Below are 112,676 nucleotides of genomic sequence, written 5' to 3' on the forward strand. Positions count from 1 at the left end.
CCGATCCGAAGCGGACGGTGGCGGTGTTCGAACTGCTGCAGGAAGGCGGGGTGAGCGCGCGGCAGGTGGTCGGTTTCGTCGAAGCCCGGGACCAGGTGCTGCCACGGCAGAAACTGAAGGCGACTCTCGCCATCGACGGCGATCACTATCGCCTGCGGCTGCAGAGCGCGGCCTATGTGCGTGCGGCGTGGATCGACTTCGGCGCGCTGGACGTGCAGGTGGAAGACAATCTGCTGGACCTGTTGCCGGGCGAAACCCGCGATATCGCGGTGCGCGGCCCGGTGGATCTGACGACGCTGCGCGAAGCGTTGAAGGTAAAAACCCTTAACGATCGTTGAGCAAAAAAGGGGACGGAGGGGATTAAGTCGTTTGTGGCCCATGTGTGCCACAAACGACTTAATCCCCTCCGTCCCCTTTTTCTTGCTTACAGCTGGATCTGCTGGAAATTCTCGACCCGCTCATGGCCGTTGGCGGCCTGGCCGGTGCGCGGCAGCGGGTAATCATCCAGGCGGTCGATCAAGCGGGTCTGCAGGCCGGCTTCGCGGGCGGCGTCCAGTTCTTCGACCACATCCGACAGGAACAGAATCTCCCCGGCCGGTACGCCGATCGCCTGCACGATGCGCCGGTAGCTGTCGGCCTCACGCTTGCCGCCCACTTCGGTATCGAACCAGCCCGACACCAGCGGGCTGAGGTCACCGGCATCGCTGAAGCCGAAGAACAGCTTCTGCGCCGGCACCGAGCCGGAGGAGTACACGTACAGCGGCAGGCCCGAAGCGTTCCAGCCCTTCAGCATCGGTGCCACTTCCGGGTAGAAGTGCGCGGTGTAATCGCCTCGGCGGTAGCCTTCGTCCCAGATCAGGCCCTGCAGTGCCTTCAGCGCGGTGTGCTTGCGGTCCTGGTCGATCCAGCCCTGCAGCGTCTCGGCCACCAGGCTGTCCTGGCAGGCGCCGCCGATCTCGGTGGCCACTGCATCCAGCCAGCGACGCACCTCCGGCTGCTGGCCGTGTTCGGCGACGAACGCGGGCAAGGCCTTGCGCGCATAGGGGAACAGCACGTTCTTGACGAACGAGATGCTGCTGGTGGTGCCTTCGATATCGGTCAGGATGACGCGGGGTTGCATGGATCAGGACGCCTGGGTGGGTACGTAACGGGGGAACTTCTGCGCGATGTCGGTGCCGGTGAAGTGACCGACCCAGCCATCCGGCTCGGTGAAGAAGCGGATCGCCACGAAGCTCGGCTCGTCGCCCATGTCGAACCAGTGGGTGGTGCCATCGGGTACGGCGATCAGGTCGTCCTTCACGCACTCGATCTCGTAGACCTTGTCTTCCACGTGCAGGGTGAACAGGCCGGAGCCGGCGACGAAGAAGCGCACTTCGTCTTCCTTGTGGAAGTGTTCGTCGAGGAACTTCTTGCGCAGCTCGGCGCGATTGGGGTTGTCCGGCGCGATCGAGGCCACGTCCACGCTCTTGAAGCCGTTCTCGGCAACCAGGCGATCGATGTCGGCGCGGTAGGCGGCGAACACTTCCTCCTGGCTGGCGCCGGGTGCGACCGGTGCAGTGGCCTGCCAGCGTTCGAAGGTGACGCCGATCTTCTGCAGTTCGGCGGCAATGAGCGCGCCGTCCTGGGTGTCCAGCAGCGGCGATTCGGGGCGGGTGTCGTCGTAGATGCGCAGTCGGCTCATGGCGGCAGCTTGAACGTCTCGGGGGGAAGACAGGGTAGCAGGGCGGGGGCGGGGCGCAGATTCCGGATCGGCATCTGCACCTGCGCGCGGGTTCAGCCGCGCAGCTTGCGCAGTTCCAGCTCGCAGTGGAACAGGAATTCGAAGGCTTCCAGGTGGCGGCGCGCCTCGGCCATGTCACGGCCCCAGGCGTACAGGCCGTGGCCATCAATCAGGTAGCCCCACAGGTTCTGCCGGTCGAGCAGATCGTCGACCTGGGCCGAGAGCACGTCCATGTCCTGGGTGTTGGCGAACACGGGCACATCCACCGCCATCTCATGGGTGCTGTTGCCAGCGAAGGCCTTCAGCAGCTCATAGCCTTCCAGGTGCACATGGCCCTGCGGCGCGTACAGGCGCGAGGCGATGGTCTGTACCGGCGAATGGGTGTGCAGCACGCAGCCGATCTCCGGGAAGCGGCGGTACAGCTGGGTGTGCAGCAGGGTTTCGGCGGAGGGGCGCAGCGGGCGGCCAACGGCCTTTCCATCGAAGTCCACCACCATGATGTCGTCCTCGATCAGGCGGCCCTTGTCCTTGCCCGAGACGGTGATCGCGGCGTGGCGGTCGTCCAGGCGGTGGGAGAAGTTGCTGCTGGTGGCCGGGGTCCAGCCGGCGTGGGCCAGTTCGCGGACGTTGTCGATCAGCAGCTGGGCCAGTTCGCCCAGGCGGGCGGTGTCGTAGGGGGAGGTGGGGGTGTCACTTAAAACTACATGATCCGAAGATCAAAATTTAAAGCTGCAGATGATTGATGCTGGCAACGTATCGCTTGCTTTAAAACAATTAATAGTTGCTTGATCAAACGTCTGCAAGATGGACAATCATCCCTCCTGCAGGCGCCTTCACAAGATACCTGCGCATACTTTCAAAGATCTTGGGAAGTGGCCTCAGCGCCGTTCCCGTGTGCTGCGAAGTTTCCTTCGTAGCGAGCCGCCCATTATGCCAGACTTTTTCAGTCCGTCAACACCTTCGTTCGATCATCTCGTTCGGCGGTGATGGGCGCCCTGATGTCGCTGAAGCCCCTTGGTGGCGACCCCTGCGACGGGGGAGGAGAAGTATGTCCCTATTCCCACCGTTTGTGAAGGGGGTGTGGCGATTTTTTTCAACGGATGTTGCATCCGTTCATCCATCACGCTCTGCGGGAGGATGCCGCCAAGAGCAGCCAAGCGTGGGCTTGGCTCTACAAGAGCATAAGGAAGGGCCGGCTGCGCCGGCCCTTCCTTTGTCTCAGGCAGCGACCAGGCGCACGCGGGCGAAGGTGCGCTTGCCGACCTGCAGCAGGCCTTCGAAGCCCGGCTGCAGCACCTGCTGGCCATCTTCGACCACTTCACCGTCCACCTTGACCGCGCGCTCCTTGAGCTTGCGGTTGGCTTCGGAGTTGCTCGGGGTCAGGCCGGCCGCAGTCAGCAGTGCAGCAATACGCAGGCCTTCGGCCGGGATCGCCACGTCCTGCAGCGGCAACTGGGTGATGTCGCCCTGCCCGGTCACCGCCGCCTCCCAACCTGCAATGGCCTGCTCGGCCGCTGCTGCATCGTGGAAACGGGTCGCCAGTTCACGCGCCAGGCGCAGCTTGACCACGCGCGGGTTCAGGCCGCCATTGGCCACCTGCTCGCGCAGCTGCATGGCTTCGGCCTGGCTGATGTCGAAGGACAGCAGCTCGATCCAGCGCCACATCAGACTGTCGTCCACCTTCATGGTCTTGGTGACGATGTCGATGGCCGGTTCGCTGATACCAATGTAGTTGCCCAGCGACTTGGACATCTTGTTGACGCCGTCCAGGCCCTCCAGCAGCGGCATGGTCAGCACCACCTGCGGCTTCTGGCCGTGATGTTCCTGCAGGCCACGGCCCATCAGCAGATTGAACTTCTGGTCGGTACCGCCCAGCTCGACGTCCGCCTCCAGGGCCACCGAGTCGTAGCCCTGCACCAGCGGGTACAGGAACTCGTGGATGGCGATGGACTGCTGGGCGGCGTAGCGCTTGGCGAAGTCATCGCGCTCGAGCATGCGTGCCACGGTGTGCTGGCCGGCCAGGCGGATCATGTCCGCCGCGCCCATCTTGCCGAACCACTCCGAGTTGAAGCGGACTTCGGTACGGCTGCGGTCCAGCACCTTGAACACCTGCTCCTCATAGGTGCGGGCGTTGGCCAGCACGTCCTCGCGGCTGAGCGGCTTGCGGGTCAGGCTCTTGCCGGACGGGTCGCCGATCATGCCGGTGAAGTCGCCGATCAGGAAAATGACCTGGTGGCCGAGGTCCTGGAACTGGCGCATCTTGTTCAGCAGCACCGTATGGCCCAGGTGCAGGTCGGGCGCGGTGGGGTCGAAGCCGGCCTTGATCCGCAGCGGGCGGCCTTCCTGCAGGCGCGCACGCAGATCCTCGAGCTTGAGGATCTCGTCGGCACCGCGGCCGATCAGGGCAAGGGCTTCTTCAATCGAGGACACGTGACTACTCCCGGCAACGCCGATTCTTGTGTGGGGTGTTAAAGCAAAGTTAACCCGATTGGCTTCACAAAAGCCAATGGGCACAAGGGTTTGACGCGGTTTTCTCAGGTGTCTATGGTAACCGGCGATCAGGCCCGCGCTCCCGGGCTGCCAGGAAAAAACCGCCGATGCACAATTCCGAACAAGGGCGCGCACGCAAGCAGCGCTTCCAGGAACGCCTCCACGTCCTGCACGACAACGCCCTGCATCGGAAGCTCAGGCAACATCTTCCCGCCGCCTTCAACGAGCGCTGGACCCGGCGCCATTGGATGCATGCCAGCCTGTTCGCGACCATCGGTGCCCTGGTGGCGACCATCGTCCCGGGCTTCTCGCACACCATCGACGCCCCCTTTGCCGACAGCCATACCAGCCTGGCGCTGCCGTTGCCGCCGCTGACCATGGCGCGCCAGCAGCAGGTACCCGGTGACAGCTGGCAGGTGCTGCGCGTGCAGCGCGGCCAGACCCTGAGCGATCTGTTCGACAAGGCCGGCATCCCGGCCACCACCCTGCACCGGGTGCTGGACCATCCGGGCGCGCGCGAGGCGCTGACCAAGCTGCGCCCGGGTGCCGAGATCGCCTTCGACATGCCGCTGTCCGGCGACCTGCGCAGCATCCGCTTCGACCGCGATGCCGACAACCGGGTGGAACTGAGCCTGGCCGGCGATGACATCAAGGAGAAGGTGACCCAGCGCGAGACCTCCACGCGCACGGTGGTCACCAGCGGCGAGATCACCAGCTCGCTGTATGCCGCGGCCCGACGCGCCGGGCTGTCGCCGTCGGCGATCGCGACGATGACCGATGACATCTTCAAGTACGACATCGACTTCTCGAAGGACCTGCAGCCGGGCGACCGCTTCAGCGTCGTGATGGACGAAACCTGGCGCGAAGGCGAGAAGGTGGACACCAGCAAGATCCTGGCGGCGACCTTCACCACCGGTGGCAAGACCTATTCCGGCTTCCGCTTCGACCGCAACGGCAAGTCCGAGTACTACGACCTCAACGGCCGTTCGCTGAAGAAGAGCTTCATCCGCATGCCGATCCCGTTCGCGCGGCTGAGCTCGACCTTCGGTGCGCGCAAGCACCCCGTGCTGGGCAAGATGCGCATGCACAAGGGCGTGGACTACGCCGCGCGCACCGGCACCCCGATCATGGCCGCCGGCGATGCCCGCGTGCAGTTCGCCGGCGTGCAGCGCGGCTACGGCAACGTGGTGATCCTGGACCACGGCCGTGGCCACACCACGCTGTACGGCCACATGTCGCGCTTTGCGAACATCAAGACCGGCCAGCGCGTGGCCCAGGGCACGGTGATCGGCTATGTCGGCTCGACCGGCCTGGCCACCGGCCCGCATCTGCACTACGAATTCCGCGTCAACGGCGAGCACCGCAACCCGCTGACCGTGACCATGCCGCCGCCGGAGCCGCTGAAGGGCGCCGAGCTGGTCGCCTTCCGCGCGCAGACCGCGCCGGCGATGGCCCGGATCCAGGGCATGGAGAAGCTGATCTACGCCGACGCCAGCCCGGCACCGACCAGCCGCGACGAGGCCGCCCCCGAGGTGGCCAGCGCCAAGGACAAGAGCAGCACCGGCCGCAAGCGCGGCTGAGCCCCTGCGTTGACGAAGAAGGACGCGGCAGCCCAAGCTTGCCGCGTCCTTTTTTTATGCCCGCCATGAACACGACTGCCGACGCCACTGCTCCCCTGTACCTGGGCCTGATGTCAGGCACCAGCGCCGACGGCATCGATGCCGCACTGGTGCAGTTCCCCGCCGGCGGTGGCTGCCACTTCGTGCACGGGGTGACCGCCCGCTGGGAGCCGGTGCTGCGTGCGCGGCTGGTGGCGCTGGGCGAAGGCGGACCGCTGGACTCGCTGGAGGAGCTGGGCGAGCTGGATGCGCGGATCGCGATCAGTTTCGCCGAGGCCGCCAATCAACTGCTGGCCGAGGCCGGCGTGGACCGCAGCCAGGTGCGCGCGATCGGCTCGCACGGCCAGACCGTGCGCCATCGCCCGCTGGCCGACCCCGCCTTCACCGTGCAGCTGGGCGATGGCAACCGCATCGCGGAGCTGACCGGAATCACCACGGTGTCCGACTTCCGCCGCCGCGACGTGGCAGCCGGTGGCCATGGCGCACCGCTGATGCCGGCCTTCCACCTGGCCGTGCTGGGCACGGCCGACGAAGACCGCGCGGTGCTCAACCTGGGCGGCATCGCCAACCTGACCCTGGTCCCGCGCGAAGGCGCGGTGCGTGGCTTCGATACCGGCCCGGCCAACGCGCTGATGGATGCCTGGTGCCAGCGCCACACCGGCCGCACCTTTGATGCCGACGGCGCCTATGCCGCCAGCGGCGCGGTGGACGAGGGCCTGCTGGCCGGCTGGCGTTCGGACCCGTGGTTCGCGCTGCCACCACCGAAGAGCACCGGCCGTGAGCAGTTCCACCTGGCCTGGGCCGAGGCCCACATGGCCGAAGGCCAATACGCTGCCGCCGATGTGCAGGCGACCCTGCTGGAGCTGACCGTGGCGACGGTGGCCGATGCGCTGCTGGCGCAGCAGCCGCGGACCCGCCGCCTGCTGGTCTGTGGCGGCGGTGTGCGCAATCGGCAGCTGATGAAGCGGCTGGCGGCACGGCTGCCGGACGTGCAGGTGGAATCCAGCGCGGTACACGGGCTGGACCCGGAGTACGTGGAAGCAATGGGCTTTGCATGGCTGGCGCAGCGGACGATGGACGGGCTGGCCGGCAACCTGCCGAGCGTGACCGGGGCCCAGGGCCCGCGGATCCTGGGGGCGATCCACCTGGCGTGAGGTGGCCCCATCCACTAAAGCGACATTGTAGCGGTAGCGCCGGGCCATGCCCGGCGAGCACAGATCAGGTCAATCAAACCCCTGCCCTGCGGGCAAGGCCTGCAGGGCGGCGATGGCATCGGACAGGGCATCCACTTCCGGATCGCCGAAGCCGGAGCGGACTTCCAGCTCACTGCTGAACAGGCCCTGCTCCAGCAAGGCGGCACAGGTCTGTTCGTGGGTCCAGCCGCGGGCGACCGCGACGCGTTTGATACGTTCCAGCAGCAGCGGGTCCAGGTCCCGCAGCACAACGTCGGCCATGCTCACTTCCCCGTTCGCAAGGCACCGCCCCCTCGGCGCGTCCGGGCGATGATCCCGCAGACCGGCCGGGCAGGCAATCAGGCGGCGCTTGCGGCCTGGCGACGACGCTGCTGCACGATCAACAGGGCGCACAGGATCACCACCGGGATCGCCACCAGCGCGGTACCGACGAAGAACAGTGCATAGCCTTCCAGCAGCGTCCGGCCCTGCGCGAGCGTCTGTACCGACCACCCCGAGAGTCCCTTGAGGGCCTTGCCGGGCATCGCGTAGAACGAGCTCAGCAGCGCGTACTGGGTGGCGGTGTATCCGATGCTGGTCAAGCTCGACATATAAGCGATCAGCGCCGTTCCGGCGAAGCCGCTGGCGAAGTTGTCGATCGCCATGGCGACGGCGAAATGGGTTGTGTCCGGGCCGGAATAGGCCAGCCAGGCAAACGCCAGGTTGGAGGCCGGCCCCAGCACCGCGCCCACCATCAGCGCCGCCAGCACGCCCCAGCGGACCGAGACCAGGCCCGCTGCGGCAATGCCGACGAACGTCGCGACCAGCCCGACCGAACCACGCACCGCGCCCACGGTATCTTCGTCCAGGCCGAGATCGACATAGAAGGGGTTGGCCATCGGCCCCATGACGAAGTCGGCCATGCGATAGACGCTGATGGCCACCAGGATCAGGATCGCGCCGCTGCGGTGCTCGCGGACGAAGGCGATGAACGGCCCGGCCACGGCGTCGAACAGGCCACGCGGCGTCCACAGCGAGGTCGCCTGAGCCTGCACGGCAGCCACCTCCCTGGCGGGTTCCCTGGCCATGACCACGGCCACCACGCCAAGCGCCATGAGTACCGCCATGATCTCGTACGAGACCTGCCAGCCGACACGGGCCGCGATGATCAGGATCAGCGCATCGGTGACCAGCAATGCGGTGCGATAGCCCAGCGCGGATGATGAGGTCAGCAGGCCGAGCTGCTCGCTGTTGTCAGCACTTTCAATGCGCCAGGCATCGATGACGATGTCCTGGGTGGCCGAAGCAAACGCTACGATCACGGCCATCACGCCGAACACGACGATGTGCTGCCAGGCGATACCCAGGAACTGGATCTGCCCCCCCTTGGGCTGGACCAGCGCCATGCCGACCAGGCCCACCACCACGACCAGCTGCGACAGCAGCATCCAGCCACGGCGGCGGCCAAAGCGGCCGAACAGGGGCACGTCGGTCTTGTCGACGATCGGCGCCCACAGGAACTTCATGGTGTAGGCCAGCCCGACCCATGACAGGAAACCGATCGTGCTCAGCTCGATGCCTTCCTTGCGCATCCAGAAGCCGAGCGTGTTGCCCACCAGGTAGATCGGCAGACCGGAACTGAAGCCGAGCAGCAGCATCGCCAGCACCTTGCGCTGGCTCAGGTTGGACAACACCTGCTGCCACGGTCGGCGCGGCTTGGCAGCCTCGGTCACAGGTCGTAGTCCACGGTGAACGGGGCGTGGTCGGAGAAGCGCTCGTCGCGGTAGATCGAGCAGCTGCGCAGGCGGTCACGCAGGCCCGGGGTGATGAACTGGTAGTCGATGCGCCAACCGACGTTGTTGGCACGGGCGGCGCCGCGGTTGCTCCACCAGGTGTAGTCCTCACCGGTGGGGTTGAGCAGGCGGTAGGCATCGGCCCAGCCGCGGCCGGCGGTGACATCGGTGGTCTGGCCGTGGTCGGCGCAGAGGGCGTTGAGCCAGTCGCGCTCCTCCGGCAGGCACCCGGAATTCTTCTGGTTGGACTTCCAGTTCTTGATGTCCAGCGCCGAACGCACGATGTTCCAGTCGCCACACAGCACGTAGTCGCGGCCACTGCGCGCCCACTCCTCCAGGATCGGCCGCAGCCATTCCATCACTTCGAACTTGAAGCCCTGCCGCAGGTCGCCCGAGCTGCCGGACGGGATATAGAAGGAGACCACGCTGAGGTTGCCGTAGCGTGCCTCGATGTAGCGGCCTTCGTCGTCGAACGGGGCCCAGCCCAGCGAGGTGATGACCTGGTCCGGCTCGCGCTTGCTGTAGATCGCCACGCCGCTGTAGCCCTTCTTGGTGATGGCGTCGCGGTAGAAGCAGTGGTGGCCGTCCGGGCGGAACATCGGGTCGGTCAGCTGGTCTTCCTGGGCCTTGGTCTCCTGGATGCACAGGACGTCGGCGTCCTGGGCACGGAACCAGTCGAGGAAGCCCTTGGTCGCGGCGGAACGGATGCCATTGGCGTTGAAACTGATGATGCGCATGCGGAAGACCTACGGCGGGAAACCGGGCAAGCATACCGGTTGCCCGCGGGGCTGCGCAGTCCGCCGGGTGCGCCCGCGAACGCCTTCACACGGGGCCGGACGAGCGCGAAACGCCCAGCTGGATTAGGATTTGTGCTCCAAATGAATATGAATCGAGTTTTGATGAGCGACCACCGCCACCGTTTCCTGCAGCTGGCCCTGACCGCCGACGCCCTGCGCTTCGGCCAGTTCACCCTCAAGTCCGGCCGGCTGAGCCCCTATTTCTTCAACGCCGGGCGCTTCGACTCCGGCTCGCTGCTGTCCCAGCTCGGCGCCTGCTATGCCGATGCCATCGATGCCAGCGGGATCAAGTACGACGTGGTGTTCGGCCCGGCCTACAAGGGCATTCCGCTGGCCACCGCGATGGCCTGTGAGCTGGCCCAGCGTGGCCGCGACCTGCCGCTGTCGTTCAACCGCAAGGAAGCCAAGGACCACGGCGAAGGCGGCCAGCTGATCGGCGCCGACATGCAGGGCAAGCGCGTGCTGATCGTCGACGACGTGATCACCGCCGGTACCGCGATCCGCGAAGCGCTGGGCATCATCCGCGCCGCCGGTGGCACTCCGGCCGGCATCGTGGTGGCGCTGGACCGCCAGGAGATCGCTTCGGAGACCGACCGCCGTTCGGCGGCGCAGTCGGTGGCCGAGGAAGCCGGTATCCCGGTGATCGCCGTGGCGTCGCTGGCCGACCTGCTTGATTTTGCCTCCGGCAACCCGGAACTTGTGGGTTACCGGCAGCCGCTGGAAGCCTACCGGGCCCAGTACGGCGTCCGTTCGATCCGCTGACCGACCAGGGGAAAGGTCATGTCCCGAGTTCCTGCTGTCCTCTTTGCCGGCCTGCTGCTGGCCGTGCCGTTCACCGCACCGGCGCAGTCGCGCGACAGTGGCAAGGCGGAAAAGAAGCTGTACTGCTGGAACGAGGGCAAGGAGCGGATCTGCAGTGATTCGCTGCCGGCCGACGCGGTCAACCATGCCCGCGAGGAATTCAATGCGAGCACGGGCCTGCGCAATGCACAGGTCCAGCGCGCGTTGACCGACGAGGAACGTGCTGCTGCCAGCACCGCTGCGCAGCAGCAACAGCTGGACCTGATGGCCGAGCAGACCCGCCAGCGCACCGAGCAGGCCATGTTGTCCACCTACGGCAGCGAGGCCGACCTGCGCCGGGTGTTTGCCGAGCGCCAGGAAGTGCTGGACAACAACCTGAAGACCGCCGAGTACAACGTCACCAGCCTGCGTGAGTCGCTGGTGGCGCTGCTGTCGGCGGCGGGAGACCGCGAACTGGCCGGCGGCAAGGTGGTCGACAAGCAGGCCGAGGCGATCCGCAAGCGGCATGCGCAGCTGCAGGCGCAGCAGCGCCTGCAGGCCGGGCTCGTGCAGCAGCAGCAGGCATTGAAGGCCGAGATCGACAGTACCCTGCAGCGCTATCGCGAGCTGAAGGGGTTGGTGCCGGCGGCGGCACCGGCGGGCTGACGGCGCTGCCTCCGCCGGGCATGGCCCGGCGCTACCCGGCGTCCGGTTACGGCTTCGGGCGATGAATTTATGCACTTTTTACGCGTCGGCCCGGTCCGGCGCGTAGTGCGTTTATGGGGGGCAGGACGACGATGGCGGCCTGAGGTGGAGGGGTTCCACCAGGACGCTATTGCAATGTCCCCCTGGCTGTCGTTGTTGTGTGGCGTGCTGGTGCTGGTCGCCGCCGCCTATCTCCTTTATGTCGTGCTGCGGCCCGAGTCGTTCTGAGCGGAGCCTGCCATGACTGAGATGCTTGTGATTATTGCCGCCAGCCTGCTGCTGGCGTGGCCGCTGGGCCTGTACCTGGCACGCGTGATGCGCGGCACGCCGATGAAGGTCGACGTGCTGTTCCACTGGATCGAGAAGCCGCTGTACAGGGTGTTCGGCGTCGATCCATCGCGCTCGATGTCCTGGCGCGGCTATGTGCTGGCCTTCGTGCTGAGCAACGTGGTGGTCGCGGTACTGACCCAGGCGGTGTTCATGACCCAGGCCTGGCTGCCGTTGAACCCGGACCAGATCCCGAACATGCGCTGGGACACCGCGCTGCACACGATGATCTCGTTCCTGACCAACACCAACCAGCAGCACTATTCGGGCCAGGCGCAGCTGTCCTACCTCTCGCAGATGACCGGCATCACCGGCCTGCAGGTGGTGACGCCAATGATGGGCCTGGCGTTGGCGGTGGCCACGCTGCGCGCGTTGTTCTCGCGTGCGCCGCAGGCTGCGGCAGCCACCGGGGCCGGCGATGACCGCCAGGTGGCGGTGGGCAACTACTACGTTGACGTGGTGCGCCTGTGCGTGCGCTTTCTGTTGCCGCTGTGCCTGGTGTGGACGCTGGTGCTGACCAGCCAGGGCGTGCCCTCGACGATGGCCGGCGGCCCGCAGGCCACGCCGATCGATGCCAACGCCGGCATGGTCCAGCAGAAACTGCCGCTGGGCCCGGTCGCAGCGATGGTCGCGGCCAAGCAGCTGGGCGCCAACGGCGGCGGCTGGTATGGCCCGAACAGCAGCTTCCCGCTGGAGAACCCGACCCCGCTGTCGAACGCGCTGGAGATCGTCGGCATCCTGCTGGTGCCGATGGCGGTGATCTTCATGATCGGTGCATTCACCGGCCGGCGCCGGTTCGGCGCGCTGGTGTTCAGCTGCATGCTGGGCATGTCACTGCTCTCCACCGGCGCGATGATGTGGAGCGAGGCCCATAGCGCCAGCGCCGCCACGCCGCTGCTGATGGAAGGCAAGGAAGTACGCTTCGGCGCCGATGGCACCGCGCTGTGGGCGGCGGTGACCACCCAGGTCTCCAACGGCTCGGTGAACGGCATGCACGATTCGCTGGCGCCGCTGAGCGGTGGCATCGCGATGGTCAACATGCTGGTGAGCGCGATCTGGGGCGGCATTGGCTGTGGCCTGCAGCAGTTCATCGTGTACCTGCTGCTGGGGGTGTTCCTGGCCGGGCTGATGACGGGACGTACGCCGGAACTGTTCGGCCGCAAGCTGGAAACCCCGCAGGTGCGCCTGCTGGCCCTGCTGGTGCTGCTGCAGCCGATCACCCTGCTGGTGTTCACCGCCATCACCCTGGCCGTGCCCGGTCTGGCCGGCACGTCCAATCCTGGCTTCCATGGCATCAGCCAGGTGTTCTACGAGTACGTCTCGGCCTATGCCAACAACGGTTCGGGTTTCGAAGGGCTGGGTGACGCCACGCTGTGGTGGAACCTGAGCTGCTCGCTGGTGCTGCTGCTGGGCCGCTTCCCACTGCTGATCATCCCGCTGGTGGTGGCCGCACAGCTGGCCGCCAAGCGCCAGGCGCCGGAGTCTGCCGGCAGCCTGCAGATCGAAACCCCGACCTTCGCCCTGACCCTGGTCTCGGTGATCATCATCCTGACCGTGCTGCAGTTCATGCCGGCGCTGGTACTCGGCCCGATCGCCGACCACCTGAGCCTGGGACTGCACTGAGGACACCCCGATGAGTACCCACGCAAATTCCACCCGAAGTTCCCTCGCACCGCGCCCTGCCCTGCTGGATGCCGCAGGCCTGCGCCGTGCACTGGTCGAGGCGGTGCGCAAGCTGTCGCCGATGCACCTGGTGCGCAGCCCGGTGATGGCGGTGGTGATGGCCGGCACGATCGTCGCCGCCATCATCACCCTGACCGGCAATGCACCGCTGGGCTTCGGCCTGGCGGTGACCGCGATCCTGCTGGTGACCGTGCTGTTCGGCAATTTCGCCGAGGCGGTCGCCGAAGCCCGTGGCCGCGGCCAGGCCGCTTCGCTGCGCCGTGCCCGCCAGGATCTGGTGGCGCGCCGTCTGGCGGCACCGCAGCCGGGTGCGGCGGAAGCCCAGGTACCGGCCGCGGAGCTGCGTCCGGGTGACCACGTGATCGTCAGCGCCGGCGAGCTGGTGCCGGCCGATGGCGAGATCGTGCAGGGCCTGGCCACCATCAACGAAGCGGCCGTGACCGGTGAATCGGCGCCGGTGCTGCGCGAGGCCGGCACCGATCGTTCCGGCGTGATCGGCGGCACCAAGGTGCTGTCCGACCAGATCATCGTGCGGGTGACCGCCGAGCCGGGCCACAGCTTCCTGGACCGGATGATCGCGCTGGTGGAAGGCGCCAACCGGCAGAAGACCCCGAACGAGATCGCACTGACCCTGCTGCTGGCCGCGATGACGCTGACCTTCCTGGTGGTGGTGGCGACGCTGCCGGCGATCGGCGCAGCGGTAGGCGTGCAGGTTGACCCGCTGCTGCTGATCGCGCTGCTGGTGTGCCTGATCCCGACCACCATCGGCGGCCTGCTGCCAGCCATCGGCATTGCCGGCATGAACCGTGCGCTGGCCGCCAACGTGCTGGCCAAGTCGGGCAAGGCGGTGGAAGTGGCGGGCGACGTGGACGTGCTGCTGCTGGACAAGACCGGCACCATCACCTACGGCGATCGCCAGGCCAGCCACTTCCACCCGTTGGCCGGTATCGATGCCAGCCAGCTGCGTGAAGCGGCGCTGCTGTCCTCGCTGGCCGACCCGACTCCGGAAGGCAAGTCGATCGTGCGCCTGGCGCGCGAACAGGGGTGCGCCACCGCCGAACCGGACCATGCCGACTATCTGGCCTTCACTGCCCAGACCCGGATGTCCGGCGTCGACCTGGAACATGGGCGGCAGATCCGCAAGGGCGCCGCCGATGCCATCCGCGCGCATGTGCAGTCGCTGGGCGGCAACGTGCCGGCCGAGCTGGCCGGTCGTGTCGAGCAGGTCGCGCGCAATGGTGCCACCCCGCTGGTGGTGGCCGAGGGCCGCCATGTGCTGGGCGTGATCGAGCTGTCGGACGTGGTCAAGCACGGCATGCGCGAGAAGTTCGCGCAGCTGCGGGCGATGGGCATCCGCACGGTGATGATCACCGGTGACAACCCGCTGACCGCCGCCGCGATCGCTGCCGAGGCCGGTGTCGATGACTACATCGCCGAGGCCCGCCCCGAAGACAAGCTGGCACGCATCCGCCAGGAGCAGGCCGGTGGCCGCCTGGTGGCGATGGTGGGCGACGGCACCAACGACGCCCCGGCACTGGCGCAGGCCGATATCGGCCTGGCAATGAACTCCGGCACGCAGGCGGCGAAGGAGGCCGGCAACATGGTCGACCTCGATTCGGACCCGGCCAAGCTGCTGGCGGTGGTGGAAGTGGGCAAGCAGCAGCTGATCACGCGCGGTGCGCTGACCACCTTCTCGCTGGCCAACGACGTTTCCAAGTACTTCGCGATCCTGCCGGCGCTGTTCGCCGCTGCCGTTCCCACCATGGCCGCACTGAATGTGATGCAGCTGTCGAGCCCGCGCAACGCGGTGCTGGCGGCGCTGATCTTCAACGCCCTGGTGATTCCCGCACTGATCCCGCTCGCCCTGCGTGGCGTGCGCTTCCGCCCCGCCACCGCGACGGCGCTGCTGCGCCGGAACATGCTGGTGTACGGCCTCGGCGGCGTGTTGCTGCCGTTCGCGGCGATCAAGCTGATCGACCTCCTTCTTGTCCTGGTATCCGGCGCATGAACCGTTCTGCTTCCACCTCCACCTCCCTGTCCCGCGAACCGAAGGCCGAGGCCCGCGTGGCCAGCCTGCAGGATGGCGCCAGCTGGCGCCCGGCGATCGGCCTGGGCCTGGCCACCCTGCTGCTGGCCGGCGCGGTCTACGCCGGCATTGCAACCGGCTTTGCCGGCCTGGCGTTCCCGGGCCAGGCGGAAGGCAGCCTGCTGCGCGATGACAGTGGCCAGGTGCGCGGCTCGGCGTGGCTGGCGCAGCCGTTCACCGGTGATGGCTACTTCCAGGCACGGCCGTCGGCGGCCAACTACGACCCGATGGCGGCAGCCGGTTCCAACATGGCGCGCAGCAACCCGGCGCTGGCCGAGCGCGTTGCCGCCAGCACTGCGGCGGTGGCCACACGCGAAGGCGTTGCCCCGGCGCAGGTGCCTGCGGACCTGGTCACCCAGTCCGCAGGCGGCCTGGATCCTCAGCTGTCGCCGTCTGCAGTGCAGTTGCAGGTAGCTCGCGTGGCGCGTGCCCGTGGCCTGCCGGTGGAACGCGTGCAGGCACTGGTGCAGGCGCATACCGAAGGACGCCAGTGGGGCCTGTTCGGCCAGCCGCGGGTGAACGTGGTAACGCTGAACTTCGCGCTGGACCACGCGGCCAAGGCGCCGTGATGCCGGCCTGCACCGGCTGCGCGCACAATGGCGGCCATGACAGCGGCACCCATGACTGATGCGCGTACCCGCCAGGCCGATGCCCTGGTTGAAGGCCTGCAACGTGAAGCCGGCGGCAAGCTGACCGTGTTCCTCGGCGCGGCGCCGGGCGTGGGCAAGACCTACACCATGCTGACCCGCGCGCAGGAACAGCTGCGTCGCGGCGTCGACCTGGTGGTCGGGCTGGTGGAAACCCATGGCCGTGCCGATACCCAGGCGCTGCTGGAGGGGCTGCCGCAACTGCCGCTGAAGGACGTGGCCTACCACGGCCATGCCCTGCAGGAGATGGATCTGGATGCCGTGCTCGCGCGGCACCCGGCGCTGGTGCTGGTGGACGAACTGGCCCACCGCAACGCGCCGGGCAGTCGCCATGAGCGACGCTGGCAGGATGTGATGGAACTGCTGGATGCCGGCATCGACGTCTGGACCACGGTCAACATCCAGCATCTGGAAAGCCTCAACGATGTGGTGATGCGCATCACCGGCGTGCGCGTCAGTGAGACGGTGCCGGACGGTGTGCTCGACCGCCTGCACGACATCGTGCTGGTCGATCTGCCGCCGCGCGAACTGATCGCGCGCCTGCAGCAGGGCAAGGTCTATGTGCCGGAGCAGGCCGCGCAGGCCCTGCAGGCGTTCTTCTCGCCGGCAAACCTGACCGCGCTGCGCGAGCTTGCCATGCAGGAGGCCGCCGACCGCGTCGACAGCAGCCTGCGCGAGGCACGCGCTGCCCGTGGCGAGAGCAACCTGCCACTGCGCCGCGGCGTGCTGGTGGCGATCGACGGCGGCGGCCAGAGTGAATACCTGGTGCGCGTGGCACGACGCATCGCCGAACGCCGGGACGCACCGTGGACCGTGGTGACCGTACAGGGGCGACGCCAGGACGAGGCGACCCGGCGCGAGATCGATGCCGCCTTCGCCCTGGCACGGCGTCTGGGCGGCGACGCCGAACTGCTGCACGGATCGAGCATCGCCGATGCCCTGCTCGACCACGCTGCGCACAACGGCGTGTCGACCCTGGTGCTGGGCCGGACCCGCGAACGTCCGCTCGCGCGGATGTTCAACCGTACGTTGACCCAGCAGCTGATCCAGCGCGGCGCGCATTACGAGATCACCATCATCAGCACCCCACAGGCGCGTGCGCGCTCGCGCCGCGAAGGCCTGCTGCCACCGATGCGCGGCATCAGCTACGAACCGGTACAGGCGCTGATCGCCACCGCGCTGGCCTGCGGGGTGGCATGGCTGGCCGAACGCTGGGTCGGCATGGCCGACCTGTCGATGGTGTTCATCGTGGCGGTGGTACTGGTGGCTGCGCGCACGCGCGCCAGCGTGGCGGTAATGGCGGCGATCCTGTGCTTCCTCGCCTACAACTTCCTGTTCATCGCGCCGCGCTTCACCTTCGCCATCGGTGCGCGCCAGGGCGTGATCACGGTGTTCCTGTTCCTGGCTGCCGCGCTGGTGGCCGGACGCCTGGCCTCGCGCCTGCGCATGCAGGTGATCGCGCTGCGTGCGGCGAATCGACATGCGCGTGCGCGCCAGCAGCTGGGCCGCCAGCTGGCCAGTGCCGCCGGCAACGGCGAGGTGGCGCAGGCGGGTCGGCATGCACTGGAACAGGCCATGGATGTACCGGCGTGGCTGCGGATCGGCGCCGATACCGCCGCCGGTGGCCGCAGCCAGCCGGGCGATACCGATCTGGCGGCGGCCGACTGGGCCCTGCGCCACGGCCAGCCCAGCGGCCGCTTCACCGACACCCTGGCCGGTGCGCAATGGTGGTTCCTGCCGCTGCTGGATGGCGAGGACCGCGCCATCGGCGTGGCCGGCCTGTACCTGCCCGGCGCACAGGCGCGCCTGCTGCCCGAGCAACGGCAGCTGGCCGAAGCAATGGTCGATGACATCGCGCAGGCCGCGCTGCGTACGCGGCTGGTGGCCGAACTGGAGCAGGCGCACGTCAGCAACGAGACCGAACGGCTGCGCTCGGCCCTGCTCTCTTCGGTGTCGCACGATCTGCGCTCGCCGCTGGCGGCGATGATCGGTTCGGCCGACAGCCTGGCCAGCTACGGCGCGGCGATGGATACGGCCGATCGCCGTGCCCTGCTGGACACCATCCTGGTCGAGGGCGAACGACTGGACCGCTACATCCAGAACCTGTTGGACATGACCCGCCTCGGCCACGAGGGATTGAAGATCAACCGCGACTGGATCGGCGTGGACGAACTGATCGGCTCGGCGGCGCGGCGCCTGCAGCGCTACCAGCCGAAGGTGCGGCTGGAGCTGGATATTCCCTCCACGCTGGCGCCGATCTGGGTGCACCCGGCACTGGTCGAACAGGCGGTGTTCAACGTGATGGAGAACGCCGCCAAGTTCTCGCCGCCCGACGCCGCCGTGCAGGTGCAGGCGCGCGAGCTGGACGGTCAGCTGCGCATCGACGTGATCGATGCCGGGCCCGGCATTCCCGACGACGAGCGCGCGCGCATCTTCGACATGTTCTACAGCGTCGAGCGCGGCGACCGCGGCCGCCACGGCACCGGCCTGGGACTTACCATCTGCCAGGGCATGATCGGTGCGCATGGCGGCAGCGTGCAGGCACTGCCCGGACGCGACGGTCGCGGTACCCTGATCCGCATCACCCTGCCCCTGCTCAAGCCAGCCTCCCACGATGAGCCCGACCCCGATTGATGCCAGCGTGCCGGCCGCGCGCGTGCTGGTGATCGATGATGAAACCCAGATCCGCCGGTTCCTGGACATCAGCCTGCGTGCGCAGGGCTACCAGGTGCGGCAGGCGGCCACCGGCCAGGAAGGCCTGCAGCTGGCGGCCAGCGAGGACATGGACCTGGTGATCCTGGACATCGGCCTGCCGGACATGGAAGGGCACGAGGTGCTGGAGCAGCTGCGGCAGTGGAGCCAGGTGCCGGTGATCATGCTGACCGTGCGCGCCGGCGAGGCCGAGAAGGTGCGGGCGCTGGACACCGGCGCCAATGACTACGTGACCAAGCCGTTCGGCACGCAGGAACTGATGGCACGGGTACGTGCGCTGCTGCGCACGCGCAGTGTGCCCAGCGATGGCACACCGCCGGTGTTCGACGACGGCCATCTGCATGTGGATCTGGTGCGCCGTGAAGTGGCACTCGATGGCGAGCCGGTGGCGCTGACCCGCAAGGAGTACGCGTTGCTGTCGCTGCTGCTGCGCAACGCCGGGCGGGTGGTGACCCAGCCGCAGATCCTGCAGGAGATCTGGGGGCCGACCCACCAGCACGACACCCACTACCTGCGCATCCTGGTCGGCAAGCTGCGGCACAAGCTGGGCGATTCAGCGCTGGATTCGCGCTACCTGTTCACCGAACCGGGCGTGGGGTTGCGGTTCAAGGGGTGAAAGCGTGCCGACCAACGGTCGGCACCCACCAGACAAACGAATTCGGAAGAGCATCCACGCATGGCGTGGATCTACTGTGTCGACCAAGGTCGACACCTACCAACAGCTCCAGGACATTGTCAGGGGTGGGGCGGTGTCGGAGTGCGGGGTGTCAGCCGCATGGATGCGGCTGCCAAGCTTACAGGGACGTACTTGCTGCGTCCCCGCACTCCGACACCGCCCCGCCATCCCACGGATAGCCGGCCTTTGACGTTGACGTTGATTCGGCGGGTGCCGGGCGCAGCCCGGCCCACCTCAGAACCCCAGCGGGGTGTCGCCCAGCACCGGCTGCAACTGGCTGCGGAACAGCGCCTGGATGCGTTCCAGTGCCGCCTCGTCATTGCCCTCGAAGCGCAGCACCAGCACCGGCGTGGTGTTGGAGGCACGCACCAGCCCCCAGCCATCGGGGAAGTCCACGCGCAGGCCGTCGATGGTCGACAGCCGCCCACCCACGTACGGGTTGTCCGGCGACTGTGCCGCCGCCACCAGCATCGCCACCAGCGCATGCGGCGTACCTTCAGCCACCGGCACCTTCAGCTCCGGCGTGGCCACCATCTCCGGCAGCTCGGCCAGCACCTCGTCCGGGGTCTCTTCGCGCTGGGCCAGGATCTCCAGCAGGCGCGCCGCCGCATACAGGCCGTCGTCGAAACCGAACCAGCGCTCCTTGAAGAAGAAGTGGCCGCTCATCTCGCCGGCCAGCTCGGCATCGGTCTCGCGCATCTTCGCCTTCATCAGCGAATGCCCGGTCTTCCACATCAACGGGCTGCCACCATTACGCAGCACGTGGTCGGACAGCTTGCCGGTGCACTTCACGTCGTAGATCACCATCGCGCCCGGGTTGCGCATCAGCACATCGGCGGCGAACAGCATCAGCAGGCGGTCGGCATAGATGATCCTGCCTTCGCCGGTGACCACGCCCAGGCGGTCCCCGTCGCCATCGAAGGCGACGCCGAGGTCGGCGCCGAAGCGCTTGACCGTCTGCACCAGGTCTTCCAGGTTGGCCGGTTCGCTGGGATCGGGGTGATGATTGGGGAAGGTGCCGTCGACATCGCAGTACAGCGGGATGACTTCGGCACCGATGGCTTCCAGCAGCTGTGGCGCCAGCGCACCGGCGACGCCGTTGCCGGCATCGGCCACGACCTTCAACGGGCGGTCCAGCTGCACGTCATCAGCGATGCGCTGGATGTAGTCGGCACCCACCTCGCGCTGCTGGTAGTCGCCTGGCTCCGTCGCCTGCACCAGGCGACCCTCGACGATGCGCTGGTAGAGATCGGTGATGGCATCGCCGGAAAGCGTCTCACCGCCGATGACCACCTTGAAGCCGTTGTACTCGGGCGGGTTATGGCTGCCGGTCACTGCCACGCAGCTGCCGGTACGCAGATGGAAGGCGGCGTAGTAGACGACCGGCGTCGGTGCCAGGCCGATGTCGATCACCGTGCAACCGGTGCGACGCAGGCCCTCGGCCAATCCCGCGGCCAGTTCCGGGCCGGACAGGCGGCCATCCCGGCCGATCACCACCTCGCGCAGGCCCTGCTCCAGCGCCACGGTGCCGATGGCCTGGCCGATCAGCGCGGCGGTCTTCGGCGTCAGTTCGCTGCCGACCACGCCACGGATGTCGTAGGCGCGGAAGATGCCGGCGGCCAGTTCCCCGGCCGGGACCGGCGGCGGCGGCGGCGCACTTTCCGCGGTGCTGGCGACGGCCACCGGCGGCGGCGCCATCTGCAGGCTCTCACTCAGGGTAGGACCGTGATCGGCTTCGGCCGCAGCAGCGCGGCGCGGCAGCGGCAGGGTCTTCGGCAAGCGGCCGCGACCGACCACCAGCAACACGGCGACAAAGGCCAGCAGCAGCGCGACGATGGCGCTGGCCAGCGAACCCAGGCCCAGCGGACCGGGTTCGACATTGGGTACCGCGGCCACCAGCCGCAACGGCGTGCCCGGAACCGGCCGCGCCAATGCTTCGGCACTTTCTGCCAGGCCGGCATCGCCCTGGGCGACGAGGTCATGCGTGCCCTGGCGCAGGCCAAGGAAACCGGCCGATGGCGCACTCACCTGGTCCAGCGGCGAGGTCAGCCGCAGCAATGGCTGGCGCACGTAGAGCACTGCCGGGCCCAGGCTGCCCAGCTGCACCGGAGCCGCCAGGCCAAGACGATTGCCACCTGCATCGCGCACCACGCGCAGGCCCGGCTTGCCCTCGGCCAGCGCTTCTTCCAGCAGGGCCAGGCGTGCATAGCCGAAGGTGGCCGGGTCGGCATAGGCCGTGGCCAGATCGGCGCCCAGCACTTCAACCTGCTCCACCCCGGTCCAGCTCTCGCGTACGGCCAGCGCTGCCGCGGCGGCGTCACCGGCCTGCAGTGCCTGCTGCACGCGTTCGTTCTTCAGCTGCTGCTGCAGCTGCTTCAGCTGGCCGGCAGCCGCCTCCTGCAGCCCCTGCACGGCCTGGTCACGCGCTTCTTCCAGCGCCTGGCCATTGGCTTCCTGCCGCCATTGCTGCACCGCGCTCCATCCGAACCAGCCAGCCAGCAGGACCAGCAGCACCCCCAGTAGTGGCGCACTGCGTCCCAACGACCGTTCCCGCTGCCCTTCCCCGATGCCGCTCATCAATGTCCCCCGTCAACGCACCCCGGTATGGCCGAATCCACCCGTTCCCCGCACGCTGTCGGTGAAAGTATCCACCACCTGCAGGCTGACGCGGGCAATCGGCACGACCACCAGCTGCGCGATGCGATCGCCCGGCTCGATGGTGAAGGCCTCTCGGCCACGATTCCAGACGCTGATCAGCAACGGGCCCTGGTAATCGGCATCGATCAGGCCGGTGCCGTTGCCGAGCACGATGCCGTGGCGGTGGCCCAGCCCGGAACGCGGCAGGATCACCGCGCACAGGTGCGGATCGGCGATATGGATGGCCAGGCCGCTGGGCACCAGCGCGGTGTCGCCCGGCTGCAGGGTCAACGCGGTATCCAGCGCGGCGCGCAGGTCCATGCCGGCGCTGGCTTCGGTGGCATAGGCCGGCAGCGGCCAGCTGTCGCCGAAACGCGGATCAAGCAGCTTGACCTGCAGCGGTTGGGAAGTGAAAGCCTGGGTCATGCCTGGAGTCTCCGCGCGATCAGCGCCAGCAGTTGTTCGGCCAGCTCGCGCTTGGAGGTGGCCGGGAATACCTGTTCACCGTCCTGCCAGAAGGCAGTGGCGGCATTGTTGTCACTCTCGAAACCACCGCCGCTGATGCCGACCTGGTTGGCGATCACCAGGTCCAGGCGCTTGTCGACCAGCTTGCCACGTGCATATTTCTCCACGTCGTGGGTTTCGGCGGCAAAGCCGACCACCAGCTTCAGCGACTGTGTCTGCGCGGCAACTTCGGCGAGGATGTCCGGCGTGCGCACCAGCTCGATCACCAGCGACTGGCTCTCGGCGGTCTTCTTCAGCTTCTGCGGCGCGACCTGGCGCGGCGTGTAGTCGGACACCGCAGCGGCACCGATATAGATGTCGGCCGGCAACGACTTCAGCACGGCATCGCGCATCTGCGCGGCCGAGCGCACGTCCACACGCTGCACGCCGGGTGGCGTCGGCAGCTGTACGGGGCCGCTGACCAGCACCACCTGGGCGCCCATCGTCGCGGCGGCCGCGGCCAGGGCGAAGCCCATCTTGCCGCTGCTGCGGTTGCCGACGTAGCGCACCGGATCGATGTCTTCATAGGTCGGGCCGGCGCTGATCAGCAGGCGCAGGCCCTGCAGCGCGCGGGTTTCCGGCGCGGCAACGGTCGCGGCGCTGCTGCCATTGGCGGCCAACGCCGCCACGATGTCGCCGGGCTCGGCCAGACGACCCGGACCGGACTCGCCTTCGGCCAGCGGACCGTCGACCGGGCCGATCACCTGCGCGCCGCGCTGGCGCAGCAGGGCGATGTTGGCCTGGGTGGCCGGATGCAGCCACATGCGGTGGTTCATCGCCGGGCAGATCGTCAATGGAGCGGTGCTGGCCAGGCACAGGGTGCTGACCAGGTCATCGGCATGACCCTGGGCGAGCCGGGCCAGCAGATCGGCGGTACCCGGGGCGACCACGATGCGGTCGGCCCAGCGGGCCAGCTCGATGTGGCCCATGGCCTGTTCGGCGGCGCTGTCCCACAGCGTGGTGCGGGTCGGCTGCCCGGACAGGGCCTGGAAACTGAGCGGAGTGACGAACTGCTGTGCTCCGGCGGTCATCGCCACCTGCACCTGGGCACCGGCGTCGCGCAGGCGCCGCACCAGTTCCAGGGCCTTGTAGGCCGCGATCCCGCCTCCGACGCACAACAGCAGTTTCTGACCTTCCAGCGCGCGGGCCTGCGCGGGGGAAGCGTTGGGGGAGTCAGCCACCTGGAATTCCTGTGCAAACGAGGGCGCTAGCTTACCCGATGGTCGGTAATGTCCCGGTGCAGGGCGCACATAGCGGGCAGCTATCAGCAGATGGAGTCCGCCTCCGTTGACCTGGGATTCACCCGGTATCAGTTTCGGACCTTTCCTATACCTCTACGGGTCTGCGCTTTTGCAGAATCAGGCATTGGCTGCCGCCCGCCGTGGCCTGTTCGACTTTCGAGGAGCCGCGTGCATCCACGCATCATCATCGCCGACGACCATCCCGTGGTCCTGCATGGCATCCGTATCGTGCTGCAGACCCACCTGATGAACATCGTCGGCAGTGCGCGTGACGGCGCCCAGCTGCTGGAGCTGCTCGACAATCACCCATGCGATGCCGTGCTGACCGACCTGTCGATGCCCGGCACCGGCCCGGATGGCCCGGAACTGATCGATGCGCTGCACACCCGCTACCCCGGGCTTCCAGTGGTCGTGCTGACCGGCGCCCGCCATCCCGGGCTGCTTGATGGCCTGCTGCGCGAGGGCGTCAGCGGTCTGGTCGACAAATGCGCCGATTTCTCCGAACTGCCGCAGGCACTGAACGCCGCGCTTGTCGGCCAGGTGTTCGTCTCCCAGCAGCTGCGCCACCATCTGCAGGCCCGCGACCTGCTGTTCCCACGCGAACCGGCGCCGTTGTCGGCACGCGAGCAGGAAGTACTGGACCTGCTGGCGGCCGGCCTCAGCGTGAACGCCGTGGCCGCACGATGTGGGCGCAGCCCGAAGACGATCAGCCGGCAGAAGGCCGAGGCCAAGCGCAAGCTGGGCCTGCAGAACAACCAGGAACTGTTCGACTACCTGCAGACCCGGCGCGACTGAGGCATTGGGACTCAGCTGGCTGAAGCGGCACAACCAGGCGCAGGCAGGACAATGTCCGCCAAGGGCACCTCCGAGGATACCCGCCAGGGAACCTGCTCCTCGCCTCCCTTGCGGTGCCCGACGCCAACCAGCACGCGCCCGTCCGGGCTGACCAGAGAGCCCTGCCAACGGGTATCTTCGGGGAGCTCCACAGGAAGTGCCCGCAGCCAGTCTTGCAGACGGCACACGCCGTTGCTGCGCGTCCAGATCAGTGCCTGATTCGAAAACGGTTCGCTGCCCAGCAGGATTCCGCCCCGCAGATCCATCCACACGATCGACATTGGCTCGGAGCGATCGATCCCTGCGACCTGAAGCGACTGCTCCAAAGCGATCTGACCGATCTGGAGCGTGTCATCCGGCAAGGGTGCAAGCGAGGCGGGGTCGACGTCATTGTTTCGCCACCGGATCCGCATGGGTACCGCGGGATCGCCTGGTTCAGGCCCGTCGACAAAGAAGATGCCATGGACAACAGCCGGATCCGGGTCGAAATGGGTGGGGCGCGTACCGTCGGCTCCTTCAGGCGCCGGAAGAATGCGATAGCCCTCTGCCTCGCTCCACAGGTACGGCTGCTCGCTATCCGGTGAGTGGTAAAGGTACTCCGCCCCACCAACCACTGTCCCATCAGCGTTCATCGCCCTGCCTTGGTGGGATTGACCGATCGGGGTAACCGCAACCAGTTCGCCATCAGGCAGCCAGCGGAGAACCTGCATCGCGGACGAGATCTGGGTCTCCACAAGGAGGATCTGACCGTCCCTGCTGATTGCCCAAGCCGAACTTTCTTCTGCTTCGTTCCGCGGTGACAGCCAACGGACGCCATCCTGGCTGGACCATCGGAATGCCTGCGAGAAGCAGCATCCACGATGGCCAGTCCCCGCCAGTACAGCGCCATCGAAGCTTGCCGCCACGACGGCAACTCCACGGTTGGCCAACGAGGGCAGTTCCTCGTAGGTTGCAACAACGTCCCCAGCCCCCGACGTACCAGGCAGCATCGAGACAGAAAGGATGAGGATCAGGGAAAGTCGCTTCATCAGGCCTCCTGGGCACACCGTGGAAGTCTAGAAGTGGCGGTCGGTGGATCCATTGAAATTTGTTGCAAATCTGCCTGGTAGGCATCGACCGACCCCTCTCATCCCGGTTTCCTGATTTCGGTGGTGGGGACAAACGTCCAAGCTTGGGGCCATGCCCATCCATGACTGGCCCGAACAGGAACGCCCCCGCGAGAAGTTGATCGCGCGGGGGCCCACGGCACTTTCCGACGCCGAACTGCTGGCGCTGTTTCTCGGCTCCGGGTTCGGTGGCCGCGATGCCGTGCAGACCGCGCGCGACCTGCTGCAGGCGCACGGCCCGTTGCGGGTGCTGCTCGACCGCCCCGCCGCTGAACTGGCCCGCCTGCCCGGGCTCGGCCCGGCACGCAGCTGCACGCTTGCTGCCGGGCTGGAACTGGCCCATCGCTATCTGGCGGCCGAGCTGGAGCACGGCGAGGCGGTAGGCAACAACCCGACGGCGGTCGGCCGCTACCTGCAGCACCGGCTGCGTGGCCAGGCCCGCGAGGTCTTCATGGCCCTGTTCCTGGACAACCGCCACCGCCTGATCGCCTGTGAAGAGCTGTTCCACGGCACCATCAACGCCGCCCCGGTCTACCCCCGCGAAGTGGTGCGCCGCGCCCTGCTGCACAACGCGGCGGCGGTGATCCTCAGCCACAACCACCCTTCCGGCGACCCGGAACCCTCCAGCGCCGATACCCGCATCACCGACGAACTGCAGCAGGCGCTGGCAATGGTGGACGTGCGCCTGCTGGACCACTTCGTGGTCGGCGAGGGCCGTCCCGTTTCGTTTGCTGAACGAGGCCTGCTGGCCCAACTCCAGCCCCGCCTGTTCGGCTGAGCGCGGCCCCGCAAGGGCCATCGGCCGCCCCCACTGGCATGTTCTGGTCAGCGTAGGCGCGGGTATCTGCGCTAAAATGGGCGATTCCGCCGCTCATTCTCACAGCAGGCCTCGTGAAAAATCTCCTCCGCGCCCTGATCAGCCAAGGCATCGAAGCCTTGCGCGCCAATGGCACCCTGCCCGCCGACTCCCTGCCGCCGGACTTCGTGGTCGAGCGCCCGAAGACCCGTGACCACGGCGACTTCGCCACCAACGCCGCGATGCTGCTGGCCAAGGCCGCGCGCAGCAATCCGCGCGCACTGGCGCAGGCGCTGGTCGAGGCGCTGCCGCGCAGCGAGGACGTCAGCAAGGTCGAGATCGCTGGCCCGGGCTTCATCAACTTCCACCTGGCTCCGGCCGCGTACCAGCGCGAAGCCGCTTCGGTCATCAAGGAAGCGCACGACTACGGCCGCAACCTGTCCGGCAATGGCCGCACGGTGGGCGTGGAGTACGTGTCGGCCAACCCGACCGGCCCGCTGCATGTCGGTCATGGCCGCGCGGCGGCGATCGGCGACTGCGTGGCACGCGTGCTCGATGCGAACGGCTGGAACGCCAAGCGCGAGTTCTACTACAACGACGCCGGCGTGCAGATCGAGAACCTGGCGCTGTCCACCCAGGCGCGGATCAAGGGCATCGCGCCGGACCAGGACGGCTGGCCGGAAGGTGGCTACCGCGGTGAATACATCGCCGACGTCGCCCGCGCCTACATGGCCGGCGCCAGCGTCGACCTGGAAGGCGGCACCGTGGTCGGCGCCAAGGACCCGGACGACATGCAGGCGATCCGTCGCTTCGCCGTGGCCTACCTGCGCAACGAGCAGAACCTGGACCTGGCCGCGTTCGGCGTCGACTTCGACATCTACTTCCTGGAAAGCTCGCTGTACGCCGACGGCAAGGTTGCTGAAGCGGTCGCCAAGCTGCAGGCCTCGGGCCACACCTACGAGGAAGGTGGCGCGCTGTGGCTGCGCAGCACCGACTTCGGTGACGACAAGGACCGCGTGATGCGCAAGTCCGACGGCACCTTCACCTACTTCGTGCCGGACGTGGCCTACCACCTGTCCAAGTGGCAGCGTGGCTACGAGCGCGCGATCACCGAGCTGGGCGCGGACCACCACGGCTCGCTGGCGCGCGTGCGCGCCGGCCTGCAGGCGATGGAAGTGGGCATCCCCCAGGGCTGGCCGGAATACGTGCTGCACCAGATGGTCACCGTCATGCGCGGCGGCGAGGAAGTGAAGCTGTCCAAGCGTGCCGGCAGCTACTTCACCCTGCGCGACCTGATCGAGGAAGCCGGCCGCGATGCGACCCGCTGGTTCCTGATCGCGCGCAAGCCCGATTCGCAGCTGACCTTCGACATCGACCTGGCCCGCCAGCAGAGCAACGACAACCCGGTGTTCTACGTGCAGTACGCGCATGCCCGCGTCTGCAGCCTGCTGCGCCAGGCGCAGGAGAAGGGCCTGGTGTACGAACAGGGCAACGGCCTGGCCAACCTCGGCCGCCTGGCCGACGACGCTTCGCTGCTGCTGATGAACGAGATCTCGCGGTACCCGGAAGTGGTGGAGGCGGCCGGCGTGGCGCTGGAACCGCATCTGGTGGCGCAGTACCTGCGTGAATTGGCGCACGCGTTCCACACGTGGTATCACGGGACGCCGGTGCTGGTGGAAGATGCCGCCGATCGCAACGCCAAACTGACCCTGGCCTGCGCCGCGCGCCAGGTGCTGGCCAACGGCCTCGAACTCCTGGGCGTCAGCGCCCCGGAAAAAATGTAAGCATCAGGAGACGCAGTACACATGGCAGCACGACGCGGCAAAAACCAGGCACGACGCAACAGCAGCAGCCAGGGCACACCCGGATGGGTGTGGCTGGTCGCTGGCGTGGCGATTGCGGCCGTGGTGTTCCTGGCGGCGCCGAACCTGTTCAAGGGCGAAGGCGATGGCTTCCTGCGCGCCGGTCCACAGCCGAACCCGAACGCGCAGCCGGCCCCGGTCGCTGATGCCGACAGCGATGTCGGCACCCAGCCGGCCGCGCAGCCGGCCACGCCGAAGCCGGCCGAACCGGAAAAGCCGGCCGCCACCCAGTACGACTTCTACACCCTGCTGCCGGGCAAGGAAGTCGAGATGTCCGATGCCGAATTGGCCGCCAGCGCACGTGCCGAAGACCAGCGCCGGGCCAAGGCCGAAGCGCAGCGCGCGCAGGCGGCACTGGAGGGCAAGCCGGTTCCGGCCGCAACCGCTGCGCCGGCACCGACGGCCACCGCCAGCGTGGCCAGCACCGCGCAGGTGACCGCCACCAGCCGTCCGCTGCCGGCACCGCTGAGTGAACGTCCTGCCGCGGCAACGCCGTCGGCCAGCACGGCCCCGACCTCGACCAGCACCGCCGCCGCCACTCCGGCGGCGCGCGCGGAAACGGCACCGGCAACGGCGGGCACCGCTGCCGCACCGGCGGCCACCGACAATGCCCGCTACATCCTGCAGGCAGGCGCCTTCGGTGCCTCCGGCGATGCCGAAGCGACCAAGGCCAAGCTGGCGATGATGGGACTTGCGGCTCGCGTGGAATCAGCACAGATCAACGGCAAGACCGTATACCGCGTGCGCATGGGGCCGTATGGCAGCGCCGGCGAACTGTCCGAAGCCAAGCAGAAGCTGGATGGCACTGGCCTGCAGGCGATGGCGATCAAGGCACAGTGACCTGTCGGGTCTGAATGGAAAAAGCCGGGCATTGCCCGGCTTTTTTTTGCGTTGGTGAAGGCGAGAGCAGCAGTCGAGCATGGGCTCGGCTCTACAGGACGCACGGTACAGGTCAGCCTTCGCGGGCAACCTGGAAGCCGGCAAACGACTGGCTGACCGGCATCAGTTCCAGGCGATTGATGTTCAGGTGCGGCGGCAGGCTGGCCACCCAGAAGATCTGCTCGGCGATGTCCTCTGCGGTCATCGGGTTGGCGCCGGTATAGAGCTTGTCCGACGCAGCCTGGTCGCCATGGGTACGCACCACGGTGAACTCGGTTTCGGCCATGCCCGGCTCGATCGTGGTCACGCGCACGCCGGTGCCGTGCAGGTCCGAACGCAGGCCCAGCGAGAACTGGCTGACGAAGGCCTTGGTGCCACCGTAGGCGTTGCCACCCGGGTACGGGTAGACGCCGGCCACCGACGAAATGTTGATGATCGCGCCCTTGCGCTCCACCAGCTGCGGCAGCAGGTGGTGGGTCAGGGTCACCAGCGCGGTGATGTTGGTGTCGATCATCGTGGTCCAGTCCGACAACCTGGCGCTCTGTGCCGGCGCGGTGCCCTGCGCCAGGCCGGCGTTGTTGACCAGCAGATCGATCTCGCCGAAGGCCGGCGGCAGTGCCAGCAGCGCCGCTTCCATCGCAATCGGATCACGGATGTCGAAGGCGGCGGCATGCACCACGTCCTTGCCGTAGCGCTCGACCAGCGGCTGCAGGCGTTCACTGCGGCGGCCGGTGGCGATCACCTTCCAGCCCGCCTGGGCGAAGCGGTGGACGGCGGCGGCGCCGAAGCCGGACGTGGCGCCGGTAATCAGGACAGTGCGGGTCATCAGGCAACTCCAGGGGGAAAACCAGACCCCCATTCTGGCACCGTCGGCCGGGGGTTGCGTTGCCTGATCGGCCAGATCCGGCCCCGCCTGCCGGGGTGACCGGTACAATTGGGCCATGATCAACAATGATGTCCTGCGCAGCGTGCGCTACTCCCTGGACCTGGGCGACCACCACGTGGTGACCCTGTGCCAGATGGCCGACCCGGCCTTCGCCGTGGATCCCGAACAGGTGAAGGCCTGGCTGCGCCGCGAGGACGAAGCCGGTTTCGAAGCGATGAGCGACAGCGCGCTGGCGCACTTCCTCGACGGCCTGATCGTGCACCTGCGCGGTCGCGACGAGAGCCAGCCGCAGCGTGCGGTGGAAACCCGCATCGACAACAACCTGGTGCTGAAGAAGCTGCGCGTGGCGTTCCAGCTGCGCGACGTCGATCTGATGGAGATCTTCGCCAGCGCCGGTTTCAACGTCTCCAAGTCGGAAGTCGGCGCGCTGTTCCGCCAGCCCGGGCACACCAACTACCGGCGTTGCCTGGACCAGATGCTGCGCAACTTCCTCAAGGGCCTGAGCCTGCGCCTGCGCGGCTGAGCACGGCGTCCACGAACGCCCGTGCCGCGGGCGTCGGCAGCCGTTGCCAGACCAGGTGCACGCGGCGGGTCGGGGTCGGCTGCAGCGGAATCCGTACCACGCCTTCAAAGCCTTCGGCGATCAACGCCGGCACGATGCCGACCGCCAGCCCATGGCGGACGAAGCGCTCGACCAGTTCCATCAGATTGACCTCGAAGCGTACCGTGTGCGGCAGGCCGGCAGCAGCGAACGCATCGTCGGTCTGCCGCCGCGCACCGGTACCGCGCGGGAAGTCGACCAGCGCTTCATCCTGCAGCGTGGTCAAAGGCAACCGTTTGCGCCGGGCCAGCCGATGCGAGGGGGCCAGTACCGCCACCAGGTCTTCTTCCTGCAGCATCCTGTGGCAGACCCCGTCCAGCGCCGCAGAGGGCGCCAACCCCACCAGTGCCACGTCCAGTTCGCGCGACTGCACCTGTGCGATCAGGTCCTCGCTCTTGTCCACCCGCAACTGGAATTCCACCTGGGGATGCACCTGCTGGAAGGCGGCCAGCATCGCCACCACGTCAATGCCGGTCAGCGAGGAAATCTGCCCGATCGCCAGCAGCCCGCGCACCTCGCCGCTCACCGCCGCCACGTCGGCGCGCAGGTGGCGCAGGCTGGCCAGCACCTGGCGTGCGTGCACCAGCAGCGCCTCACCGGCTGCCGTCGCCCGCACCTGCCGCGGCAGGCGTTCAAACAGCGGCGTGCCCAGTTCCTGCTCCAGGTAGGCAATCTGGTGGCTGAGTGCGGACTGCACCACGTGGCAACGTTCTGCGGCACGGGTGAAATTGCCCTCCTCGGCAAGGGCAACGGCAAACTCGAGCTGCTTGAGGTTCACCGAACTATCTCGTTTCCAGATGGCAAGGATGATGATGATTCATTTCCATCATCACTGCAGCAGGCGGACACTGTGCAACCCGCATCCTGGACTGCCACGTGAGCCCCACCCTTCCCCCTCTGCACCGCTGGCAGGTGCTGTTGATGTCGATCGCTACCGGCGTGGCGGTGGCCAGCAACTACTATGCGCAGCCACTGCTGCACACCATCGCCGATGCCTTCGGCGTGCCATTCGGCCAGGTCGGCATGGTGGTCACCGCCGCGCAGCTGAGCTATGCCGCCGGACTGATCCTGCTGGTGCCGCTGGGAGACCTGTTCGAGCGCCGCCGCCTGATCGTGGTGATGAGCCTGCTGTCGGCGGGCGGGCTGGTGATCAGTGCCTGTGCGCCGTCGCTGACCTGGTTGCTGGTCGGCACTGCGATCACCGGCCTGTTCTCGGTGGTGGCACAGGTGCTGGTGCCCTTCGCGGCCACCTTGGCTGCCCCCGAGCATCGCGGGCGCGTGGTCGGCACGCTGATGAGTGGCCTGCTGCTGGGGATCCTGCTGGCGCGCACCGTCGCTGGCCTGCTTTCCAGCCTGGGCGACTGGCGCCTGGTATATGCGATCGCTGCCGGCACCCTGGTACTGACCGCATTGGCGCTGCAGCGCGGCCTGCCGCGTTTCCACCACAGCGCCGGCCTCGGTTACTTCGCACTGCTGCGCTCGATCGGCGTGCTGTTCGTGCAGGAACCGGTGCTGCGCCAGCGCACCCTGCTGGGCGCCTGCAGCTTCGCCATGTTCGCGATCTTCTGGACACCGCTCGCCTTCCTGCTGGCACAGCCGCCCTACGCCTACAGCGACGCCACCATCGGCCTGTTCGGCCTGGTGGGCGCGGCCGGCACACTGGCCGCAGGCCTGGCCGGGCGCATGTCCGACCGTGGCCAGACCGGTCGCGCCACCGCCATCGCACTGCTGCTGTTGCTGCTGTCGTGGCTGCCGCTGGGGTTGTCCGCGCACTCGCTGCTGGCACTGCTGGTGGGCGTGGTGGTGCTGGACCTGGCCGCGCAGCTGCTGCACGTCAGCAACCAGAACCTGATCTATGCGCTGCAACCGGCGGCACGCAATCGCCTCAATGCCGGCTATATGACCGGCTACTTCATCGGCGGTTCGCTGGGTTCGCTGCTCTCGGCACAGGTCTACCAGCGCTTCGGCTGGACCGGCGTCTGCGTGGCCGGTGCTGCCGTGGCCGTGCTGGCGCTGCTGCTGTGGTTGCCCGGCGCGCTGCGTGCACGCCAGGCTTCGATGGCCGGTTAGAAGCTGCCCTGCAGCGCCAGCTCCCATCGCCCACCGGCGTTGCCGGGGAACAGGCGCTTGGCTGCGTTGTCCGTGTCATGCACGGTGGCACGCAGCTCCCACGCCGGCGTCAGCGTGGCAATGGCACTGAGCTGGCCATGCAGGTAATCCGGCCCCTGCGCGGTGGCCAACCAGTACTGGCCCACCGCCGCTTCCAGACGGAAGCGCTCGTGCAGCGGCACACGCACACCGAGCTGGGCATAGGTACCACGATGGCCACCGGCCAGCGCATCGTTGGAGTGCGCGACCTGCAGCCAGGCGCGCTGCTTCCAGGTCAACGTGGTGTTGAGTTCGGTCCAGTCCAGCGCGCGGCCCGTGCCCGGATACAGGTAGCGCGTCAGGTTGGCGTCCAGCGTCCAGTCCGTGGCCAGCGCGCCCGACCAGCCTGCGACCAGATCGAATTCGCTGCGCGCGCCGTTGTCTGGCCTGAACGAAACGTTGGACCCCCACACGCTGGCGTACCAGCCCGATGCCACCGTGACCTTCGCGCCCGCCTGTACGGCCGGGTCGCCATCGCTCTGCGAGCTGCCACGCCACACGTAATCACTGGTCAACGCCATGCTGCCGCTCACCTGCGCCTGTGCCTGCGCACTGCCAATGCCGAGCAGCCCTGCCAGCGCGGCCACTACCGTCGCCATAGTCCCCTTGCTGTTCACTGCACTGTTTTCCTCGTCGAAGGCGGTCTGACCGCCGGGACGGCAGTGTCGGGGGCGTAGCCGTAACGGATCGAGGGTGCTGCCCGGCCCGCAGCGCAAATTCGGCGTAAATCCGGCAGACCGGGGCCGGGAACCACCGGCGGGGTATCATGGCGCCTTGTTCAAAGGGACCAACTGCGTGGACGCCATCCTGACTCCGGTATCGATCGGCGAGCTGATCGACAAGATCACCATTCTCGAGATCAAGGCCGAGCGCATCGACGATGCCGCCAAGCTGGCCAACGTGCGCACCGAGCTGGATGGCCTGCTGCCGTTGCTGCAGCAGCAGCTGCAGGCACAGCCGGCACTGGCCGCGCTGAAGCAGCAGCTGAAGGCGATCAACGAGCGCATGTGGGACATCCAGGACCAGCTGCGCGACAAGGAAGCGGCCCAGGTGTTCGACGATGCATTCATCCAGCTGGCGCGCGGCGTCTACGGCACCAATGGCGAGCGCGTGCAGGTGAAGAACGAGATCAACCGCGTGGCCGGTTCGGCACTGGTGGAAGAGAAGCAGTACCAGGGCGAGTAAGACCGCTCATCCGCATTCGAGCAGATGCCGGATGCGGAACAGTTCACTGTCACTTTGGATGCCCAGTTTTTCGTAGGCCGTGCGCTTCTGCGTGCTGACCGTACTGGCCGTGCGTCCGAAGCGCCGTGCGACCTCGCCGGTGGTGCAGCCCTGCAGAACCAGCCGCAGTACCTCGCGTTCGCGTCGGCTCAAGGGCGTGAGCACGGGCGCGGAGGGGCGCCGAAGCCGCGATCGGCTCAACTGCGTGCGCACTTCCGGAGGGACGAAGCGGCCACCACGCGCCAGCACATCGACCGCACGCAGCAGCATTTCCGGCGTGGCGCACTTGGACAGGAATCCGCGCGCACCGGCCTGCATGGCCATGGTCACCGTGCTGGCGTTGCAGTGGGCAGACAGCACCAGCACTGGCAACAGCGGCCAGCGCTGCGACAACCGCCGCAGCAGGGCCAGGCCCTGCCCGGGGCCCCAGGGCGCCAGGGCGCCAGCACATCGATCAGCAACAGGTCGATGCAGCCCGGCTGACGATCCAGCAACGCAAGCAGCTCGGCTTCGTCGGCGAAGCTTCCGCACACCTGCATGCCGCCATGCTGGCGCAGCACCACCTCCACCCCCAGACGCAGCACGGGATGCGGCGCCAGCATGGCCAGGCAGCGGGGCTGAGCGGGGGGCAGAGCGGGAACGACAGGCGGCATCGTGCGGATCCGGCGGTACGAAGTACCCACCGTAGGCCGGCCCCGGGGACAGCGGAATCCAATTTATTGCAACGCAGCAAGACGACCCGACCACGCTCAGCTGCGGTTTCGGGTCGCTACAACGCAACAGGCCCGGCGTGGGCCGGGCCTGTCGAGGCAACTTCAGCGCGCAGGCGCGCCGAGGAAGCAATTACCAGCTGAAGCGCGGGCCGACGGTGTATTCCTTGTCGCCGTGGCGGTTCATCTTCAGCTCGCCGTTCAGGCCCCAGTTCTGGTTCAGCTTGACCTGACCACCCAGGCGGCCGTACCACTGGCCGTCGATGTCGACGCCGTGCTTCTTGGCGTAGTCTTCGTAGCCGACCATGCCGTAGACCTCGGCGTGGGCACCGAAGGCGGTGCGGATACCGGCTTCAGCGCTGTAGCCGTTGAAGTCCAGGCCGTGCTTGCGATCGAACTTCTGGTAGGCAACGCGGGCAACGAAGTCGGTCGACGGAGCGATTTCGACGTTGTAGCCGGCACCGACCTTCCACTGGTCAACCTTGATGTTGGTGTGGTCGACTTCCTGACGGCTGTATTCACCGAACGCGTGGAAGTTCGGCAGGAAGCCGTAGGAACCCTTCACGCCCCAGCCGTCAGCCTTGATGCCATCGACGTCGGTCTTGGCGTAATCGGCTTCAGCGTAGTTGTACGACAGGTTCTCAGCAGCCGAAGCGGTGAACGGCAGGGCAGCGGCCAGAGCCAGAGCAATCAGCGAATTCTTCATGGGGGTACACCTTTACTTTCTTATGGTCTGCAGCAGCGCCAGGGCGCCATCGCATCGGAAATGTAAATTCTCCGTTATCCGCCACAACGCTCCCTGAAAACAGCCGTCTTCGCATTGCTGAATTTTTGGGCTTGATTCAGGCTCTTTCTGGCATACGCGCGCCGCGCGCGTGCATTTGTGAGTCGTCGTCGATTGCAACAGGAGGTTGCCTTGCACGTTTCCGATCCGCTGCTGATGCCTGTCCGCGCCGCACTCCTGGCCTGCGCTGCCCTCCTGTTTCCGATCCACGCTGCGCACGCGCAGCAGGCGGCTGACTACCAGCGCGCCGAACGCGTGCATGACAGTCATCTGCGCGGTGCGCTGCGCAATGCTTCGGTCCTGCCCCACTGGCTGGCCGATGGACGCTTCTGGTACGAACGCGAAGACGTGCAGGGCCGGCGCCAAGTGGTACTGGTCGATCCGGCAAAGGCCAGCCGTCAGATCCTGTTCGAGCCTGCCGCACTGGACGCCGCGGTTGCGCCCCTCGGTGCCAGCGGACCGCGCCTGCGCCTGGCCAGCGTGCAGCTGGCGGACAGTGGCCTGCGCCTCCGGCTCAGTGGAGAGCTGCCCGTCGACTGCCGATGGCCGCGCTGGGAATGCACGCGCTCGCAGGATCCGCAGCCACCGGCCAACGCATTGCCTTCGCCTGCTGGCGATGCGTGGCTGCAGGTCCGCGACAACAACCTGTGGCTGCAGTCGCCCGCAACGCCAGCACGTGCGCTGACCACCGGTGGAGAATCCAGCCATGGCTATGGCGTACTGCCCGACTTTGCCCTGCGGGGTATTCCGCGCCGTCAGGGCCGGTTGCCGGTACGACCGTTCGCGGTCGGCTGGTCACCGGATGGCCGCTACGTGGCCGGTATCCGCTATGACGAACGTGCACTGCTGGACTACCCCTATCTTGAAAGCACGCCGGCCAGCGATGCGCGCCCTCGCGTGCATACCGTGAAGCTGGGCGTGCTGGGCGATGCGCAGCAGGTGCGCGACAGCCTGTATGTGATCGATATCCTCAGCGGCAGGCAGCATGACATCGCGCTGCCCGAGGGCTGGAACACGCTCAGCGAGGCCGGCATCCTGGGTTGGGACGGTGATCGGTTATATGCCGTGATCGCGCACTTCGACACACCGCGCAAGCTGCGCCTGGTGGAGATCGATGCAAACAGCGGTGCATTGCGCACCGTTCTGGAAGAAGCCAGCGACACTCGCCTGCAGCTCAACGTGTATTCCTACAACCGGCCCGCGGTGGCCATCCTGCCCGGGCGGGACACCGCGGTGTGGTTCTCGCAGCGCGATGGCTGGGGCCATCTGTACCGGGTGCGCCTGTCCGATGGCAAGGTGCTGCGCCAGCTCACCCGCGGCAAATGGGTGGTGCGTGACCTGCTGGGTGTGGATGCTGCGGGTGGCTGGGCGTACTTCAGCGCCGGCGGCGTCCACGGTGGCGACCCCTACCTGCGCGGCCTGTACCGGGTATCGCTGCAGGGCGGTCCGATCCAGCGCCTGGCCGCCGATGGCAACGATCACATGGCCGATGCCGGTACCGGCGCGCTGTTCGGCGGGCGCCCCCCACAGGCGCTGTCGCCTGGCGGTGGCTATCTGGTGGATACCGTCTCCCGTCTCGACCAGCCACCACGCACCGTGCTGCGGGCCAGCGATGACGGCCGTGAAGTGATGGTGCTGGAAACAGCCGATGACAGCACGATCGTTGCTGCCGGCTGGCGCGCACCACGGCGCGAGCGCCTGCTGGCCGCCGATGGGCGCACACCGATCTTCGCCACCGTCTACCTGCCCCGTGGCTATCGCGATGACGGCAACTTCCCGGTGATCGACGCGATGTACGGTGGTTCCTTCATCAGCAATGCGCCGGTGACCTACGCCGAGGCCGTGTCTGCCTTGAACCCGGTGGCACGTGCCAGCCTCGCCGAACTCGGCTTCATGGTGGTCAGCATCGATGCGCGTGGCACCGGCGGCCGCGACAAGGCGTTCCATGACAGCAGCTTCCTGCAGGGCGCCGATGAGCAGCTGGATGACCATGTGGCTGCACTGCGCCAACTGGGCGAACGCTACCCGGGCATCGACCTGCAACGGGTCGGCATCTATGGGCATTCGTTCGGCGGCTATAGTGCAGCACGTGCCCTGCTGCGCTATCCGGCGTTCTACAAAGTGGGCGTGGCCTCGGCCGGCAGCCACAATTTCCAGGGCATGTACGGCGGCGCCTTGCACGGCATGGACCGGCTGTTCGGTGGCGTGCTGCCAGCTACGGCCATGGCCGATGGCGTGCCGGCGCCCTTTGCCGGGCTCGACAATGCGGCACTGGCCGGCAACCTGCGCGGGCATCTGCTGCTGGTCTATGGCGAACTGGACGAGAACGCGCCACCGGCGCTGACCCTGCAGCTGGCCGCCGCCCTGAACAAGGCCCAGCGCAGCTACGACCTGCTGTACCTGGCCCGGCAGGACCACGAACTGTTCCGCAACGACGCTACCTACACGCACCGCATGTGGGACTACTTCGTGCGCCACCTGGCCGGCCAGCAGCCACCGGATACAGTGCTGGCGCCGCTGCCCGGTGGCCCGGGCTGAACAGGCGCACACAGGCTGTCGATCCACGGCGCCCTGGTTCGTCGGGTACTTGAAGGCCGTGCATGTGGCGCGGTCCAACCGGAGGCAGGCAATGAGCTACATCGATGGTTTCGTCCTGGCGGTGCCCACCGCCAACAAGGAGAAGTTCCTCGCCCACGCACGCACGGGTGATCCCGTTTTCATCGAGTACGGCGCGCTTCGCGTGGTCGAGTGCTGGGGCGATGACGTACCGCACGGCAAGACCACCGATTTCTTCGGTGCGGTGAAAGCCACGCCGGATGAGACGGTTGTGTTCTCCTGGATCGAATGGCCGGACAAGCCGACCCGCGACGCCGGCATGGCGAAGATGATGGAAGACCCGCGGTTTGATCCAACGAAGAATCCGATGCCGTTCGACGGCGCGCGGATGATCTACGGCGGCTTCGTGCCGATCTACGAACTGACGCGCTGAACCGGGCGGACGTGCTCAGCGCGCGTCCGTTTCATCGCTGGCAGCAACATGGCCGGCGCCCAGAGCGGCGCCGGCGCCGAGGCCCATGCCCCCCATCCCGGCGCCCATTCCGCCACCTCCACCACCACCCGCACGACCGCCCTTGGCGTCACCGTCGCTGCGGCCCTTGCTGCCACCGCTGGCACCAGGCCGGGTCGGCCCTTGCGGGGGGATCTGCAGATCCGTCGGGATTGGCGCAAGATCCAGCGCCTCGCGCACGAAGTCGCGCAGCGAGACCACCAGTTCGTGGGTATGCACCGGCCGCCCCTGTGCCAGCTCGTTGGCGGCACGCGTGGCCAGCCGCACCTGTTCGTCGGTGCCCAGCAGCAGGATGTCCGACAGCGCGGCCTCGACGGCATCGCGGATGCGGCGCGCGCGGTCCGAACGCGGCTCGGCGATGCCGTCGGCCCCTTCGCGCTGGCGCAGGTCGCGCCGATGGCTGGGATCCACCCCCAGTTCGCCGGTGAACGAACCGCCCAGGGTCTTGTAGGCCGCCATCAGCGTGCGCAGCCGTTCGTTGATCTGCCGGTTCTCGCGCTCGCGGCGCTGCTGCAGGGTCTGCATGACAAGCAGGCGGATGCCCACGCCCAGCAGGGTGATCAGGACCAGGCCGGCCAAGGTGGACAGCACGCCCTGCCAGGAACTGAAGTCGATACCACGCATGCCTGGAGGCTCCGGTGGGAAGAATCTGCATCTTGCCCCAGACCCTGTCCCGGAAACGCGAAAGGCCCCACCACCCGATGGGTGGCAGGGCCTTCGGTCAGGGCGCGATTACTTGCGCTTGGCGACCTTGCGCACGGCCTTGGCCGGTGCCTTCTTCGCGGCAGCCTTCTTGGCCGGCGCCTTCTTGGCGGCAACCTTCTTCAGCGGTGCAGCCTTCTTGGCGACGACCTTCCTGGTCGCGGCGACCTTCTTGCCGACAACCTTCTTGGCAGCAGTGGTCTTCTTGGCAACGGCCTTCTTGGCCACAGCAGCCTTCTTGCCGACAACCTTCTTGGCGGCGGCGGTCTTCTTGGTGGCGACCTTCTTGGTGGCGGCAACCTTCTTGCCGACAACCTTCTTCGCAGCCACAGCCTTCTTGCCGGCGACCTTCTTGGCAGCGACGGTCTTCTTGGCCACAGCCTTCTTGGCGGTGGCGACCTTCTTGCCGACAACCTTCTTGGCGGCCGCGGTCTTCTTGGCAACGGTCTTCTTCGCGACGGCGGCCTTCTTGGTAGCGGCCTTCTTCACGGTGGCGACCTTCTTGCCGGCAGCCTTGGTGGCGGCCTTGGTGGCCTTCTTGGCAGCGGCGGCCTTCTTGGTCACAGCCTTGCCTGCAGCTGCCTTCTTCTTGGCCACTTCCTTCTTCAGGGCAGCGGCTTCGGCCTTGGCGTTCTTCTTGGCGGCTTCCAGCTTCTTCTTGGCCTTGGCAACGGTCTTGCCGACCGACTTGGCAGCCTTTTCAGCCTTCTTGGCCACGGTCTTCTCGACCTTGGCCACGGCCTTCTTGGCCTTGGCAACGCGGGTACCGGCAGCCTTGGTGGCGCGCTTGACGGTCTTCTTGACCGACTTCACTGCGTCTTCGGCAGCGTGGGCGATGGTCTCGCCAACGTTGGTGGCGGTTTCTTTGACGTTCTCGACGGCGTCGGTCACGACCGACACACCATTACCGTTGCTCATGTTGCCCTCCTGCGGGCCTTAAGTATCAAAACGGGGCGATGCTATACCGACATTGACGATCGTGGAACGGGGCATGCGCCAGCAATCGCATCTGCTGCGACGACGATGGTGTAGTCGACCACCCCCGTCGGTGCGGCGGGTTTTCAGGAAACCCCTTTTTTTAAGGACTGTGCCACGCCAACCACCGGGTTGATCGACGCCGCCGCGCATGCCTGCGCACGTGCAGCGACAGGCATGCGTTGTGGCGCAGTGCGGCACCTCCCTGCGCGGAACTGCGCAAGTATCCGACTGTGTCCGCGCGGCGAAGGGTGGCTTTCAGAGGTGTCCTGATCACCTCGCTGGGTGTCACCGCGGATCCGGTGCCCGGCTCCGGACCCACCGTTCGCGCAAGTGTTTTTCATGGCGCATTTATCCAGATCGCGACACACTCATTCAGCTTGTTTTACCGTAGAGCCGAACCGCCCCCATTCCCGCCTGCGAACCGACCCCCATGCGACCGCTACCTACCCTGCTCACGCTCGCAATCGCCGCCGCCTTCGGTGGTTTCGTTGCCACCGGCATCAACGCCCACCTGGACAACCGTGCCGATGCCGCGCCGCTTCCAGCGGTAGTGCCGACCATGGCGGCACTGCCAGCCGCAGTGGCCGGGCAGCAGGTTCCGTCACTGGCGCCCATGCTGGAGAAGGCGATGCCGGCCGTGGTCAGCGTCAATACCAAGCAGGTGGTGCGCGTGCGCAACCCCTTCTTCAACGACCCGTTCTTCCGGCGCCTGTTCCCGGACATCCCGCAGGAGCGCATCAACGAATCGCTGGGCTCGGGCGTCATCATCGACGCCAAGGAGGGCCTGGTGCTGACCAACCACCATGTCATCGACAACGCCGACGACGTGCAGGTGACGCTGGCCGACGGGCGCACGGTCAAGGCCGAATTCCTCGGTTCGGACCGCGATACCGACATCGCGCTGATCCGCATTCCGGCGCAGAACCTGACCGACATCAAGCTCGGCAACAGCGACCAGCTGCGGGTGGGCGACTTCGTGGTGGCCATCGGCAATCCGTTCGGCTTCAGCCAGACGGTCACGTCCGGCATCGTCTCGGCGGTGGGCCGCAGCGGCATCCGCGGGCTGGGCTACCAGAACTTCATCCAGACCGACGCGTCGATCAACCCGGGCAACTCGGGTGGCGCGCTGGTCGACCTGCAGGGCCAGCTGGTCGGCATCAACACGGCCAGCTTCAACCCGCAGGGCAGCATGGCCGGCAACATCGGCCTGGGCCTGGCGATTCCCTCGAACCTGGCGCGCAGCGTGGTCGACCAGCTGGTCAAGCACGGCGTGGTGGTGCGCGGCACGCTGGGCGTGGAGAGCCAGAACCTGACCGCGCAGATCGCGCAGGGGCTGGGCCTGGGCGAAACGCGTGGTGCGCTGATCACCCGCGTACTGGCCGGTTCGGCCGCTGCCGCAGCCGGGCTGAAGCCGGGCGACGTGGTGGTCTCGGCCAACGGCCAACGCGTGGACAGCGCCGAAGCCCTGCACAACGTCGAAGGCCTGGCCGCGGTCGGCAGCCCGATGACGCTGGACGTACGCCGCGAAGGCAAGCCCGTGCAGATCAAGGCCACGCTGAAGGAACAGGCGCGTGCGGTCACCGGCGAGAGCCTGGACCCACGGCTGACCGGTGCCACCTTCGTCGACCTGCCCGAGTCGCTGCGGCAGTCGGGTGTCGGCGGCGTGCTGGTCAGCGAGGTCAAGCGTGGCAGCCGCGCGGCCACCAACGGCCTGCAGCAGGGCGACATCATCACCGACGCCACCGTGGGTGAATTCGCCGACCTGGCCAGCTGGCGTGCCAATTTCCAGCAGCGCCCGCCGACCCTGGTGGTACGCGTGCTGCGCAACAATGGCCAGCAGCAGGGCCAGCTCGTGATGCGCTGATCGCCCTGCCGTAACACCCCCTATACCCCGGCAATGCTATTGCTGTCAGTCCAGGTCGGCACCGCCGACACCCGTTCCCCCATCGCAACAGGAGTGATTCGATGAGCCCCACCAATACCGAGAACCTGAAGGAACACCTGGGTGAAGCCGGTTCCCACCTGAAGCAGGCCGCCAGCGCTGCCGGCGGTGCGATCAAGGGCGCAACCGGTGCAGCCAGCGACGAACTGCGCATCGGCAAGGCCAACGTCAAGGCGGAACTGTCCGACAGCGCGCTGTCCGGCCTGGCCGCTGCCGAATTTGGTGGTGCCGCCGCCAAGGAGCAGGTCGACGCGTTGATGGACAAGGGCAAGGATCTGATCGACAGCGCCGCCGAGTTGATCCGTGAGCGTCCGCTGGCTTCGTTCGGCGTCGCCTTCGCTGCCGGCTGGATCATCGCCAAGCTGGCCCGCGGCAGCAGCGACAAGTAAGCCGCAGCGTGAGCGAAGACAACACGCAAGCGCCTGATCCGGCGGCCACCCCGCCGCTGGATGAGAGCATCCGCCAGGTCGGCGCGGCCGGTCGTGCCGCTGCCGATTCGGCCAAGCACACGGTGCGTTCACTGCGCCGGCTGGCCTCGGCCGATTTCGCGCTGGCACGCAGTGCGTTCGGTCGTGCGCTGGCCTGGGCCGGCGTGGCGATCGTATTTGGTGCCTCGGCGTGGCTGTTGATGGCCGCCACCCTCATCGCGCTGCTGCAGAGCTGGGGCCTGAGTTGGCTGCAGGCCCTGCTGATCACCCCCCTGCTGAGCCTGGCCGTCACCGGCTATGCGATCTGGCGGGTGTCCTACTTCTTCCACCACACCGGCATGCACGCCACCCGGCGCCAGCTGTCTCGCCTGGGCCTGTTTGACGAACCCAGCGAAGACGACCCCGATGCCGGCGTGCAGCTGCCCGAGGGCAAGCCATGAAGTTCGGCGCGTTGCAGCGGCGGGTAAAGCGCTGCGAACAGGTGGTGACCGTGCGCCTGGGCGAGACCCAGGACCACTGGTCCACGCTCAGCCAGGTCTGGCGACAGGGTTGGTCGCCGCTGCGCATCGTGGTGGTCGGCCTGGCCGGTGGCTTCATCGCCGGCAAGCTGGAAGTGCCGGGCAAGGTCAACGGTGCCCGCTGGCTGCAGATGGTCGGTTCGGTCTCGAACCTGTTCGCCAGTGCACAGGCCGCGTTCGCCACGGCGATGGCGGCGCAGGCCGCGGCCACTGCCGACGATGCGGCCGAGGAAGCTGACGAGGCCAGCGAACAGGCACAGGCGGCAACGTCGGCGACCGCCGAGCGAGCTGCGCCGGCAGCGCGCCCCGTGTCCGAACCGGAACTGCGCGAACCGCGGCCGGCCGAAGCGGCCACCGAGCTGTCCGAACGTTGATGCATGTAATCCGCCGCGCCGATCGCGGCCGGCGGATAATGCGCTCCCCTTTCCGGTTGATGCGTCGATGAGCGAGTCCCTCCTGTCCCCGTCACCGGCCGACCCCGGGCAACCCGAAGCACCGCTGCCCCCGCCGTCGCGCCCGCGCGGACCGATGTCGCTGGTGGTGCTGGCGACCCTGGCAGTGGGCTACACGCTATGGGCGGCGCAGGACATCATCCTGCCGGTGCTGCTGGCGATGTTCTTCGCGCTGGTCGGCAATCCGATCCTGCGCCTGCTGCAGAAACTGTGGATTCCGCGTGCACTGGGTGCGCTGCTGATCCTCGGCGCCGGCCTGGGTGTGACCGGTTCGCTGGCCGTGCAGCTGATCGGCCCAGCGATGGAATGGGCACAGGAAGCCCCGCAACAGCTGCGCAAGGTGGCCCGCCAGGTGCAGGACCTGACCAAGCCGGTGCAGCAGGCGAACCAGGCGGCTGAAAACTTCGCCCGCGTGGCCGGTGGTGACAGCAACCACAAGGTGCAGGTGATCCGCACCCAGCTGGACGATCCGTATCGCATGCTGACCCGCGCGCCGCGGCTGGCTGCCTCGGTGCTGGCGGTGGTGCTGCTCACGCTGTTCTTCATGATCTATGGGCAGAGCCTGCAGCGCGCGGCCATCGCCCTGTTCCCCAACCGCCAGCAGCAGCGCTTCACCAGTGACATCCTGCGTTCGATCGAGCGCGAGGTCTCGCGCTATGTGCTGACCATCAGCGTGATCAATACGCTGGTCGGGTTGGTGTTCGCTGGCGTGCTGATGCTGTTCGGCATCGGCCTGCAGGAGGCACTGCTGTGGGGCACGGTAGCGGCGTTGCTGAATTTCGCCCCGTATGTCGGCCCGCTGATCGGCGTGGCACTGATGCTGCTGATGGGCTTCGTTGAATTCCGCGACCCGCTGCAGGCGCTGCTGCCAGCCGCCGCCTATCTTGCCCTGCATACCCTGGAAGGACAGATGGTGACCCCGATCGTGCTGGGCCGGCGCATGAAGCTGTCGCCGCTGGTGCTGATCCTGGCACTGATGGTGTTCGGCTGGGCCTGGGGCATGATCGGCCTGCTGCTGGCAGTACCCCTGCTGGTCTGCATCAAGCTGGTGCTGGCGCGGCTGGACGGCATGCAGGGCTGGGCACGGCTGCTGGAATGAGCCAGCCTGAAGACAAGTAATGCGGCCACAGGAGCAGGAGCAAGGGCATAACTGGCAGACGACCTGCGCTGACCCGGCCCTGGCTGCCCCGCCCGCCGCGCCGCATGAAAGCCCGCGCGGGCAGGGGTAGAATGGCGGGGTGAATTTCCCCGTCCAAGCCATCACCCTCGACCTTGACGACACGCTGTGGCCGTTCGCTCCGATCGGCGCCCGCATCGAACAGGTCCTGCACGCGTGGATGTGCGAACACAGCCCCGCTACCGCCGCGATGTATCCGGTGGAGGCGATGCGCGAACTGCGCGAACGGCTGTACCACGCCCATCCGCACCTCCACCACGACCTGAGCGCGCTGCGCCGGCTGACCCTGCACGAAGCACTGCACAACAGTGGTGCCAGCCTCGACCTGCTGGAACCGGCGTATGAAGTGTTCTACGCCGCGCGCAACCAGGTGGAGTGCTATCCCGATGCGATCGATGCGCTGGCGCGCATTGCCGCACGGGTACCGGTGGCGGCGCTGAGCAACGGCAACGCCGACCTGGAGCGGATCGGCCTGGCCCATCATTTCGCCTTCCAGCTGGGTTCGCGCGAACACGGCGCGGCCAAGCCCGAAGCCAGCATCTTCCATGCCGCGTGCACCCGCCTGGGCGTGGCACCGGCACAGGTACTGCACGTCGGCGACCATGCCGACATGGACGTGGCCGGGGCGATCGCTGCTGGCCTGCGCGGCTGCTGGATCAACCGCGACGCAGCCACCTGGACCCATCCGCAGCTGCAGCCGGACCTGCAGTTCGACACCCTTACCGGCCTGGCCGACTGGTTGGACGCCAACCTCGACGCCGCCGCACCCCGGAGTATCTGACGCATGAGCGAGATCACTGGTTTCACCGCCGACACCGCCGCGGCGCTGCCGTTGTACGTGCTGGACCGCGAGCAGTTCGCCGCCTGGAAGGACAGCCAGCCGGCTGCCACGCAGGCGTGGCTGGCATCGCAGGGCTTCAACGCCGGCGCACACAGCGTAGCGCTGCTGCCCGGCGCCGATGGCCTGGCCGGTGCGGTGATGGGCGTGGGTGATCGTGGCGATGCCTACAGCTATGCGCATGCGCCGCACGCGCTGCCGGAAGGCAGCGTGTGGCAGCTGGCCAACGAACTGCCAGCCGCCGAACTGGCGCTGCTGCAGCTGGGCTGGGGCCTGGGCAGCTACCGCTTCGACCGCTACCGCAAGCGCAACCGCGCACCGGCGCAGCTGGTGGCAGGACCGTCCGGCGAAGTGGCCGACCTGATCGCCGCCAGCCTGCGCGTGCGTGATTGGGTCAACACCCCGACCGAAGACATGGGTCCGCAGCAGCTGGAAGACGCCGCGCGCGCACTGGCCGAAGCACATGGTGCGCAGGTCGAAGCGATCACCGGCGATGAACTGCTGAAGCAGAACTTCCCGGCCATCCACGCCGTGGGTCGCGCTTCGCACCGTGCGCCGCGCCTGGTCGTGCTGCGCTGGGGCAAGGAAACCGACCCGGCGCTGGTGCTGGTCGGCAAGGGCGTGTGCTTCGATACCGGCGGCCTGGACATCAAGCCGGCCGACGGCATGCGCAACATGAAGAAGGACATGGGCGGTGCGGCACACGCACTGGCCCTGGCCGGCCTGGTGATGGCACGCGGGCTGCCGGTGCGCCTGACCCTGCTGGTGCCGGCGGTGGAAAACGCGATCGGTCCGGATGCGTTCCGCCCGGGCGAGGTCATCGCCACCCGCAAGGGCCTGAGCGTGGAGATCGACAACACCGACGCCGAGGGTCGCGTGATCCTGTGCGACGCGCTCACCTTCGCCGGCGAGCAGAAGCCAGACCTGGTGCTGGACTTCGCCACCCTCACCGGTGCCGCGCGCATCGCACTGGGCCCGGACCTGCCGGCACTCTTCAGCAACGACGACACGGTCGCCCAGCAGTGGCTGCAGGCCGGTGATGCAACCCGCGACCCGGTCTGGCGCATGCCGCTGTGGCGCCCCTACCTGCGCTACCTGAGCAGCGGCATCGCCGACCTGGCCAACGCCGGTTCGCGCATGGCCGGCTCGGTCACCGCCGCGCTGTACCTGGAACGCTTCCTGGAAGACGGCCAGCGCTGGGCGCACTTGGACGTGTATGCCTGGAACGACGGTGAACGCCCGGGCCGTCCGGCCGGTGGCGAAGCGCTGGCGCTGCGCTCGGCATGGGCGATGCTGAAGGCGCGTTACGCCTGAGGGAGGCGCCGGGCCCTGCCCGGCGCTGCCCGCCCCGATGGGGCCGGAAAATCTGACGAAAAATTGAATTTCGGCCGCGGCCGGGTTCTGCGAGGATGTGTGGGTCGACCACCCACACGCTCCGTGAAGGCAGGACTCCGACCATGTCGCTCTTCCGCTACACCCGCGCCGGCCAGACGCCGGGCGCACCACACAAGCATTCACCCCTGCTCTGGATCGCACTGATCGCACTTATCCTGGGTGCGGTCGCGCTGGCCTTCGCCTGGCTGGCGGGCTGGATTGGCGGCCGCCTGACCGCGCAGCGCTTCACCGACACCATCGAAGCCACCGGCCCGGCCCACCCGGGGTTCCGCCGTGCGCACAGCAAGGGCATCTGCGTAAGCGGTTGGTTCGAACCCAGTGCGCAGGCCCCCACCCTGTCCAGTGCACGGGTGTTCTCGCAGCACCGCGTGCCGGTAATGGGCCGGTTGTCGATCGGCGGCGGCGATCCCTACGGCGCCGACAACACCGCACGCGTCCGCAGCCTCGCGGTGCAGATGGTCAGTGATGATGGCCAGGAATGGCGCATGGCGATGAACAGCTTCCCGTTCTTCGCGGTGCCCACGGCCGAGGCGTTCTACGAGCAGACGCGCGCCTCCATTCCCGATCCAGCCACCGGCAAGCCGGACCCGCAGAAGATGGCGGCAGTGGTGGCGAAGTACCCCAGTGCGCAGGCGTTCCAGCAGTGGGCCAAGACGGCGCCATGGACCAGCAGTTGGGCCGACACCACCTTCAACAGCGTCAACAGCTTCTGGTTCACCAATGCGCAGGGCCAGAAGCGCGCGGTGCGCTGGCGCTGGCAGCCACAGGCGCCAGTGGTGGAGATGGATGCGGAAACCCGCAAGAAGGCCAGCGTCGATTTCCTCAGCCAGGAACTGCAGCAGCGCCTGGCCAGCGGCCCGGTGCGCTGGAACCTGATCGTGGCCACCGCCGAACCCGGCGATGCCATCGATGATCCGTCGGTACCGTGGCCCGCGTCGCGTGACCAGGTGGTGGCCGGCGTGCTCAGCCTGGACCGCATGCAGTCGCAGGAACAGGGTGCCTGCGGCCAGATCAACTTCGATCCACTGATCCTGCCCAGTGGCGTGCGCGGCAGTGACGATCCGATCCTGGCGGCCCGCTCGGCGGTGTACTCGCAGTCGTTCAACCGCCGCGAGCGCGAGCGTGCCAGCGGCAATGTCGAGCAACCGAAGGAGGCCGCGCGATGAGCACCGGCAACGGCCACTTCAACCTGCTGGCGCGGGTGCTGCACTGGTCCATGGCGCTGATGATCATCGCCATGCTGTTCATCGGCGTGACCATGGTCGCCTCGCTGCACCTGCGGCCGATGCTGATCGACCTGCACCGTCCACTGGGCATCGCGATCCTGCTGCTGGTGCTGCTGCGCCTGTACAACCGCCTGCGGCACCGCCCCCCACCGTTGCCGGCCGACCTGCCGGTCTGGCAGGCGATGGCGGCCAGGGCCTCGCACTGGATGCTGTATGCGCTGATGCTGGCGATGCCGCTGATCGGCTGGGCGATGCTGTCGGCTGGCGGCTACCCGATCGTGCTGTGGGGCGGCCTGCACCTGCCGCCGATCGTGCCGCACACCCCGGCGCTGTACGCCGCGTTGCGCAATGCGCACAGCCTGCTGGCGTATGTGCTGTTCGCCACGGTGCTGATGCACGTGGGTGCGGCGCTGTTCCATTTGTGGGTGCGCCGCGATGGCGTGTTCCAGGCGATGGCGCGCGGGAAGGATTGATCGGGTTCGCCGGGTGTTCCCGGCGAACTGGAAGGTCAAGATCAACAACAAGAGCATCCACGCGTGGCGTGGATCTACTGGGTGCAGCTTTTGCCTTTGACGTTGGGTCCGCCTTGAGCGAGCCGAGCATCGCAGGGGAATCAGGGGCGCAGAGGCGCCGATGTCTGAGCGCAGCGAGTCCGGCGCCGTCCCCCTGATTCACCGAGAAGCGCAGGGAACCGGCGCGCAGCGACGGCTCGCGCTCTGGCGGCGTGTTTCTTTGGTCACTTTCTTTGAACGAGCAAAGAAAGTGACACCTCTCCGCAGGCGCGGAAACGATCCGCCGGGCATCGCCCGGCGCTACCAGTGTGTCGGCGCACGCCCCTACAACCACCCCTTCTGCCGCGCCATCCGATACGCCTCGATCCGGTTGGCCACGCCCAGCTTGCCGATGCACTCGGACAGGTAGTTGCGTACCGTGCCGTGCGACAGCCCCAGCTGTTCGGCGATCTCGCTGGCGGTGCGGCCCTCGCCTGCCAGCCGCAGCACGCGTCGTTCGCGATCGGTCAATGGATCGGCCTGCGACCAGGCGTCAAGCGCCAGCTGCGGGTCGATCGCGCGGATGCCCTGCTTCACCTTGCGTAGTGCATCGGCCAGGTTCTCCGCCGGTGCATCCTTCAACAGGTAGCCCAGCACGCCCGCTTCCAGCGCACGGCGCAGGAAACCGGCGCGGGCGAAGGTGGTCACGATCACCACCTTGATCGGCAGTTCATGGCGGGCAATACGCTGGGCCAGCTCCAGCCCGGACAGGCCCGGCATCTCGATGTCGGTCACCAGGATGTCCGGCTGCAGCTGCTGCAGCATGCGCCAGGCAGCCTCGCCGTCGGCAGCACTGCCGAGCACGTCGATATCCGGTTCAAGCCCCAGCAAGGCCGACAGCGCGCCGCGCACCATCGCCTGGTCTTCGGCCAGCAGGATGCGGATCATGCGGCACCGTCCTGCGCCAGCGACGGCGGTGCAGCCGGTGGCAGCGGTGTGGTCGCCGCGGCCAAAGGCACACGCACGGTCAGCACCGTGCCGTCGCCCCGTACCGATTGCACCGCCAACTGCCCACCCAGTGCCGCCACACGCTCACGCATGCCACACAGGCCATTGCCCTCGGCCTCTACGCCGCCACGACCATCGTCGCGGATCTGCATCGCCAGCATTCGTCCTTCCTGCATGAACTCGACCTGCGCCTGGGTCGCCTGCGCATGGCGCACGATGTTGGTGGCCGCTTCGCGCAGCACCAGCGCCAGGCCGCGTTCGACGTCCACCGGCATCGGCGGTGGAGATGCGTACTGCAGGTGCACCTGCTGGCATTCCAGCAGCAGCCGTGCCGAGGCCAGTTCACCGGCCAGGTCACTGGCGCGGATACCGGTGACCGCGCTGCGCACCTGGGCCAGCGCTTCGCGGGCGATATCCTCGGCCTCGCCGATCTCCTGCCGCGCACGGGCATCGCCTCGGTCGTGCAGCTTGCGTGCCAGTTCCAGCTTCAAGGTGATCAGCGACAGGGTGTGGCCCAACAGGTCGTGCAGGTCGCGGCCGATGCGCTCACGCTCGGCGGTGGTCGCCAGCCGCCGCACCTCCTCCTGCGACAGCTGCAGCGCGGCATCCTTCTCCTTGTTCACGGCCTCCACGTTCACCACCATGCCGATGATGAACGAGACCGCCGGCACCCAGACCAGGCTCTGCCACGGATAGTGCGCCAGATGGGCCACCAGATAGAAGGCCGCGTTGAGCACGGCCAGCTGCAGCAGGTAGCGCCACCAGCTGCCACGCCCGCAGACCCGCAGCATCACGCAGCCGAAGATGAAGTAGCTGATGCCCGACGGGTACCAGGGCACCAGCACGATCGCCAGCGCGGTCATCGCCAGTGCGTAACGTGGCGCATGGTGGCGCGGTGACAACAGCAGGCGCGCGTACAGCAGCAGGAACAGCGGATAGCTGGCCAGGGTGAACACCAGCCAGCGCAGCGTGTAGCCGCCGGCGAACAGCGGCGTCATGAACACCCACACCGTCCACAGCAGGTGGATGGCATCGGCCCACGCCGGCTTGCCGCGGCGCAGGTTGTCGGCCACGGCGGAATCCGGTGCAGGGCGCAGCAGGGAGGCAAGCCAGCTCGGCGGCACGGGAGGATCCAGGCGGGGACGATCGCTGCCGATCATGCCAGTTCAGCCGATCCGGCGCAGGCGGCGGCGGGCCAGCAGCAACGCCACGAGGGTGACCGCCAGCAGTACCAGCAGATGACCGGCAGGACTGCCCACCGACGGCAGCCCGACTACCGGCAGCGCCAGTTGCGCCAGGTGCCAGGTCGGCCACAGCGGTGCCATCATCGAAAACACCTTGGGCAACGCCGACAGCGGCAGCCACAGACCCGACAGCAACGCCAGCGGCAGGTAGACCAGGTTGACCATCGCCGGTGCTGCGCTGGCACTGACATGGCTGCCGATCAGCAGGCCGATCGCGCCCAGCGGCAGCGCGGCCAGCCCCGCCACCGCCAGCAGCTGCAGCATCTGCACTCCCTGAAGCTGCACGCCTCCCAGCGCGCGCGCCACGCCGATCAACAGAGCGGCCACCAGCAGCGCGAACAACACCGCCATCGCCAGTCGTGCCAGCAGCGGTGCCGCCGGCGGCATCGGCAGCGCCCGCTTGAGCGTAAGCAGCCCGCCTTCACGGTCCAGCGCCAGCTGCACGCCGAAGCCGAACAGGGCCGGTGCCATCGCACCGAACACGCAGTAGGTGGCCAGCAGGTAGAGCGGTGCATGGCCACGGCCCAACAGCACGCCGAACAACAGGTAGAACAGCACCGGGAACAGCAGCGAAGGCACCGCGAAGGCGGGTGTACGCCAGGCGCGGCGCAGCTCGGCCTGCAGTTCGGCTCGGTACGGGCGCAGCGCTCGACGCCAGCTTGAGGCCGGGCGCGCAGCGACAGCGGTCGGGGTCAGGGTGTTCATGCGGCCTCCTGGGTCAGGTCAAGGAAGGCGTCGGCCAGCGCCGCGCCCTGTACTTCCAGCTCACCCAGCTGCGCATCGGCGGCCAGCAGGCGCGCCACCACCGGCTCGGCCGGGCTTGCCAGCAGCTGCAGATGCTCGCCGTCGCGCTGCACCTGCTGCACGCCCGGCCACTGCTGTACGTCTTCGGCAGGCAGCACGCTGCGGCAGCGGATGCGGCGCGGCCGATCGACCAGGCGCAGCTCGCTCAAGGGTGCATCGGCCAGCACCCGGCCCTTCTCCAGCACAACCACCTGCTGCGCCAGCGCTTCGGCTTCCTCCAGATAGTGAGTGGTCAGCAGCACGCCGCAGCCTTCGGCCACCAGCTGCCGGATCGCCTGCCACATCGTCTGCCGCGCCTGGATGTCCAGGCCGGTGGTGGGCTCGTCCAGGAACAGCACGCGTGGGCGGCCACACAGGGCGATGGCGAACTGCACGGCGCGCTGCTGGCCACCGGACAGCTGGCCGTAGCGGCGGCGAGAGAGCGCCTGCAGGCCAGCGCGCTGCAGCACTTCCTGCAATGGCATCGGGTCGGGGTAGCAGGCGCTGGCCTGCGCCACCAGTTCGTCCACCTGCAGCATCGGTGGCAGGCTGGTGCTCTGCAGCATCACGCCCAGGCCGAGGCGGCTGGCGCGCTGCTGCGGGTCGCCACCGAGCAGCTCGACCTGGCCGGCGTCGGCGCGGCGCAGGCCCAACAGCACGCTGATCGCGGTACTCTTGCCGGCACCGTTGCGGCCCAGCAATGCCAGCACCTGGCCAGCGCGGACCTGCAGGTCGATGCCATGCAGGGCGGTATGGTCGCGATAGCGCACCTGCACCTGCTGCAGGCGGGCCAGCGACGGGGCGATCGGATCCATGGGCGGTACCGGTAGCGGGGACGTTGCCATCCTGTGCCGCCGTGGTCACATTTCGCAGTTGCCGCCGTCAGTGTCATCGGATGACAGCTGTCACTGCCGTCATCGCTGTGCCTGCCTTCATGCTGTGCCGCACGCTCCACCGCCGGAACCGCCGCCGTCCGCTCTTCCGGCCACACCCGCCCGAACGCCTGTGATGGAACGAATGAACGCTTCTGCCGAGCTGTTGAAGGAACTCCGTATCGACCGCAAGTCGCCGCCGCCCGCCTCCGGTGGCAATGGCGGTGGTCGCCGCTGGCTGTGGATCACGATTGTCGTGATTGCCGTGCTGCTGGCCGCCGGCGCCTTCGCGCTGTTCGGCCGCACCCCGGCCGTGGAGGTGGAAACCGCACCCGCGGTGGCCATCCAGCAGGGCAGCGCCAGCAGTTCGGTGCTTGATGCCAGCGGCTACGTGGTCGCCCGGCGCATGGCCACGGTGTCGGCCAAGATCACCAGCAAGGTGCGCGAGGTGATGATCGAGGAAGGCATGCGGGTCGAAGCCGGCCAGGTGATGGCCACCCTGGACCCGATCGATGCCGATGCGCAGCGCAGCCTGTATGCCTCGCAGCTGCAGGCCGCACGCAGCCAGGTGGCCGGGCTGGAGGCACAGCAGAAGCAGGCCGCCGCCGAAGCCAGCCGCCTGCAGGCGCTGGTCGGCCAGCAACTGGTGTCGCGTTCGCAGTACGACCAGGCCGTGGCCCAGCGCGACAGCCTGCGCGCACAGCTGGACACTGCACAGCGCAACGTCAAGGTGGCCCACGATCAGCTGGCCATCGCCGACCTGGGCGTGGACAACAACATCGTGCGCGCACCGTTCTCCGGCGTGGTGACCGCCAAGGCGGCGCAGCCGGGAGAGATCGTTTCGCCGCTGTCGGCCGGTGGTGGCTTCACCCGTACCGGCATCGGCACCATCGTCGACATGGATTCGCTGGAGATCGAAGTCGAGGTTGGCGAGGCCTTCATCGGCCGCGTGCAGCCGAAGATGCCGGTGGAAGCCACGCTCAATGCCTACCCGGAGTGGAAGATCCCGGGCGAGGTGATCGCCATCATCCCCACCGCCGACCGCGGCAAGGCCACGGTGAAGGTGCGCGTGGCGCTGAAGGTGAAAGACCCGCGCATCGTGCCGGAGATGGGCGTGCGCGTCAGCTTCCTGGAACAGGCCCAGCCGCAGGCCGCCGCCAAGCCGCAGGGCGTGCGTGTGCCAGGGGGGGCCGTGGTCCAGCGCGAGGGCGCCTCGGTGGCCTTCGTGCTGGGCGACGAGAGCCGCGTGCAGCAGCGCATGGTCGAGGCCGGCCAGGCGATGGGCAAGGACCGCCAGATCCTCAAGGGCGTGAGCGCAGGTGAATCGGTGGTGGTGAACCCGCCGGACACCCTGCGCGATGGCGCCAAGGTGCAACAGAAACAAGCGCAGTAACGGCCTGGCGCCCACGGGCGCCGCCGGCAGCACCGCTCGACGCACGCCTGCGGCCACCGCCGGCGCGTTTCCCCGTTTCCCGCCTTCCGTGGAGAACCACCCATGTCGACCCTGGTTTCACTGCGCAACATCACCAAGACCTACCAGCGTGGCCCCGAGAAAGTGCAGGTACTGCACGGCATCGACCTGGACATCGCGCGCGGCGACTTCGTCGCGCTGATGGGTCCGTCCGGTTCGGGCAAGACCACCCTGCTCAACCTGATCGGCGGCCTGGACAACCCCAGCGGCGGCGAGATCAGCATCGAAGGCGAGCGCATCGACCAGATGAGCGGCGGCCAGCTGTCGACCTGGCGCAGCCACCACGTCGGCTTCGTGTTCCAGTTCTACAACCTGATGCCGATGCTGACCGCGCAGAAGAACGTCGAGCTGCCGCTGCTGCTGACCCATCTCAGTGCCGCGCAGCGCCGCCGCAATGCGGAAATCGCGTTGACCCTGGTCGGCCTGGCCGACCGTCGCAGCCATCGCCCGAATGAACTGTCCGGCGGCCAGCAGCAGCGCGTGGCGATCGCCCGCGCGATCGTCTCCGACCCGACCTTCCTGATCTGCGACGAACCCACCGGCGACCTCGACCGCCAGTCCGCCGAGGAGATCCTGGGCCTGCTGCAGCAGCTCAACCGCGAACACGGCAAGACCATCATCATGGTCACCCATGACCCGAAGGCCGCCGAGTACGCCACGCACACGGTGCACCTGGACAAGGGCGAGCTGGCCGACGCGCCGCTGGCCCACTGACGGAGGCCACGGCGATGAAATACTTCTCATTGGTGTGGGCGCAGCTGTTCCGCAGCCGCACGCGCACCCTGCTGACCCTGCTGTCGGTGGTGGCCGCGTTCCTGCTGTTCGGCATGCTCGACTCGGTGCGTGTGGCGTTCACCTCCGGTGGCAGCGTGGAAGGCGCCAACCGCCTGGTGGTCGCTTCGCGGCTGTCGATCACCCAATCCCTGCCGATCCGCCTGGAAGCGCAGGTGCGGCAGGTGGCCGGCGTGCGTGACGTGGCCTATGGCATGTGGTTCGGTGGCATCTACCAGGACCCGAAGAACTTCTTCCCGAACTTCTCGGTGTCGCCCAACTACTTCGATGTCTACCGCGAGCTGCAGATCGATCCGGCACAGCTGGAGGACTGGAAGCAGACCCGCACCGGCGCCATCGTCGGCGAGACCCTGGCCAAGCAGTTCGGCTGGAAGATCGGCGACACCATCCCGCTGCAGGCAACCATCTTCCCGCGGGGCGGCAGCAACGACTGGCCGCTGGAACTGAAGGGCATCTACCGTTCCAAGGACCGTGCTCTGGCGGCCAACGAAGAACGCCAGTTGATGATGAACTGGAAGTACTTCGATGAGTCCAACGACTACATCAAGAACCAGGTGAGCTGGTACACGGTGACGCTGGACAATCCGGATCATTCCTCGCGGGTGGCGCAGGCCATCGATGCCATCTCGGCCAACTCCGACCACGAGACCAAGACCCAGACCGAGTCGGCGTTCCAGCAGGCCTTCGTCAAGCAGTTCGCCGACATCGGCATGATCGTCACTTCAATCATGGGTGCGGTGTTCTTCACCCTGCTGCTGTTGACCGGCAACACCATGGCCCAAGCCGTGCGCGAGCGCGTGCCGGAGCTGGCCACGCTGAAGACGCTGGGCTTCAAGGACAGCACCGTGCTGACCCTGGTGATGGTGGAGTCGGTGCTGCTGATCGGCCTGGGCGGCCTGATCGGCATGGGCCTGGCCGCGCTGATCCTGCCAGCGATCGGACCGAAGAGCATGGGCATGCTGCCACCGCACGTGCCGACGCCAACCTGGCTGATGGGGCTGGGCCTGATCGTGGTGATCGGCATCATCGTCGGCCTGCTGCCGGCGCTGCGTGCCAAGCGCCTGAAGATCGTCGACGCACTGGCCGGCCGCTGAGGAGGACACCGACATGTTCAAGAGCAAACTCAAGAAGTGGCTGGGCAACGGCGTGACGGTGCTGCTGCTGGTGATCGGCCTGGTGCTGTGGATCAGCCTGCCATGGGTTGGCGTGCTGGCCGTGGCCGTGCTGGTGGCCCTGTGGCTGCTGCTGACCCGGGGCGGACGGCTGGCACTGGCGGCCACCCGCATCGGCGTGGCCAGCCTGCCGCAGCGCTGGGGCGCATCCTCGGTGATCTTGGTCGGCATCGCCGGTGTGGTCGGCGTGCTGGTGGCGATGCTGGCGATGGGCGAAGGCTTCCAGGCTACGCTCAACAATACCGGCGATGACACCACCGCCATCGTGCTGCGCGGTGGCTCCCAGGCCGAGACCAACTCGGTGATCACCCGCGAACAGGTTCCCACGCTGTCCACCCTGCCCGGCATCAGCCGCGATGGCGAAGGCCGACCGCTGCTGTCGCCGGAGCTGTCTCAGGTGGTCAACCTGGTATCGAAGTCCGACGGCACCGACGTCAACGCACAGTTCCGCGGTGTCGGCCCACAGGCGTGGGCCGTGCATGACAAGGTCAAGATCATCGAAGGCCGCAAGTTTGCCACCGGCCTGCGCGAGATCGTGGTCGGCCAGGGTGCCAAGGGCCAGTTCCGCGACATGGACGTGGGCAAGACGCTGACCCTGGGCAACCAGACCTGGACCGTGGTCGGCGTGTTCGCTACCGGCGATGCGCATGATTCGGAACTGTGGACCGACGCCGATACGCTGGCCACCACCTACCAGCGCAGCGCGTGGCAGTCGATCAGCGTGCGCACTGATGGCAAGGCCGGCTTCGAGCAGTTCAAGGCCGCCGTCGCCGCCGACCCGCGCCTGAAACTGGACGTGGAAACCACCCGCGTCTACTACAGCAAGCAGGGCGGCGGGCTGACCAAGCTGATCGATATCCTCGGCAAGGTGATCGGCACGATCATGGCGGTGGGTGCGGTGTTCGGCGCGCTCAACACCATGTATGCGGCAGTGGCCACGCGCGCCCGCGAGATCGCCACCATGCGTGCGATCGGTTTCCGTGGCCTGCCGGTGGTCACCGCGGTGATGCTGGAGACGATGCTGCTGGCGCTGCTCGGTGGCCTGCTGGGGTGTGCGGTGGCGTGGCTGCTGTTCAATGGCTACAGCGTGTCCACGATCGGCAGCAACTTCAGCGCGGTGGTGTTCAAGTTCCATGTGTCGCCGGAACTGCTGTGGACCGGCCTGAAATGGGCACTGGGCATCGGCCTGGTCGGTGGCCTGTTCCCGGCGCTGCGCGCGGCACGTTTGCCAATCACCACGGCGCTGCGCGAAACCTGAGCATCACGCAGCGATAAAACGCGCATTGCGCAGGGGACGGAGCGAAGGCTCCGTCCCTTTTCTTTTGCGCGTCATCCACGCATGGCGTGGATCTACTGATGCAGCGCATCCACGCCTGGTGATGAGCCAGGACGTCCAGTAGATCCACGCCATGCGTGGATGGATGCCGGCGTACGCACGGCTACAGATTGCGGGAAATACGCCGTTACCGATGCCTCTGCCCATCGCAGACGCAACGCGCGTGACGTTGCGCACATCCCATCTGTGGATTGTTGGTTGCGATTCATTTTCGCGCCCATCCGCGGCGCAGAGGCAAACAGTTACGAATGGAAACATTCTAGAATCGCGCCCCCCACGTTGGTTTGCAGCACCCCACGCGTCCATAGAACGGGCGCTTGTTTTTCCTGAAACACGAGATTTCACGGATGTCCCTGAAAACCAATCCGCTGCGCAACGCGATCGTCATCGCGCTGGCCGCCAGCTGCACCACCCCCGCCTTCGCACAGAGCGCCGGCGATACCCCGACCAACCTCGACCGCATCGAAATCACCGGCTCGCGCATCCGCCAGGCCAGTGTCGAGACCGCACAGCCGGTCGTCGCGCTCAGCCGCGCCGAGATCGAGAAGAAGGGTTACATCAACGTCGCCGACATCCTGCAGGACGTCACCGCCGCCGGCGCACCGAGCCTGAGCCGCTCGTCGTCGCTGAGTTCTTCGCGCGACTTTGGCGGCACGTACGTCAGCCTGCGCAACCTCGGCCCGGAACGCAGCCTGGTGCTGATCGACGGCCGCCGCATGGGCGTCAGCGCCGGTGGCTACTCCGACCTGGCTTCGATTCCCTCGGCCATCGTCGAGCGCGTTGAAGTGCTGACCGACGGCGCATCCGCGCTGTACGGCTCGGACGCCATCGCCGGTGTGGTCAACATCATCACCCGGAAGAACTTCGACGGTGGCGAAGCCAGCGTCTACGTCGGCCAGTACGGTGAAGGCGACGGCCAGAAGCGCTCCTACAGCGCCACCTTCGGCAAGACCTTCGACCGCGGCTGGTTCAGCGTCGGCGCCGAGCGCACCAAGGAAGACGAGATCCTCGGCAGCGAGCGCGAGTTCAGCCGTTACCCGGGTGGCCCGCGCCATCCCGACGACGTCAAGGCACTGAACCAGACCACGCAGTGGGGCAGCGTCACCGTCGGTGGCAAGTCGCTGACCGTGGGCCCGGGCGGCGACCCGAGCCAGAAGGGCAACTTCCACACGCCCAATCCGGCCGATGGTGCCAACACCAAGACCAACATGAGCCTGCTGAGCGGCCTGGAGCGCACTTCGGTGTTCGCCAACGGTGGCTTCTCGATCACCGATGACCTGCGCATCGTGGCCGACGCGCTGTACAGCAAACGCGAGTCGACCAAGCACCTGGCCGGCTACCCCTACTCGGTATCCACCGCGCAGGCCCGCAACGGTTCCCGTGCTGCCCTGTCCAAGGACAGCGCGTTCAACCACTGGGGCGAGGACGTGCTGTTCTCCCACCGCACCGAAGAAATGCCGCGTGCGACCGAGAACAACCTGGACACCAAGCGCGCCAGCATCGGCCTGGAAGGCAGCTTCGAAACCGGTTCGCGTTACTGGGACTGGAACGTCAGCTACATGTACAACCGCAATGAAGGCGAGCGTATTGGTACCGGCAGCATGTACCAGCCGCACGTCGACCTGGCAGTCGGCCCGTCCTTCATGGATGGCACCGTGGCACGCTGCGGCACCCCGGGCGCGGTGATCGCCGGCTGCGTGCCGTGGAACCCGGCCGCGCCGATGGGCTATGCGGGCCCGGGCTCGCTGAGCAACCAGGACGTGCAGGACTACCTGTTCACCCGCTTCGTCGACAAGATGAAGAGCACCACCAAGGTCGCCAGCGCCAACATCTCCGGTTCGGTGTTCACCCTGCCGGCCGGCGACGTGATGGCCGCGATGGGCTTCGAGCACCGCAGCGAAGAAGCCAGCTACACCCCGGACCTGATGGTGCAGAAGGGCCAGATCGCCGGCACCACCGGCCAGCCGACCCGTGGCGACTACTCGCTCAACGAGGTCTACCTGGAACTGCAGGTACCGCTGCTGGCCGACATGCCGTTTGCACGTGAGCTGTCGCTGGACCTGGCCGGCCGCTACACCGACTACAACACCTTCGGTTCGACCACCAACAGCAAGTTCGGCCTGAAGTGGAAGCCGATCGACAGCCTGCTGGTGCGTGCGACCTATGGCACCGGCTTCCGTGCGCCGACCGTGGACGACCTGTACGGCGGTGCGGTGAAGAGCCGTGATTCGTTCACCGATCCGTGCGATACCTCGTTCGGCATCGCTGCCAGCAGCTCGACCGTGGCCGCACGCTGCCAGGCGCTGAAGGTGCCGGCGAACTTCCGCCAGCAGACCGCGTCGGAAGGCAACGTCGCCAACCGTCCGGGCCAGCAGGGCATCGCCGATTTCGACTCCGGTTCCAACGCGAACCTGAAGCCGGAAACCGCCAAGACCTGGACCGTGGGCCTGGTGTACAGCCCCGAGTTCGTGCCGGGCCTGGACGTCAGCCTGGATTGGTGGAAGATCCGCATCGACAATGCGATCGTGGGTGAGTCGGCCACCGACATCCTCAACCAGTGCTACGTGCAGGGCGTGGATTCGGCCTGCGGCCGCTTCACCCGTTCCACCAGCGCCAAGACGCTGGGCCAGGTGACGTCGCTGGACCGCTCGCTGGTCAATGCGGGCTACCGCGAAACTGCCGGCTACGACTTCAGCCTGCGTTACCGCCTGCCGGAAACCTCGTTCGGCCGCTTTGCCGCCACCTGGAACACCACCTACACCGACTACCTGGAGCAGCGCAACGACAGCGCCGCCACCACGCCGGTGGAGCAGAAGACCGGCTGGCAGGGCAACTTCCGCGTGCGTTCGACCTTCAACCTGGATTGGCAGTACGGCGACCTGGGCATCGGCTGGACCGCCCGCTACTACTCGGGCATGAAGGAAGCCTGCTCGTATGACCTGTCCGGTGGCCCGGACTGCAACATGGCCGGCTTCGTCTCGCCGTATACCGATGCGCAGCCGAGCCGCAAGGTGGGCTCCAACACCTTCCACGACCTGCAGGTGCGTTACAGCCTGCCGTGGGACGGCACCGTGTCGCTGGGCGTGAACAACGTCTTCGACCACCAGGGTCCGATCATGTACAGCCAGCCGAACAGCAGCTTCACCTACTACGGTGGCTTCGACATCGGTCGTTTCATGTACATGAAGTACCAGCAGCGCTTCTAAGCCTGCAACCGCGTTCCCGCCACAGCCAACTCTCTCCTGGCTGTGGATGGAAGCAGAGCGGCGCCCCTCGGGGCGCCGCTCTTTTTTTGGGGAAGCGGGGTCGGATCCCTTCGCCCTGCGAAGGGCCCTGCCCCCAAGGCTGCGGACGGAAAAGAGGTCAGAGCCCTCCGCGTTGCGGAGGGATCCGCCCCCGCAGCCCCGTCGGCGCTAGCGCTTGGCGCGCATCGTGCGGATGTTGTCGCCGACGAACAGGATCAGGCCGGCCCAGATCGCGGCGAAACCGATCGCCTTGGCGGTATCGAACGCTTCGTGGAAGAAGAACACCCCAAGCAGCAGCTGCAGGCTCGGCGCGATGTACTGCAGGATGCCGACCAGCGACAGCGGAATGCGCTTCACGCCGTACGCGAAGCCGATCAGCGGCACTGCGGTCACTGCGCCACCGAAGATCAGCAGCAGGTCATTGCGCCAGCCCCAGCCGTGGAAGAACGCGCCGCCATGGCCATTCTCGGCCCAGATCGCAAACGCCAGCGCCGGCAGGAACAGGTACATGCTCTCCACGCCCAGGCCGGCCACCGGGTCGACCGAGACCAGCTTGCGCAGCAGGCCATACAGGCCGAACGAACAGGCCAGGCCCAGCGCGATCCACGGTGGCGTACCCGCGTCGATGGTCAGCCAGGCCACGCCCACCGCTGCCATCGCCACCGCCACCCACTGCAGGCGGCGCAGGCGCTCCTTCAGTACCAACACGCCCAGCAGCACGTTCACCAGCGGGTTGATGAAGTAGCCCAGGCTGGTTTCGATGACGTGGCCTGCATTGACCGCCCAGATGTACAGGCCCCAGTTGAAGGCGATGGTCAGGCTCGACACCAGCAGGATCGGCAACGCGCGCGGCTGCGCGGCGATCTTCTGCCACCACCCCAGGCGCGAGCTGATCAGCAGCCAGCCCAGCACCATCACGGTGCTCCAGATGATGCGGTGGGCGATGATCTGGAACGAGGGCACCTCGTTGAGCAGGTGCCAGTACACCGGCACCAACCCCCAGATCACGAAGGTGGAGGCAGTGACCAGCAGGCCCCGGCGTTGGTCTTTCTCGTCCATGCTCATTTCTTTCGTGTCCTTGCCATTGTCAGTACCACCACACCCAGAAGAATCACCGCCATGGCGAGGAAGTCCCGCCATCCAAAGCGTTCACCATTCAATGCAGCACCCAGCAGCACGGCAATCACCGGATTGACGTACGCATAGCTGCCGGCCAGCGCCGGGCGCACGTTCTGCAACAGCCACACATAGGCGGTGAACGCGACGATGGAACCGAACACGCACAGGTAGGCCATCGCCAGCAGGCCGCCGGCATCGGGCAGCGTGGTCGGGCGCTCGCCGACCGCCAGGCCGGTCAGCACCAGCAGCACGCCACCGCAGATCATCTGCCCAGCGGCGGTCATGAACGGGCCCGGCAGGTCCAGGCCGCGTGACCACACCGAACCGAAGGCCCAGCCGATCGGCGCGATCAGCAGCAGCACCAGCCCGGTCGGTGAGGCGGTCAGGCTGCTGCCGGCATTGAGCCAGACCACGCCGGCAAAGCCGACCGCGATGCCCAGCCATTCACCCTTGCTGGCGTGCTGGCCGCGCAGCGCCGAGAACAGCGCCATCCACAGCGGCACCGAGGCCACCGCGGTGGCCGCCAGGCCCGAGGACACCTCACGCTCGGCCAGCACTACCATGCCGTTGCCCAGCACCAGCATGGTCACGCCCATCACCACCAGGTTGCGCCACTGCCGCAGGGTCGGGTTCGGCATCTTCCAGAACAGGCGCAAGGCCAGGAACATCAGGCCACCGGCAATGATGAACCGGCTGCCGGAAACCATCGTCAGCGGCAGCGCGCCACCGTGCAGGGCCTTGGCGATGCCCAGGTAGGTCGAGCCCCAGACCACATAGACCAGCAGCAATGCCAGCGCGACAAGGCCACCCCGGGGGGCAGCCGCAGACGAAGAAGGGGGAGCCGACATGACACACCAGGGAGCCGGGGGAAGGCGGATTCTAGGACGTTTTGAGTATGGTCCGGGACCCCGGACGGTGGCACGCTGTCATCCATCCATGCACCCTGCTCTGGTCTGCTACCCCGTGTTGACGGCCGATGCAGTACCAAGAGGGCTGCCCGGCCGCGCCGCCCCAAGGCCGGGCGCCGTTTTCCCTGCGCACGGACGCGCCGCATCGAGGATTCCCACCCAGATGAGCACCACGTCCCAACCTGCCGTACCCGCAAACGACCGCGCCGCCCTGCGGCGGTCGATCTCCAACACCCTCAAAGGCTCCGCCGGCAACCTGGTGGAGTGGTATGACGTCTACGTGTACTCGGTGTTCGCCGTGTACTTCGAATCGCAGTTCTTCTCGCCTGACGACAAGAACTCCACCATGTACGTGTGGGCGATCTTCGCCGCGACCTTCCTGATGCGCCCGATCGGTGCCTGGTTCTTCGGCCGCTTCGCCGACCGCCACGGCCGCCGCCTGGCACTGACAGTCTCGGTCACGCTGATGGCGCTGTGCTCGTTCCTGATCGCCATCACCCCTACCGCCGCCAGCATCGGCATCTGGGCCGCCGTGATCCTGCTGTTCGCACGCCTGCTGCAGGGCTTCGCCACGGGCGGCGAGTACGGTGCCAGCGCCACCTACATGTCCGAGGCCGCCATTCCCGGCCGTCGCGGCTTCCTGTCTTCCTTCCACTACGTCACCCTGGTCGGCGGCCATGTGCTGGCCCAGCTGACCCTGCTGCTGATGCTGACCTTCTGGGGCAAGCCGGAGATCTCCGAGTGGGGCTGGCGCATCGCCTTCGGTATCGGTGGCATCGCCGCGGTGGTGGTGTTCTGGCTGCGCCGGGGCATGGACGAAACGATGGAAGAATCGTCGATCGAGGCCGCACGCGAGGGCAAGGCAAAGAAGTCCGGTTCGATGTACGAACTGTTCGTGCACCAGTGGCGTCCGCTGCTGCTGTGCTTCCTGATCACCGCCGGTGGCACCGTGGCCTTCTACACCTATTCGGTGAACGGCCCGAAGATGATCCAGAGCGCCTTCGCCGGCAACGACCCGATGACCGGCACCCTGATCAACCTGGGCGTGCTGGCGTTCCTGATGGTGCTGCAACCGGTGGGTGGCTGGCTGTCGGACATCATCGGCCGCAAGACTCTGCTGGTGTTCTTCGGCGTCGGCGGCGTGCTGTACAGCTGGTACCTGATCACCCAGCTGCCGCACCAGCATGACGCCACCCTGGCGTTCCTGACCCTGGCACTGGCCTTCGTCATCCTCACCGGCTACACCTCGATCAACGCGGTGGTGAAGGCCGAACTGTTCCCCACCCACGTGCGTGCACTGGGCGTGGGCCTGGGTTACGCACTGGCCAACTCGCTGTTCGGTGGCACCGCCCCGCTGCTGTACCAGGGCGCACTGAAGACCGGCCATGTCGACTGGTTCGCCATCTACGTCACCGCAACGATCGCGGTCTCGCTGGTGGTCTACATCTTCTTCCTGACCAACAAGGGCCCGAACTGGCTCGACGGCACCCGCAAGTAAGGGCGCTGCAGTGATCGCGGCCACCGGTGCAATGCCGGTGGCCGCTGCGTTTCCCGCCATCCCACGGATGTGGATCGCGGCAACGCTGGCCGCAGCCGAGCGGTAGTGCCCCGTCAGCGGCGGGCAGATTCGCTCTTGTCCCGCGTGCTGCGGAACTCCGATTCCTTTTCCCACGTCGGCCAGCGGCGGCTGTTGGCCAGCTCGGCACCGAGGTCGTAGACCAGCAGGGTGTCAGCGGCGTGGCCGCTCGGGTCCCAGCTCGGGGTCCAGGCATCGCAGGCCTGGTGGTAGCAGTCGGCGAAGTACTTCTCGCGCAGCGCGCGGCCGGCTTCAACACCGCCGTCCAGCTTGTCCAGGCCCGGGCCGATGGTGATCGCCGGCACGCCCAGACGGGCGAAGGCGAAGTGGTCGGCACGGTAGAAGAAGCCGGCCTCCAGGTTCGGGTCCGGGCTGTAGCTGCGGCCGCGGGCCTTGGCCACGCGTTCCAGATCGCCTTCCAGCGAGACCCGGCCCTTGCCCCACGAGGCGATGTCACGGGTCGCGCCATCCGGGCTGAACATCTCGATGTTCAGCACCGCAGCGGTCTTGTCCAACGGCGCCAGCGGGTGCGCGGCGTAGTAGCTGGCGCCCAGCAGGCCCTTCTCTTCGGCGGTGAGGGCCACGAAGTACAGCGTGCGCTGCGGCTGCGGGCCGGCGGCGAATACGCGGCCCAGTTCCAGCACCGTGGCCACGCCGGTGGCGTTGTCGATCGCACCACGTCGGATGCGGTCGCCCTTGGCATCGGCCTGGCCGATACCGAACGCATCCCAGTGCGCGGAGAAGATCACGGCCTCGTCAGCATGTTCTCCACCGGGCAGCTTGGCCACCACGTTGCGGGTCACCACCTGCTCGCGCTTGAGCGCCAAATCCACGCTCAGCTTCGCGTTGTCCAGTGCCACCGGGCGGAAGTCGGCACGCATCGCCTTGCGCTTCTCGGCATCGAAGTCGAGGCCAGCGTCGGCGAAGATCGCCTCGGCCAGCTCGCGCTGCATCCAGCCGCGCAGCGGCGTGTGCTGGGCCATTGCTTCGGCCTGGCCGCGCTCGATGTCGAACAGCGGCGAGGTGCCCGAGCTCTTCACCGTGGCCCAGCCATACGCAGCCGGCGCGGTCTCGTGCACGATCAGCACGCCTTCGGCACCACGGCGTGCGGCTTCCTCGAATTTGTAGGTCCAGCGGCCGTAGTAGGTCACCGCCTTGCCATCGAACGCGCCCGGTGTATCGGCCTCGAAATCGGCGTCATTGATCAGCACGACGGCGATCTTGCCGTGCAGGTCCACGTCCTTGTAGTCGTTCCAGTGGCGTTCCGGGGCGTCGATGCCATAGCCGACGAACACCAGCGGCGCATCCTTGATCTGCACGCGCTTGCGCGGCTGCAGGCTCTGCAGGGTCACGTCCACACCGTTGGCCAGCGCGCGCTTGCCCTGCTTCAGCGACAGGCTGGCCTTGGCCGCACCATCCAGCTGGGCGCGCACCAGCGGCACCGGCTGCACCCAGCTGCCGTCCACGCCGCCCGGTTGCAGGCCATAGCTGCGGAACTGCTCGATCAGGTACTGCACCGTGCGCTCTTCGCCCTCGGTGGCCGGCGCGCGGCCCTCGAATTCATCCGACGCCAGTACACGCACGTGCCGCGACAGTGCCTGCGGATCGATGCCGCCACCCGGCAGGTCGTTGGCCGCATGGGCCAGGCCACCGACGAACAGGCAGGACGACAGCAGCAACACGCGCATCGGATTCACGGCAGTACCACGGCAGGCTTGGAAGTCACCAGAGTGTAACGTGGTCGTGACATCGCGGTGCAGCGTGGACTTGCGTCATCCACGCATGGCGTGGATCTACCGACGGATGCGGTCCAGCCAGCAGGCCAGGCCCTGTGCGTTCAGCTCGATGTCCATCGACAGCACGGCGGTCACCGCCGCCTGGTCCAGCGCACAGCCATGCTGTTGCGCACGCTCCAGGTACAGCGCCTGCAACGCGGCCAGCAAGCAGCGGTGGCGGTCCGGCCGACCATCGCACTGGCGGCCGATGGTCGCCATCGCATCGATCTGTTCGAACAGGTCGTTGGCCAGTTTCTCCACTTGCTCCACACGTCCGTAGTGGGTCAGGTACATCGCCTGCGGCGTGTAATCGAGCATGCGCCGGATCGAGGCCTTCATCGCCTCCGGGTCGAACTGCACCGGCGACGAGGTCGGGAAGATGAAAGCGCCCTGCGCACTGTCCAGCTCGCGGTAGGAGATGCCAAACGTATCGCCAGTGAACCAGCTGCGGCTGCGCGCATCCCACACGCAGTAGTGGTGCAGCGCATGGCCCGGCGTGTGCAGCAGCAACAGCTCGCGGCCGGCCAGGTCGATGCGGTGGCCGTCTTCGGCCACCACCACGCGCTGCTCCGGAATCGCCTCGATGCGGCCATAGCTGCGTGCGATTTCCTCGGCACCATAAACGGCGGTCGCACCGGCAATCAGCCGGGCCGGGTCGATCATGTGCGGCGCACCGCGCGGGTGCAGCACCGCCTTTGCGTTCGGCAGCTGCTGCATCAGCAGGCCAGCGCCGCCGGCGTGGTCCAGGTGCACGTGGGTCAGCAGCAGCCAGTCGACCGCGTCCACACCCAGGCCGGCGTCCGCCAGCGCCTGCAGCATGGCCGGCACTGACAGCCCGGTGCCGCAGTCGACGAAGGCCGCGCGACCGTTTTCAATGATCAGGTAGGCCGCGTCGAAATCAGGACGCTGGAAGCCGGTATCGATGGTGTGGATGCTGGGGTCGGCGGTCATCGGCACGCACCTGGCAGGATCGGGAACAGACCTCCATGGTAGGCGCGCGGGCGGCCCGGGTTCGATGCGGCTTTGGTCGGGTAGTGCCGGCCGCTGGCCGGCAACTGCATTCAACTGGCTACCCCGAGGTTGCCGGCCAGCGGCCGGCACTACCGGTCCAACCAGCGCGGCCGCAGCAGCAACGCCAGCACCAGCACCGCCAGGAACGCGCCGTAGGCGTACAGCACCGCCAGCACCTGTGGCCAGATCGGGCCGGCGCCGGGCTGCACCACGCCGATGCGGAAGCCCCACAGCATCGACACGATGCTCAGGGCGAAGGCCAGCACCAAGGTGGTGGTATCGAACAGGCGCCGCCGCGCGGTGCGCGGCTGGCGCGGGAACAGCCAGTACAGGCTGCCCAGCAGCAGGAACCAGGGCAGGAACAGCAGCAGCGACAACCAGGCCATCGCAGACTCCATGTCATCGCGCCTGAGGCGCGTGGGCATCATGCCATGGGCGCAATGCCCTGGTAGTGCCGGCCGCTGGCCGGCATGTCCCGTGCCCTTGCCGGCCAGCGGCCGGCACTACCCGTCATTCGGCGCGCAGCACCGCCAGGGCCGCCAGCACCGCGTCCACTTCGGCGTCCAGCTTGAACAGCTCGCTCTGCAGCTGGTCGCCCTGCTCGGCCTGCTTGATCACGGCAATCAACTGCCCCGCATCGCGCGGCGAATCGAAGCCTTCGCTCTGGATCAGCAGCGTGCCGTCGCCGGCCGTCAGCTTGAAGTAGAAGCGGCCGTCCTTTTCGCGGTACTGCTTGAACAGCGGCGGTGCCACGCGGGCCACGCCGGCATCCTCGCTGGCGATATCGCCCGCAGTGGACAGGTCACGCAGGCCCACCGCATGGCGCAGCTCGTCCAGCAGCGGTGCCGCCAGCTGCTCGCGCAGCTGCTGGCCACGGCGCTTGAGCAGCGCCTCGATCTTCTCCGGCTCGGCCATCAGCGCGTTGTAGCGCTCGCGCAGCGGTGCAAGCTCGCTGTCGATGCGCTCGAACAGCTGCTGCTTGGCATCGCCCCAGCTGATGCCGGCGGCGAACGCCTTGGCGAATTCCGCGGTCTGTTCCGGGGTAGCGAAGGCCTGGTACATCTGGAACAGTGCCGAGCCCTCGGTGTCCTTCGGCTCGCCGGGTGCGCGCGAGTCGGTCAGGATCGAGAACACCAGTTTCTTCAGCTCCTCGCGCGGCACGAACAGCGGAATGGTGTTGTGGTAGCTCTTGCTCATCTTGCGGCCATCCAGGCCCGCCAGCGTCGCCACCTGCTCGTCGATCACCACGTCCGGCAGCGGGAAGTACTCCTTGCCGTACACGTGGTTGAAGCGCTGGGCGAAATCGCGCGCCATCTCGATGTGCTGGATCTGGTCACGGCCCACCGGTACCTGGTTGGCCTTGAAGATGAGGATGTCGGCGGCCATCAGCACCGGATACATGAACAGGCCGGCGCTGACGCCTGCGTCCTCGTCCACGCCTTCCTCGCGGTTCTTGTCCACCGCCGCCTTGTAGGCGTGCGCGCGGTTGAGGATGCCCTTGCTGGCGATGGCGGTCAGGAACCACATCAGCTCGGTGGTCTCGCGGATGTCGCTCTGGCGGTAGAACCACACGTGTTCCGGGTCCAGGCCGCAGGCCAGCCAGCTGGCCGCGATCTCCAGGGTCGCGCGCTGGGTGCGCTGCGGGTCCTGGGACTTGATCAGGCTGTGCAGGTCGGCCAGGAAGAAGAAGCTCTCGATCCCCGGGGCGCGGCTGGCGGCGATGGCCGGACGGATGGCGCCAACGTAGTTGCCCAGGTGGGGCGTGCCGGAGGGGGTGATGCCGGTAAGGACTCGGGTCGTCATGACTGCGTGGGGTAACCTTCGATGAACGGGGCCAGTTTACCTTGCACGCCACCAACCCCGTCAGGGCCTGCGGCGCGTTCATTCACGCAACCCCGCTGGAGACGCCCGATGAAACGCCTGCTGCCCCTGCTGCTGATCCTGCCCCTGGCCGGTTTCCGCCCGGCCCCACCCCCGCCACCGGTGTACACGGGCGGCCCGGTGCGCATGGCCCTGGTCGACCGCGACCGCGGCACCGAACTGCGCAGCTACCCCGCCGAGGGCCAGCGCTGGGTGGCCGGTGAGCGCGGCCACCGCTACGCCGTGCGCCTGTACAACGACAGCCCGCGCCGGGTGCTGGTGGTGCTGTCGGTGGACGGCATCAACGCCATCTCCGGCGAAGATGCCGATCCCTCGCAGACCGGCTACGTGCTCAACCCCGGCCAGCGCGCCGACATCACCGGCTGGCGCAAGAGCCAGGACGAAGTGGCGCAGTTCGTGTTCAGCAGCCCCAGCGGCAGCTATGCCAGCCGCACTGGTCGCCCGGACAACATCGGTGTGGTCGGCGTGGCGGTGTTCGAGGAAGCCCGCCGTTGGTACCCGCAGCCGATCCTGCGCCGTGGCCTGCCAGCACCCGCCCCGGCGGCCGAAGCAGCGGCCGATGCCAGTGCCAACGCCAGTGCCAGTGCCAGCCGCATCGAGGGTTACGCCAGCAAGTCGCAGGCGCCGGCGCTGGGTACCGGCCACGGCGCACGCGAGCAGTCCTCGGTGCGCGATACCGACTTCGAACGCGCCAGCCGCAGCCCGGCGCAGGTTCTGCAGCTGCGTTACGACAGCGCCCGCAACCTGCGCGCGCGCGGCATCCTGGTGGATTCGCCGTCGCGCCTGCCGCGCGAACCGCAGGCGTTCCCCAACCGCTACGTGCCGGACCCGCCAGCGCGCTGATCGCCCGTCCAGACAGCACAACGCCCGCAACCTCACGGTGCGGGCGTTGTGCTGTGGGGGAAAACCGTAGCGCTTACTTGTAGTCCGGGTAGTCCTTGCTCACGCTGTCCTGGAACTCACGCACTTCCTTCTCGGCGCGGTCCTTGGCCCAGCCATAACGTTCCTGCAGGCGACCGGCCAGATACTCGGCATTGCCTTCGGCCACATCGAAGTCGTCGTTGGTCAGATCGCCCCACTTGGCCTGGGCCTTGCCCTTCAGCTGCGACCACTTGCCGGAAATGATGTCTTTGTTCATTGCTGGGAGTCCTTGGTTGCAACGGCGTTCTTACCGTGGCTCCAGCTTCGCGCAGCGGCCGTTGAATACCGGTCAACCGGCAATGAAATAGATGCTCACCTGCTTGAATGGTTCACTACGCTTCGACACATGCGCTGCAGAAGACGCGCAACAAAAAAGGCCGGGGGAAGTCCCCGGCCTTTTTCGCTTTCCGTTCCACTTCAGGCTCAACGGCCCTTGGCGGCATCCTCAACCTTCTCGCCAGCCTTCTGCACGTCCTTGCCGGCACCGGCAACGGTGTTGCAACCGGCCAGCAGGGCCACCGAGAACATCGACAACAGCATCAGGGCAACAACGCGCTTCATGGGCTTCTCCTTGGGTTCGCCGCTATACCGCTTCATTCGCGGATGGGGTTCGGTCGCTCGGCGGAAGAAGCCAATGCCACTGCCGCCGCGTGAAGTGCAATCTGGCGGCAGGGGCGTGGAGCGGGCGTGAACGGATCACAGATCCGTTCAGGCGGAGCCGTCAATCGCGCATCAGGGTGGACTTGCCGAACAGGCTTTCGACCAGGTCCACGGCCAGTTCGGCGGTGGCATTCTGCTTGTCCAGCAAGGGGTTGAGTTCAACGATGTCCAGCGAGCCCATGCGCCCGGTGTCGGCGATCATCTCCATCACCAGCTGCGCCTCGCGGTAGTTCACCCCGCCCGGCACCGTGGTGCCGACGCCCGGCGCGATGCTCGGGTCGAGGAAGTCCACATCGAAGCTGACATGCAGGTGGGTGTTCTCGTCGATGCCGGCCAGCGCCGCCTCCACGGTGCGCTTCATGCCGTTCTCGTCGATGTAGCGCATGTCATAGACATCCACCTTGTGGGTCTTGATCAGGCGCTTCTCGTCCGGGTCCACCGAGCGGATGCCGATCTGGTGCATCTGCGCCGGGGTGATCGCAGGCACGGTGCCACCGAGGCGGGTCAACGCATCGGGGCCAAGGCCGCAAAGGCAAGCCACCGGCATGCCGTGGATGTTGCCCGACGGGGTCACGTCGCTGGTGTTGAAGTCCGAATGCGCATCCAGCCACAGCACGCGCAGGGTCTTGCCCTGCTCGCGGCACCAGCGTGCCACGGCAGTGATCGAACCGATGCCCAGGCAGTGGTCGCCACCGAGCATGATCGGCATGCGGCCGGCCTGCAGTTCGGCGTAGCTGGCTTCCATCAGCGCGTGGTTCCACGCCACCACTTCATCCAGGTGGCGGTAGCCTTCCACCGGCGCGGTCCACGGGTTACGCGGACCATCCAGGTTGCCCAGGTCGCGTACGTCCACCCCGCGCGCCTCCAGCGCCTCCGGCAGGCCGGCCACGCGCAGCGCTTCCGGCCCCAGCCGTGCACCGCGATGGCCCGCACCTACATCGGTGGGAACGCCAATCAGGGATACGGAGATGGGATGGGCCATGGGTGCCTCCTGCGGGGGAAAAAGAAGCACAGTCTAGCCAGAGCTGTGTGACACCACTCGCGGCGGTGCAGCAGGGCGTTGGCGTGGCATGATGCCGCGCGGACCCGACCGCCGTTCATGGAAGATTGCGATGTCGCCCTTCATCAACACTGCCTGGCCGCGCTTTTTCATCGGGGCACTGCCCATCGCCCTGCTTGCGGTTTTTCTGAGCAGCTCAATCGATGCGTCGCCAAACGGCTGGCTGATGCAGGCGACGCTGCTGCTGGTGCCGTTCTCGACCCTGGTATTCCTCGGGTTGGGGTGGCAGCGTCTGCGCAAGGCACACGCCGAGTATCCGATCCTTAAAAGCGAGCCGCAGCGGATGCTGACGGCGTTGATCGGCAACGTGAAGGTGGCCGCGCTGTGGTTCGGCCTGACCTTCGTCGGCATGTTCGCCCTGATGCTGGCGTGGGTGCTGCTGAACAGGTCCTGCGGCTGAAGCCGGCCCCAGCCCGCTGCTCGCTCAGCTTCCGCGGCGGCGAACCGGCGTCACGCTCTGCACCTGGCCGTTGTTGCGCATCATGCACAGGAAGCGGCCATCGGGATAATCGATGATGAGTTCCTGGTAATCGCTGCCCACCGGCATCTGGGTCACCAGCGTGCCTTGCGCCCCCTTGCGCATGTTGCAGGAACCCAGCGCGGTATCGCCCGCCGGCGCGCTGTTGGCCGCCTTGGACACATTGCGGAACACCGCACGGCAGCCACCATTCACCCACACCGAATGCCGCCACAGGCCCCAGTTCTGGCCTTGTTCGCAGCGGGTGTGGCTGAGCTGGCGCACGATTTCCACGTTGCCACGGGTATCCATGTCGCACGACACCTGCTGCTGGCCGGTGGATTCGCAGGTGACTTCGCGCGGTAGTGCCGTGTCGTTGTCGTCATCGTGGCGACGGTGGTCGCGATGCTCAGACGGTGCGGGCGTTCCGCTGGCACTGACCTGGCAGATGCCATTGGCGCCGCCTCGGCCGGTGTAGCTGATCTGCGGCGTGCCGTCCTCGTTGCTGCTGATCGACAGCGTGATGCCACTGTTGGCATCGCGTGCTTCGAAGTAGCGGTCGTTGAAGCGCTTCAGCGTGGCCTCGCGGCCCTGCACGTAGACCGGCCCGCCATCGTCGGCGTGCACATCGATCCCGCCCGGGCAGCTGGCGTTGAAGAACGGCACGGCGGCCATGGCCGGGGTAACGAAGGCAGTGGACAACAGTGCGACGGTGAGCGACAGGGCATGGCGACGCATGTGCGGATCCCGAAGGGGCCCAGGATGGGCGTGTGGCGGCAGTATGCGGTGGAGCGCTGCGGGCTGTCCGTGAGGAATATCAATTTCCGGGTAGCGCGCGTGGGGATTCATGTCTGGTAGGGTGTTCTGGAAGCCCTGCCGGGGAAGTTAAGCCAGCTTTACTTCCTGGGCCATGAAGGGCCGTGCGACAGCAATGACGCACCAGGATTCATCGTTGGTTGCAGCCCCGCGCGAAATGTCGCTTCTGGCATTGCAATGCTCGAAACGGGCCAAACGCGATAATTCATTTTTCCTTTCAGATCACCCGATGCCATCGAAACAATCGACTGGCAGACGGGGATTTCGCCTGCGCATGATGAATCGCCACCTGCAGAGGTGGCCGGGTCTTCCAAGCCCGTTTGATTGAAGCTGTATACGCTTGCCAGCCGGCGTCGTCCTCCCAGGAGCGGCGCCGGCTGGCAATTCGTTCGCCGGTCTACGGCGGGCGGTGCGTGGGGGCCCTGTGCCCGCCGGCTCATCGATCTCCGGTCTTGGAAGCCACGCATCGCCCGCCACCCTATCGTGGCGGCGCCTCTGTGCCTGACGAGGATGCCCGCATGTCCAAGACGCTCTACCCCTATCTGACCGCCACGCTGGGCGACGCCGCCCTGCATCTGCCGCTCGAACTGGCGCAGCCGTTGGAAGCCGCCTTTGCCGCCGCCAACGATGCGCCCGCGCCGATCAACCTGCCCGTCTGCCTGCGCCGCATCCAGGCCGGAGATGCCGCCGACGGACAGCCGTGGCAGGGGCCATCCAGCACGCCCGGCCACGCCGTGGCCGCCGCACGCAGGGATCGCGCCGCCGTGGGCTTGGTGTCGCTGCTGGAGCTGTACCACGCCAATGAGCGCGTGCGCGTGGATGGGGAAGAGAAGGACGATATCGGCGACGGCGTGCGCGAAGGGCTGATGCTGGCCTGCCGGGGACTGGCGGAGTATGTGGCGTTGCAGGTGCAGGGGGCTCAATAATGCAGAACAGTGGGATTCCCAACGCACAGGTTCAACGCATCGCCACCCCAGCTATCGAATCAGGCGGAACCGCTGCTGGCATGAGCACACCCTATCCAAACCTGAAACCTGTTCTCGTTGAGCTGCGGCTGGACGAAGTGGATTCGCGCGGCGGCGCTGTTGCCGAGATGATCGCCGCCACCGCGCGCCCCATGGCGCTTTCGATAAGCCCTGAACTCATGTGGTATAGCTTCGTGCTGAATGATCGCGCCATCACCCGCATCGCGCCGGGCACGCGGGCACACTGCACGATCTCATTCGTCAACCATGACGGTGCGAAAGAGGTATTCCGCTGTGGCACAGTGGCCGCCTTCGGAGACGGATCGTCGACAAGAGGGTTGATCCGCATCATCCGGTTTGATTGAACCTGGTCGCGCCGGGCTACTTGAGGTGGCAGCGGCTGACGCGCAGTGCAGTGATACGCCCCGTGCAGCGCAAGCTGCCTTGAACTGGAATTGCCAGACGACTCCTCCTTTGCTGCGTCATTGAGTTGACTCACCGGCTTGGGACGAAGAAACCGCCGAAAGGCGGTTTTTTCATGTTGATACCGCCGTCTTTACGGCCGGCACCGTGGCAACACGTCAAGGTCGGCGCATGTACTTATGCTGCGCTGGCGTGCAGGCGCACACCCAGCGCGCGGGTCACCTTCAGGATGGTGGCGAAATCGGGGCTGCGCTCGCCGGACAGGGCGCGATACAGACTTTCCCTCGACAGCCCCGCCGCACGTGCAACCTTGCTCATGCCCTGGGCGCGGGCGATATCGCCCAGCGCCTTGGCGATGAAGGCAGAATCGCCATCGCTTTCCTCAATGCAGGCATCGAGATAGGCGGCCATTTCTTCGGGTGTCCGAAGATATTCGGCCACATCAAATGCTTTGAGTTCGACTTTTTTTTTGGTGGCCATGATGGAACAGCTCCAGTACTTCGGCATTGAGTCGTTTCGACTACAGCCGGTTCGACGCTCACAGGGCACGCGCAATCTCCCTGGCCTTTTCGATATCGCGTTGCTGTGAACCTTTTTCGCCTCCAGCCAGCAGAATCACTTTCAGCCACCCTGTCGGACGTAGCCTACAGGCTACAACTTCGAGCATCCAGTGCAGGAGTATCCCATCGTCAGGAATGCGCACAGGGAACGTCAGGCCCCGCCAATGCCTAGCAGTCTCGGAGAACGCATGCACCTAGGGATTGGCCCTACTGCGGACAATGCAGAATAGGTACCCGATAAAGCGCGCAGGCTTGGCGCGGAGCCGAATTCGAATTCGGACCCTTAGCCGGTATCCTGTAGATCGACCGGGGGGATTCATGACTTCATTGGCCGACGCAATCGCTCGCAGCGTGGCACGACAGCGAGCAGCCGCGCCTAGCGCGATGCCCAGAGAAGAGCTCAAGGAATGTGCGCACCAAGCACGGCGCCTCATCACCTTGGCCCGCAGCGCTTTGGCAAAAGTCACGTTTCATGCGCATGACAGAGGCCGCACTGCCGTTCCACTGCTGCTTGCGGCCATGGATCAGGCGTGGGCCTTCAGCCACCTTCTGGCGACCGAGCCAGAGTTGGGGCAGTTCGGTGCCGTGTCGCTCTACAGATCGCTGACCGAGACACTGTTGCGTGGGGCGTTCTTCGCTAAGCCAGCTACTGATGAAGAGATCCAGTATTTCCGCACAAAAGACCTCATGCCACAGCGGGCGCCGATGCGCGCGAAGTTCGGTTCGAAGAAGACGAAGCTTTCCGCAGGCGAGCTCGCGGAAATCATTGACCATGCGTACGAGTTCGAACCTCGGGGGAGGCTAGTCGAGTCAGTGCAGACCGACTGGAACCAATGGAACGGTATCGTCCATGGTGGAGTGAACGTGGTCGGTATGTACGGTGGCGCTAGGTTTCGAGGCTCCGATGGAATGCATCTACCGCTGGGATGGCACTCTCAGAACGAAGGCATGCAGGAGTTGGTAAGCCATGTCGCCGTTTTCGCATGGCTTGCTCTTCTTGCAGCAACAGAGGTAGCGCACACCCTCCCAGACGAGGCAAGGGATGCAATCAAGTACACAGAGCAACAGTACCAAGGCTTTGCCCTCCGATGGCCACCGCCTCTCGGGTAGCGCTACCGATAGCGAGGACAAGTCATCGGGCAGATGAGTGACTGCGGCCATGCGTCAGTCGCGCAACCATCCACGCCACTAGTCAGCGCAGCCGTGAAAGCAAGAAGGATCCGCCAATTTTCCCGGCAGGTCTCCCGGTAGACGAAAAAGACCGGCGCAGCTCGCTGGCCCTTGCTACTGAAACCCTTATTTTCAGGGCGTTTCGGTGATTCCCGATTGGTGCTGCTTATCCGAATCAAACGGATGACCTACTGCTTACAAGCTAGTTTGCCTGAGCAATGGAAACAGCCAGCAGGCGCTCGTACTGTTGCAAGCGCAAGAGACAACGGCCCAGGAGCCGTTGTACCTCACGTTGCGGCCCTGAGATGTCAGGTTGGTCCGGGGCAGCCATCAGGAATCCGAGCGAAAGTTCTAGAAGCGGCGAGGTAACGATATCGCTTGAACTGAAAAATGTGGGACTGAGCTAAACGCCAAGCTATACCAAACGCTTTCGACCCACTTTGGCCGTTAAAGACAGCGTGATTTGAACGGCAGTTATCCGAGTGGAGCGGCCACTTGGTGATTGGAGATATAGCAAGCGCATGCGGGATTCTGCATCGACAGGGAGTGCCACAGAGGCCGCAAGAAGCGATCGCTATCATAGTAAAATCGCGCAGCCTAGGCGATAAACCGGCTTTCGTATTTTTTAACCCGAATACTCTATAATCTATATTTCTATATTCAAGGCCAAGGGGGAGAAAGTGACCTTGTTGTTCACCGAAAAAGAATGGTACGACGCGATACCTGACCTCACCAAGTCCATGACCAACTATTTGCGGCCGTACCGGACTGGGGTCTTCGAGCATTTTACAAATGATGTTGACGAATGGGGGGCGGGATGGGGAAGCGGATCGTATCTTCGGTTAAGCGACAAAGTGTATGTCCTCACCAATGAGCATGTCTCGTCAGTGATACGGGACGGTCGAAAGCTGGCCTATCAGTTCGATGGCCAAGACGATATCCGCCTTTTTGACGGAAATTCTCACGATCTTTCTGCTCCGTTCGATCTCGGTCTGCTTCCTGTCGCTATGTCTGCCTGGAATGCTGTTGAGCACAATTCCAAGGCGATTACGTTGGATCTGATCGCCTTAGCTCACGAACCCGTCAATTCGGAAATTCTCGCTTTCTCTGGGTTCGCCGGCCAAAAGGTCAGTTTTAATTACAATCAGCTTAACAGCCAATGCATTTGCTATTTGTCGAAAGAAATCGACGTCCCTGAGCATCCTGACATTAATCCTCGCTTCCATTTTGCACTCGACTACAATCCGAATTTGGCGAAATCCGTTATAGGAGATACTGGCTTGCCAACTCCGCCCGGGTTTAGCGGATCGACTGTCTGGGATACAGGCTTTGTCAGGGCCAAGATGATGAATGAGCAATGGACGCCCGCAATGGCGAGGGTGACGGGCGTTGTTTGGGGCTGGCCTTCCGGCGCGGGCTCTATCATCGCCACACGCGCTGAACATGTGCGATCGTTCCTAGAAAATTGCTTCTAAATTAATACGCGCCCTGCGGCCTCAGAGACGCGCCATTGGTTTGCTGATCGTGCTCTTCGAGCAAAAAGGTGAGATAACTGCGCGCGAGGTTGCAGTACAGACGTGCCTCGTGCGGTTGGATCGCGATGCCATTTTTGAGATCGGTTCCGTGGCGCACCCCGCCTCCCGTAGGCGATGAAAGGTAGCCGTGCAAGGTCGTCATCCAAGTCAGAATGTTTTCCTGCGCCTTTCCCCGCTCCCGCTTTTTCATCTCGTTAATGATGGGCCCGAAATACTTCCCCTGAATCGTCACTGTGTCTTCGCCCATGCCCCGAAAGGCTGTAACGATCGATTCCAGAAGGAAAATAATTTCCTGAACCGCGCGCCGGCCCTGACCCGCATCAAGCAGCCGTTCAGATTCTTCCAGGCATTCGGCGATAAGCGCGCGGGCCTGTTCATCCAGCGAGGGCGCCAGATGCGGAACGATGATCGACCTATAGGCGCGCGTTGCGATTAAATCAGGCAGTTGAATTTCATAGCCCGCATCATGTTCCGCCAGGACAGCATTGATAATTTGGACATCTGGCACGCCCAAGCCGGATTGTTCAAGATCTTCGCAGCAACTCCAAAAACTCTCGATAAACACAGGAGCATTCTCAGCCGAGGTATCCATGAACCGAGATAAGTCGCTCCACGCCCAGTCCAAGCTGCTGCTTCGGCCGGTCCCGCCGAAGCGTTTTTTGCATTGCTCAACTGCACGCCATACATCACCCTGCGCCGTGATTTTCTCGATCAGATCGTAAAAATCACGGACAACGCCTTGCGGGATGGGACCCGGACTTTTGAAACGCCAAGATTTATCGAAATTAAGCAATTTGCTTGTCCTCGCAATCATCCAGAAAACTCTGCTTAATATCCGCTCCGAGGTGAAACGGTCACCTGAAAGTCCAAATTTCGGCACGTCCGGATGACTGTCCATGGTCGACAGCAGTCTCTGGGCAAGAGCTTGGGCATACTCTAGATTCCTGATAGGCGCAATGAAAAACAGTTGGCCTTCCAATCATCACAAGCGCCAAAGGCCTTGATGCTGCTAGCGTTCAGGGCTTTGTGGAACATGAACTCTTGAATTGTCTTTACCGGTATTTTTTACCGGCAAATCCTACTCTTTGGCGCCACCGCCTCGCCAGCAAATCATTTGAATTCAACGAGTTACTGGTGCCGCTTATCCGAATCGAACGGATGACCTACTGTTTACAAGACAGTTGCTCTACCAACTGAGCTAAAGCGGCATGGGTGGTGCATCGGCGGCAGCGCCGCAGTCAGGGGATTCTAGCGCAATCGTGCGCATTCCAGCGACCGGCTCTGTGCCGCGCCGCTGCGCTGCTGGGCCTGGGCCGGCTGCGTGCCCGCCGCCAGCTGCCCTTCCAGCCACCACTGGCCGGCGTCGCCGCTGGCCACCAGGCGCGGCTGGAAGCCGGCGGCCTGCACGGCGGCCATGCGGCGCTCGGCGCCTTCGCGGTTGCGGTACTGGCCCAGCGCCACGGCGTTGGCGTCCTCGCCCTGGCTGATGATGTAGTAGTCGCTCAGGCCGGCGGCGACGATGCGCTTCACCGTGGCCTGGGCCTCTTCGCGGCTGGCGGCCGCCGGCAGCATCACCCGGTAACGGGCACTGCCGCTGGCAGCGGGCTGTTCGCGCAGGCGCACCTGGCTGAGCAGCGTGCTGGCCTTGCCCTGCGCGCTGGTCGCGGCGGCGCGGTCGGCAAATGGGCCCAGCGCGACGCAGCGCGGCGGTTCGGCAGCCACGGGCGGGGTTGCGGGTTTTTCCGGCGCCGGGGCGGCTGCAGGCGGTGTTACCGGCTTGGCAGCGGCAGCAACCAGCGTAGCCTCAGCCACCTGCGACTTGGCAATTTCCGGCTTTGCCGGCACAGCCGGCGCGGGCGTCGCAGCCACAGCCGTCTTCGCGGCCGGGTCGTGCTCCATCAGCGGCGCAGTCGGGGCAGCAGCAGTGGCTTCGGCGGCCGCAGCCGCATCAACACCACCGGGCACCCAGCGCAGCTCGGCCACACCGGCCGGTTGCGGCGGCGGCGCAGGCCTCTGCGGTGCATCGCGCAGCAGCCACCAGCAGGCGACGCCAAGATTGAGGATGGCCAGTACGACGATCAGGGCACGGGTCAGCATGCGCGGATACTAGCCTGCGGGCTGGTGCACCGCCCAGCGGGCGAGGCCATCCAGCACCAGCGACGGGTGGTAGTCGGCGCCGGGCAGCAGCGGCATCAGCGCCGGTGCGCCGCCGCCGTGCACAAGCAGTGACGGTGCTACGCCCAGCAGCGCGTGCGCCTGCTGTGCGCTGCGTTCGATCAGCGCCACCGCGGCACCATCACAGCCGGAGGCCAGCGCATCGGCAGTGTCGTTGGCGAACTCGCTGTAGTCGCCACCGCTCGCGGGCAGCTGCACCGCACGCGCGTGCAGTGCTTCGCGCATGGTGGTGGGCGATGCGGAAATGCGGCCACCGTGGTGCTGGCCGTCGGCGTCGAGCAGATCAATCGTCAGTGCGGTGCCCACGCCCACCACCAGCACCGGGCGCTGCGCCTTGGCAGCGGCCAGCAGGGCCAGGAAGCGGTCGACGCCGAACTTTTCCGGCCTGGCGTAGGCGATGCGCACACCGGCGCATTCGGCGCTGGTGCGTACCACGTGCACGTGCGCGAAGCGACGCTGCAGCTGGTCCAGCATGGCGCTGGTCAGCGACGGTGCGGCCACGCTGGCCACGAACGCGGTGGTGCCGCTGGGCAGGCTGTGCGGCGGCTGCCCGGCCATGCCTTCGGCGCCATGTGCCCAGGCCTGCACGTCGCCGGCACGGTCACCCTGCAACGGCGCGAACTTGAAGCGCGAGTTGCCGAGGTCGAACAACCAATCGCTCATGCCGCCCTCACGCTGACTTCGCCGGCGTGCAGCAGGCGTTCCTGGCCATCGATGCGCACGCGCAGTGCGCCGTCATCGGCCAGGCCGAGTGCGGTGCCGTGCTGCCACTGTCCATCCAGTTCCACCCGTACTTCGCGGCCGGCCAGCATGTCGAAGGCGGCGTAGCGCGGCAGGAACGGCGCCAGCCCTTCGCGGTCGAACTCTTCCAACGCCGGCAGCAGGCGCGCCAGCACGGCAGCAACGACCACGTTGCGGTCCACCGGCTTGCCAGCCAGCGTGTCCAGATCCACCCATGGCTGGGTGATCTGCTCGGCGAACGACGGCGGCATGTGCGTGTTGATGCCGATGCCGATCACCGCGCGCGCCGGGCCGGCATATTCGCCACCGCCCTCGGCCAGCAGGCCGACCAGCTTGCGTCGGCCATCAACGATCAGATCATTCGGCCACTTCAGCTGCGCCTGGGTAAACCCCAGATCGTGCAGCGCTTCGGCCACGGCGATGCCGGCCACCAGGCTCAGCCCGGCCAGGCGGCCGAGGCCACCGGAGTAAAGGCGCAGCACCGACAGGTAGACGTGCGCTGCCAGCGGCGAGGCCCAGGTGCGGCCGCGGCGCCCCCGGCCACCGGTCTGGCGTTCGGCCAGCAGGACGCTCACCCCGCGCTGGGGCGCGCTGCAACGCAGCAATTCGGCGTTGGTCGAGTCCACTGTCCAGGCCACCTGCAGGTCATGCAGCAGGGCCTGGGCGTCGGCGGGAAGGCCGGCGCGGATCGCGGCCGGGTCCAGCAGATCGACCGGCCGGGTCAGGCCATAGCCCTCGCCAGCGCGGCCCTCGATGTCCACACCGGCGGCTCTAAGTCCTTGAATACGCTTCCAAATGGCCGCCCGGGTCTGGCCCAGCTCACGGGCCAGGGCGTCGCCGGAGAGGCGACCGGCAGCGAGTTTGGCCAGCAATTGGCGGTCGTCCACGGCAGCTTCCACGAAGTCAGGACGGAATTATGCGGGAAAGCTGCCAACGACGCCCGCCACGCTGGGTTCCGCGAGGGCTTCCAACGGGGCGCCGGGTTCGGGCTAGAATCGGGAACTCACCTTCCCTTAACGTGGATGTCGTCAATGCGCCGTTATGCCCATTGCCTGATCCTGCTGACGATGCCCTTCGCGGCGTCTGCGACGGCAGCGCTGGACGACAGCCGTGGGGCCTGCGTGTCCTCCAACGGCGATGCCGCCTCGCAGCGCGCACCCACCGCCAGCGCATCGGCCGCCAGCACCAAGGCGGCACCGGTACGCCCGGCGGCCAGCACCACCACCGGCGGCGGTGGTAGCGACGACGACATGCTGCCGCGCATCCGCGCGCCGAAGTGGCACAGCTACCTGCCGGGAATGTTCCGCTGATCAAGTCGTTGCTGCAGTGGCTGCGGCCTGCGCCGCGGCCGATCGACGATGCACTTTGGGAAGACGCCTGCCAACGCGCGGCGTGGCTGCGCGGCCTGGACGACGAACGCCGCGCGCGCCTGCGCGAGCTGGCCACGCGCTTCCTGCACGAGAAGACCATCACCCCGATCGGTGATCTGCAGTTGCAGGCCGGCGATGGTGTGCTGCTGGCCGCGCTGTGCTGCCTGCCGCTGCTGGAGTTCGGCAAGGTGGGACTGGAGGGCTGGTCGCAACTGGTGATCTACCCCGACGCGTTCCGCGTGCACCGCAGCCACATGGATGCGGCCGGCGTGCTGCACGAGTGGGATGACGAGCTGATCGGCGAGTCGTGGGACAGCGGTCCGTTGATCCTGTCCTGGGCCGACGTGCAGGCCGACCTGGCCGCGCCGCACGAGGGCTACTGCGTGGCGGTGCACGAGATGGTGCACAAGCTGGATGCGCTGGATGACGCGATGGACGGCACGCCGCCGCTGCCGCGCGAATGGCAGCGCGAGTGGGCCGCCACCTTCCAGCGCGCCTACGACGCCTTCTGTGCGCAGGTGGACGCAGGCGAAGAAACGCTGATCGATCCGTATGCGGCCGAAGCACCGGAAGAGTTCTTCGCGGTGGCCAGCGAGTATCACTTCTCGGCGCCGGATCTGCTGCAGCAGGCGTTGCCGGAGGTGGCCGCGCAACTGCGGCGGTTCTATGGCGAGCCGCCGAAGATCGAAATACGGTAGTGCCGGCCGCTGGCCGGCACCCTGGCAATGCCACCGAAGATCATCAGGTTGCCGGCCAGCGGCCGGCACTACCGGAACAGCACGCGTTGTTGCGCCAGGCGATGCCCGGCGGACGGGAACGCGCGGCTCAAGGCCCCGGCGGCAGGCGCACTTCGAAACGGGCGCCGCCCAGTTCGCTGGAACGGCCGACGGCCAGTTCGCCGCGGTAATCCTTGATCAGGTCCTGCACGATCGACAGGCCGATGCCGTGGCCCTGCACGCGCTCGTCGCCACGCACGCCACGCTGCAACACCTTGCCGATGTCGTCCGGGGCAATGCCCGGACCATCGTCGTCCACCGCCAGCAGCAGGCCCGCACGACGGGCGTTCGGTGCCGGCAGCGGCTGCGCGGTCAGCAGCACGCGGCGACTGGCCCACTTGAAGGCATTTTCCAGCAGGCTGCCGAGCAGTTCCTGCAGGTCGCCCGGTTCGCCATGGAAGCGCGCGGCCGGGTCGATGTCGAACTCGCACAGCACGCCCTTGGAGGCGTAGACCTTTTCCAGGCCACGTACGATTTCCTCGGCGTTGGACTCGATCGGCAGCGGTGCGGAGAACAGCTTGTGGCCCGATGATGCGGCACGTGCCAGCTGGTAGGAGACCAGGTTGTTCATGCGCTGCAGCTGTACGTCCAGTTCCTCGCGCAGCGCGCCATCGCCGGCGCCGCTGTCCATCTGCGTGCGCAGCACGGCGATGGGCGTCTTCAGGCTGTGTGCCAGGTCGGCCAGGGTGTTGCGCTGGCGCTCGAGGTTCTCGCGCTCGCTTTCAATGAAGGCGTTGATGCTGTCGGTCAGCGGTTCCAGCTCGCGCGGGTGGCGCTCGCTCATGCGCTCGGTCTCGCCGCGCTGCACCTTGGTGAGCTCGGTGATCACCCGACGCAGCGGGCGCAGGCTCCACTGCAGGATGACGGTCTGCAGCAGCAGCAGGATCAGGCCGATGCCGCCCAGGTAGAACCAGACACGGCCGCGGAACACGCGCAGCTGCGCGCCCAGTGCGCGCGAGTCTTCCATCACGTAGATGGTGTACGGGAATTCGGTGGCCGGGTCGGCGTCGGCGTCCCACACCAGGCCCAGGCCATAGCGGTACACCGAGCCCTGGCTGCCGTCGATCTGGATCATCGGCAGCGGGCCTTCGAACACTTCCTGGCGCGGCGCCAGCAGGCCGCCGCCGACGGTGGGCAGCATCGGGCCTTCGGCGGACATCGAATTGCCCTTGCCGTGCGGCATCACCACCTGCAGGTACAGGCCACTGCCCGGCACGTCGAAGCGCGAATCCGGCGGCTGCTCGCGGATGTACAGCGAGCGGTCGCGGGTGAAGTCGATGCCGGCCGCGTAAGCGGTGGCGTAGTTCTTCAGGCGCTCACGCAGGTTTGCCTTCGCCGTATCGGCGAAGGCGGCGTCGAGCGCGTAACCGGCCAGCGCCAGGAACGCGACCAGGCCCACGGACGCGGCAAGCATCTGGCGCGCCTGCAGGGAGCGCGGCCGCCAGCGTCGGAAGAACCACAGACGGCCGGACATCATGGTCTCGCCAGGCTGAGCCGGCTCAGCCCTCGTTGCGCGGAATCGCGAAACGGTAGCCGCGACCGCGCACGGTCTCGATCGGCTTCAGTTCGCCATCCGGGTCCAGCTTCTTGCGCAGGCGACCGATGAACACTTCCAGCACGTTCGAGTCGCGGTCGAAGTCCTGCTGGTAGATGTGCTCGGTGAGGTCGGCCTTGGAGACCAGTTCACCGGCATGCATCATCAGGTACTCCAGCACCTTGTACTCGTAGCTGGTCAGGTCGACATTGCTGCCGGCCACGCTGACGGTCTGCGCGGCGAGGTCAAGGGCAACCGGGCCGCATTCCAGGGTCGGCTTGCTCCAGCCGGCGGCGCGGCGCAGCAGCGCATTGACGCGGGCCAGCAGCTCCTCCACATGGAACGGCTTGACCAGGTAGTCGTCGGCGCCCTGCTTCAGGCCCTCGACCTTGTCCTGCCAGCTCGAACGCGCGGTCAGGATCAGCACCGGGAACTTCTTGCCTTCGTCACGCAGGGCCTTGATCAGCTCCATGCCCGACATCTTGGGCAGGCCGAGGTCGATGATGCCGACATCGAACGGAACTTCGCGCCCCATGTAGAGGCCTTCCTCGCCGTCCTGCGCAGCATCGACGGCAAAGCCTTCGCGCTTGAGCCGGGCTGCCAGGGTCTCACGCAGCGGGGCTTCGTCTTCGACCAGAAGGATACGCATGAACTCTCCCTAGTGTCCTGGGTGTGGCCCGGAGGCCTGTGGGGTACGGGTTGATAGCGACAACTATCCCTGTTCAGGGGTTATCGCCGCGTAGTGATGACATATCCGACCGCGGCGTGCGCGGCTGTGAACGCGACGGTGCAGGGTCGTCCATGTAGCGGACCCGGCCCCGGTCGTCCATGTACTTCACCCGGTTGATGTCACGACCATCGAACGGCACGCGCTCGGCGCCGAGGATGTGGCCGCCGGTGGTGCGCTGCACGCGGCGCACGGCATCGGACAGCGAACGCTCGTCGCCACGGTTGCCACGCTCGCCCCGCTCCATCATCTCCGCCCGCCCCTGGTCGCCGCGCGGCGGCTGTTGCGCCAGCGCCGACGACAGCGGCACAGCCGACAGCACCACGCAGGTGGCGAAGGCAATGCGGCAATGGAAGGGAGCGGAAGACATCGATGCGATCCTAGCCGAGCTCGGCGATTCGTTCAAAAGTCGTAAATCCGGGAGCCGGGTTCGGGACCCGGCGCTTTACAATTCCTTTGCAAATTCTTGGTTTGGGGCGGTGAATCCGGTCTGAACTTTTCCGGCCTCGCCCCTGCGTTGTTCAGCTAAGTGAACATTCGGGACGAATCGGCGCGCCTTGTCAAGCCAGGAGTGTGACCGTGATCACGCTGCAGCACGATCCGCTTCGCGTTCGGTGACCGCCAGCGCCTGCTCGACCAGGGTCCAGTCGGCGCCTGGGCGGTGTGCACCCTCGCTCAGCACCTGGCGGAACGCGCGGCCACCAGGTTGGCCGTGGAACAGGCCGAGCAGGTGGCGGGTGATGTGCTTCAGCGCCAGGCCTTCGCCCAACCGCGCTTCCACGTAGGGGCGCAGCGCGCGCAGCAGATCGCCACGGGCCTGCAGCGGGGCGCCGGTGTGCAGCGCCTCCAGCTGATGCAGCAGGTAGGGGTCGTGGTAGGCCGCGCGGCCCAGCATCACGCCATCAACGTGCGCGGCCTGCGCCTGTACCGCCTCGATGCTGGCCAGGCCGCCGTTGATCACCACCGGCAGCGCCGGGCGCTCCTGCTTCAGGCGATGGGCCCAGTCGTACTTCAGCGGCGGAACCTCGCGGTTCTCCTTGGGCGACAGGCCCTTCAGCCACGCGTTGCGCGCATGCACCACGACCATGCTGGCACCTGCGGCGACCTGGCGGTCGACGAAGGCGGCGAATACGTCGTAATCGTTGTCCTCGTCCACGCCGAGGCGGCACTTCACCGTCACCGGGATGTCGGCCGCATCGACCATGGCCGTCACGCACTCGGCCACCAGGGCCGGCTCGCGCATCAGGCAGGCGCCGAAGCGCCCGGCCTGCACGCGGTCGGACGGGCAGCCGCAGTTGAGGTTGACCTCGTCGTAACCCCACTCGGCGGCGATGCGCGCGGCCTGCGCGAGCAGGGCCGGATCGCTGCCGCCCAGCTGCAGGGCCAGCGGCTGTTCACTGGCATCGAAGCCGAGCAGGCGCTCGCGGTCGCCGTGGATGACTGCGTTGGCGTGCACCATCTCCGTGTACAGGCGCGCGCCCGGCGCCAGCACGCGATGGAACACGCGGCAATGGCGGTCCGTCCAATCCATCATGGGGGCGACGGACAGGCGCAGGGAATCGGCGTAAAGGGCGGTGGCGGACGTCATCGGGGTGTTGATCGTGGAGACTGGCATTGCCAGTGAGATCAATAGTTTACACCGGGTGGCTGAATGGCAGCGGGTGGCGCCCGGATACCGCTGCAGCGCCCCCGGCCCGAGGGCCGTACGCAGACCGGACGGCGCCCACCCGCAATGACGGGCAACCGGTCACAGTTGTCGCGATTCGTTGACGACGACGAAATATTGACGCCGTTATAGTCCAGCGCTCGCAATGGATTGGACGTGTGGAGCAGATGATGCAGCACAAGCGTTTGAGCAGGACCCTCGCCACCGCGCTGGCCGTCGCCACCCTGGCCATCGGCACGGCAACCGCAGCACCGGCGGCCACCGGGCTGAGCCCGACCTTCACCACCTGCCGTGACAAGGCGCAGGGTGCGGTCGAGCAGGCCGCCTGCCTTACCTCGGAAAGCGCGCGCCAGGACCAGCGCCTGAACCAGGCCTACCGCCAGCTGCAGGCAAAGCTGAGTGGCGCGAAGAAGACCAAGCTGGTGAATGCCCAGCGCGCGTGGCTGCAGTCGCGCAGCCGCGATGGAGAACTGGATACCGCGCTCTACGACGATTCGCAGCCCGGCAACCTGCAGGGCGAGCTGAACGATGTGATGCGCCTGAGCGCGCGTGCCGACCAGCTGCAGAAGTATCTCCAGCTGTTGGACTGACCCATGAGGGGCACACCCTCTGACTGCACAAGGATGTAAGACATGCCAACCAACATCGATACCCACGATCTCGATGCCACCTCCGGCGCCGTGTATTTCGCCGTCGGCCGTGGCACCGAAGGTGGCCCCGCCTCCTACCATCTGGCCATCGCCGGCATCACCCAGGGCGTGACCGAACCGCACTGGGGCACGGTGAACAAAGTCGCGCAGAACAGCGGTTACAGCCTGGGCGCGATCCAGGTCGACTTCGGCCAGCGTGGCGAATGGGCGCTGGGCGCCATCGACGGCCATGCACTGAAGGCCGGCGAAACGACCTATGTCGACGCCGTGATCGATCAGGCCAGCAGCTATGCCAAGGCGCACAACCTGCCCTTCACCCAGGACCACGCCGACCTGCGCCGCGACCTGCTCAGCCACGGCAATGGCCTGAGCGGGCGCAGCTCGATCCAGTTCATCGATACCAACACGCGCGACAGCATCAACGCCTGGGCCGGTTCGGCCGAGGGCAAGCAGTGGATCCACGCCAACATCGACTACCCGCAGGTGCGCAACGCCACCCGGATCGGCATGACGATGGTGGACGCGCACGGCAGCGGCATCGCCGAGGAAAACCGCTTCGAAGCCATCAGCCTGATCGCCAAGACCGCCAACCAGTTGCCCAGCCAGCTGCCCAAGCTGCAGAAAGTGCTGGAAGACGGCGGTGACTACGAGGCGCTGCGCGCCAAGGCCGGGCAGATCCGCGAAACCTACCAGTACTTCGATGCGCCCAAGGCCGGCGACATCGCCGTGCGCTACGAGGACGCGTATGCCAACAACAAGGACGCAATGGACCGCGCCCATGCCAAGGTCAGCAGCCGCGACTACTCGCCTGCCGGTGAGCACAACGACGCCGATATCCAGGTGGCGCTGGGCCAGATCGGCGCACCGCGCCAGCAGGCCGGTTCGCAGACGTTGAAGGAAGGGTCCAGCGGCCGTGACGTGCTGAAGCTGGAAAGCAACCTGGTCACGCTGGGCCATGCCAGTGCTGACGGCCAGCAGACGCTGAATCCGGACCGGCGCTTCGATGCCACTACCCGCAAGGCGGTGGAAGACTTCCAGCGCGAGCACAATCTCGACCCGGTGGACGGCAAGGCGGGCCCAGCCACGCTGGCCGCGATCGACCGTGACGCGCGCGAACTGCAGGGCAACCTGGCCGCGCTGGGGCTGACCGACGCCAAGGGCCAGGCCATCAGCAGCGACGGCTATCTGGGCAGCGGCAGCCGCCACGCGATCAACACCTTCCAGCAGCAGCATGGCCTGCCTGCGACTGGCATCGCCGATGCGGAGACCCGCCAGGCGCTGGCCAATGAAGTGCAGCAGCGTGCGCAGGGACAGGGCAACACCCCGGAACAGCAGGCAGCGGCCGAGCCAGCGCGCGAGACGGTGTACCCGATGTCCGACCCGCGCAGCCCGCAGAACTGGCTGTACACCGAGACCCTGGTGCAGGTGAAGTTCGCCGAGGAAGCGCGTGGCCTGCCCTCCGGCGAGCACAGCGAGAAGCTGGCCGCTGCGCTTACCGTGGAAGCTGCGCGCGCCGGCCTGTACCGGGTTGATCGCGTTGAGCTGAACCAGGATGGCTCGATGGCGCGCGCGGTGCAGGCCAATGCACTGCACGACGAAAGCGCGTTGAACCGCAATACCGCGCCGGTATCGACCGCTGACGCGATGCGCCAGAGCGTGCAGGAGAACAGCGAGCGGGCCTTGCAGGTGAGCGATCAGCAGCGCGAGCAGCAGAAGATCGACCAGCAGACCCAGCAGCATGGGCCGCGGGCCATGATGGCGTAAGGAATACAGGCCCACGGGCCTGCTGTCGGCAGATGATGACATCGCAATCGCCACCTATCTGAGCGAGGCGTTGGCAGCTGGTGATGCGGGCCACTTCCAGGAGGCGCTCGGAACAGTGGCGCGCGCCCGCGGCATGGGCGGCGTTGCCGAGGCCTCCGGTCTTGGACGCGAGAGCCTGTACAAGGCGCTGCGCCCCGGAGCACACCCACGCTTCGATACCGTGCAACGTGTGCTGTCGGCGCTTGGGGTGCACCTGATCGTGCAGGCCGGCAAGGCCTGACCGCGACCGCTTCATTCGCCGGGCGTGGCCCGGCGCTACCGGGCCACATGGCCGGATCAGTGAGCGCTGCGCGCGCCACCCACCTGCTCGATCAACGTCTTGCTGGCCGCATTGAGTCCGACCACCGTCACCTCGGCACCGTGCGCGGCCAGCTTTTCCTGCGCTCGCTCCAGCGCGGCCACGGCAGTCAGGTCCCACAGGTGGGCATCGCGCAGATCAATCTGCACCTTCGGCGCCACGTGCTGGTAGTCGAACGCCGCTCCCAGCTGCCCCGCCGAGGCAAAGAACACCTGTCCACGCACGCGGTAGACCTGCGTGTCACCAGCATCATCACGCTGCACGTCCAGCATGCGGCCAACCTTGCGCGCGAAGAACAGGGCCGACAGCAGCACACCGCTGAGCACGCCCTTGGCCAGATCGTGGGTGGCCACGGTGACCACCACGGTCAGCAGCATCACCGCAGACGAGCTGCGCGGATGCGTGCGCAGGTCGCGCAGCGAGCGCCAGCTGAAGGTGCCGATGCTGACCATGATCATCACCGCCACCAGCGCGGCCATCGGGATCTGCCGCACCAGGTCGCTGCCATACACCACCAGTACCAGCAGGAACACGCCGGCCACCAGGCAGGACAGGCGGCCGCGGCCACCGGAGGTCACGTTGATCACCGACTGGCCAATCATCGCGCAGCCGGCCATGCCGCCGAGGAAGCCGGTGACCGTATTCGCCACGCCCTGGCCGACGCATTCGCGGTTGCGCTCGCTGGGCGTCTCGGTGATGTCCTCGACGATCTGCAGGGTCATCATCGATTCGAGCAGGCCGACCACCGCCAGCGTGGCCGACACCGGCAGCAGGATGCGCAGCGTCTCCCAGGTGAGCGGCACGTCGGGCAGCAGGAAATGCGGCAGGCTGTCGGGCAGCTGGCCCATGTCGCCGACGCTGCGCACCTCCACGCCGAAGCCGATCACCACGGCAGTGAGTACGACGATGGCCACCAGCGGCGACGGCACCGCGCGGGTGATGCGTGGCAGCAGGTAGATGATCGCCAGCGCGGCGGCGCACAGTACGTACACCGTCGGGCCGCGGCCGATCAGCTCGGGCATCTGTGCCAGGAAGATCAGGATCGCCAGCGCGTTGACGAAGCCGGTGATGACCGAGCGCGAGACGAAGCGCATCAACGAGCCCAGCTTGAACACGCCCGCGAGCACCTGCAGCAGGCCCGCCAGGATGCTGGCAGCGAACAGGTACTGCAGGCCATGGTCCTTGACCAGGTCGACCATCACCAGCGCCATTGCACCGGTGGCGGCGGAGATCATGCCGGGGCGGCCGCCAGCGATGGCGGTGATGACGGCAATGGAGAACGCGGCATACAGGCCGACCTTGGGGTCGACGCCGGCGATGAGCGAGAACGCGATGGCCTCGGGAATCAGGGCCAGGGCGACGACGATGCCGGAGAGCAGGTCGCCACGGATGTTACCGAGCCATTGCTGGCGCAGGGGGTAGGACGTTTGCATGGGAAAACTCCGCGCGCAGGCGGGCGTGGCCGCATGGCGCTGCAGTGGAAAGACACGGGTTCCTGAGCCGGGCAGGCCGGCTGCCGATGTACGGCGAGGGTCAGGGTGGCGTGATCACTGCAGGCGGGCGTCGGTACGTGGGAGGGAGGCAGTCTACGGCACAGGGCTGCCCAGGGACAGCGTCGGCAGGCCGCAACGGCAGTGAAGCATGGCGCCGCTCTACAATCGGGCCATGGCCACCCACCGCCCGCAGTTCTTCGACCCCGCCACCGAACAGGGCGTGCTTCGCCTGTCGATCGCCGCTTCGCTGCTGCTGGCCGCGGCGGCCGTGGTGTTCGGCCTGCTCGCCAATTCGTCGTTGATCATCTTCGACGGCATCTATGGCCTGATCGACGTGGTGATGACCTGGCTGTCGCTGCTGGTGGCGCGGTTGATCGCGCTGTCCACGCAGACCGATGCGCTGCAATCGCGGCTCAACCAGCGCTTCACCATGGGCTTCTGGCATCTGGAGCCGATCGTGCTGGGGGTGAGCGGCACGCTGATGATCGGCGCGGCGCTGTATGCCCTGGTCAATGCGGTGGATGCGTTGATGTCCGGTGGCCGCCATATCGCGCTGGGCCCGGCCATTGCCTTCGCCGGGCTGTCGATCGTGGGCGAAGGTGCGCTGGCCTGGTTCATCCTGCGCGCCAACCGCCGCATCGGCTCGGAATTCATCGCGTTGGACGCGAAGAACTGGGTGATCGCGGCCAGCATGTCGGCCTGCTACCTGCTGGCCTTCCTCGGCGGCGTGCTGGTGCAGGGCACCTCGCTGGCGTGGATCGGGCCGTACATCGACCCGGCCATCCTCGCCTTCGTCTGCGTGCTGGTGATGATCGCCCCGCTCGGTACCGTGCGCCGGGCGCTGGCCGGCATCCTGCTGGTCACCCCGCCGGAACTGCAGGCGCACGTGGATGCGGTGGCACGCGCGATCGTGGCCAAGCACGGCTTCGTCGAGCACCGCAGCTACGTGGCGCAGGTGGGGCGTGGCGAGCAGATCGAGCTGTTCTTCGTGGTGCCGGAAAACGACCCGCCGCGACCCTTGGTGGAATGGGATCAGCTGCGCGACGAGATCGGAGATGCGCTGGGCGAGGCCTCACCGGACCGCTGGCTGACCATCATGTTCACCACCGACCGCGAATGGACGATCTAGGTCGCCAGGACGATCGATCAAGTTTTTCGTACGCATTGCAACCCAACGTACGCGGAAACCGGGCAAAGTAGGCTCCAACGCACCACCCACTCACCGACCAGGAGCATCCCGATGTCCATCGAAAAGGTTCTGTACACCGCCCAGGCCACCTCCACCGGCGGCCGTGAAGGCCGTTCCGTCTCCTCCGACAACGTGCTGGACATCCAGCTGTCGACCCCGCGCGAGCTGGGCGGCGCCGGCGGCCCGGGCACCAACCCGGAACAGCTGTTCGCGGCTGGCTACTCGGCCTGCTTCCTGGGCGCGCTGAAGTTCGTGGCCGGCCAGGCCAAGGTCGCGCTGCCGGCCGACACCACCGTGACCGGCAAGGTCGGCATCGGCCAGATCCCGACCGGTTTCGGCATCGAAGCCGAGCTGACCATCAACGTGCCGGGCGTGCCGCGCGAGCAGGTGGAAGAACTGGTGCAGAAGGCGCACATCGTGTGCCCGTACTCGAATGCCACCCGCGGCAACATCGACGTGACGCTGATCGTTGCCTGATGGGGTGATGCCGGCCAGCGGCCGGCACTACCCGCGCGGGGCAAAAAAATGGGCGGATGCCGGTCGAAACCGGGCATCCGCCCATCCCACCTCGGGTGGGCCCCGGCACGTGGCCGGGGACGCATTCGCTGCGGCGCGCATCCATCCTTCTGGAGAAGAGCCCCCTTCCTTCTGGAGAAGAGCCCCCTTGTTGTTCAAGGGGGCGCGCCAACGGCGCGGGGATAAGGTGGAATGCGCGGACCAGCGACCAGTTACTGGTCGCTGGTGATCAGCTGCACGACGCTGGAGAAATCCAGCTTGCCGCGGCCGGCCTGGTGGTTCATCGAATACAGGTTGCGGGCCACTTCGCCCAGCGGGATCGAGGCACCGACACTCATCGCCGCTTCCACCGCCAGGCCCATGTCCTTCAGCATCAGGTCGCTGCCGAAACCGCCGCTGTAGCCGCGCGACGCAGGCGCGTTCTCCAGCACGCCCGGCCACGGGTTGCACACTTCGGTGGCCCAGCTGCGGCCGGTGCTGACCGCCATCATCTGCGACAGCACCTTCGGGTCCAGCCCGTGCGCCACGCCGAGCGCGATGGCTTCGCCGGTCACCGCCATGATCACGCCCAGCGCCATGTTGTTGCACAGCTTGGCAACCTGGCCGGCACCACTGGCGCCCACGTGGAAGATGTTCTTGCCCATCGCCTGCAGCACCGGGCGCGCGCGTTCCAGCGCGTCCTTTTCACCACCGACGATGAAGGTCAGGGTGCCGGCCTGGGCACCGGCGGTACCGCCGGACACCGGCGCGTCGATCATCTGCAGGCCACGCGCGGCCGCGGCTTCGGAAACCTTGCGCGCGCTCGCCGGGGCAATGGTGCTGCAGTCGATGACCAGTGCACCGGCCGGAATCGCGGCGAGGATGCCGTCATCGCCCAGGTACACGCCTTCGACATGGCGGCTGGCCGGCAGCATCGAGATCACCACTTCGGCGTCGGCCAGGGTTTCACGCGCCGACGCAGCCGCGCTGGCGCCGGCATCGACGGCCGCCTGCACCGCGGCCGGGACCAGATCGAACACGCGCACGGTGTGGCCGTTCTTGACCAGATTGGCGGCCATCGGGCCACCCATGTTGCCCAACCCAATGAATGCAATGCGGCTCATGCCAGGCTCCTTTCAGCGACGGGGGTGCCCAGGTCGGCCAGCGGATGCGCGGCATCGGCCCAGGGCGAAGCGAAGAACGTATCGGCCCACTCGGCGGTGGCCTCGGCCAGCGTGGCCGGGTTCCACTGCGGGTTGCGGTCCTTGTCGATCAGCAGCGCGCGGATGCCTTCGGCGAAATCGCCGTGGGCGGCGCAGTGCAGCGCGGTGATGTACTCCAGCCGGTAGACGCTGGCCAGGTCCTGGCCGGCGCTGCGGCGCTGCAGTTCGAAGGCCAGCCGCGCCGAGCCGGGCGCACCGGCGGCGAGGGTCTTCTGTGCGGCCTGCAGCCAGGCATCGTCGGTCTGCAGGCCGGCAATGCGCGCCACGATGGCCTGCAGGTCATCGCCTTCGCACAGCGCCTCGACCTGCGCCGCATGGGCCAGCAACGGGCCGGTGGCGGCGTCGCTGGCGTGCGACTGCAGCAGATGGGTCAGGCGTTCGTGGTTGTGTGCGGCATCGCCCGACCAGGCCACCTGCAGCAGCGCGTCGAACACCGCGCTGCGGCGTTCTTCGGTCACGTGCACATCGGCCAGGCCGGCATAGATGGCATCGCCCGGGTTGAGCAGTGCGCCGGTCAGGGCCAGGAACAGGCCGCCCTTGCCCGGCACGCGCGGCAGCAGCCAGCTGCCACCGACATCGGGGAACAGGCCAACGGTGATTTCCGGGAAGGCCAGCTTGGAACGTTCGCTGACCACGCGGTGGCTGGCACCGGACATCAGGCCGATGCCGCCGCCCATCACGATGCCGTGACCCCAGCACAGGATCGGCTTGGCGTAGGTGTGGATGAGGTAGTCGACGCGGTACTCGACGTCGAAGAACTCCGCTGCGTAGTCGTTCTCGCGGATGTCGCGGCGGCCATCTTCGCGGAAGGCAACCATGCTCTTGTACAGGCTGTGCAGGTCACCGCCGGCACAGAATGCTTTTTCACCGGCGCCCTGCAGCACCACCATGGCGATGCCGTCGTCGTCGGCCCAGGCATTCAACTGCTTCAGCAGCAGGTGTGCCATCGGCAGCGAGAAACCGTTGAGCGTACGCGGCGCGTTGAGCGTTGCGATGCCGATGCGCGCGCCGTTGCCGGCCACGCGCTCTTCGAACAGCACCGGTGCGTCGTCGGCAGCGGTGTCGGTGCTCATGCGTTCTTCCACTGCGCGGCGCGCTTTTCCAGGAAGGCAGTCACGCCCTCGACCTGGTCGGCGGTGTCGAACAGGTCGACGAAGGCTTCACGCTCGGCCACCAGTGCCGAGGCGTGGGTGCCGGTGCGGGTGGACTGCACCAGGGTCTTGCAGGCGGCGATGCTGGTCGGGCTCTGCTTGCCGGCCTTCTTCGCCCATTCCAGGGCCAGTGCCTTGGCTTCGCCCTTGCCGACCTTTTCTTCGGCCAGGCCAATGCGCAGCGCGGTCTCGGCGTTGATGCGCTCACCCAGCAGGATCATGCGCTTGGCCCAGCCCTCACCGACCAGGCGCGGCAGGTTCTGGGTGCCACCGGCGCACGGCAGCAGGCCGACGGTGGCCTCCGGCAGCGCGACCTGGGCATGGTCTTCGATGATCCGCAGGTCGCAGGCCAGTGCGCATTCCAGGCCACCGCCCATGGCGTAGCCGTTGATCGCAGCGATCGACACGCCACGGAAAGCGGACAGCGCTTCGAAGGCTTCACCGAAGCGGCGTGCGGCTTCACGTGCAGCGGCCTTGTCGCCGGAGGCGAACTGGTTGAGGTCGGCACCGGCGGAGAAGAACTTCTCGCCGTCACCGGTGATCACCAGCGCGTAGATCTCGCGGTCCGCGTTGAGCGCGCCCACCAGGTCGCGCAGCGCCGACAGGCTGTGCACGGTCCAGGTGTGCGCCGGCGGGTTGTGCAGGGTGACTACGGCGGTGTGGCCATCGACCTCGACCTTCAGACCCACGTGCTCCTGGGTACGCCAATCCTTCATCGCAGTTCCTCTTCGGTGTTGAGCAGGTGGCGGGCAACGATCACCCGCATGATCTCGTTGGTGCCTTCCAGGATCTGGTGCACGCGGCTGTCGCGCAGCAGGCGCTCGATCGGGTATTCGCGGATGTAGCCGTAGCCACCGTGGATCTGCAGCGCTTCGTTGCAGATCTTGAAGCCGGCATCGGTGGCGAAGCGCTTGGCCATCGCGCACCACACGTTGGCATCGCTGGCACCGGCGTCGAGCTTGCGCGCGGCCGAATGCACCATCTGCCGCGCGGCGACCAGTTCGATGGCCATGTCGGCCAGCTTGAACTGCAGCGCCTGGAATTCGGCCAGCGCCTTGCCGAACTGGCGGCGCTCGCCCATGTAGCGGCGTGCGGCATCCAGCGCGCCCTGCGCGGCACCCAGCGAGCAGGCAGCGATGTTGATGCGGCCGCCGTCCAGCCCCTTCATCGCCAGCTTGAAGCCGCCGCCTTCCTCTCCCAGAAGGTGGCTGACCGGCACGCGGACGTTTTCGAAGGTGATGCCGCGGGTGGGCTGGCTGTTCCAGCCCATCTTCTCTTCCTTGCGGCCGAAGCTGATGCCCGGCAGGTCCGACGGCACTGCAATGGCGCTGACACCACCGGCACCGGCACCGCCGGTACGTGCCATCACCACCAGCAGCTCGGTGGCACCGGCACCGGAGATGAAGGCCTTGGAGCCGTTCAGCACATAGAAATCGCCATCGCGCACGGCGGTGGTCTTCAGCGAGGCCGCATCGGAACCGGCACCCGGTTCGGTCAGGCAGTACGAGGCCAGCTTGTTGCCCGAGGACAGGTCAGTGCCCCACGCATCGCGCAGTGCCGGCTGGCCCCACTTGGACACCATCCACGAGGCCATGTTGTGGATGCTGATGTACGCCGCGGTCGACGGATCGACGTTGGCGAGCTCCTCGATGACGACGGCGGCGTCCAGTCGGCTCAGGCCGCTGCCGCCCACTTCCGGGTCCATGTACAGACCGCAGAAGCCCAGTTCACCGGCCTTGGCGATCGCCTCGCGCGGAAAGATGCCCTCCGCATCCCATCGCGCGGCGTGCGGCGCCAGTTCGGCCAGTGCGAAGTCGCGCGCCGCCTCGCGGTACGCCTGCTGTGCTTCGTCCAGTTCCGTCGTCATCGAGTGGCTCATGGCTGCTCCTGCCGTTACTTCAGGCTGATCGTGGTGTTGACGCCGTGGCTCAGCGTCTCGTCATCGAACCAGCGTGCGGTGACCGTCTTGGTCTGGGTGTAGAACAGCACCACCTGCTTGCCGTACGGGCCCAGGTCGCCCAGCTTGGACGCGCGCGAGCCGGTGAACGAGAACAGCGGCACCGGCACCGGGATCGGCACGTTGATGCCGACCTGGCCGACGTCGATGTCTTCCTGGAACCTGCGCGCAGCCGCGCCGGACTGGGTGAACAGTGCGGTGCCGTTGCCGTTCGGGTTGCTGTTGACCATCGCAATGGCCTCTTCCAGCGTTTCCGCTTCGAGGATGACCAGCACCGGTCCGAAGATTTCTTCCTGGTAGATGCGCATGTCGGTGGTGACACCCGCAAAGATGGTCGGGCCGACGAAGTTGCCCTTCTCGAAACCATCCACCTGCGGCTTGCGGCCATCCAGCACCAGCTTGGCGCCCTGCTCCACGCCCGAGGCGATCAGGCCTTCCACGCGCTCGCGGGCGCTGCAGGAAATGACCGGACCGACGTCGGTGCCGGACACGGTACCGCCGCTGACCTTGAGGGTCTTGGCCTTGGCCACCAGGTCCTGCACCCAGTTGCGTGCTTCACCGACCAGCACCAGCGTGGAGGCGGCCATGCAGCGCTGGCCCGCCGCACCGAAGGCGGCGCCGACCATCGCGTTGAGGGTCTGTTCCTTGTTGGCGTCCGGCAGCACCACGGCGTGGTTCTTGGCGCCCATCATGCACTGCACGCGCTTGCCGGCCAGCGAGGCACGGTTGTAGACGTGGGTGCCGACGCGGGTGGAACCGACGAACGACACAGCCTTGATGTCCGGGTGGTCGCAGATCGCGTTGACCACTTCCTCGCCACCATGGACGACGTTCAGCACGCCCTTCGGAATGCCGGCTTCCAGCGCCAGTTCGACCAGGCGCATGGTCACCATCGGGTCCTGCTCGGACGGCTTGAGGATGAAGGTGTTGCCGGTGGCAATGGCCATCGGGAACATCCACAGCGGGATCATCGCCGGGAAGTTGAACGGGGTGATGCCGGCGCACACGCCCAGCGGCTGCATGATCGTGTAGGTATCCACGCCATTGGCCACGTTGTTGGCCAGCTCGCCCAGCTGCAGGTTGCCGATGGCGGCAGCGTGCTCGACCACTTCCAGGCCGCGGAACACATCGCCTTCGGCATCCGGCAGGGTCTTGCCCTGTTCGGCGGTAAGGATATGGGCCAGCTCGCTCATGTTCTCGCGGATCAGCTGCTGGTACTTCAGGAAGATGCGCGCGCGGGTGCCGATCGGGGTCTTGCGCCAGGTCTTGAAAGCTTCCTTGGCGGCGGCGACGGCGGCGTCCACTTCGCCGGTGGTGGCGAACGGCACCTTGGCCAGCACGTCCTGGGTGGCCGGATTGATCACGTCCTGCCAGTGGGAGGTGGCCGATTCGATGAACTGGCCATCGATCAGCATGCGGATACGGGGCGCTGCAACAGTCATGACGACAATCCCACGGGCTCGAAAGATGCTTGGCATTATTCACAGCACCCACCTCGATTTCCGGGCTGAATCCGCTTAATCTGGCCAACACGCCAGACGATTCATGTTAATTCTGTGAATTATTCAGCCACCCAGCGGCAACTTGGCCTCCGCCTGCTGCGCCTGCGCGAGCAGCGCGGCTACAGCCAGGCCGACCTGGCACGGGCGCTGGGGCTGTCGGCCAGCTACCTGAACCAGATCGAGCGCAACAAGCGCCCACTGACGCCGGCGGTGCAGAAAAAGCTGGGTGAGGTATTGGGCGATGTTTCCTCACTGTTCGACGAAGATGAGCCCGCCGCGCTGCAGGAGGCACTGGGCGAGACCCTCCGCGACCTGGGCCTGGCCGAGGTGAGCGCCATCGAGCTGCGCGCCCTGGCCGGCAACCTGCCGCAGGTCAGCCGCGCCCTGCTGGACCTGCACCGCCGCCACCTGGCCCTGCGCGAACATGCCGCCGCCCTGGAATTCCAGCTGGGCGAGCCGGGTGCCGGCAGCACTCTGCCTGCCGGTGACCAGGTGCGCGAGTTCTTCAACCGCATGCACAACCACATCCCCGAGCTGGACGAACTGGCCGAGCGCCTGTTCGCCGAGTGGGGGTTGTCGCCCGGGCATGTGGCACCCCGGTTGCGCCAGCTGCTGGCCGACCGCCATGGCGTGCTGGTGGAAGTGGCCGCGCTGCAGGCCGGGCGCGAAAAGCGCCAGTACGACGCCGGCACGCGCCGGTTGTGGCTGCCGGACTACCTGGAGCCGGGCCAGCAGGCGTTCCAGATGGCGGCCGAGCTGGCCCTGCACGGCTACCTGCCGCAGATCGATGCGGTGGTGGCACGCGCCGGCTTCACCGATGAGGCACGCATCGCGCAGGCGCGGATTGGCTTGTCGAATTACTTCGCCGGTGCGTTGGTGATGCCGTACATGCGCTTCCTGCGGGCGGCCGAAGCCAGCAGCTACGACATCGAACTGCTGGCGCATCAGTTCGGTGTGGGCTTCGAAGCGGTCTGCCATCGGCTGAGCACGCTGGCACGGCGCAGCGCGCCCGGGCTGCCGTTCTTCTTCATCCGCGTGGACCGCGCCGGCAATGTGTCAAAGCGTCATTCGGCCACCGATTTCCATTTCTCGCAGGTGGGTGGTTCGTGCCCGCTGTGGATCGTCTACGAGGCGTTCAACCAGCCCGGCCGCATCCTGACCCAGACCGCGCGCATGCCCGACGGGCGACGCCATTTCTGGCTCGCGCGGCAGGTCAGCAGCGGGCCGGTCGGGCATGGGCAGCCGCGCAAGACCTTCGCCGTGGCGCTGGGCTGCGATCTGCAGCATGCCGAACGGCTGGTGTATTCACTGGGGTTGGACGTGCAGAGCCCGGGCAATTCGGTGTCGATCGGGCCAGGTTGCCGGGTGTGCCCGCGCGAGGACTGCATGCAGCGCGCGTTCGCGCAGTTGCCGGGGCGATAGGGTTGGTTCGGCAGGGCTGCGCCCTGCACCCGTGGTAGTGCCGGCCGCTGGCCGGCAACAGCAACAACAAAGGCAAAAGCTGCCATTCCGTGGGATGCGGGGTGGGTCCGGTTGCGGGGGACGCCGTGAATACGTCCCTGTAGGCTCGGTCGCGCCATCCATGGCGCTCACGCCCCCGCAACCGGACCCACCCCGCCTTCGACAGTTTCCCGCTGCTGTTGGTGGGTGCTGACCATTGGTCGGCACGCTGCTGTTGGTGGGTGTCGACCTTGGTCGACACGGTAGTTCCACGCCATGCGTGGATGCTCTTCGATGAAGGTTCGAAATATTCGATTGCGATGGGATTCCATCCACGCATGGCGTGGATCTACTAAACCTTTCGTGCGTAGGCTGCATCCCAATGCAATGCCTGCCCATGGAGACACCGATGTCCCTGTTGCGCTCTTGCCTGGCCCTGCTGCTCACTGCCACCGCCGCGCCGGCGTGGGCGACCTTTTCCATTGCGGCCTGCAATGAGGCCGGCGACTGCGGTGTGGCGGTGGCCACGCACAATCTCGGCGTCGGTGGCGTCGGGGTGCCGTGGGCACAGGCGAAGGTGGGGGCTGTCGCCAGCCAGTTCGAGACCAACCCGACCTACGGCTCGAAGGGGCTGGCGCTGCTGGCCAAGGGCCGCACACCCGTGCAGGTGCTGAAGCAGCTGCTGGACGAAGATGGCAACTTCGATGGCACCACGCTTGCCGAACGGCAGGTGGGATTGGTCAGTGCCCGTGGTGGCAATGCGCAGTACACCGGTGCTGCCGCGCAGCAGGCGGATTGGGCCGGCGCGCAGGGCGAGGGCATGCTGAGCCTGCAGGGCAATGGGCTGGCCGGGCCGGAGGTGCTGGCCGCGATGCAACGGGCCTTCGGCGCATCACACGGAGAATTGGCTGCGCGCCTGCTGGCGGCACTGGAAGCGGGCCAGGCCGCAGGCGGCCAGCGCAGCGGGCAATGGTCGGCGGCGCTGCTGGTGCGCACGCCGGGGGGCGACTGGCAGGACACCGACCTGCGCGTGGACGCTGATCCACGCGCGGTCGCGAAGCTGCGCGAGCTGTACGACATGCGTCTGTCCAACGAGGCGATCATCCGCGCGGAGGAGTATTGGGAGAAGGGTGATGTGGCAGCTGCGCGCGCGGCGCTGGCAACGTCGCTGTCACTGGCACACGGCTGGGACCGCACCTGGGCGCGCGCGGCGCGGCTGGCCATGCAGCAGGGAGATACGGCGCTGGCACGCGAGTATCTGGCGGGCCTGCGTGCGCTCAATCCGGGCTGGGTGAAGCAGGAGCTGGCGTTGCCGCTGTATGCGCCGTTGCAGGGTGATGCGGTGGTGGAGGCGTGGCGCTGAGGCGCCCCGGGGAGGGGTCAGATCCGTTTTCCTGCGGAAAACGGATCTGACCCCGATTGCCCCCGATTGGAGATGCATCCACGCATGGCGTGGATCTACCGGGGACCGGCTCAGTAGATCGGCGTCACCTTCATCTGCGGCAACGGTCGCGGTGCGCCGTCGGTAAGGTCCGGGCCGAGGTCATCCCAGCTACGGCCCTGCTCGACCATCAGCCCCCACAGCTGCTGGGAGGCCAGCCGCTTGTCCTCCGATCCCAGCTTGTACGAGGGCGGTGCCGGTTCACCACGGGCGACCATCGAATAGGCCGCACGGTAGGCCAGCACCTGCTGCGCCGGGTCATCGGTGCGCGCTACCTCCAGCGTGTAGCGCTGGTAGGCCGAGGCCAGGTTGCGCCAGCGGATCCAGTAGTGGTTCTCGAACGAGAACGAACAGAAGCGCGCACCGGCCAGGCTGCCCTTGTCGGCGATGCGGGAGAGCACCTCCTGTGGCATGTCCAGGTTCATGCCACCCTCGTCGCCCTGCAGGCTGACATGCACGATGCGGTCGCGATAGCCCGGCGCGCGCGCCTGCAGCAGGTCGCGCCAGTTCTGCATGGTCGCCACCACCGCGAACAGGAAACGACCCAGTTCGGCAGCGGCCAGCGGCGTGGCGATCGACTGGTAGGTGCGCTGCCAGCCATGCCGGTTCTCGGTCGGCAGGAACACCGCATGTTCCAGCGCCTGGCGGCCGCTGCTGCCATGACTCACGTCGTCGGCGTGCTGCGGGTAGACCAGGTTGATTGCAAAGGTCGGCCAACGCGGCAGGGCCGCGTCGAAGAGGTGGATCGGGAAGTTGCTGCTGATGCCGCCATCGGAGAACCAGCAGATGCGGAAGGCGGTGATCACCGGGCCGCAGGCCTGCCCGGCGCTGGTCAGCCCTTCCATGCTGTCGGCCACGTTGTGCTCGGGGTCGGCCGCCGGCGCAGTCGGCTCGCAGCGACGCTCGCGGCGCGAAGGTTCGTGCAGCGGCACGGCGCTGATCAGCAGCGGGAAGCTCAGGCTCATGCGCGTGGCCACCAGCACCGGCAGCTGCGGGCCCGGCGGCAGGTGGTAGTACTGTCGTCCCTCCACGTCCAGCGGCGGTCCGGCCTGCGTCACCAGCCACTGCACCACGCTGGCCGGGAACAGCTGCTCGAACTCCTCGCGCAGGAACCAGAACTGCGCGCCACCCAGCGGCAGCGTGCGCGGCTCGTTGTGCGACACGCAGGTGGTGATCATCTGCAGGCTGATCGCATGCGGGCTGTCCGGTTCGCCGGCATAGCGCGGTGCGTCGTGCAGGTCCGCGAAGGTCAGCGGGGCATCCAGCGGCTTGCCGGACAATTGCTGCAGGCACGTGTGCAACCACTCGGTCAATGCCGGCTTGCGCGCATCGCGGCCGAGACCGCTGCACAGGCCCAGCAGGTTGCGCCGTGCCACCCGCGCGACCCGCAGCGCGGCACCGGCAACGCCCGCACCGTAGGCGCACAGCAGCGACGGCAGCAACGTGGCGGCCACGCCGCTCCAGCCGCCGCCCCACCAGCCCAGGCCCAGCAGCAACGCCAGCGACACCAGCACCTCAAGCGGCGCGATCTCGAACACCGCGATGGCCAGGCACAGCAGCTTGTGCGGCAGGCTGGCATTGCCGGTCAGCACCACCAGCAGCCGATACGCCGCACGCGCACCGCGCGCCGGCTGGAACAGGCTGTAGATGAAACCGCGCCGCGACAGCTGCGCCGACACCGCCGACAAGCCGCCATAGCCCGCGTCGCCGGGCAGGCGCTCACCGGCCTGCTGGCGGCGATCACCGCAGGCCGCCGCAGCCGCCACCGCTGCGGCGATGGCGCCGGCCGAGGTGCCGCCGATGCTCTTGAAGCGATACTCGCGGGCCAGCGCCAGTACCGCATTGGGGTACACGATGCCGCTGGTGATGCCGCCTTTCATGACCAGATCGCAGTACTTGTCCGCCACTATCCTGCCCCCGCTGACTGTGCCCGAGATGCCATCCGACGCTACGGGTGCAGTATGACGCGAAGCCTTCTCACCGCCTGAGAACCCGCCCACGGAAGCGCCACTGGCCGCCTCCAGCGGTACATGGCGGCAGCATGAAACCGAGGCATCCACGCACGGCGTGGATCCACCGCTCAGGCCCGGCCGGCAATCAACGCTGCTGCGGACAGAGCGCCACGCGCTTGCTGCCCGCATCGATCAGCACCGCCGCGTCCTGCAGTGCGTGCGCGCCGATCACCGCCTCCGGGTAGTGATCAGAGACGCGCACGTCGAGATTGCGAAGCGTCAGGCCACCGACCACCAGCGGCACGTCCAGCCGTGCCCGGCCGCTCTGGATCCGGCCGTGGCTGAGGGCCAGTGGTTCGCCCGCGACAACCGTGCCGCTGGCTGCACGCTCATGGAGTGCAGCAGGCAGCACCAGCGCCACGTTTGCGCCGGTATCCAACTGTGCTTCGGTCGTAACCGTGCCGATCTGCACCGGAATGCGGAAGGCCCGCGTGTAGGCCAGCGTACCCGGCTGCCCCGGCAGCAATCGATGGTCGCGGCGAAAGCGCAGCCGCTTGCGTGGGAAGTCGAGCACCAGCAGGCCATCGTCGAAGAAATCGCGCGCCAGGATCCCATCGAAGGCGGCGGCCTCGGACTGTCGGGCGTTGTAGTCGCGGGTGATCGCCACCACGTCCTGGCGGCGCACGCCACCAAGGGCGAGCGCATCGAAGCGGACCGTAGCGGCATCGGCGGTGCGCACGCCATCGGAATGAGAGGCGGTGCCCCCCATTGGCAGATTCAGCGCGCGCACCAGGCGGGTATCGGCACGTGCCACACCACTCGCACCGGTATCGACGGCGAAGCGGAACGTACCTGCGTCATTGACCTGCACCTGCAGGTAGATGCGCCCATCGACAACCTCGAACGGAACATCGATGACGGTTTCACCGGGCGCAGTGGCCAATGCACATGCCGGGCCAGGTGAAGGCAGTGCATGGGCCCATCCGGAAAGGCAGAGCAGCCCCATCGCCCATACGGGCAGGCAGCGCCGCCTGGCACGGGTCGGGGCAGTTGGATGCCCGGTGCGGGCGTGTGGGGGCGTTGCGGCAAGACTGTCCATGGGCAGGGTTCCAAGCGGTCCTGCAGCATGGATGCGCCACGGGCCCGCACGGTTGCACCCTGCGGACCTTGACCATCGCCGCCAACGGGTCCACCGTGCACACGCCGAAGGTATCCTTCCCGACGTTTCGATAACGGGATGGATTTAAACGGGAATCCGGTGAAGGCGCCTCGCGCGCCCATTCCGGAGCTGCCCCGCAGCGGTGAATGGAAACGAATCCTGCCAACAGCACTGGGCACATGCCTGGGAAGCGGCAGGTAGTAGGTGGGCTGCGGCCCGTGTCCATCAGCCCGAATACCGGCCACGGCCGGGGGACACGACCGTCCCCTGATTCGACCTGGACTCTCCGCGGGGAGGGTGCCGGGGCCGCCGTTGTCCTGCGCGTGCAGGCAGCGCGGCCGCGCGCGTCCTTTTCACGGTATCCGGCCCGCCCTGTTCCACCCACGCGCTGATGCATGGGCCACCGTCGCTGCCGGCGGTCCATGCGGTACCTGACGATGACCGATCTCCAACGCCCCACCCTGACCCTGCCCGCCGACGGCAAGCGCCTGCTGCTGCATTCGTGCTGCGCGCCCTGTTCGGGCGAAGTGATGGAGGCGATCACCGCCTCCGGGATCGACTACGCGATCTTCTTCTACAACCCCAACATCCACCCGGTGAAGGAGTACGAGCTGCGCAAGCAGGAGAACATCCGCTTCGCCGAGCAGCACGGCATTCCCTTCATCGATTGCGACTACGACACCGACAACTGGTTCAGCCGTGCGCGTGGCATGGAGAACGAGCCCGAGCGCGGTATCCGCTGCACGATGTGCTTCGACATGCGTTTCGAGCGCACCGCGCTGTACGCGCATGAACACGGCTACGACACCATCAGCTCGTCGCTGGGCATCTCGCGCTGGAAGAACATGACGCAGATCAACGACTGCGGCATCCGCGCCGCATCGCGCTATGAAGGCCTGCAGTACTGGGACTACAACTGGCGCAAGGGTGGCGGTGCCAGCCGCATGATCGAGATCAGCAAGCGCGAGCAGTTCTACCAGCAGGAATACTGCGGCTGCGTGTACTCGCTGCGCGATGCCAACCGCCATCGCCGCGAGAACGGCCGGGAGCGGATCAAGATCGGCCTGCTGTACTACGGGCAGGACGCTGAGACGCCGCAGGGCGATTGACCTGCGCCGCCGGGGCGGCCACGCTGGTCGCCCCCTTGTGATGTAGTGGATCTGCCATGACCGCCCTGCCCGCCGATGTCGCCCTGCTGGTGATCGACCTGCAGCCGGACTTCATGCCCGGTGGCGCGCTGGCCTGCGACCAGGGCGATGCGCTGGTGGCACCGATTGCCGGACTGCTGGCACAGCGCCGCTACCGCACGGTGGTGGCCACCCAGGACTGGCACCCGGCCGGCCACGCCTCCTTCGCCAGCCAGCACCCCGGCAAGCGTCCGTTCGAGACCATCCTGCTGCACGCGCAGCCGCAGACGCTGTGGCCCGACCATTGCGTGCAGGGCAGCGATGGCGCCGCGCTGCACCCGGGCTTGGACTGGACCGTGGCCGACCTGATCCTGCGCAAGGGCACGCGCCAACAGGTGGATTCGTACAGCGCCTTCCGCGAGAACCACGGCCCCGATGGCGAGCGCCCGGCCACCGGCCTGGCCGGCTGGCTGCACGAGCGCCGCATCCGCGAAGTGCACGTGTGCGGCCTGGCCCGCGACTACTGCGTGCTGTGGAGCGCGCAGGACGCGGTGAAGTCTGGCTTCCGGGTGAAGTTCCTGTGGGAGCTGACCAAGCCGGTGACCGAGGCCAACGACGCAATGGTGCGCGAGGCGCTGGGGAAGGCGGGAATCGCGATCATCTGATGGACGACCGCCGGGCATGATCCGGCGCCACCGGTAATCCGACCCGAAACGGTAGTGCCGGCCGCTGGCCGGCAACCCCGGGATCCCTGCTGTTGCCGGCCCGCGGCCGGCACTACCGGAACACCACCGTGCGGTGCCCGTTGAGCAGGATGCGGTGCTCGACATGCCGGCGCACGGCACGCGCCAGCACCAGCGATTCGGTGTCACTGCCCAGCCGCACCAGTTCGCGCGGTGCCATCGCGTGGTCCACGCGAGCCACATCCTGTTCGATGATCGGGCCTTCGTCCAGATCCTCGGTGACGTAGTGCGCGGTGGCGCCGATGATCTTGACCCCGCGCGCGTGTGCCTGATGGTACGGCTGCGCGCCCTTGAAGCTGGGCAGGAAGCTGTGGTGGATGTTGATCGCGCGGCCCGCCAGCGCGCGGCACAGCGTGGGCGACAGGATCTGCATGTAGCGCGCCAGCACCACCAGGTCGATGCGCTCGCGCTCGACCAGGTCGATGATCTGCTGCTCCTGCACCGCGCGCGTTTCCGCGTTCACCGGCAGATGATGGAACGGCACCTGGTAGGACGCGGCCAGCGGCGCGAAGTCGGCATGGTTGGACGCCACTGCGGCGATGTCCACCTTCAGCTGGCCGCTGTGGGCGCGGAACAGCAGATCGTTGAGGCAGTGCCCCTGCTTGCTGACCAGCACCAGCAGCCGCGCGCGGCGTCGGCCATCGTGCAGCTGCCAGTCCATGCCGAAGCCTTCGGCGAGCGTTGCCATGGCGGTGTGCACGGTCTCCAGCGGCAAGCTGGCGTCGCGGTCGAAGTGCACGCGCAGGAAGAAGCGGCCGCTTTCCTCATCGCCGAACTGCTGCGCGTCGAGGATGTTGCAGCCGTGGTCGAACAGAAGGCCGGACACGCGGTAGACGATGCCGGTGCGGTCGGGGCAGGACAGGGTAAGAATGGAATCGGGGCGCATCTTCCGAGTGTAGGGCAGCGACCTGCCTGCCGGATCGATGGTCTCCGATGCAACCGAACTGCTTGGTTCAGTCCCAAGCGATACTTGGGCGTCCCCATGGCAAGCTGGTCGGTCATGAACCTGTTGCAACTGATCCGCAGCTTCACCCGCACCGCAGAGACCGGCAGCATTGCCGCCGCGGCCCGCATCCTTGGCATCAGCGCCACCGCAGTCGGCCAGAACATCAACCGTCTGGAGGCCCATCTGGGCGTACGGTTGCTGAACCGAAGCACGCGCCAGCTGGCCCTCAGCGAGGCCGGTGCGCTGTACCTGGCCCAGGTGCGCCACATCGAAGCCGACCTGGCACGCGCGCAGGCCATGGTCACCGCCGGCGACATCGAACCGGCCGGGCCACTGCGCATCGCCAGCAGCAGCGCGTTCGGTCGCCACGTGCTGGCACCGTTGCTGCCGTCGCTGCAGCAGCGCTATCCACAACTGCAGCTGGAGCTTCGCCTGACCGACCGCGCCGTGCAGCACGGGCCGGAAGCGGTGGATGCCAGCATCCGCATCGGTGCGCAGCTGGAGGACGGCGTAGTCGCACGGCAGCTGGCGCGCGTGCCCTTCGTGTTCTGTGCCTCACCGGCCTACCTGACGGCACACGGCACCCCGCAGCAACCCTCCGACCTGGGCAGCCATCGTGGTCTGCTGCACCGCTTCCCCACCGATGGCCGACCATTGCGCTGGGGCCTGCTGAAGGACGGCCAGCGCGTGGACGCCGCGCTGCCACCGAGCATGGTCTGTGATGACATCGATGCGCTGGCGACGCTGGCGGCGGCCGGTGCCGGCATTACCCGGCTGGCCGCATTCGTGGCCGAGCCGTACCTGCGCGATGGCCGCCTGCAGGCGGTGTTCGGCGCCAACACCGCGTGGCGCCCGGAACCGATGGAGGTCTACTTCTGCGTCAGCGACCGCCGCGACTTCACCGCCAAGATCCGCGCGCTGTTCGAGCACCTGCAGGCCGGCATCACGCCGGCCTGGCGGGTGTGAGCCTCAGCGTGCCTTGAATCAGCGTGCCTTGAACACGCCACGCGCGTCGCGCGGCTCACAGCGCAGGTACTGCGGCGCCGGTTCCACGCTGTCGCGCAATGCAGCAGCAGCGTGCCACGGCCAGCGCGGGTCGTAGAGGATGCCGCGTGCCAGCGCGACCGCATCGGCGTGGCGATGGCGCAGGATCGATTCGGCCTGCTCCGGTTCGGTGATCATGCCCACGGCGATGACCGGCATGCGCACCTTGGCCTTGATCGCCGCCGCGAACGGCACCTGGTAACCCGGACCGACGGTGATCTTCTGGCGCTCGTCCAGGCCACCGCTGGAAACGTGCAGGAAGTTGCAGCCGCGCGCATCCATCACCTGCGCCAGCGCTTCGCTCTGCACCAGATCCCAACCACCGTCGACCCAGTCGCTGGCGGAAATGCGCACGCCCACAGCGACCTTGTCGGACACTGCCGCACGCACGGCATCGAACACTTCCACCAGCAGACGCAGGCGGTTCGGCAACGAGCCACCGTAGCCGTCGGTGCGGCGGTTGCTGAGTGGGGACAGGAACTGGTGCAGCAGGTAACCGTGGGCCGCATGCAGCTCGATCAGCTCGAAGCCCAGGCGCTCGGCACGCACGGCGCTGGCGGCGAAGGCAGCGACGACTTCGGCAATGCCGGCCTCATCCAGTTCCTGCGGCGCCGGATCGGCTGCGTGGAACGGCAGCGGCGACGGCGCCACGGTGGCCCAGCCACGCGCATCATCGGCCGGCAGCTGGCCGCCGCCATCCCACGGGCGCTTCACCGACGCCTTGCGACCGGCGTGGCCGAGCTGGATACCCAGCGGCATCGGCGACCAGCGGCGGACGCTGGCCAGTACCTGTGCCAGTGCCGCTTCGGTGCCGTCATCCCACAGGCCCAGGTCGGCCCAGCTGATGCGGCCACGCGGCTCGACCGCGGTGGCTTCCAGGATCAGCAGGCCGGCGCCGGACTGCGCCAGGTTGCCCAGGTGCATGGCATGCCAGTCGCTGGCGCGGCCATCTTCGGCGGAGTACTGGCACATCGGCGCGATGACGATGCGGTTGGACAGGGTCAGGGGGCCGAACGAGATCGGCGAAAACAGCTGGCTCAAGACGGTGATGAACGACGAAGGGGGGGCGTATTGCACCGCCGCACGGCCTGCGAATCAACCGTCTGGATGGATCGCTGTTTCGCGGGGGCGGGTCACCGGTAGCGCCGGGCATGGCCCGGCGCTACCGGGTCGCAAAACCCGCCAACGCCTCGGCGCAGTCCCGCTCATCCTTGAACTGCAGCAGGTCGTCGGCGCGGGTGCGGCCACGGTTCAGCGCCGCCACCGGCAGTCCTGCCCTGGCCGCTGCCTGCACGAAGCGGAAGCCGGAATAGACCATCAGCGACGAGCCCACCACCAGCACGGCGTCTGCCTGCTGCAGGTGCCCATGCACCGCCTCCACGCGCTCCCGCGGCACGTTTTCACCGAAGAACACCACGTCCGGCTTCAGCAGGCCGCCACAGTACGGGCAACCGGGCACCACGAAGCTGGAGAAATCGGTCTCCAGATCGGCATCGCCGTCGGGGGCGATGCCAGCCTCCAGGGCATCCCAGCCGGGATTGGCGTCCAGCAGGCGCTGCTGGAAGTCCTCGCGGCCGCTACGGCGCTCGCAGCCCATGCAGCGCACCAGGTCCAGGCGGCCATGCAGGTCGATCACGTTGCGGCTGCCGGCGCGCTGGTGCAGGCCGTCCACGTTCTGGGTCAGCAGTACCTGCAGCTTGCCGCTGTTTTCCAGTGCGGCCAGGGCCTGGTGGGTACCATTGGGCCGTGCCAGGCCGAACCGCGGCCAGCCCAGCAGGCTGCGCGCCCAGTAGCGCTGGCGGGTGGCCGCTTCGCCCATGAACGCCTGGTAGGTCACCGGTGGCGTACGTTTCCACTGGCCGTCGGTATCGCGGTAATCGGGAATGCCCGAGGCGGTGCTGCAACCGGCACCGGTCAGCACGAACAGGCGCTGGGCGCGGTCGATGAAGTCGGTCAGCGGCAGGGTCATGGGTACCAGATGGGGGCGCATGCGCGCCCCGGCAAGCGCCGGTCCAGTCGGCCGGGTCAGGCCACCGGCAGGGGCGGCACTGCGATCGGATGGCCTTCCTCGTCCAGCGCGATCATCACAAAGTGGCCGCGGGTACACAGCTTGCGCTCGCCGCTGTGCAGGTCTTCGGCGACCAGCTCCACCTCGACCTTCATCGAGCTGCGGCCGACTTCGACGATGCGGCCGATGGTTTCCACCATCTGGCCGATGCGGATCGGCAGCTTGAAGTCGACCTGGTCGCTGCGCGCGGTCACCACGGTGCGGCGCGAGTAGCGCGCAGCGGCCAGGAAGGCGGCCTTGTCCATCCACGCCAGCGCCTGGCCACCGAACAGGGTGCCGAGGTGGTTGGTGTGGTTCGGGAAGACGATTTCGGCCATGCGCACTTCGGTGGGCGGCACGGTCTCGGGGATCGGGGTCATGGGGGTGCTTCGGTGTGTGGGGTCCGGTAATTTTATGCGACCGGCGTGACGGCCATCGGAACGCATGTGCAATGGCCACCTGGCAGCGGTGCTTGCGCAGGCACCGCCCGTGGCAGGCGCTACACTGCGCCACGCCCACCGCCAGGACCGCCCATGCCCGCCACTTCCGACCTTCTGGCTTTTGCACTGGTCTCGCTGGCCATGGTGATCACGCCCGGGCCGAACATGATCTACGTCATCTCGCGCTCGATCTGCCAGGGGCCCATGGCGGGACTGATCTCGCTGGGCGGGGTGGCGCTGGGCTTCGTGTTCTACATGCTGTGTGCGGCGCTGGGCATTACCGCCCTGTTGATGACGGTACCGTTTGCCTACGACGCGCTGCGCATCGGCGGCGCGCTGTACCTGCTGTACCTGGCGTGGCAGGCGCTCAAGCCGGGTGGCCGTTCGCCGTTCGCGGTGCGCGACCTGCCGCAGGACAGCCCGCGCAAGCTGTTCACGATGGGCTTTCTGACCAATCTGCTGAACCCGAAGGTGGCCGTGATGTACCTGTCGCTGCTGCCGCAGTTCCTGCATCCCGACGGCGAAGGCAGTGTGCTGATGCAGTCGATCGTGCTGGGCTCCACCCAGATCCTGGTCAGCGTCAGCGTGAACGGCATGATCGCGCTGACTGCAGGCAGCATCGCCGGCTTCCTGGCTGCGCGCCCGACCTGGCAGGTGGTGCAGCGCTGGCTGATGGGCACGGTGCTGGCCGGGCTGGCGGTACGCATGGCGGTGGAAGGACGGCGCTGATCGCGGCGTGCCCTCCAGGCGATACGCCCAGCCCCGTGATCAGAACAGTTCGGCGTGGTAGAAGCTCGGTTGTGCCGACCAGGCCTTGATATCGCCACATTGCGGCACGCTGGTGTAGTACAGGCGGATGGGAATGGCGGAGACCTTCGCACTCATCAGCATGGCGTAGGTTGCCTTGCAGACCTCCGGCGGCATGCTGAAATCGCCTTTGCTGACGATGTTGCAGACCGCGTGGATGGGCGAGGCGGTGGTTGCCACGAACACCTTGCCGCTGGCATCGATGGAAACGTTGGCCACCTTGGAATCGCAGTTCGTGCCATGGGCCAGTGACGGACAGGCGACCAGGACGGCGAACAGTCCTCCCATCCATCCACGAAACACGGTCTTGCGGGTTGCTGTTCCAGGCACTGCAGTCTCCATTGCGACCTCCAGGGTCCATTCAATTCCACCACCATGGTGGGAACACGCGTACGGGAACGCGGCGCTGGGATTGTCCGCGCGTCATTCCTGCCGTGGCGTCCCCTCTTCCTGTCCAGGCACGGCATGGGTACGACGTACCGCCGCCGCCGGAGTCCAGCGAGAATAGCCCATCTTGTTGATGCGCAACAAAAAACCCCGGCATTGGCCGGGGTTCTTCGTTGCGACAGGCCTGACCGGTCCGATCAGAAGTTCATGTCGAAGGCCACTTCGCCCTGCACGCCGACCTGGTAGGCCGAGACGCGGCGTTCGAAGAAGTTGGTCAGTTCCTGCACGTCCTGCAGTTCCATGAACGGCAGCGGGTTGCGCACGTTGTACTTCTTTTCCATGCCCAGCTTGGCGAAATGCTGGTCGGCGCAGTGCTGCAGGTACTGGCGCATGTCGCGGGTCGAGATACCGGCCACGCCGCCGGACAGCACGTCCTCGGCGAACTGCACTTCGCATTCGATGGCTTCGGCCAGCATGTCGTAGACCTGCTGCTTCATCTCTTCGTCGAACAGGTCCGGCTCTTCCTCGCGGACAACACGCACCGACTCGAACGCGAACTCCATGTGCGCGCTCTCGTCGCGGAACACCCAGTTGGTGCCCGAGGCCAGGCCCGGCAGCAGGCCGCGCGAACGGAAGTAGTACACGTAGGCGAACGCGGCGAAGAAGAACAGGCCTTCGATGCAGGCAGCGAAGCAGATCTGGTTGAGCAGGAACTGGCGGCGCTCGGCGCGGGTCTCGATGCGCTTCAGGTCCTGGATCGAATCGATCCACTTGAAGCAGAAGTCGGCCTTCTTCTTGATCGAGTCGATGTTCTCCACCGCGGCGAAGGCTTTGACGCGCTCCTCCGGATCCGGCAGGTAGTTGTCGAGCAGGGTCAGGTAGAACTGCACGTGCAGCGCTTCTTCGTACAGCTGGCGCGACAGGTACATGCGCGCTTCCGGCGCATTGAGGTGCTGGTACAGGTTCAGCACCAGGTTGT

108 protein-coding genes, 1 tRNA gene, 1 pseudogene and 1 riboswitch (2 of these 111 only partly in view) are annotated in these 112,676 nt (G+C 66.9%); of the genes and pseudogenes, 54 read left to right on the forward strand and 56 right to left on the reverse strand.

The window, feature by feature from the left end:
• On the forward strand, positions 1-338 hold the final stretch of the coding sequence (locus EZ304_RS18900; protein WP_142807857.1) for a beta-mannosidase. 2,281 nt of this gene lie to the left of the window's left edge; 338 of the gene's 2,619 nt are visible here — the last part of the coding sequence; the start codon falls outside the window, past its left edge; its stop codon occupies positions 336-338.
• Between the two features lie 86 nt (positions 339-424).
• Here EZ304_RS18900 and mtnC read toward each other — a convergent pair whose 3' ends face one another.
• The 4 genes from mtnC to tyrS all read right to left on the reverse strand — a co-directional run bounded on the left by mtnC (position 425) and on the right by tyrS (position 4,150).
• Positions 425-1,120 carry an acireductone synthase gene (gene mtnC / locus EZ304_RS18905; protein WP_099555238.1) on the reverse strand — a complete coding sequence of 232 codons (696 nt, stop codon included), beginning with the start codon at positions 1,118-1,120 and terminating at the stop codon, positions 425-427.
• Between the two features lie 3 nt (positions 1,121-1,123).
• The gene (locus tag EZ304_RS18910; protein ID WP_049434983.1) at positions 1,124-1,681 is read right to left on the reverse strand and encodes a 1,2-dihydroxy-3-keto-5-methylthiopentene dioxygenase; all 558 of its coding nucleotides are present in this window, start codon (positions 1,679-1,681) and stop codon (positions 1,124-1,126) included.
• Between the two features lie 92 nt (positions 1,682-1,773).
• A complete protein-coding gene (locus EZ304_RS18915) occupies positions 1,774-2,379 on the reverse strand; it encodes a methylthioribulose 1-phosphate dehydratase (RefSeq protein ID WP_142807858.1) in 606 nt (201 codons plus the stop codon).
• Positions 2,380-2,938: 559 nt separating this feature from the next.
• A complete protein-coding gene (tyrS, locus tag EZ304_RS18920; protein ID WP_142807859.1) occupies positions 2,939-4,150 on the reverse strand; it encodes a tyrosine--tRNA ligase in 1,212 nt (403 codons plus the stop codon).
• Positions 4,151-4,317: 167 nt separating this feature from the next.
• Here tyrS and EZ304_RS18925 point away from each other — a divergent pair, with 167 nt between their 5' ends.
• Together EZ304_RS18925 and EZ304_RS18930 are read left to right on the forward strand one after the other, a co-directional pair.
• Positions 4,318-5,790: a M23 family metallopeptidase gene (locus tag EZ304_RS18925; RefSeq protein ID WP_099551462.1), complete on the forward strand. Its 1,473-nt coding sequence runs from the start codon at positions 4,318-4,320 to the stop codon at positions 5,788-5,790.
• A gap of 65 nt (positions 5,791-5,855) precedes the next feature.
• Positions 5,856-6,983, forward strand: a complete 1,128-nt coding sequence (locus EZ304_RS18930) for an anhydro-N-acetylmuramic acid kinase (RefSeq protein ID WP_142807860.1) — start codon at positions 5,856-5,858, stop codon at positions 6,981-6,983.
• A gap of 69 nt (positions 6,984-7,052) precedes the next feature.
• Here EZ304_RS18930 and EZ304_RS18935 read toward each other — a convergent pair whose 3' ends face one another.
• The 3 genes from EZ304_RS18935 to EZ304_RS18945 all read right to left on the reverse strand — a co-directional run bounded on the left by EZ304_RS18935 (position 7,053) and on the right by EZ304_RS18945 (position 9,531).
• Positions 7,053-7,283 (reverse strand): hypothetical protein, encoded by a 231-nt coding sequence (locus tag EZ304_RS18935; protein WP_005407775.1) that lies wholly within the window; start codon positions 7,281-7,283, stop codon positions 7,053-7,055.
• Positions 7,284-7,360: 77 nt separating this feature from the next.
• A complete protein-coding gene (locus EZ304_RS18940) occupies positions 7,361-8,734 on the reverse strand; it encodes an AmpG family muropeptide MFS transporter (RefSeq protein ID WP_099551464.1) in 1,374 nt (457 codons plus the stop codon).
• The gene (locus EZ304_RS18945) at positions 8,731-9,531 is read right to left on the reverse strand and encodes an exodeoxyribonuclease III (RefSeq protein ID WP_099603906.1); all 801 of its coding nucleotides are present in this window, start codon (positions 9,529-9,531) and stop codon (positions 8,731-8,733) included. Before EZ304_RS18945 ends, EZ304_RS18940 begins: the two co-directional genes overlap by 4 nt.
• Before the next feature lie 162 nt (positions 9,532-9,693).
• On the opposite strand from EZ304_RS18945, the gene pyrE reads away from it, so the two are divergent.
• From pyrE to EZ304_RS18985, 8 genes are all read left to right on the forward strand, one after another.
• A complete protein-coding gene (gene pyrE / locus EZ304_RS18950) occupies positions 9,694-10,353 on the forward strand; it encodes an orotate phosphoribosyltransferase (protein WP_005407772.1) in 660 nt (219 codons plus the stop codon).
• Between the two features lie 18 nt (positions 10,354-10,371).
• Positions 10,372-11,037 (forward strand): hypothetical protein, encoded by a 666-nt coding sequence (locus EZ304_RS18955; RefSeq protein ID WP_099551466.1) that lies wholly within the window; start codon positions 10,372-10,374, stop codon positions 11,035-11,037.
• 174 nt (positions 11,038-11,211) lie between these two features.
• Entirely contained in the window at positions 11,212-11,304 is a 93-nt protein-coding gene (locus EZ304_RS18960; protein WP_005407770.1) for a potassium-transporting ATPase subunit F, read from the forward strand.
• 12 nt (positions 11,305-11,316) lie between these two features.
• Positions 11,317-13,026 (forward strand): potassium-transporting ATPase subunit KdpA, encoded by a 1,710-nt coding sequence (gene kdpA / locus EZ304_RS18965; RefSeq protein WP_142807861.1) that lies wholly within the window; start codon positions 11,317-11,319, stop codon positions 13,024-13,026.
• 10 nt (positions 13,027-13,036) lie between these two features.
• Positions 13,037-15,094 (forward strand): potassium-transporting ATPase subunit KdpB, encoded by a 2,058-nt coding sequence (gene kdpB / locus EZ304_RS18970; protein ID WP_099551468.1) that lies wholly within the window; start codon positions 13,037-13,039, stop codon positions 15,092-15,094.
• Positions 15,091-15,741: a potassium-transporting ATPase subunit KdpC gene (kdpC, locus tag EZ304_RS18975; RefSeq protein ID WP_142807862.1), complete on the forward strand. Its 651-nt coding sequence runs from the start codon at positions 15,091-15,093 to the stop codon at positions 15,739-15,741. The genes kdpB and kdpC overlap by 4 nt, the downstream gene beginning before the upstream one ends.
• 51 nt (positions 15,742-15,792) lie before the next feature.
• Entirely contained in the window at positions 15,793-18,453 is a 2,661-nt protein-coding gene (locus EZ304_RS18980; protein WP_142807863.1) for a sensor histidine kinase, read from the forward strand.
• Positions 18,434-19,147, forward strand: a complete 714-nt coding sequence (locus tag EZ304_RS18985) for a response regulator transcription factor (RefSeq protein ID WP_004153862.1) — start codon at positions 18,434-18,436, stop codon at positions 19,145-19,147. Before EZ304_RS18980 ends, EZ304_RS18985 begins: the two co-directional genes overlap by 20 nt.
• Before the next feature lie 294 nt (positions 19,148-19,441).
• Here the strand turns inward: EZ304_RS18985 and EZ304_RS21190 are convergent, their stop codons facing one another.
• From EZ304_RS21190 to coaBC, 3 genes are read right to left on the reverse strand one after another with little or no spacing between them, the layout of a single operon-like run.
• The gene (locus EZ304_RS21190) at positions 19,442-21,784 is read right to left on the reverse strand and encodes a phosphomannomutase/phosphoglucomutase (RefSeq protein ID WP_099551471.1); all 2,343 of its coding nucleotides are present in this window, start codon (positions 21,782-21,784) and stop codon (positions 19,442-19,444) included.
• Between the two features lie 12 nt (positions 21,785-21,796).
• Positions 21,797-22,270: a dUTP diphosphatase gene (gene dut / locus EZ304_RS18995; protein ID WP_005411999.1), complete on the reverse strand. Its 474-nt coding sequence runs from the start codon at positions 22,268-22,270 to the stop codon at positions 21,797-21,799.
• The gene (coaBC, locus tag EZ304_RS19000; RefSeq protein WP_142807864.1) at positions 22,267-23,529 is read right to left on the reverse strand and encodes a bifunctional phosphopantothenoylcysteine decarboxylase/phosphopantothenate--cysteine ligase CoaBC; all 1,263 of its coding nucleotides are present in this window, start codon (positions 23,527-23,529) and stop codon (positions 22,267-22,269) included. Before coaBC ends, dut begins: the two co-directional genes overlap by 4 nt.
• 228 nt (positions 23,530-23,757) lie before the next feature.
• Between coaBC and EZ304_RS19005 the strand changes: the two genes are divergently transcribed.
• Positions 23,758-24,384, forward strand: coding sequence for a response regulator transcription factor (locus tag EZ304_RS19005; protein WP_099551473.1), 627 nt, complete (start codon positions 23,758-23,760; stop codon positions 24,382-24,384).
• An 11-nt stretch (positions 24,385-24,395) separates the two neighbouring features.
• On the opposite strand, the gene EZ304_RS19010 is transcribed toward EZ304_RS19005, so the two are convergent.
• Positions 24,396-25,451 (reverse strand): hypothetical protein, encoded by a 1,056-nt coding sequence (locus tag EZ304_RS19010; protein ID WP_142807865.1) that lies wholly within the window; start codon positions 25,449-25,451, stop codon positions 24,396-24,398.
• A 151-nt stretch (positions 25,452-25,602) separates the two neighbouring features.
• Between EZ304_RS19010 and radC the strand changes: the two genes are divergently transcribed.
• The 3 genes from radC to EZ304_RS19025 all read left to right on the forward strand — a co-directional run bounded on the left by radC (position 25,603) and on the right by EZ304_RS19025 (position 29,027).
• Positions 25,603-26,307, forward strand: a complete 705-nt coding sequence (gene radC, locus EZ304_RS19015) for a RadC family protein (RefSeq protein ID WP_142807866.1) — start codon at positions 25,603-25,605, stop codon at positions 26,305-26,307.
• Between the two features lie 113 nt (positions 26,308-26,420).
• A complete protein-coding gene (gene argS, locus EZ304_RS19020) occupies positions 26,421-28,109 on the forward strand; it encodes an arginine--tRNA ligase (RefSeq protein ID WP_142807867.1) in 1,689 nt (562 codons plus the stop codon).
• A gap of 21 nt (positions 28,110-28,130) precedes the next feature.
• Positions 28,131-29,027 carry an SPOR domain-containing protein gene (locus tag EZ304_RS19025; protein WP_142807868.1) on the forward strand — a complete coding sequence of 299 codons (897 nt, stop codon included), beginning with the start codon at positions 28,131-28,133 and terminating at the stop codon, positions 29,025-29,027.
• Between the two features lie 112 nt (positions 29,028-29,139).
• On the opposite strand, the gene EZ304_RS19030 is transcribed toward EZ304_RS19025, so the two are convergent.
• Positions 29,140-29,892 (reverse strand): SDR family NAD(P)-dependent oxidoreductase, encoded by a 753-nt coding sequence (locus tag EZ304_RS19030; RefSeq protein ID WP_099551477.1) that lies wholly within the window; start codon positions 29,890-29,892, stop codon positions 29,140-29,142.
• 115 nt (positions 29,893-30,007) lie between these two features.
• Here EZ304_RS19030 and EZ304_RS19035 point away from each other — a divergent pair, with 115 nt between their 5' ends.
• Entirely contained in the window at positions 30,008-30,475 is a 468-nt protein-coding gene (locus EZ304_RS19035) for a DUF1456 family protein (protein ID WP_005411992.1), read from the forward strand.
• On the opposite strand, the gene EZ304_RS19040 is transcribed toward EZ304_RS19035, so the two are convergent.
• Complete coding sequence (locus tag EZ304_RS19040) at positions 30,444-31,331, reverse strand: LysR family transcriptional regulator (protein ID WP_142807869.1); 888 nt, start codon at positions 31,329-31,331, stop codon at positions 30,444-30,446. The two genes, EZ304_RS19035 and EZ304_RS19040, sit on opposite strands and share 32 nt — an antisense overlap.
• Positions 31,332-31,474: 143 nt before the next feature.
• On the opposite strand from EZ304_RS19040, the gene EZ304_RS19045 reads away from it, so the two are divergent.
• Complete coding sequence (locus EZ304_RS19045; RefSeq protein WP_278252695.1) at positions 31,475-32,623, forward strand: MFS transporter; 1,149 nt, start codon at positions 31,475-31,477, stop codon at positions 32,621-32,623.
• Here the strand turns inward: EZ304_RS19045 and EZ304_RS19050 are convergent.
• The gene (locus EZ304_RS19050; protein ID WP_134528448.1) at positions 32,620-33,318 is read right to left on the reverse strand and encodes a TorF family putative porin; all 699 of its coding nucleotides are present in this window, start codon (positions 33,316-33,318) and stop codon (positions 32,620-32,622) included. The genes EZ304_RS19045 and EZ304_RS19050 overlap by 4 nt on opposite strands.
• A 178-nt stretch (positions 33,319-33,496) precedes the next feature.
• Between EZ304_RS19050 and EZ304_RS19055 the strand changes: the two genes are divergently transcribed.
• Positions 33,497-33,886, forward strand: coding sequence for a DUF6165 family protein (locus EZ304_RS19055; RefSeq protein ID WP_046984111.1), 390 nt, complete (start codon positions 33,497-33,499; stop codon positions 33,884-33,886).
• A gap of 6 nt (positions 33,887-33,892) precedes the next feature.
• On the opposite strand, the pseudogene EZ304_RS19060 reads toward EZ304_RS19055, so the two are convergent.
• Together EZ304_RS19060 and EZ304_RS19065 are read right to left on the reverse strand one after the other, a co-directional pair.
• Positions 33,893-34,578 (reverse strand): annotated as a pseudogene (locus EZ304_RS19060) (response regulator transcription factor).
• 190 nt (positions 34,579-34,768) lie between these two features.
• Positions 34,769-35,341, reverse strand: a complete 573-nt coding sequence (locus tag EZ304_RS19065; protein ID WP_005407747.1) for an Ax21 family protein — start codon at positions 35,339-35,341, stop codon at positions 34,769-34,771.
• 210 nt (positions 35,342-35,551) lie between these two features.
• Between EZ304_RS19065 and EZ304_RS19070 the strand changes: the two genes are divergently transcribed.
• Both EZ304_RS19070 and EZ304_RS19075 read left to right on the forward strand, forming a co-directional pair.
• Positions 35,552-37,957, forward strand: a complete 2,406-nt coding sequence (locus tag EZ304_RS19070; protein WP_142807870.1) for a S9 family peptidase — start codon at positions 35,552-35,554, stop codon at positions 37,955-37,957.
• A 91-nt stretch (positions 37,958-38,048) separates the two neighbouring features.
• Positions 38,049-38,408, forward strand: coding sequence for a DUF1428 domain-containing protein (locus EZ304_RS19075; RefSeq protein ID WP_099551483.1), 360 nt, complete (start codon positions 38,049-38,051; stop codon positions 38,406-38,408).
• A 15-nt stretch (positions 38,409-38,423) separates the two neighbouring features.
• On the opposite strand, the gene EZ304_RS19080 is transcribed toward EZ304_RS19075, so the two are convergent.
• Together EZ304_RS19080 and EZ304_RS19085 are read right to left on the reverse strand one after the other, a co-directional pair.
• Entirely contained in the window at positions 38,424-39,110 is a 687-nt protein-coding gene (locus EZ304_RS19080; protein ID WP_142807871.1) for a hypothetical protein, read from the reverse strand.
• Positions 39,111-39,218: 108 nt separating this feature from the next.
• Complete coding sequence (locus EZ304_RS19085) at positions 39,219-40,106, reverse strand: histone (RefSeq protein ID WP_142807872.1); 888 nt, start codon at positions 40,104-40,106, stop codon at positions 39,219-39,221.
• A gap of 490 nt (positions 40,107-40,596) precedes the next feature.
• Here EZ304_RS19085 and EZ304_RS19090 point away from each other — a divergent pair, with 490 nt between their 5' ends.
• From EZ304_RS19090 to EZ304_RS19130, 9 genes are all read left to right on the forward strand, one after another.
• Complete coding sequence (locus tag EZ304_RS19090) at positions 40,597-42,030, forward strand: Do family serine endopeptidase (RefSeq protein ID WP_099551486.1); 1,434 nt, start codon at positions 40,597-40,599, stop codon at positions 42,028-42,030.
• A 101-nt stretch (positions 42,031-42,131) separates the two neighbouring features.
• Positions 42,132-42,497, forward strand: a complete 366-nt coding sequence (locus tag EZ304_RS19095; RefSeq protein ID WP_099551487.1) for a hypothetical protein — start codon at positions 42,132-42,134, stop codon at positions 42,495-42,497.
• 8 nt (positions 42,498-42,505) lie between these two features.
• Positions 42,506-42,976, forward strand: a complete 471-nt coding sequence (locus tag EZ304_RS19100) for a phage holin family protein (RefSeq protein WP_142807873.1) — start codon at positions 42,506-42,508, stop codon at positions 42,974-42,976.
• A complete protein-coding gene (locus tag EZ304_RS19105) occupies positions 42,973-43,428 on the forward strand; it encodes a protein sip-5 (RefSeq protein WP_099551488.1) in 456 nt (151 codons plus the stop codon). Before EZ304_RS19100 ends, EZ304_RS19105 begins: the two co-directional genes overlap by 4 nt.
• Before the next feature lie 67 nt (positions 43,429-43,495).
• On the forward strand, positions 43,496-44,605 hold the full coding sequence (locus EZ304_RS19110; RefSeq protein WP_099551489.1) for an AI-2E family transporter: 1,110 nt from the start codon (positions 43,496-43,498) through the stop codon (positions 44,603-44,605).
• A gap of 139 nt (positions 44,606-44,744) precedes the next feature.
• Entirely contained in the window at positions 44,745-45,464 is a 720-nt protein-coding gene (locus EZ304_RS19115; protein WP_099551490.1) for an HAD family hydrolase, read from the forward strand.
• Between the two features lie 3 nt (positions 45,465-45,467).
• Positions 45,468-46,835 (forward strand): leucyl aminopeptidase family protein, encoded by a 1,368-nt coding sequence (locus EZ304_RS19120; RefSeq protein WP_099551491.1) that lies wholly within the window; start codon positions 45,468-45,470, stop codon positions 46,833-46,835.
• 143 nt (positions 46,836-46,978) lie between these two features.
• Positions 46,979-48,082, forward strand: coding sequence for a catalase family peroxidase (locus tag EZ304_RS19125; RefSeq protein ID WP_142807874.1), 1,104 nt, complete (start codon positions 46,979-46,981; stop codon positions 48,080-48,082).
• A complete protein-coding gene (locus EZ304_RS19130) occupies positions 48,079-48,615 on the forward strand; it encodes a cytochrome b (protein WP_099551493.1) in 537 nt (178 codons plus the stop codon). Before EZ304_RS19125 ends, EZ304_RS19130 begins: the two co-directional genes overlap by 4 nt.
• Before the next feature lie 363 nt (positions 48,616-48,978).
• Here the strand turns inward: EZ304_RS19130 and EZ304_RS19135 are convergent, their stop codons facing one another.
• From EZ304_RS19135 to EZ304_RS19150, 4 genes are read right to left on the reverse strand one after another with little or no spacing between them, the layout of a single operon-like run.
• Positions 48,979-49,581 carry a response regulator transcription factor gene (locus EZ304_RS19135; RefSeq protein ID WP_099551494.1) on the reverse strand — a complete coding sequence of 201 codons (603 nt, stop codon included), beginning with the start codon at positions 49,579-49,581 and terminating at the stop codon, positions 48,979-48,981.
• Positions 49,578-50,801 carry a sensor histidine kinase gene (locus EZ304_RS19140; RefSeq protein WP_142807875.1) on the reverse strand — a complete coding sequence of 408 codons (1,224 nt, stop codon included), beginning with the start codon at positions 50,799-50,801 and terminating at the stop codon, positions 49,578-49,580. Before EZ304_RS19140 ends, EZ304_RS19135 begins: the two co-directional genes overlap by 4 nt.
• 6 nt (positions 50,802-50,807) lie before the next feature.
• Complete coding sequence (locus EZ304_RS19145; RefSeq protein WP_142807876.1) at positions 50,808-51,590, reverse strand: ABC transporter permease; 783 nt, start codon at positions 51,588-51,590, stop codon at positions 50,808-50,810.
• Entirely contained in the window at positions 51,587-52,483 is an 897-nt protein-coding gene (locus EZ304_RS19150; RefSeq protein WP_142807877.1) for an ABC transporter ATP-binding protein, read from the reverse strand. Before EZ304_RS19150 ends, EZ304_RS19145 begins: the two co-directional genes overlap by 4 nt.
• A gap of 202 nt (positions 52,484-52,685) precedes the next feature.
• On the opposite strand from EZ304_RS19150, the gene EZ304_RS19155 reads away from it, so the two are divergent.
• From EZ304_RS19155 to EZ304_RS19175, 5 genes are all read left to right on the forward strand, one after another.
• Complete coding sequence (locus EZ304_RS19155; RefSeq protein ID WP_142807878.1) at positions 52,686-53,933, forward strand: efflux RND transporter periplasmic adaptor subunit; 1,248 nt, start codon at positions 52,686-52,688, stop codon at positions 53,931-53,933.
• Positions 53,934-54,035: 102 nt separating this feature from the next.
• On the forward strand, positions 54,036-54,725 hold the full coding sequence (locus EZ304_RS19160; protein ID WP_099551499.1) for an ABC transporter ATP-binding protein: 690 nt from the start codon (positions 54,036-54,038) through the stop codon (positions 54,723-54,725).
• Positions 54,726-54,739: 14 nt separating this feature from the next.
• The gene (locus EZ304_RS19165) at positions 54,740-55,897 is read left to right on the forward strand and encodes an ABC transporter permease (RefSeq protein ID WP_142807879.1); all 1,158 of its coding nucleotides are present in this window, start codon (positions 54,740-54,742) and stop codon (positions 55,895-55,897) included.
• Positions 55,898-55,910: 13 nt separating this feature from the next.
• A complete protein-coding gene (locus EZ304_RS19170; RefSeq protein ID WP_142807880.1) occupies positions 55,911-57,233 on the forward strand; it encodes an ABC transporter permease in 1,323 nt (440 codons plus the stop codon).
• Between the two features lie 425 nt (positions 57,234-57,658).
• Positions 57,659-60,517 (forward strand): TonB-dependent receptor plug domain-containing protein, encoded by a 2,859-nt coding sequence (locus EZ304_RS19175; protein WP_142807881.1) that lies wholly within the window; start codon positions 57,659-57,661, stop codon positions 60,515-60,517.
• Between the two features lie 207 nt (positions 60,518-60,724).
• Here EZ304_RS19175 and rarD read toward each other — a convergent pair whose 3' ends face one another.
• Together rarD and yedA are read right to left on the reverse strand one after the other, a co-directional pair.
• Positions 60,725-61,621, reverse strand: coding sequence for an EamA family transporter RarD (rarD, locus tag EZ304_RS19180; protein WP_142807882.1), 897 nt, complete (start codon positions 61,619-61,621; stop codon positions 60,725-60,727).
• Positions 61,618-62,523, reverse strand: a complete 906-nt coding sequence (yedA, locus tag EZ304_RS19185; RefSeq protein ID WP_142807883.1) for a drug/metabolite exporter YedA — start codon at positions 62,521-62,523, stop codon at positions 61,618-61,620. Before yedA ends, rarD begins: the two co-directional genes overlap by 4 nt.
• Positions 62,524-62,746: 223 nt before the next feature.
• On the opposite strand from yedA, the gene EZ304_RS19190 reads away from it, so the two are divergent.
• Positions 62,747-64,081, forward strand: a complete 1,335-nt coding sequence (locus EZ304_RS19190) for an MFS transporter (RefSeq protein ID WP_099551505.1) — start codon at positions 62,747-62,749, stop codon at positions 64,079-64,081.
• A gap of 113 nt (positions 64,082-64,194) precedes the next feature.
• Here EZ304_RS19190 and EZ304_RS19195 read toward each other — a convergent pair whose 3' ends face one another.
• From EZ304_RS19195 to EZ304_RS19210, 4 genes are all read right to left on the reverse strand, one after another.
• Complete coding sequence (locus EZ304_RS19195) at positions 64,195-65,847, reverse strand: M28 family metallopeptidase (protein ID WP_099551506.1); 1,653 nt, start codon at positions 65,845-65,847, stop codon at positions 64,195-64,197.
• A gap of 105 nt (positions 65,848-65,952) precedes the next feature.
• A complete protein-coding gene (locus tag EZ304_RS19200) occupies positions 65,953-66,885 on the reverse strand; it encodes an MBL fold metallo-hydrolase (protein ID WP_142807884.1) in 933 nt (310 codons plus the stop codon).
• A gap of 149 nt (positions 66,886-67,034) precedes the next feature.
• Positions 67,035-67,331, reverse strand: a complete 297-nt coding sequence (locus EZ304_RS19205) for a hypothetical protein (protein WP_099551508.1) — start codon at positions 67,329-67,331, stop codon at positions 67,035-67,037.
• 124 nt (positions 67,332-67,455) lie between these two features.
• Positions 67,456-68,748 carry a tryptophan--tRNA ligase gene (locus EZ304_RS19210; RefSeq protein ID WP_142807885.1) on the reverse strand — a complete coding sequence of 431 codons (1,293 nt, stop codon included), beginning with the start codon at positions 68,746-68,748 and terminating at the stop codon, positions 67,456-67,458.
• 108 nt (positions 68,749-68,856) lie between these two features.
• Between EZ304_RS19210 and EZ304_RS19215 the strand changes: the two genes are divergently transcribed.
• Positions 68,857-69,669, forward strand: a complete 813-nt coding sequence (locus EZ304_RS19215) for a hypothetical protein (RefSeq protein ID WP_142807886.1) — start codon at positions 68,857-68,859, stop codon at positions 69,667-69,669.
• Positions 69,670-69,742: 73 nt separating this feature from the next.
• Here the strand turns inward: EZ304_RS19215 and EZ304_RS19220 are convergent, their stop codons facing one another.
• The 3 genes from EZ304_RS19220 to rocF all read right to left on the reverse strand — a co-directional run bounded on the left by EZ304_RS19220 (position 69,743) and on the right by rocF (position 71,389).
• Positions 69,743-69,964, reverse strand: a complete 222-nt coding sequence (locus EZ304_RS19220) for a CsbD family protein (protein WP_004137109.1) — start codon at positions 69,962-69,964, stop codon at positions 69,743-69,745.
• Between the two features lie 206 nt (positions 69,965-70,170).
• A complete protein-coding gene (locus tag EZ304_RS19225) occupies positions 70,171-70,308 on the reverse strand; it encodes an entericidin A/B family lipoprotein (protein WP_005407710.1) in 138 nt (45 codons plus the stop codon).
• A 160-nt stretch (positions 70,309-70,468) separates the two neighbouring features.
• Entirely contained in the window at positions 70,469-71,389 is a 921-nt protein-coding gene (rocF, locus tag EZ304_RS19230; RefSeq protein WP_094001609.1) for an arginase, read from the reverse strand.
• Positions 71,390-71,519: 130 nt separating this feature from the next.
• On the opposite strand from rocF, the gene EZ304_RS19235 reads away from it, so the two are divergent.
• Positions 71,520-71,867 carry a hypothetical protein gene (locus EZ304_RS19235; RefSeq protein WP_142807887.1) on the forward strand — a complete coding sequence of 116 codons (348 nt, stop codon included), beginning with the start codon at positions 71,520-71,522 and terminating at the stop codon, positions 71,865-71,867.
• A 24-nt stretch (positions 71,868-71,891) separates the two neighbouring features.
• Here EZ304_RS19235 and EZ304_RS19240 read toward each other — a convergent pair whose 3' ends face one another.
• On the reverse strand, positions 71,892-72,662 hold the full coding sequence (locus EZ304_RS19240; RefSeq protein ID WP_142807888.1) for a DUF3011 domain-containing protein: 771 nt from the start codon (positions 72,660-72,662) through the stop codon (positions 71,892-71,894).
• Positions 72,663-73,258: 596 nt separating this feature from the next.
• Here EZ304_RS19240 and EZ304_RS19245 point away from each other — a divergent pair.
• Entirely contained in the window at positions 73,259-73,666 is a 408-nt protein-coding gene (locus EZ304_RS19245; protein ID WP_049431464.1) for a hypothetical protein, read from the forward strand.
• Positions 73,667-73,746: 80 nt separating this feature from the next.
• A complete protein-coding gene (locus EZ304_RS19250; protein ID WP_142807889.1) occupies positions 73,747-74,070 on the forward strand; it encodes a hypothetical protein in 324 nt (107 codons plus the stop codon).
• A 235-nt stretch (positions 74,071-74,305) separates the two neighbouring features.
• Here EZ304_RS19250 and EZ304_RS19255 read toward each other — a convergent pair whose 3' ends face one another.
• Positions 74,306-74,608 carry an addiction module antidote protein gene (locus tag EZ304_RS19255; protein WP_142807890.1) on the reverse strand — a complete coding sequence of 101 codons (303 nt, stop codon included), beginning with the start codon at positions 74,606-74,608 and terminating at the stop codon, positions 74,306-74,308.
• 398 nt (positions 74,609-75,006) lie between these two features.
• Here EZ304_RS19255 and EZ304_RS19260 point away from each other — a divergent pair, with 398 nt between their 5' ends.
• Together EZ304_RS19260 and EZ304_RS19265 are read left to right on the forward strand one after the other, a co-directional pair.
• Positions 75,007-75,798, forward strand: coding sequence for a hypothetical protein (locus tag EZ304_RS19260; RefSeq protein ID WP_142807891.1), 792 nt, complete (start codon positions 75,007-75,009; stop codon positions 75,796-75,798).
• Between the two features lie 740 nt (positions 75,799-76,538).
• A complete protein-coding gene (locus EZ304_RS19265; RefSeq protein WP_142807892.1) occupies positions 76,539-77,333 on the forward strand; it encodes a hypothetical protein in 795 nt (264 codons plus the stop codon).
• A 1-nt stretch (position 77,334) separates the two neighbouring features.
• On the opposite strand, the gene EZ304_RS19270 is transcribed toward EZ304_RS19265, so the two are convergent.
• From EZ304_RS19270 to birA, 5 genes are all read right to left on the reverse strand, one after another.
• The gene (locus EZ304_RS19270; protein ID WP_221931194.1) at positions 77,335-78,291 is read right to left on the reverse strand and encodes a hypothetical protein; all 957 of its coding nucleotides are present in this window, start codon (positions 78,289-78,291) and stop codon (positions 77,335-77,337) included.
• 234 nt (positions 78,292-78,525) lie between these two features.
• Positions 78,526-78,601, reverse strand: a tRNA-Thr gene (locus EZ304_RS19275).
• A gap of 40 nt (positions 78,602-78,641) precedes the next feature.
• Positions 78,642-79,490, reverse strand: a complete 849-nt coding sequence (locus tag EZ304_RS19280; RefSeq protein WP_142807893.1) for an SPOR domain-containing protein — start codon at positions 79,488-79,490, stop codon at positions 78,642-78,644.
• Between the two features lie 9 nt (positions 79,491-79,499).
• Positions 79,500-80,231 carry a type III pantothenate kinase gene (locus EZ304_RS19285; RefSeq protein ID WP_142807894.1) on the reverse strand — a complete coding sequence of 244 codons (732 nt, stop codon included), beginning with the start codon at positions 80,229-80,231 and terminating at the stop codon, positions 79,500-79,502.
• Positions 80,228-81,196, reverse strand: a complete 969-nt coding sequence (birA, locus tag EZ304_RS19290; protein ID WP_099551518.1) for a bifunctional biotin--[acetyl-CoA-carboxylase] ligase/biotin operon repressor BirA — start codon at positions 81,194-81,196, stop codon at positions 80,228-80,230. The genes EZ304_RS19285 and birA overlap by 4 nt, the downstream gene beginning before the upstream one ends.
• Positions 81,197-81,340: 144 nt before the next feature.
• Here birA and EZ304_RS19295 point away from each other — a divergent pair, with 144 nt between their 5' ends.
• A complete protein-coding gene (locus EZ304_RS19295) occupies positions 81,341-81,619 on the forward strand; it encodes a hypothetical protein (RefSeq protein ID WP_010486993.1) in 279 nt (92 codons plus the stop codon).
• Positions 81,586-82,377 (forward strand): zinc-dependent peptidase, encoded by a 792-nt coding sequence (locus EZ304_RS19300; protein ID WP_185959196.1) that lies wholly within the window; start codon positions 81,586-81,588, stop codon positions 82,375-82,377. The genes EZ304_RS19295 and EZ304_RS19300 overlap by 34 nt, the downstream gene beginning before the upstream one ends.
• Before the next feature lie 127 nt (positions 82,378-82,504).
• Here the strand turns inward: EZ304_RS19300 and EZ304_RS19310 are convergent, their stop codons facing one another.
• The 4 genes from EZ304_RS19310 to dusA all read right to left on the reverse strand — a co-directional run bounded on the left by EZ304_RS19310 (position 82,505) and on the right by dusA (position 86,331).
• Positions 82,505-83,929, reverse strand: a complete 1,425-nt coding sequence (locus EZ304_RS19310; RefSeq protein WP_142807896.1) for an ATP-binding protein — start codon at positions 83,927-83,929, stop codon at positions 82,505-82,507.
• Between the two features lie 25 nt (positions 83,930-83,954).
• Positions 83,955-84,638, reverse strand: a complete 684-nt coding sequence (locus EZ304_RS19315; RefSeq protein ID WP_004136763.1) for a response regulator transcription factor — start codon at positions 84,636-84,638, stop codon at positions 83,955-83,957.
• A 73-nt stretch (positions 84,639-84,711) separates the two neighbouring features.
• Positions 84,712-85,086, reverse strand: a complete 375-nt coding sequence (locus EZ304_RS19320; RefSeq protein ID WP_142807897.1) for a hypothetical protein — start codon at positions 85,084-85,086, stop codon at positions 84,712-84,714.
• 213 nt (positions 85,087-85,299) lie between these two features.
• A complete protein-coding gene (gene dusA / locus EZ304_RS19325; RefSeq protein WP_142807898.1) occupies positions 85,300-86,331 on the reverse strand; it encodes a tRNA dihydrouridine(20/20a) synthase DusA in 1,032 nt (343 codons plus the stop codon).
• 221 nt (positions 86,332-86,552) lie between these two features.
• Here dusA and EZ304_RS19330 point away from each other — a divergent pair, with 221 nt between their 5' ends.
• From EZ304_RS19330 to EZ304_RS19340, 3 genes are all read left to right on the forward strand, one after another.
• Positions 86,553-86,972 (forward strand): lysozyme inhibitor LprI family protein, encoded by a 420-nt coding sequence (locus EZ304_RS19330; protein WP_239503727.1) that lies wholly within the window; start codon positions 86,553-86,555, stop codon positions 86,970-86,972.
• Positions 86,973-87,014: 42 nt separating this feature from the next.
• On the forward strand, positions 87,015-88,796 hold the full coding sequence (locus tag EZ304_RS19335; RefSeq protein ID WP_099551523.1) for a peptidoglycan-binding domain-containing protein: 1,782 nt from the start codon (positions 87,015-87,017) through the stop codon (positions 88,794-88,796).
• A gap of 70 nt (positions 88,797-88,866) precedes the next feature.
• The gene (locus tag EZ304_RS19340; RefSeq protein WP_428999704.1) at positions 88,867-89,076 is read left to right on the forward strand and encodes an addiction module antidote protein; all 210 of its coding nucleotides are present in this window, start codon (positions 88,867-88,869) and stop codon (positions 89,074-89,076) included.
• Between the two features lie 56 nt (positions 89,077-89,132).
• On the opposite strand, the gene EZ304_RS19345 is transcribed toward EZ304_RS19340, so the two are convergent.
• Positions 89,133-90,587, reverse strand: coding sequence for a SulP family inorganic anion transporter (locus EZ304_RS19345; RefSeq protein ID WP_142807900.1), 1,455 nt, complete (start codon positions 90,585-90,587; stop codon positions 89,133-89,135).
• A gap of 208 nt (positions 90,588-90,795) precedes the next feature.
• Here EZ304_RS19345 and EZ304_RS19350 point away from each other — a divergent pair, with 208 nt between their 5' ends.
• A complete protein-coding gene (locus EZ304_RS19350; RefSeq protein WP_126928271.1) occupies positions 90,796-91,776 on the forward strand; it encodes a cation diffusion facilitator family transporter in 981 nt (326 codons plus the stop codon).
• 111 nt (positions 91,777-91,887) lie between these two features.
• Entirely contained in the window at positions 91,888-92,313 is a 426-nt protein-coding gene (locus EZ304_RS19355; protein ID WP_004153735.1) for an organic hydroperoxide resistance protein, read from the forward strand.
• Positions 92,314-92,564: 251 nt separating this feature from the next.
• Here EZ304_RS19355 and mmsB read toward each other — a convergent pair whose 3' ends face one another.
• Genes mmsB through EZ304_RS19380 form a run of 5 tightly spaced genes read right to left on the reverse strand, consistent with a single transcriptional unit; the run spans position 92,565 to position 98,104 of the window.
• Complete coding sequence (gene mmsB, locus EZ304_RS19360) at positions 92,565-93,455, reverse strand: 3-hydroxyisobutyrate dehydrogenase (RefSeq protein WP_142807901.1); 891 nt, start codon at positions 93,453-93,455, stop codon at positions 92,565-92,567.
• Positions 93,452-94,627, reverse strand: a complete 1,176-nt coding sequence (locus EZ304_RS19365) for an enoyl-CoA hydratase/isomerase family protein (RefSeq protein WP_142807902.1) — start codon at positions 94,625-94,627, stop codon at positions 93,452-93,454. The genes mmsB and EZ304_RS19365 overlap by 4 nt, the downstream gene beginning before the upstream one ends.
• A complete protein-coding gene (locus EZ304_RS19370; RefSeq protein ID WP_099559702.1) occupies positions 94,624-95,421 on the reverse strand; it encodes an enoyl-CoA hydratase in 798 nt (265 codons plus the stop codon). The genes EZ304_RS19365 and EZ304_RS19370 overlap by 4 nt, the downstream gene beginning before the upstream one ends.
• Complete coding sequence (locus EZ304_RS19375; RefSeq protein WP_142807903.1) at positions 95,418-96,584, reverse strand: acyl-CoA dehydrogenase family protein; 1,167 nt, start codon at positions 96,582-96,584, stop codon at positions 95,418-95,420. Before EZ304_RS19375 ends, EZ304_RS19370 begins: the two co-directional genes overlap by 4 nt.
• A gap of 14 nt (positions 96,585-96,598) precedes the next feature.
• Positions 96,599-98,104 carry a CoA-acylating methylmalonate-semialdehyde dehydrogenase gene (locus EZ304_RS19380; RefSeq protein ID WP_099551531.1) on the reverse strand — a complete coding sequence of 502 codons (1,506 nt, stop codon included), beginning with the start codon at positions 98,102-98,104 and terminating at the stop codon, positions 96,599-96,601.
• 114 nt (positions 98,105-98,218) lie between these two features.
• Here EZ304_RS19380 and EZ304_RS19385 point away from each other — a divergent pair, with 114 nt between their 5' ends.
• Together EZ304_RS19385 and EZ304_RS19395 are read left to right on the forward strand one after the other, a co-directional pair.
• Positions 98,219-99,586 (forward strand): helix-turn-helix domain-containing protein, encoded by a 1,368-nt coding sequence (locus EZ304_RS19385; RefSeq protein ID WP_099551532.1) that lies wholly within the window; start codon positions 98,219-98,221, stop codon positions 99,584-99,586.
• Positions 99,587-100,013: 427 nt separating this feature from the next.
• A complete protein-coding gene (locus tag EZ304_RS19395; RefSeq protein ID WP_142807905.1) occupies positions 100,014-100,967 on the forward strand; it encodes a DUF1028 domain-containing protein in 954 nt (317 codons plus the stop codon).
• Positions 100,968-101,077: 110 nt separating this feature from the next.
• On the opposite strand, the gene EZ304_RS19400 is transcribed toward EZ304_RS19395, so the two are convergent.
• Together EZ304_RS19400 and EZ304_RS19405 are read right to left on the reverse strand one after the other, a co-directional pair.
• Complete coding sequence (locus EZ304_RS19400) at positions 101,078-102,925, reverse strand: patatin-like phospholipase family protein (protein WP_185959197.1); 1,848 nt, start codon at positions 102,923-102,925, stop codon at positions 101,078-101,080.
• A 217-nt stretch (positions 102,926-103,142) separates the two neighbouring features.
• Positions 103,143-103,940 (reverse strand): aspartyl protease family protein, encoded by a 798-nt coding sequence (locus tag EZ304_RS19405; protein ID WP_185959198.1) that lies wholly within the window; start codon positions 103,938-103,940, stop codon positions 103,143-103,145.
• A gap of 261 nt (positions 103,941-104,201) precedes the next feature.
• Positions 104,202-104,416: riboswitch (cobalamin riboswitch) on the forward strand.
• 162 nt (positions 104,417-104,578) lie between these two features.
• Between EZ304_RS19405 and EZ304_RS19410 the strand changes: the two genes are divergently transcribed.
• Together EZ304_RS19410 and pncA are read left to right on the forward strand one after the other, a co-directional pair.
• Complete coding sequence (locus EZ304_RS19410) at positions 104,579-105,265, forward strand: epoxyqueuosine reductase QueH (RefSeq protein WP_428999705.1); 687 nt, start codon at positions 104,579-104,581, stop codon at positions 105,263-105,265.
• Between the two features lie 56 nt (positions 105,266-105,321).
• Positions 105,322-105,948, forward strand: a complete 627-nt coding sequence (pncA, locus tag EZ304_RS19415; RefSeq protein ID WP_142807909.1) for a bifunctional nicotinamidase/pyrazinamidase — start codon at positions 105,322-105,324, stop codon at positions 105,946-105,948.
• Between the two features lie 112 nt (positions 105,949-106,060).
• On the opposite strand, the gene purU is transcribed toward pncA, so the two are convergent.
• Positions 106,061-106,912, reverse strand: a complete 852-nt coding sequence (gene purU / locus EZ304_RS19420) for a formyltetrahydrofolate deformylase (protein ID WP_099551537.1) — start codon at positions 106,910-106,912, stop codon at positions 106,061-106,063.
• A gap of 114 nt (positions 106,913-107,026) precedes the next feature.
• Between purU and EZ304_RS19425 the strand changes: the two genes are divergently transcribed.
• Positions 107,027-107,938 carry a LysR family transcriptional regulator gene (locus EZ304_RS19425; RefSeq protein ID WP_099551538.1) on the forward strand — a complete coding sequence of 304 codons (912 nt, stop codon included), beginning with the start codon at positions 107,027-107,029 and terminating at the stop codon, positions 107,936-107,938.
• Between the two features lie 18 nt (positions 107,939-107,956).
• Here EZ304_RS19425 and EZ304_RS19430 read toward each other — a convergent pair whose 3' ends face one another.
• From EZ304_RS19430 to EZ304_RS19440, 3 genes are all read right to left on the reverse strand, one after another.
• Positions 107,957-109,057 (reverse strand): NADH:flavin oxidoreductase/NADH oxidase, encoded by a 1,101-nt coding sequence (locus EZ304_RS19430; RefSeq protein WP_111112503.1) that lies wholly within the window; start codon positions 109,055-109,057, stop codon positions 107,957-107,959.
• 121 nt (positions 109,058-109,178) lie between these two features.
• Positions 109,179-109,985, reverse strand: a complete 807-nt coding sequence (locus EZ304_RS19435; RefSeq protein ID WP_099603873.1) for an NAD-dependent protein deacetylase — start codon at positions 109,983-109,985, stop codon at positions 109,179-109,181.
• A 56-nt stretch (positions 109,986-110,041) separates the two neighbouring features.
• Positions 110,042-110,443, reverse strand: a complete 402-nt coding sequence (locus tag EZ304_RS19440; RefSeq protein ID WP_049435481.1) for an acyl-CoA thioesterase — start codon at positions 110,441-110,443, stop codon at positions 110,042-110,044.
• Positions 110,444-110,596: 153 nt separating this feature from the next.
• On the opposite strand from EZ304_RS19440, the gene EZ304_RS19445 reads away from it, so the two are divergent.
• Positions 110,597-111,232 (forward strand): LysE family translocator, encoded by a 636-nt coding sequence (locus EZ304_RS19445; protein ID WP_099551541.1) that lies wholly within the window; start codon positions 110,597-110,599, stop codon positions 111,230-111,232.
• Between the two features lie 39 nt (positions 111,233-111,271).
• On the opposite strand, the gene EZ304_RS19450 is transcribed toward EZ304_RS19445, so the two are convergent.
• Positions 111,272-111,640 carry a hypothetical protein gene (locus tag EZ304_RS19450; protein ID WP_260678149.1) on the reverse strand — a complete coding sequence of 123 codons (369 nt, stop codon included), beginning with the start codon at positions 111,638-111,640 and terminating at the stop codon, positions 111,272-111,274.
• Positions 111,641-111,894: 254 nt separating this feature from the next.
• On the reverse strand, positions 111,895-112,676 hold the 3' portion of the coding sequence (locus EZ304_RS19455) for a ribonucleotide-diphosphate reductase subunit beta (protein WP_004153683.1). The gene runs 238 nt beyond the window's last position; only the last 782 of its 1,020 coding nucleotides appear in the window; its start codon lies beyond the right edge, outside the window; its stop codon occupies positions 111,895-111,897.

It is taken from the genome of Stenotrophomonas maltophilia (assembly GCF_006974125.1).
GTDB lineage: Bacteria > Pseudomonadota > Gammaproteobacteria > Xanthomonadales > Xanthomonadaceae > Stenotrophomonas > Stenotrophomonas maltophilia_O.

Coding starts and splice junctions, on each gene's coding strand:
- EZ304_RS18955 (WP_099551466.1), top strand. CDS start 10,372: ATGTCCCGAGTTCCTGCTGTCCTCTTTGCCGGCCTGCTGCTGGCCGTG.
- pyrE (WP_005407772.1), top strand. CDS start 9,694: ATGAGCGACCACCGCCACCGTTTCCTGCAGCTGGCCCTGACCGCCGAC.
- EZ304_RS19445 (WP_099551541.1), top strand. CDS start 110,597: ATGCCCGCCACTTCCGACCTTCTGGCTTTTGCACTGGTCTCGCTGGCC.
- EZ304_RS19375 (WP_142807903.1), bottom strand. CDS start 96,584: ATGAGCCACTCGATGACGACGGAACTGGACGAAGCACAGCAGGCGTAC.
- EZ304_RS19330 (WP_239503727.1), top strand. CDS start 86,553: ATGCAGCACAAGCGTTTGAGCAGGACCCTCGCCACCGCGCTGGCCGTC.
- EZ304_RS19205 (WP_099551508.1), bottom strand. CDS start 67,331: ATGGCCTGGTTGTCGCTGCTGCTGTTCCTGCCCTGGTTCCTGCTGCTG.
- EZ304_RS18980 (WP_142807863.1), top strand. CDS start 15,793: ATGACTGATGCGCGTACCCGCCAGGCCGATGCCCTGGTTGAAGGCCTG.
- EZ304_RS19120 (WP_099551491.1), top strand. CDS start 45,468: ATGAGCGAGATCACTGGTTTCACCGCCGACACCGCCGCGGCGCTGCCG.
- EZ304_RS19155 (WP_142807878.1), top strand. CDS start 52,686: ATGAACGCTTCTGCCGAGCTGTTGAAGGAACTCCGTATCGACCGCAAG.
- EZ304_RS19160 (WP_099551499.1), top strand. CDS start 54,036: ATGTCGACCCTGGTTTCACTGCGCAACATCACCAAGACCTACCAGCGT.
- EZ304_RS19150 (WP_142807877.1), bottom strand. CDS start 52,483: ATGGATCCGATCGCCCCGTCGCTGGCCCGCCTGCAGCAGGTGCAGGTG.
- kdpA (WP_142807861.1), top strand. CDS start 11,317: ATGACTGAGATGCTTGTGATTATTGCCGCCAGCCTGCTGCTGGCGTGG.
- EZ304_RS19370 (WP_099559702.1), bottom strand. CDS start 95,421: ATGAAGGATTGGCGTACCCAGGAGCACGTGGGTCTGAAGGTCGAGGTC.
- EZ304_RS19165 (WP_142807879.1), top strand. CDS start 54,740: ATGAAATACTTCTCATTGGTGTGGGCGCAGCTGTTCCGCAGCCGCACG.
- radC (WP_142807866.1), top strand. CDS start 25,603: ATGCCCATCCATGACTGGCCCGAACAGGAACGCCCCCGCGAGAAGTTG.
- EZ304_RS19225 (WP_005407710.1), bottom strand. CDS start 70,308: ATGAAGCGCGTTGTTGCCCTGATGCTGTTGTCGATGTTCTCGGTGGCC.
- EZ304_RS19175 (WP_142807881.1), top strand. CDS start 57,659: ATGTCCCTGAAAACCAATCCGCTGCGCAACGCGATCGTCATCGCGCTG.
- EZ304_RS19435 (WP_099603873.1), bottom strand. CDS start 109,985: ATGACCCTGCCGCTGACCGACTTCATCGACCGCGCCCAGCGCCTGTTC.
- EZ304_RS19045 (WP_278252695.1), top strand. CDS start 31,475: ATGTCGATCGCTACCGGCGTGGCGGTGGCCAGCAACTACTATGCGCAG.
- dusA (WP_142807898.1), bottom strand. CDS start 86,331: ATGCCAGTCTCCACGATCAACACCCCGATGACGTCCGCCACCGCCCTT.
- pncA (WP_142807909.1), top strand. CDS start 105,322: ATGACCGCCCTGCCCGCCGATGTCGCCCTGCTGGTGATCGACCTGCAG.
- EZ304_RS18960 (WP_005407770.1), top strand. CDS start 11,212: ATGTCCCCCTGGCTGTCGTTGTTGTGTGGCGTGCTGGTGCTGGTCGCC.
- EZ304_RS19030 (WP_099551477.1), bottom strand. CDS start 29,892: ATGACCCGCACTGTCCTGATTACCGGCGCCACGTCCGGCTTCGGCGCC.
- EZ304_RS19075 (WP_099551483.1), top strand. CDS start 38,049: ATGAGCTACATCGATGGTTTCGTCCTGGCGGTGCCCACCGCCAACAAG.
- EZ304_RS19250 (WP_142807889.1), top strand. CDS start 73,747: ATGAGCACACCCTATCCAAACCTGAAACCTGTTCTCGTTGAGCTGCGG.
- EZ304_RS19085 (WP_142807872.1), bottom strand. CDS start 40,106: ATGAGCAACGGTAATGGTGTGTCGGTCGTGACCGACGCCGTCGAGAAC.
- EZ304_RS19090 (WP_099551486.1), top strand. CDS start 40,597: ATGCGACCGCTACCTACCCTGCTCACGCTCGCAATCGCCGCCGCCTTC.
- EZ304_RS19065 (WP_005407747.1), bottom strand. CDS start 35,341: ATGAAGAATTCGCTGATTGCTCTGGCTCTGGCCGCTGCCCTGCCGTTC.
- EZ304_RS19220 (WP_004137109.1), bottom strand. CDS start 69,964: ATGAACAAAGACATCATTTCCGGCAAGTGGTCGCAGCTGAAGGGCAAG.
- kdpB (WP_099551468.1), top strand. CDS start 13,037: ATGAGTACCCACGCAAATTCCACCCGAAGTTCCCTCGCACCGCGCCCT.
- EZ304_RS19410 (WP_428999705.1), top strand. CDS start 104,579: ATGCGGTACCTGACGATGACCGATCTCCAACGCCCCACCCTGACCCTG.
- EZ304_RS19140 (WP_142807875.1), bottom strand. CDS start 50,801: ATGATCGGCAGCGATCGTCCCCGCCTGGATCCTCCCGTGCCGCCGAGC.
- EZ304_RS19260 (WP_142807891.1), top strand. CDS start 75,007: ATGACTTCATTGGCCGACGCAATCGCTCGCAGCGTGGCACGACAGCGA.
- EZ304_RS19355 (WP_004153735.1), top strand. CDS start 91,888: ATGTCCATCGAAAAGGTTCTGTACACCGCCCAGGCCACCTCCACCGGC.
- EZ304_RS19320 (WP_142807897.1), bottom strand. CDS start 85,086: ATGTCTTCCGCTCCCTTCCATTGCCGCATTGCCTTCGCCACCTGCGTG.
- purU (WP_099551537.1), bottom strand. CDS start 106,912: ATGCGCCCCGATTCCATTCTTACCCTGTCCTGCCCCGACCGCACCGGC.
- EZ304_RS19135 (WP_099551494.1), bottom strand. CDS start 49,581: ATGATCCGCATCCTGCTGGCCGAAGACCAGGCGATGGTGCGCGGCGCG.
- EZ304_RS19335 (WP_099551523.1), top strand. CDS start 87,015: ATGCCAACCAACATCGATACCCACGATCTCGATGCCACCTCCGGCGCC.
- EZ304_RS18985 (WP_004153862.1), top strand. CDS start 18,434: ATGAGCCCGACCCCGATTGATGCCAGCGTGCCGGCCGCGCGCGTGCTG.
- EZ304_RS19255 (WP_142807890.1), bottom strand. CDS start 74,608: ATGGCCACCAAAAAAAAAGTCGAACTCAAAGCATTTGATGTGGCCGAA.
- EZ304_RS19345 (WP_142807900.1), bottom strand. CDS start 90,587: ATGCAAACGTCCTACCCCCTGCGCCAGCAATGGCTCGGTAACATCCGT.
- EZ304_RS18930 (WP_142807860.1), top strand. CDS start 5,856: ATGAACACGACTGCCGACGCCACTGCTCCCCTGTACCTGGGCCTGATG.
- EZ304_RS19195 (WP_099551506.1), bottom strand. CDS start 65,847: ATGCGCGTGTTGCTGCTGTCGTCCTGCCTGTTCGTCGGTGGCCTGGCC.
- EZ304_RS18925 (WP_099551462.1), top strand. CDS start 4,318: ATGCACAATTCCGAACAAGGGCGCGCACGCAAGCAGCGCTTCCAGGAA.
- EZ304_RS19125 (WP_142807874.1), top strand. CDS start 46,979: ATGTCGCTCTTCCGCTACACCCGCGCCGGCCAGACGCCGGGCGCACCA.
- EZ304_RS19440 (WP_049435481.1), bottom strand. CDS start 110,443: ATGACCCCGATCCCCGAGACCGTGCCGCCCACCGAAGTGCGCATGGCC.
- EZ304_RS18910 (WP_049434983.1), bottom strand. CDS start 1,681: ATGAGCCGACTGCGCATCTACGACGACACCCGCCCCGAATCGCCGCTG.
- EZ304_RS19245 (WP_049431464.1), top strand. CDS start 73,259: ATGTCCAAGACGCTCTACCCCTATCTGACCGCCACGCTGGGCGACGCC.
- mtnC (WP_099555238.1), bottom strand. CDS start 1,120: ATGCAACCCCGCGTCATCCTGACCGATATCGAAGGCACCACCAGCAGC.
- EZ304_RS19200 (WP_142807884.1), bottom strand. CDS start 66,885: ATGACCGCCGACCCCAGCATCCACACCATCGATACCGGCTTCCAGCGT.
- rarD (WP_142807882.1), bottom strand. CDS start 61,621: ATGAGCATGGACGAGAAAGACCAACGCCGGGGCCTGCTGGTCACTGCC.
- EZ304_RS19315 (WP_004136763.1), bottom strand. CDS start 84,638: ATGCGTATCCTTCTGGTCGAAGACGAAGCCCCGCTGCGTGAGACCCTG.
- EZ304_RS19215 (WP_142807886.1), top strand. CDS start 68,857: ATGAAACGCCTGCTGCCCCTGCTGCTGATCCTGCCCCTGGCCGGTTTC.
- EZ304_RS19395 (WP_142807905.1), top strand. CDS start 100,014: ATGTCCCTGTTGCGCTCTTGCCTGGCCCTGCTGCTCACTGCCACCGCC.
- EZ304_RS19145 (WP_142807876.1), bottom strand. CDS start 51,590: ATGAACACCCTGACCCCGACCGCTGTCGCTGCGCGCCCGGCCTCAAGC.
- EZ304_RS19310 (WP_142807896.1), bottom strand. CDS start 83,929: ATGTCCGGCCGTCTGTGGTTCTTCCGACGCTGGCGGCCGCGCTCCCTG.
- EZ304_RS19380 (WP_099551531.1), bottom strand. CDS start 98,104: ATGACTGTTGCAGCGCCCCGTATCCGCATGCTGATCGATGGCCAGTTC.
- EZ304_RS19270 (WP_221931194.1), bottom strand. CDS start 78,291: ATGGACAGTCATCCGGACGTGCCGAAATTTGGACTTTCAGGTGACCGT.
- EZ304_RS19105 (WP_099551488.1), top strand. CDS start 42,973: ATGAAGTTCGGCGCGTTGCAGCGGCGGGTAAAGCGCTGCGAACAGGTG.
- EZ304_RS19350 (WP_126928271.1), top strand. CDS start 90,796: ATGGCGCCGCTCTACAATCGGGCCATGGCCACCCACCGCCCGCAGTTC.
- mmsB (WP_142807901.1), bottom strand. CDS start 93,455: ATGAGCCGCATTGCATTCATTGGGTTGGGCAACATGGGTGGCCCGATG.
- kdpC (WP_142807862.1), top strand. CDS start 15,091: ATGAACCGTTCTGCTTCCACCTCCACCTCCCTGTCCCGCGAACCGAAG.
- EZ304_RS19235 (WP_142807887.1), top strand. CDS start 71,520: ATGTCGCCCTTCATCAACACTGCCTGGCCGCGCTTTTTCATCGGGGCA.
- dut (WP_005411999.1), bottom strand. CDS start 22,270: ATGACCCAGGCTTTCACTTCCCAACCGCTGCAGGTCAAGCTGCTTGAT.
- EZ304_RS19280 (WP_142807893.1), bottom strand. CDS start 79,490: ATGCTGACCCGTGCCCTGATCGTCGTACTGGCCATCCTCAATCTTGGC.
- EZ304_RS19095 (WP_099551487.1), top strand. CDS start 42,132: ATGAGCCCCACCAATACCGAGAACCTGAAGGAACACCTGGGTGAAGCC.
- EZ304_RS19170 (WP_142807880.1), top strand. CDS start 55,911: ATGTTCAAGAGCAAACTCAAGAAGTGGCTGGGCAACGGCGTGACGGTG.
- EZ304_RS19010 (WP_142807865.1), bottom strand. CDS start 25,451: ATGAAGCGACTTTCCCTGATCCTCATCCTTTCTGTCTCGATGCTGCCT.
- EZ304_RS19035 (WP_005411992.1), top strand. CDS start 30,008: ATGATCAACAATGATGTCCTGCGCAGCGTGCGCTACTCCCTGGACCTG.
- EZ304_RS19365 (WP_142807902.1), bottom strand. CDS start 94,627: ATGAGCACCGACACCGCTGCCGACGACGCACCGGTGCTGTTCGAAGAG.
- EZ304_RS19240 (WP_142807888.1), bottom strand. CDS start 72,662: ATGCGTCGCCATGCCCTGTCGCTCACCGTCGCACTGTTGTCCACTGCC.
- EZ304_RS19190 (WP_099551505.1), top strand. CDS start 62,747: ATGAGCACCACGTCCCAACCTGCCGTACCCGCAAACGACCGCGCCGCC.
- EZ304_RS19400 (WP_185959197.1), bottom strand. CDS start 102,925: ATGAAAGGCGGCATCACCAGCGGCATCGTGTACCCCAATGCGGTACTG.
- EZ304_RS19425 (WP_099551538.1), top strand. CDS start 107,027: ATGAACCTGTTGCAACTGATCCGCAGCTTCACCCGCACCGCAGAGACC.
- EZ304_RS19130 (WP_099551493.1), top strand. CDS start 48,079: ATGAGCACCGGCAACGGCCACTTCAACCTGCTGGCGCGGGTGCTGCAC.
- EZ304_RS19210 (WP_142807885.1), bottom strand. CDS start 68,748: ATGACGACCCGAGTCCTTACCGGCATCACCCCCTCCGGCACGCCCCAC.
- EZ304_RS18935 (WP_005407775.1), bottom strand. CDS start 7,283: ATGGCCGACGTTGTGCTGCGGGACCTGGACCCGCTGCTGCTGGAACGT.
- rocF (WP_094001609.1), bottom strand. CDS start 71,389: ATGGCCCATCCCATCTCCGTATCCCTGATTGGCGTTCCCACCGATGTA.
- EZ304_RS21190 (WP_099551471.1), bottom strand. CDS start 21,784: ATGAGCGGCATCGGGGAAGGGCAGCGGGAACGGTCGTTGGGACGCAGT.
- EZ304_RS19025 (WP_142807868.1), top strand. CDS start 28,131: ATGGCAGCACGACGCGGCAAAAACCAGGCACGACGCAACAGCAGCAGC.
- EZ304_RS19110 (WP_099551489.1), top strand. CDS start 43,496: ATGAGCGAGTCCCTCCTGTCCCCGTCACCGGCCGACCCCGGGCAACCC.
- EZ304_RS19285 (WP_142807894.1), bottom strand. CDS start 80,231: ATGAGCGATTGGTTGTTCGACCTCGGCAACTCGCGCTTCAAGTTCGCG.
- EZ304_RS19295 (WP_010486993.1), top strand. CDS start 81,341: ATGCGCCGTTATGCCCATTGCCTGATCCTGCTGACGATGCCCTTCGCG.
- yedA (WP_142807883.1), bottom strand. CDS start 62,523: ATGTCGGCTCCCCCTTCTTCGTCTGCGGCTGCCCCCCGGGGTGGCCTT.
- EZ304_RS19080 (WP_142807871.1), bottom strand. CDS start 39,110: ATGCGTGGTATCGACTTCAGTTCCTGGCAGGGCGTGCTGTCCACCTTG.
- EZ304_RS18945 (WP_099603906.1), bottom strand. CDS start 9,531: ATGCGCATCATCAGTTTCAACGCCAATGGCATCCGTTCCGCCGCGACC.